Consider the following 115,343-nt stretch of genomic DNA (forward strand, 5'->3'; position numbering starts at 1 on the left):
CGGGTGTAACATCAATATTACATCCGTAAATTATTTAGTTGTTTGTTTGTTATTTGATTTTAAGGTTTGTAACTTTACAAAACGGGGTTTACTTAGCCTCGCATTAAAAATTAAACGTAACCTTTTCCTTCTAAAGCATAAATATTATGAAACTGTTATTAAAATCAATCATTTACGCCCTTGTAGTGGTGTGTTTAATTACAGCTTCCATATTGCTTTACAGGGTGCACCCCGAAGTGCAGTTAGCCTTTATAATTCCAGGAGTATTTATTTTTGTATACTCGCTCATAACCGATGATATGGGCATAAAACAGCATGTACGTTCTCGTAATTTTCGTTTTTCAAGAGGCAGATAATCACTCCTGCAACACCAGCGGGGCTTTTTTATAAAAACACTATTTAACCGGGAACACCGGTTTTTTTATGCCTGAATTTATAAAAAAACAATCTCTGTTACTAAAACTCCCTTTGCCTCTTCGTTTATCTTATCAATTATCTGGGTACGTATCATCATCAATTCGTTTTTTATAACCGACGATTCTATCCGCAGAAACAATTTCCTGTCTCTTATAAACAACTCCTTGGTACGGTTGGCTACCGATTTACCCACCAGCTCTGGCCATGCTGCCACAACGGCCGTTTCATCATACCGGCGCTTAATTTTATACACATTAAGCATCTGCTCAATGGCCTCTTTTAATGGTTTGTCGTTAGTTTTACGCATCGATAGCTCCTTTAGTTACATTAAACAATTTTACATCCACAGTTATTTTGGCAAATATCTGCTCCACACGGCTCACACTGGTATCGGTAATAAACACCTGCCCAAAATCATTGTTACTTACCATCTTCATCAACTTGGTAACACGCTCATCATCAAGCTTATCAAAAATATCATCAAGCAACAGCAATGGTTTAAAACCCTTTTGCTGATACAGGAAAGTATACTGCGCCAGCTTAAGCGCTATTAAAAAGGATTTTTGCTGCCCCTGCGATCCAAATTTTTTCATGGCCATACCGTGAATGCCGAACTGCAGGTCGTCTTTATGAATCCCCACCGTAGTACGCTCCAGCACCCTATCCCGCTCAACCGTCTTTTTTAACAGGGCGGCAAAGTCGTCCTGAATTAATTGCGACTCATACACCAGTTCAACCAGCTCGGCATCATCACTTATAAAGCTATAGTGCTTATTAAAAATAGCAGTAAAACCCTCCATAAAAGCTTTGCGTCGCTCATATATTCTATTGCCCGATAGTACCAACTGCTCATCAAGCACCTCCAGCAAATGAGGATCATAACGGCCGGTATCGGCTATCAATTTCAATAAGGCATTGCGGTTAGCCAACACCTTATTATAGGTAATCAATTCATCCAGGTAATGGTTATCCGTTTGCGATATCACATTATCAATAAACTTACGGCGCTCCTCACTCCCCTCGGTAATAATACTGGTATCATACGGCGATATCATCACCAGCGGCAATAAACCAATATGATCTGCCAGGCGCTGATAGTCTTTTTTATTACGCTTAAACTGCTTTTTCTGATTCCGTTTTACAGAACAGGCAACGGCTTCGTTCTGTTGGTTTTTGTTAAAAAGCCCGGTAATTATAAAAAAATCAGTCCCCTGTTTTATTTGCTGACTATCTATCGGGTTAAAATAACTCTTACATAAAGATAAGTAATGTATAGCATCGAGCAGGTTAGTTTTGCCCGCGCCATTATTACCCGTAAACGCATTAACACCCTCACTAAAAACAAGTTCGGCCTCTTCGTAATTTTTAAAATTAATAACTGATAGTTGCTGCAAATACATGGGGTTACAAAGGTAAGGTTTTTGGCTTGGTTTGAATTGATTTGCAAATGGAATATTAAGTTGATTAGGTTGATTAGGTTGATTAGGTTGATTAGGTTGATTAGGTTGATTAGGTTGATTAGGTTGATTAGGTTGATTAGGTTGATTAGGTTGATTAGGTTGATTAGGTTGATTAGGTTGATTAGGTTGATTAGGTTGATTAGGTTGATTAGGTTGATTAGGTTGATTAGGTTGATTAGGTTGATTAGGTTGGGAACTCCCACCGGCTACCTATGTTTTAAATAATTTAACCTTTTTGCTAACAAAAGTTCAACCCACTTAACTACTCACCAATCACCATTCACCATTCACCCATAATGGCGTAACCCGCCGATAGGAGCGGGTCGGGCTTTTTGTTCATACGCCTGCAGGCCTTACGCGCTTTGGCCGGTATCCACGTCAATCCCTTACGCGGGGTTGGGAGTGAAAGTAGTAGTAGTGCTTAAGGAAATCAATATTATTCTTTTAAATAAATCAGTGGCGTAGCCACGGCTTATATTGTAACAACGGATTTTAATCCGTTGAAAAAGAAGCAGCATACAGAAAGAACCATAGGTTCGGCCCATATACCTGGCCGGTTAACTGTTATTTAGCATCCACGAAGTGAAAAATATCGGCATCATCTTAAATGATATGCCCCGTGCCTACGGCACTCATTTTCATTTTGACCTATGATCAACGGATTAAAATCCGTTGTTACAATATCTTCGAGCCGATGGCTCTGAGGAAAAAAGATGATTAAACGACCATTAAAATAGAATTACTTTTGCTTAGTTTATTCATTGAATAAATTGAATAATTGGCGGCTACTGCTTGCTATTAATAGTTAGGCTTTTTTATAACACATAAGATAAGGATATAACCCATGCGCCGTATATTATTGCAAAACTTCCTCTATTTTTTTTGTCATTACACCTTCATCACCTGAAGCAAGAATCACTTTGCCTTCTTTATCCAGTAATACAAAAAAAGGCAAAAAGCTTACTCCATATAATTCACCCACCCTACCTGCTGAGCTCTTTGAATGATATTCATCAACAACTTGTAACCATGGCATTTTCTCTTTATCAAGCGCACGTATCCAATTATCCCAATTCCTGTCGTCAGACACGCTTATGATATTAAACCCTTTTTGATGATATTTTGCATATACTTTTTTCCAGTTAGGAATACCTTTTCTACAGGGCACACACCAGCTTGCCCAAAAGTCTATCATTGTAAAGTCTCCACGAGTGGCAGAAAGCGTAAATCTTGTTTTATCTTTTTTTAACAGCGTAAAATCAGGTGCAAGGTTATTTACCTGCTTATTTTCTAAGTTTGCCAATTTTTTGTTTAACGCCTCATAATAAGTGGAACTTTTTGCTAAACCTGAAAATTGATTAAGAACGGACTGCAAATAAGTTGGCGAGATATCAGATAATGTACTGCACAATTCATTAAACATGTAAATCCCGGCGGTAGATGCAGGGTATTGCTGAATATAACTTTCAAGCCATTTTTTTGCCTTAACTATCAGAAGCTCGTGGATAGAATCTATTTTGTTCTTGATATTAACAATGGAGTCAGGGTGAGCTGTTTTAAGTTTTTTAACAAGGGAAAGATAGTATGTCTGTCCTGTTTCATTTTGATATTTGGTGTAAATATCAGATAGTTTAGATCCCGTTTCTTTGATTTGCCATATCATCGGGTAATCTTTCTTTCCGGAATATTGGTGCATAGCGTCCGAGGTATCAATGCAAATGATATTACTGTATCCTCTACAAAACCCCGGAATGCCCAATTTCCCGGCGCGATCAAAAATGACCTTCTATCGGGCAACCCTATTTTTCCTCGCATAACAAATTTACCTTTCACAATGATTGCGCTATCTATTACATCCAAATTGTTTGAAACCATGCGCACAACACCGGTGTCTATACCTATTATAGTACCATTAATCAGATAGCCTTTCTCCCTGGTAATTTGCGCATTTGCCTGGGACATTAAAAACAAACAAAAAAAGAAGGTAAGTGTACTTGATATTTTTTGCATCACAAAGTTTTAATTAACATCATTAGATCGAGTGCGGTCTTACACACATTTTGAGGGGCTTATTTGAAACGCCCATTGATTTCAAATAGCTAAAAAATCGACTTGTTGGGGTACTATACCTACGGGAAGAATTGTACCTGATAAAAAACAGGCAACAAAGGAAATATTATTATGAAACATTGATAGCGATTTAGATATAAGGGCAATATAATACTTTTATATAAGAAAAACATGACGATAATATAGAAGGAGGGCTAGGCCAAATTCTATTAAAAGAGATGCGCCGTGCCTACGGCACTCATTTTCCTTTTGGACTATGGTCAACGGATTAAAATCCGTTGTTACAATATTTTCGAGCCGATGGCTCTATGAAAAAAAGATAATTAACCCGGCTTGAAAATCGAATTTCTCTTTAGTCCCCTCAGGCTCTCTTTGAAACAAGCATCCTGAAGACGCATACCAAGGGGCATGGTTACATTTTAAAAGGCCCAACATTATTCCTCTAAATAACCCAGGGGCGTGGCCCCGGCTCATATTGTAACAACGGATTTTAATCCGTTGGAAGCCGCATGCTCAGTAATAAACTATTTTAATATAATATGTATCAATTATATATCCTTTCACTTAAAACCTGCTCACCTAAATACTAATCCCACCAATCAAGCGTTTTGCCTCCATCACAATTTGCAACATGAACAAACAAGTGGCGCTTGCCCAAATACGTTTTAATACCGAGAGTAATGACCAGGATCTGTGCTGGCGCCTGGTTTTGGATGGTGAAGAAATACTGGTCGATTCTGTAAACATCCACGCGCCGGTCTTTACTTCCCGCGATTGGATTGAACCTATCAATAAATTTAAACATCATATTTCTGTCGCCGATTGCCATGTGCACATTGACGAAACCGGAATGGCGCTGATTACAGCTGGATAAGGTGTGAACTGCTGTTTGTACACCCTTAAAAGATTTGTCATCCTGAACGGAGTGAAGGATCTATTCGCACACTCTACAGGGCGAAGAAGCATGGCGAATAATAGATCCTTCACTCCGTTCAGGATGACAAAAAGTTTTTAATGAAACATGTTATCAACTCACCTGTTAAGCAACAGGAGGTAATAAAATTATGGCATGGCAGGAAATTGACAACAAGCTTTATAAAGCTTTTGTATTTAAGGATTTTTCGGAAGCATTTTCTTTTATGACCCGTATTGCGCTGTTGGCAGAGACGAACAATCACCACCCTACCTGGAAAAATGAATGGAACAAAGTCGAAATTTGGCTTTCTACTCATGATAAGGGCAATATCGTTACTGATAAGGACAGGGCATTGGCCAGCAGCATTGATAAATTATTGGGTATTGTTTCGGTGTAAATTTTTAATAGTCGGGGTATTTTTAATAATTGAAAATAGGTATTTTTAAATCAATTATTTAAACTGCTTAGTAATGACTGTAACCGAAATTATGGCCGACCTGCAAGCGCATGGCAGCGAAAGCATCAAAAACATTCTGTTAAAGCATGGCGTTAAAGAACCTTTTTTTGGTGTAAAGATTGAGCATTTAAAAACCATCCAAAAAAAGGTAAAGAAAGATTACCCTTTGGCTAAGGAGCTTTACGCCACCGGCAATGCCGATGCCATGTCCCTGGCCGGCCTTGTTACCGATGATACCAAAATGACGAAGGCCGATTTGCAAACCTGGGCAGAGCAGGCCCTCTCCAATAACATTAACGAATATACAGTACCATGGGTGGCTGCGGGCAGCAATTACGGTTTTGAACTGGCTATGGAATGGATAGATAGTGAACATGACCATATCGCGGCGGCAGGATGGTCAACCCTAGGCAACCTCAGTGCCTTAAAGGCAGATAGCGACCTGGATTTGGATGCATACCGCGCTTTGCTGGCCAGGGTGATAAAAAACATCCATACTGCGGCCAACAGGGTAAGATCACGCATGAATATTTTTGTAATAAATGTAGGCTGCTACATCAGCAGCCTCAGCAACGAAGCCATGGCCGCCGCCGCCCAAATTGGCCCTGTTTATGTTGATACCAACGGCACCAGCTGCAAAGTACCCGATGCCATTGACTATATAAACAAGGTAAAAGACCGCGGATCACTCGGCAAAAAGAAAAAAACGGTGAAGTGCTGAGCTTTGCGCTCCTTTATAAGCAAGAGGCTTCGGCATTCGAATTTCCTTTGTCATCCTGAACGATAGTGAACGATCTGTTATTCGCCATGCTTCTCCGCCCTTTACAGTCTGCGAATAGATCCTTCGTTCTTAACTATAACATATTGGCTAAAAAAACTTTTTGTCATCCTGAACGCAGTGAAGGATCTTCTTCACTATAAAAGTCGGCGAAGAGCAGGGCGAAGAAGATCCTTCGTTCCTACCATGACGTATTGGATTTTGAGGCGTGTGGGCCTGTCAGTCTGAGCCTGTCGAAGACTCGCGCGGAGAGGCCTTTGCCCACTATCCTTCGACAGGCTCAGGATGACAGCCATTTTTGTTACATCATTTTCTCCTTCAGAGGCCAAAACGAATTTTAAAACTCAGCATGACAAACTTTTCAAACGTCATTTTCCTTTCAGAGTTTCCAGCGATTTTAATACCCAGGACGACAAACCTTTAAAACGTCATTTCACCTTCAAAATTTCGCCAATTTTATGCAGCGAGACAAAAGAGAAAAAGAGCCCGGCCAGGATAATCAAGGAGCGGATCCAGTTCATCGAACTCCATTCTGATACTGTTTTTCTAAGCAAATCAACATCGCTGAGTTGCGCAGTTTTAAACATAATGTCATTACGAGGATAGAAATAAGCAAAGGTGAATACATCCGCTAAAATGTATAAAACAAAAGCAGCCCCTAAACACAGCCGGATAGACGGAGCCGATTTCCAAAAAAGGATCAGAACCAACAGGCCCAATACCTGGTTAACGGGCGAAATTAGTCTGAAAAAGTTACCCGGACTTACCGTTTTAAAATACTCCCTTGCTGTAGCTATAGAGTTAGGAATGTCGCCACCCCACGACCTCGCATCAACCAAAGAAGTATAAAGGTTTACAAACAGCAGCCCGCTGGCAATACTGATGGACGCAAATAAGAATATTGTTTTCATGTTTTTTTTCTGCAAAGATGCTTCGCCAATAAGCCGCAGAATTGTATTTAACGGACATCTTCATAGATATGCCCCTTGATATTGCTCATGTTCCGTTTGTATTCGCCGGGTGTTATTGCTGCATAAGCCTTAAAAGTTCTGATAAAATGCGATTGGTCGGCAAAGTTGCTTTGTAAAGCAATTTCCGTCAGTGATAAATTACCCAGATGAATTAAATCCACCGCATGGAGGTATTTTTTATAAAGCAAAATTTCTTCGGTATTCATTCCCGTTGCTTCAAAAAGTTTTCTTGATAAATGCCGGGGCGAGTAACATAATGAATTGGCCAGCGCTGTTACGGATGAATCATATTGATTGGGCGCATATATAAAACTATTCATTAATTGTTCCCGGGGTTGCCAATCAACCAAATTCCGCCTCAGCCAGGCAAGAAAAACAGATAGCCGGGCATCAAAATCATTTTGTTCGGCAAGCTGGTGCCAAAGCGATTGAAAAGTTGAATCAAGCAGGGTTAAGTCGACCGTAATATTTAACAATTCGCAGGCAGGTACTTTAAAAATCTCTTTTACCGCCGAAGGTTGAAACAGGACACCAAAAAAAACCTGTTGCTTTGGAAGATGGAGCTGTATGGGCGCTGTGTTAAATCCACTAATAAAGCAATTTGATAAATACTGTAATTTACTGCCCAATTGAGCCGGGATAGAAGCGCTGTCACTAAAGTTAAAAATAACTTCTACTACTCCTTTGGGTATAATGTATTCCTTTTGAAAGAGATGGAAAACATCAACCTGCCAAACAGAATGTATCACATTCTTAAAACAGGGCTCCTTTGGTATGTAATAGTTGTAGTTCAATTTCCAGGCAATTGATTATTAGTACCATAAAAATTTTCGGTAATGCCAGAAAGCTTGACGAAGGCGTAAAATTGCAATTCTTCAGCCATGCCGATCAGCATAATAAAGGAACGGATTTTTATTTCAAGATGCAAGTAATTAATTTTGAGAGCTTTGCGCTTGTCGTAGTTTAACATAAACTAAACGCGGCCTAAAACAACATGGCGTAAAATAAGGGTGAAACAGGCATAAAACGCCTGCGAGCCAGGCACCCAACCACTCACCCAATCAACCATTCTCCACTCACCGCCCCCGGCGCAAAACCACTAAAAAAACATACCCTAAAGAATTAACACAAAAGCTATTGCCAGAAATTTTGAAAACCGTAACTTTGCAAACTTAATTTTGTTATAACAATGTCAAAAAACCAGGCGAATACCAAAGTTGCAGCAACAGAAACCAATTTGGGACAGAGCAGCAATTTCGTACGCGAGAACCAAAAGAGCTTATTATTTATCGGTGGAGCCGTTATTGCTCTCATCGCAATTTATTTTTTATACCTGAAATTGTATTTAGGTCCACGTGAAGTTACTGCTACCAATCAAATGTACGTAGCTCAGGATTTCTGGGCCAAAAAAGACTGGGATAAAGCCATTAATGGTGATGCCAGCTACCCTGGCTTTAAAAAGATCATCAGCGATTACAGCAATACTAAAGCTGCAAACCTTGCTTATTTTTATTTAGGTACCGCTTATTTAAACAAAGGTGAATATCGCAAAGCCATTGAAAACTTAGACAGCTACCGTGGCGATGATAGTATGGTTGCTGCCGAAGCTCTTGGCAACACCGGTGATGCTTATGTAGAGTTAAAAGAATACGATAAAGCAGCAACTTCTTTTAGCAAGGCTGTTGATAAAGCAAAAAACAAGTTTTTATCGCCTCTTTATTTAAAGAAGCTGGGTCTTGTTTACGAAGAAACTAAAGACAATAAATCTGCTGTTGAGGCTTACAAAAGGATAAAAACAGAATATCCTGAAAGCGCAGAAGCACAAAATATAGACGAGTATATAGCTCGTGCCGAAGCGAAATTATAATTGATTTCGGATTTTTTGATTTCGAATGTTCGATTTCGGATTTGTGAATTGGTAATATTACCTTTGCACGAATCAGGAATCGAACATTTCTTTTTTATATCAAACAGCTAATAAAAAATCCGAACGCTCAATTCCGAAATAAAAAAAATAAATTCCAAATCGAACGTCCGAAATCCGAAATAAAAAAATGGCTACACAATTAAAAAACCTTTCAGATTTTTCAAACACCGAAATCCCGTCTGCCGCGGCCTACCGCTTTGGCATTGCTGTAGCTGAGTGGAATGCAGAGATCACCAACGCACTTTACCAGGGCGCTTATAATAGCCTGATTGCCCACGGCGCACTGCCAGAAAATATTTTTGTGCATCCCGTACCAGGCAGCTTTGAGCTCACATCAGGCGCCGATCTTTTACTAAAAAGCGGTAAGTTGGATGCAGTGATCTGCTTAGGCTGTGTGATACAAGGCGAAACCAGGCATTTTGATTTTATTTGCAACGCGGTTGCAAACGGAGTAAGTAATGTTGCCATAAAATATTCAAAACCTGTTATATTTGGTGTATTAACAACTGATAACCAACAACAAGCCATTGACCGCGCAGGCGGCAAACATGGCAATAAAGGTGATGAAGCTGCAATTACTGCTATAAAAATGGCAGCGCTTGCCGCAACTTTAAACAGTTAATTTGCGTTAAACAACTATTGCGTTAAAACGATGAAAAAAATAATTTACATAGCTATTATAGCCCTGGTAATTGGCAGCATATCATCATGCTCAAACAAATTATGCCCCGCTTACGGATCATATCCTAAAGCCGGCCGGTAACAGGCAAATGTCATTTTTTGCAGCTCCTTAAAAACTATCATCAGTTTTGGTGTTATAATAACGTTATGATTGGAGCCGGGACTTAAAAGTAAGAATTGAGATAATTGGAGTATTTAAGCAGATGCATAAGGCATTGTGCAGATTACCATTACAATTGTCTTGATTCTTAACTCTTGATTCCTGACTCTTTCACTATATATATTTTTTTTATGAATTGGATACCGCTTGAATCGGCAGATCAACTTAACGAGATAAAACAACACCAGGGCCATAGCCTGATATTTAAACATAGTACACGTTGCTCCATCAGTATGATGGCCAAAAGACGTTTTGAGCTTGATTGGGAAGACCTCCCCGAAGATATGCCCCTTTATTTTTTGGATCTCATCAAACACCGCGAACTATCGGGTTTGGTAGCACAACTTTTCCAGGTGCATCATGAGTCGCCGCAATTGTTGCTTATTAAGGATGGCGAGTGTGTGCTTGATCAATCCCACGGCGCAATTTCGGTGGAAGAAGCGCTATCGGTTTTAAGCTGATAACAGGCCAAAATATAATTTCAATACTTATAATTGATAAAAAATAGTTCCGGCAAATCATTCCGGGGCTATTTTTTGTTTGTACAGATTGTGAAGTAAAACAGGTGTTCGGATTTTTATAAATCAAGTGTTCGGGGTGTTCGGATTTTTTTCAGGAAAATATATAACTTGCTGATATTCAAAAACAATAAAATACCTCCAAAAACACCCGCACATTTCACGAACACTTAAGTACCTGGTTATAAGCGGGTTGTTTTTAATAAAATCAAAATCGGGTGTGTACATCCATAAAAGCGAACACCTCCGGCTGGATGTCAGTCACATCAGTGTTCTGTAATAATTCGTACAACCAGGCCGTAACCCTATAATTGGTTATACGGTTTTTAACTACATTTGTAACATGATTGAATTGCCGGTAGTTCCCGCAGTAAGCCAGGTACAACGTAAGCCAGATTGGCTGAGGGTAAAGCTTCCAATTGGAAAAGAATACGCACACGTGCGCGGTTTGGTTGATGAACATAAACTGCACACTATTTGCGAGAGTGGTAATTGCCCCAATATGGGCGAGTGCTGGGGAGCCGGTACAGCTACTTTTATGATATTGGGTAATATTTGTACCCGCTCATGCTCGTTTTGCGCCGTAGCAACCGGCAGGCCCTTAGCTGTTGATGTTGATGAGCCTAACCGTGTAGCCACTTCTGTAAAACTAATGCAGGTGAAACATTGCGTTATCACCTCTGTTGATCGTGACGACCTTAAAGATGGTGGTTCTATCATCTGGGCCGAAACTATAAATGCCATCCGCCGCGAAAGCCCTGATACTACTTTAGAAACCCTACTTCCTGATTTCAGGGGTAACTGGGATAACCTTGCCCGCGTCCTGGAAACCCGGCCCGAGGTAGTTTCACACAACCTGGAAACCGTAAGGCGACTTACCAAAGAAGTGCGCATCCAGGCCAAATATGATCGTAGTCTGGAGTGTTTAAAGCACGTATCTGAAGCCGGCCTTCGCACAAAATCGGGCATAATGCTTGGCCTGGGCGAAACTGAAGAAGATGTTTTAGAGGCTATGGATGATCTGTTAACAGCGGGTGTACATATTTTAACACTTGGCCAGTATTTACAGCCAACACGGAACCATCACCCGGTACTCGATTGGATTCATCCAGATCAATTTGCTCATTTAAAACAAATTGGCCTTGATAAGGGTTTCAAGTACGTGGAAAGCGGACCATTGGTTCGTTCATCCTATCATGCAGAAAAACACCTGTTTGATTTGTAGAAAATCCTTTATATATTCACCAAGTTGAGTAAAAAACATAAAATATCGCTTTCTGAAGAAGAACTGGTTCTTGCATTGAGAAATCATGAAAAGATCGCCGTTGAAGCGCTTTATGATATGTATTCATCATCATTGTATGGTGTTATTTCACGCATTGTTATTGATACCGCAATAGCGGAAGATGTTTTACAGGAAACTTTCGTAAAAATCTGGCATTCCTTTTCAAGCTACACTACCGAAAAAGGACGCTTATTTACCTGGATGGTTAATATTGCACGTAACCTCGCCATTGATAAAATCAGATCAAAAGACTTTAAGAATCAAAACAAAAACCAGGAGATTGAAAATAACGTAACTTCCATAGACTCGCAAAGGAGTACAGTTTACAAACCTGAGTTAATGGGCGTTAAAGAACTGGTACAGTCACTAAAACCCGATCAAAAATCGATTATCGATTTGGTTTACTTTAAAGGCTTCACGCATGTGGAAGCTGCCGAAGAGTTAGGCATCCCCTTGGGTACCATTAAAACCAGGTTAAGAATGGGCATACAGGAGCTCAGAAAATATTTTAATTGAAAGTGGAAGAGATAAAGGCATATATAGAATCAGGCATTCTGGAACTTTACGTTTTGGGGGATGTAACCCCCAACGAAAAGCGACAGGTGGAAGAGATGGCTTCAAAATATCCGGAAATAAAAACAGAACTGGATGGAATAGAGCGCTCAATGGAACTGTATGCAAAAGAAAATGAGGTTGAGCCTTCAAAAAATTTACGCAGCCGGGTTTTAGGCAGCCTGCTTACCAACTTAGGTGATGACAGAAATTTTACCGCCGCCCCCCGGCATACCGATACCGATACTGATGTTGAAGATGATACCGATATTGCAGATGAAGAAGACGAGATTATAATACCCTTACCTGCGCGAAAAGAAAATGATTTCTACAAATATGCCTTCGCAGCAAGTCTTGCCCTATTAATAGCCAGCACCATTGCTTTGGTAAGCGTTTACAGCAAATTACAGGATTCAAACAATCTGCTGGTTGCATTGCAGCTTGATAAGCAGCATTTTGCCAACAGGGTTAACCTGATGGATAAGGAATTATCTGTTTTTCGTGATACTTCATATAAGCTGATTCATTTAAAAGGCACAGCCAAAACCCCCTCATCGGTTGTAACCGTTGCGTTTAGCCCGGGGCGGAAAAAAGTAGTTATCGACATGGCAAATATGAAAATGCCTGAAAATGATAAGGAACATCAGTACCAGCTTTGGGCACTTGTAGGTGGCAAACCGGTTGATCTTGGCGTATTTGATGCCAAAAGAGATACCATTACCGATATTAAGGAGATGAAATCAATTGCCTCCGCCGATGCCTTTGCAGTAACCCTGGAGCCACGGGGCGGTAGTGTTAACCCAACGATGGACCAAATGATGGTTCTTGGCAAGTACTAAGGCACCAGCCAGCTACCCATCCAACTATTTTTTATAAGATTGAAGCTTGCCCTGCGATGCCCGGTTTGGCTTAGTTTCAAATATTCCATTAAGTTAACTGCAACCTTTATAACTGCAAAATTCTGATACCCCGCTATTAGTGCATCATTCCAGGTATCATTATTGATGTACTCCAATCCATCAGCCGGATCATTTATGTTTGATGACGGGGCAGGATACGCCATGTATGATCTTTTGCCCTGATTTGTTAAAGCGGCCCAATGCCCGGCAGTAACATCATCCTGATTATGAAGAGTAGCATTTCCCTTTAATATAAGTTGCAATTTATCGGCATCACTATAAAGTAACATGCTAATGCTATTATTATTCTGCAAATTAAACACCTTATTTGATCGCACATCGGTATAAAATATAAGCAAGCTATCATGGGCAGAAACTGCTCTTAAAATAACAGTAGCCATACCTATATTGCCATCCCCGTGTGTGGATATCACCATGTTCCTGAAAGGATGACCGGGCTGCAAACTCCCCTTTTCAAGGCTCTCCCAGCTATTTTTCACAATATTTGTTAAAGAAATATGCACTTTGTAAATTATTTAATGGTTATTTAACAATAACCCAAACCATTTATTCGTTTTTTTGTAACTATTAGGACGGTAGAGACGTCTTATAACCAGTTAGATTAAAAAGAACCTGTGAAGTAACGAAAATTAAAGTGATAGATCTAACTCATAAACATGAGTATTTTGTTCTTTATAAGATCAGTTAATAGTTAATCAAAGAGGGATGTACGATACTTGCATCCCTTTTTTATGCCATTAATTTTGCCATGGTAGCCGGAAGCTGAGCAGCCAGCTTACCCGGTAAAATAACATTGAGGCGGTTTGGCAGGGCGAGTTCATCACCAGCCTTACCGTGAACATATGTCCCAATCAAACAAGCCTCTAAAGGAGAATATTTTTGAGCCAGCATAGCGGCAATAACCCCGGTAAGCACATCACCCATACCCCCCGACGCCATTGCGGCATTACCCGTTGGGTTAAAATAGCATTTACCGTCGGGTGTTATTATTATAGTATAATCGTTTTTTAATACGATATAAATATTAAGGCTCTTCGCCTGTTCTATTCCGGTTTGCAATCTCTTCCACCAGCTTTTATGCTCGCCAAATAAGCGATCGAACTCCTTCATATGCGGCGTTAAAATACTTCCAGCGGGTATCGCTTTTAATAATTTGGTATCCGCAGCCAATAAATTAAGCGCGTCGGCATCAATTACTAATGGCTTTTTATAGTTTTTGATGATGGCTGATAATAATTCAACGGCATCCGCCCCCTTACCTAAGCCTGGGCCAACGGCAATGACGTTAAATTTATCCCACTCAATTTCCGGCTGTTCATCTTCGTTACGAACGATGGCCATAATTTCGGGCAAATAGCTATTTAAGGCCACTAAACCACTATCTGGAACGCAGGCTGTTGTCAATCCCGCACCGGCATGAGCACTGGCCGACGCGCAAAGTAATGCTGCGCCCATTGTTTTTGCCTGCCCGGCAATAATAAGGGCATGCCCGTAAGTGCCTTTATTGCTGAAACGGTGCCGCGGTTTCAAAATACGACGAATGTCCTTTTCCTCCACAAACTGGTAGGAAGAGTTTAAATCGCGTATAAATTTTTCACTGAGTCCAATGTTTACTACCTCCCAGCAGTTAATATGTAGCGCAGATTCCGGCAATAAAAAGTTGATCCTCGGTTGTTGAAAAGTAATTACAAGGTCGGCTTTTATAACCGTTGCGTTCGGGTCAACTTCCCCTTCCGAAAAAAATCCGGTGGGTACATCTACTGCAACTATCGTACTGTTTAAATTATTGATATGTTTTACCAGGCGTTCATAGTCACCTGCAAGGGGTTTATTTAAGCCGGTTCCTAATAAGGCATCAATAATTATAGCGCTGTTTTCATCTGGGATGCCGCCACCAGCGTCTATTTCTGTAATAGGAATATCTGTTTGTATTAGCCGCCCCAGGTTAATAGTAAAATCATTTGACTGCTTATCGCTAAAGCGGGCTATAACAACTTTTATACATTTATAATGGTGTTCATTCAGCAAGCGTGCAATAGCCAGCCCATCGCCGCCATTATTGCCCGTACCACAATAAAAGGATATGGATAAAGCCCTATCTGGAAAATGATTGATGAACCAGCCAACAAATGCCTTAGAGGCCCGCTCCATCAGGTTTACGGAAGTGATAGGCTCATTAGCAATAGTAAATGCATCGGCCTTTCGTATTTGTTCGGAAATGAGTAGGGGTAGCATATACCTCTAAAGTAAGGAACTATATCTTTTGTTTTGATAAATATTTTCAAACCGCGAAACTAAACTTCCCCATCAAGACTCTTGGATTTTTGCCAATATGCATAGGCTCGCCGCACAAAGCCTCATTACCAAGCAGGGCAAACAAAATAGCCTCCTTAGCGTCCGGGTCAATACCAAGACTGTTGGTGTTTTCAATGTTACCAAAAGCTTTTTTTAAACGGGCCATCACAAAAGGATTCCTGGCGCCGCCGCCACTTACAAATATTTTAAGATCAGCAGTTTTAATATTAGTTTTTATAAAATTGATGACAGATGTTGCAGTAAACTCACTTAAAGTAGCTACCAGATCTTCGTGACTGATTCCCTCAGTTGCCGAACTAATTTGTGCGTTTTCAACAAAACTCAAATTAAACAATTCGGGGCCGGTAGTTTTTGGAGCCGATTCATCAAAAAATGGATGACCAAGTAAAGCCCCCATTAATTCATCAATTACATTACCACTATTGGCAATATTGGAATCTTCATCATAAGGCTTGTTAAAATATTTGCGGCAGGCAGCATCAATGAGGGTATTCCCCGGGCCAATATCCGTACATAACACATGTGTAGTGTCGCCATCAGCAGGTAAATAGGTTAGGTTGGCAATGCCCCCGATATTAAGCAATACCCTGTTTTCGCCGGGTTTGCTACCTAATAACACATCGCCATATAATGCCAGCGGCGCCCCCTCGCCACCTGCAGCGATGTGCTTTTGCCTGAAATCGCTAATCGTCAATATCCCTGTTTTTACAGCGAGGTGATCGCCATCGCCAATTTGCAGGGTAGCGTTAGGATAATCCGCCTGCTTATGCAATCTTTTAGGTGCATGATAAATGGTTTGTCCATGGCTTGCTATAAAGTCAACCGTATCTGGCGCTATCTCCCATTTTGAAAGTGCCTCAAGCACCAGGTCGGCATGGTAATTACCAATATAAGCGTTTAAAACAGTCAACTTTTCCAGGTCGATAGTCTTGCGGGCGAATATCAGCTGTACTTCACTTTTAAAACTTTCCGGGTATGGAATAGTGATAAACTGCAATAACTTAAACCGGGTTTGCAAACCGTTACCTGTAAAACTGCACAAAGCTATGTCCAAGCCATCCAGCGAGGTTCCCGACATTAAACCAATCCCAATTTTAGTCGTTTTTTGGGCGATATGGAAAAGCTGCTGCAAATTTGGATTAAAAGGTAACATCCGGTTAAATTACTACTTGTTGGGCATTTACAAAAGTTAAAATAATAGGCGCACTAAGTAAATATCTGATATATTTGTTTTCAACCAAATTCAACCCCATCCCATGGCTCGATTAAATTTATTGGAAGAAACCCGGTACGAGAAGCTGCCGGTAACCGTTTATGGCACCCAGCAGGAAGCATCAATTGCGGTAGCATCAAGGATAGCAAAGCTCATCCGCGACAAGCAAAGCAAAGGCGAAAAAGCGGTGCTGGGTTTGGCTACCGGGGTTACCCCCGTGCGCGTGTATGCCGAACTGGTGCGCCTGCACCAGCAGGAAGGTTTATCATTCAAGGATGTCATCACCTTTAACCTGGATGAATACTATCCCATGAAGCCCAATGCCGCCCAAAGCTATGTTACTTTCATGTACGAGAATTTATTTAGCCATGTGGATATTGAACCCGCCAATGTGCATATTCCCGATGGTACCCTGAATAAAGATGCCGTAGCCGCTTTCTGCCTCGCTTATGAGCACCAGATTGAGGAATTAGGTGGCCTGGACCTCCAGATCCTGGGGATTGGCCGTACCGGTCACATCGGTTTTAACGAGCCGGGCTCTGCCCCCAACTCAGGTACCCGTTTGGTTACCCTGGATGACCTGACCCGCAATGATGCTTCCCGTGATTTTGGCGGCAAGGCCAATGTGCCTACCAAAGCCATCACCATGGGTATCGGTACTATTTTTAAAGCCCGCGAGATCATCCTGATGGCCTGGAGCGCCAAGAAAGCCCCCATCATCAAAAAAGCCGTGGAAGGCGAAATCTCGGGCGAGGTACCGGCTACCTACCTGCAGCTCTCTGATCATGTGGAGTTTGTATTGGACGAGGCGGCCGCTTCCGAGCTCACCCGTTTTGATACCCCGTGGCTGGTGAAAGATTGTTCCTGGGATGATAAAGTCCTGAGGAAAAAAGCGGTGATCTGGCTGGCCGATACCATCGGCAAACCGGTATTGAAACTCACCGAAGAGGATTACAATAACCATGGCATGGCACAGCTTGCCGTGGAGCAGGGGCCCGTTTACAACATCAACATTGATATTTTTAACCAGATCCAGCATACCATTACCGGCTGGCCGGGTGGTAAACCCGATGCGGATGATTCCCAGCGCCCGGAAAGGGCTTTGCCGGCCAAGAAACGCTCGGTGATCTTTTCCCCGCATCCCGATGATGATGTGATCTCTATGGGAGGTACGTTTATCCGCCTGGTAGACCAGGGACATGATGTGCATGTAGCTTACCAGACCTCGGGCAATACCGCCGTTTGGGATGATGATGTATTGCGTTACATGGAGTTCGCCATTGATTTTACCCATAGCATTGGCGAGGATAACGGTCATCTAACCTCCTTATACGAGGAGATGCGCGCCTTTTTCCCGCAGAAACAGCCTAACCAGATCGATACCCGCGAGATCCGGGATGTGAAAGGTTTTATCCGTAAAACCGAGGCCATCTCGGGCGCCCGTTACGCGGGTTTAAGCGATGACCATATTCATTTTATGGCCCTGCCTTTTTACGAAACAGGCAAAACCAAGAAGAACACCGTGGGCGAGGAAGACATCCAGTTAACCATCGACCTGCTTCAAAAGATAAAACCGCAGCAGATTTTTGCTGCCGGTGATTTTGCCGATCCGAATGGTACGCACCTGGTGTGTTTCAACATTATCCTGGCCGCCCTTAACCGTCTGAAAGCGACCGAGGACTGGGTAAAGGATTGCTGGCTGTGGATGTACCGCGGGGCATGGCATGAGTTTGAGACCCACGAGATTGAAATGTCGGTGCCTTTATCACCCGAGGAGGTGATCCGCAAACGGAACGCCATCTTCAAACACCAGTCGCAAAAAGACCGTCCGGTGTTCCCGGGTGATGATGCACGCGAGTTTTGGGTGAGGGCTGAAGACAGAACACGCGATACCGCAAAACGTTATGACCGTTTAGGGCTTGCTGAGTACGAAGCGATGGAAGCGTTTAAACGATATATATTTTAAAAACATTCTATTACCCCATCGGCTGTGTCATCACAGCCGATTTACTTTAACAATTCATAATGGAAACTCCCTGGGCAACGGGGAGCCAATGTAATATTAATAGCGCATAGCGATGGGTTTAAAAACTCATCGCTATATTTATAAAATAACAATCGCAGACTATGAGTGCAACCATTACTACCGAAAAGCCGGCAAGGCTTCTCTCTTTAGATGTTTTTAGAGGCCTCACCATAGCTGCCATGATCCTGGTTAACGACCCCGGCGATTGGGGCCATATCTATGCACCATTAGAGCATTCCAAATGGAATGGCTGCACACCTACCGACCTGGTGTTTCCGTTTTTCCTGTTCATGGTTGGGGTATCGGTGGTTTACGCTATGGAGAGCAAAAAGGCGGCTCTGCCCCATGGCAAGTTAATTTTAACGGCCTTACGCCGTACGGCAATATTGATTGCTATTCCCTGGATCACTCAATTGATATTTCATCCCGATGGGGGCTTCGCACATTTACGCATGCCGGGGGTACTCCCTCGTATAGCGCTGGTTTATTTTATCTGTACAGTACTCTATCTAAAAACATCCCAAAAAACGCGTGATTGGATCTTTGCCGGCGCATTAGTTGGATACTTTATCATCATGACCTTTATCCCTGTACCGGGCGTAGGTTACGCCAACCTGGAGCCAGAAACCAATATGGGGGCATGGATAGACAGATTGGTATTTACCACAAACCACCTCTGGCGCGAATCGCATACCTGGGATCCGGAGGGCTTGCTGGGTACTTTGCCGGCAATGGCTACCGGCCTGTTTGGTATAAGAGTTGGCACCTGGCTTAAACGTAAAGATCGTGATGACCAAGTTAAGGTAAGCTGGATGTTTACTTATGGTGTATTAGCCGTTATAGCAGGATTGGCCTGGGACTTGTTTTTCCCCATCAATAAGGCATTATGGACAAGCTCTTTTGTGCTTTACACCGGCGGGCTTGCAACAATAGCGCTTGCCTTAAGCTACTGGCTTATTGATGTACAGGGGTATAAAAAATTTACGTATTTCTTTGTGGTTTTTGGAGTAAATGCCATTACTGCTTATGTGCTATCAGGTTTTATTCCTCATTATATGGGTATGATAAAAATTGGCGGAGGATCAATTTATCATACTTTTTTTGCCCCTTATTTTTCGCCGGTAAATGCTTCCCTGGCCAGCGCCATATTTACAGTTATTATTTTATGGCTGGTGATGTGGATACTGTATATTAGGAAAATATTTATCAAAATATAATAAATGAAATTTAACCTTACCTTTTTTGCCCTTATTGGCATTATCTTTTTATCAACTACCAGCCTAAAGGCACAAACAACTACCGATTCATTTACGCCATCGCATTTAAAAGCAGCAGAGCAATATTTAATTGCAACCGGTATAAACACGCAGTTTGAAGGAATTATAGATAATATGATCAGCGCATCAAGTGCGCAAATTCCAGAAGCACAACGACCAACATTTTTAAAAGTAATGAGGGTGTTTATGAGCAAATATTACACCTGGGATACGCTGAAAGATCGCTTTGCCAAACTGTATGAATCTGAGCTTTCTGAAGTGGAGCTTAATCAACTGTCCACCTTTTATAATTCACCGATTGGTAAAAAAATAAGCTCAAAAACACCCCTCTTAATGCAAAAAAGCATGGCTATTGGGCAACAAACAATTGCTGTTCACAGGTCAGAACTTGAGCAAATGATGAAAGACGCTTTTCAAACGATAGAAGCCCCTGCTAAACAATAAATTAACCGGTAACAATTTGTAACTAATAATTTCGTTTAGCATCTTAGCATAAAATATTCCCTACACAATATATGAATTTAAACAAACAACTTTCTGTAGCAGCTATAGCTTTGCTTATAGCCTCGGGAGGTGCTTTTGCACAAGTAAAAAAAAGGCCGGCTCCATCGCCAAAAAGCAAACCCGTTGCAGCACAACTACTTGCAAAAGGCGATGTATTACCTGTTGATAAACAGGTGATCATTGGCAAATTACCAAACGGATTAACTTATTACATCAGGCAAAATGTTGAACCCAAAAACAAAGCCGAACTTTACCTGGTAAATAAGGTAGGATCGGTGTTGGAAACCGACGATCAGCAGGGGCTGGCGCATTTTACAGAGCATATGGCTTTTAATGGCACCCGCGATTTCCCCAAAAATCAAATGGTTGATTACCTGCAAAAATCAGGCGTAAAATTTGGCGCCGATTTAAATGCCTATACTTCATTTAACGAAACCGTTTACCAGTTACCTATACCAACAGATACCGCTGCAATTTTTAACAACGGTTTTAAAATACTGGCCAACTGGGCAGGCTATGTAAGCTTTGATCCTACGGAGATAGATAAAGAGCGTGGTGTTGTTTTAGAAGAAGAACGCTTACGCGGAAAAAATGCACAGGAACGCCTGCAACAACAGGTACTTCCCGTATTACTTAATAACTCGCGTTATGCTTTACGCCTGCCAATAGGTAAAGAAGATATCCTCAAAAACTTTAAACCGGAAACCATCAAGAGCTTTTACCATGATTGGTACCGCCCCGATTTGCAGGCGGTAATAGCCGTTGGTGATTTTGACCCCAAACAGGTTGAAGCGCTCATCAAACAAAACTTTTCGGGCTTACAAAATCCCGCCGGCGAAAAACCCCGTGTAAAATATACAGTACCTGCTACGCCAGGCACCGTTGTTAAAATAGCTACGGATAAAGAGTTCCCTTACACACTTGCTCAAATTGTTGTAAAGCATCCGGGTACAACGGTTAAAAACACTAACGACTATATGCAGAGTGTTAGGGTACAACTATTTAACCAGATGTTAAATTCCCGCCTGGGCGAATTGCTGCAAAAACCAAATCCGCCATTTTTATTTGGCCGTTCAAGCTATGGTGGCTTTTTAGGGGAGCAGGATGCATTTACATCTATAGCTGTAGCAAAACCAGGCGAACTGGAAGGTGCAATTAAAGCTGTAGTAGCCGAAACTGAAAGAGCACGTAAATTTGGTTTTACACTTACCGAATTGGAGCGCGCCAAGCAGGATGCTTTGGTACAAATGGGCAACGCCTATAAAGAACGTGATAAAACAAGATCTGCAAACTTTGTACGCGAGTATCAGCAACACTTTTTAGAGGGTGAAGCCATACCGGGTATTGATTTTGAATACAATTTTTACGTAAACAACATTGGTAAAATTACCCTGGCCGAAATGAACGCCCTTGCAGGCAAATTTATTGGCGATCAAAACAGGGCAGTGATTGTTGAAGCTCCCGAAAAAGATAAGGCTACCTTACCATCAGAAAGCACTTTATTGCAATGGATCAGCAGCGCAGGCCAAAATGTTACTGCTTATGTTGATAATGTATCGTCGGACCCATTATTAAGCAAATTACCGGAAGGCACTAAAGTGGTTAATACCGCGGCCGATTCGGCTATTGGTACAACAACCTTAACTTTGGGTAATGGCCTTAAGGTAGTAGTTAAACCAACCGACTATAAAAACGACCAGATCCTGATAAACGGCTACGCATTTGGCGGTTCGTCATTGGCCAGCGATGATGATTTTACATCAGCCAACCTTGCGTCGTCTATCATCAGTAACAGCGGTGTTGCCCAGTTTAACCAGGGTATGCTTGATAAAAAACTGGCCGGCAAAAATTTAAATATCAGTCCTTACATCAGCGAATTTGCACAAGGTATTACCGGCAGCTCATCACCTGCCGATTTTGAAACCGCGTTACAACTTATCTACCTGTATTTTACGCAACCACGTAAGGATAATGATATTTGGCAATCAACAATTTCCCAAACCAAATCTGTACTGGCCAATAGGGGTCTTGATCCGCCGAGCGTATTTCAGGATACCGTATCGGCCGTTTTAAGTAGCTATAATTTTAGGGGGATGGTAACTAAGCCCGAAAGACTAAACGCCGCTACGCTTGATAAGGCATATACTTTTTATAAAAACAGGTTTGCCGATGCCAGCAACTTTACCTTTACATTGGTGGGTAACTTTGATGTGGAAATGGTGAAACCATACCTGGAGCATTATTTAGGGGGGCTGCCATCAACCAACAGTAAAGAAACTTATAAGAACCTTAAAATTCAACCGCCTGCAGGCGAGATCACCAAAATAGTAAATAAAGGTGTGGCCGAAAAAAGCAGTGTTCAACTGGTTTTTAGTGGAGATTATGACTACAACGATGCTAACAACATCCAGATGGATGCGCTTGAAGAAGTGTTGAACATTAAACTGATTGAGCGTTTACGCGAACAGGAAAGCGGCGTTTATGCGCCTGGTGTAAGGGCGGGTTATCATAAAATTCCTGGCGGCCGATACTCAATCACCGTTTATTTTGGATGCGCGCCTGAAAATGTTGACAAAATGATAGCATCTACTTTAGATGAGATAGCCAAACTTAAACTAAACGGCGCACAGCCTGCAGATATCCAGAAATTTGTTGCCGAAGAAGCCCGCACAACCCGCGAGCAAATGAAGGAAAACATTTTTTGGGCCGGATACCTTGCTTCATCATCACAAAATGGCGAAAACCCGGATGAGATCCTGAAACATGTAGGCAATCTTGAACAGGTAACCGTTCAAAGCACCAAAGATGCCGCCAACAAATACCTTAGCGGTAAAAACCTGATTAAACTAATACTAATGCCCGAGAAAAAATAACCTTCGTGCTGACACTTAAAAACGCCCTGTCGGATAATCCTGGCAGGGCGTTTTTTGTTGGTCGGTATTTTACGTTAAGGCTGTTTTCTTACTGGCCATTTGTCTCATTAACTATTGCCTACCCTATCCTTCTCATCCGCGGCGCTGCCGTCTGATCGTTTAGCCACCTTGTATGATTTGCCAAAACGATAGGTAAAGGCAAGTGTAAACACCCTTGTATCTCTCCGTAATTTAAAATATTCGGTAGCGTTAGGGAACTGGGTTAGCCCTTCCATCGCATTGGTATAAAAAATATCCCGCGCGCTGAACTTTAAAGTGGCCTTCTTTTTTAACAAGGGCCTTGATATGCCCAGGGATAACTGCCCGGTGGGGGATAATAATTCCTGCACATCGTTGCGGGCCTTTGTGGTATAAAAACCAGAGATCTCGGCGGTATAAATTTTGGCTATGGTAAACTGGTTATTAGCATTAAGATTAAGTTGATCTATTTTACTGGTATAAGTATTGCCGTTAAAGCCTTTCAATTGCTTGTGATTATACAGGGCCTCCATGGTTACATTCCACCAGTTAAACGGCGATACCGAGAGTGTGGATGACAGGCCCAAATTATAAGTACTGCCAACATTGCCTTGCGTATACAAAAGTATTCCCTTGGCGGCATCGTTAAGAAACAGCTGCGAAAAGTAATTTTTGATATTGCTGTAAGATATACTTGTAGCAAGCAGGTTTTTATATTGGTGGCTTAGCTCAAAATTCCAGCTGTACTGCGGCAAAAGGTATGGGTTACCTGTTTGGTAAGTATACTTGTTAATGATAATATAAAACGGATTCAGGTTTTGAAATACCGGTCTGTCAATCCGCCGGCCAGCCGTTAATGTGACGCTGTTGGAAGAATCAGCCTGGTAACTGATGTAGCCGCTGGGGAAAAAGCCGCCGTAATTGCGGGAGAAGGCCGAATCCTTTTGAATAGCATTCCCCAGCTGATGGGCTTTGTAACTGGTATACTCATACCTGATACCAGCCTGAACAGTTAACTTTGAATACTTCTTTTCAAAGGTGCTGTAAACGGCATTGATATTCTCTTTGTATAAAAAATGATTGCTTTTACTGTAGTCTTCCGTCCACTGCAAATCGTCAAGATTTTCATACAACGCGGTATTATCTGTATTGCTATACGATGATTTGTAGCCCGATTGAAATGTGCCACTTTTATCGGTACGCAAGGTATAATCAACCTTTCCCGAAACAATATTTATAATTGTTGGCACGTTGCCGCGGTATATATCCTGGTACCCGCCTGGAGCAAGCAGCGTATTGTTAAAGCTTTGTTGAGTAAGGAAATTATAATGCAGCCAATCAATATCAGCCCCAAGATCCTGTGAGGGAGATATACTGTGCCGGGCATTTAAATTTATAGAACCGTTTTTAAAATGGGTATGGCTTTTGTTGGTGGTTGCTATGGCAGAGTCCACCGCGTTATCAGTATTTAACCAGTTGGCTATCGCCCTGTTATTGCCATGCCTGCCAACAAGAGTACCACTCAATACAATACCTAAAGTTGTTTTAGGGCTAACATAATAATCAAGCCCGGTTTTAATAGTATTGTTTAAAGACGTACCTGATAAGTAAGACGACTGATCAAGCTTTGCTGTTAATATATTGCTGGCATCGTAATACTTTCTTAACGCATACAGATCTAACAGGTACTCCACAAAATTCATGTTGTAATTAAAAAAGGTATTGATCTTACCTGTGCGATAATTTAAAACCAGGCTATTGCTGTTTTTTGGATAAACACCCTGACCAACCGAAGTTGTAAAAGAGCCGTTGAAGCCTTTTTGTTTATTCTTTTTTGTTTTAATGTTGATAATCCCCGCATTGCCGCTTGCATCATACCTGGCGGTAGGATTGGTGATAAGTTCTATCTGCGCTACCTGTGCCGAGCTCATACTGCTCAGCAAGTTGTTCAGGTCGGCGCCGGATAGATAGGTAGGTTTATCATCTATCATAACCAAAACGCCGGCTTTACCTTGCAAGGCTATGCCTCCGTTACGATCAACAGTTACTCCCGGCGATTTCTCCAAAACCTCTAATACGGTTGAGCCTATACTGGTAACAGAAGCATCCACATTCAACACCGTTTTACCCTCTTTTTGCTGAACAAATGGTGTATTGGCAACAATGCTCACTTCCTGCAATGCTGTACTTGATGGCTGCAATATTACGGTATCGGCAGATACGTTAACAGGGAAGTGGTAAACACGGGTACTTTGGGGTTTATAGCCCGTATAGGTAATTAAAAATGTATATGCACCAGCCGCAATGTCGCTAAATGAAGCCTCTCCCATTATATTGCTCATGATAGCCTTTACAGGCTTATCACCTTGTACCAATTTCACCGTAGCCCCCGCTGCCGGCTGCGACTTTTCATTTAAAACTGTAATTACAAATTCAGGCTTATCCGTATATGCCGGCTGACTATAAACACATGAACAAAGAAATAACAACAAAATAAAGCAGTACTTTTTTAACATCATATCAACTAATGTAATCAGAAATTCATAACTAAGACGCTTACTGTCTTTAAGTGTTACATCGGTTATATGCCGCCCTGCCTAACTGCAATATCTTACGGTACTCCTTTGATCAAATGGCCAATGCGCATTAAAATTGGAAAGTGGAAGGGCTGTAGGGAAGGTAACGCCGGCATTTTAAGTCAACACATCAGGGGGTAATCACCTGTTTGCCCCTTAAATTTCCTTTTATATATTTGAGTTAAATGCATCTTCTCTCCATCAGCCAACAAATTCTGCAGGGAATTAAGCAAACCAGCTACCTGGAGTGGATAGGGGCTATTACAGGCATTGCCTGTGTTTACCTGGCTGCCCGGCAAAATATCTGGAACTGGTTAACCGGCATCATCAGCGTAACGGCTTACCTCATTGTTTTTTTTGAGAATGGACTGTTTGGCGATGCTTACCTGCAGATTTATTTCCTGGGTACAGGGATTTATGGCTGGTATTTTTGGTTGCGAAAAAAAGAGAGACATGAGAAACCGGTGAGCACCCTTAGTCCAAAAGAATATGGATGGGTGATCCTGGCTACATTGGCTTTATCATTATTATTGAGCTTATATCTTCAAAAATTCACCTCGAGTACCGTTCCTTATATCGATGGCTTTTGTACAGCAATAAGCTTTGTGGCGCAATTGCTCATGACGCGGAAGATACTCCAAAACTGGGCGCTTTGGGTATTTGTTGATATTTGCTATGTGCCGCTATACATTTATAAAAGCCTGTATGTAACTGCCATATTATATATTGTGTTGCTGATATTGGCTACTATAGGTTATATTGACTGGTATAAGGAATATAAAGCAATAAAACCTGCCGAAGAAGTATAACTTCTACTCAAAAACCATCTCGTCATCAACCCATCCATCCAGTTCATATGGATTATGGCTTACAATGAGGGTTGTTGTGCCCAGTTCCTGCAAAATTATTTTCAATTCGGCTATCAGTTCCGTTTTCATTTTAGGGTCGAGCGCGGAGAAGGGCTCATCCATTAAAAGCAGTTTGGGTTTGGTAGTCAGCGCTCGCAGGATAGCCAGGCGTTGTTGTTGCCCACCAGATAAATACTCCGGCTTATGCGTTTGTAATGTTTCCAGCTTGCCTAATAACAGCAATCGTTTTATCCATTGTGCATCAGTGGTGGCATATTCCAGGTGCTGCCTCACAGTCATATTGGGGAATAGGGCATATTGCTGAAATACGAAGCCCACATTCCTTTTTTGAGTAACCAAATTAACCTTTGCAGCTATATCAAACCAGGTAACACCATCGGCAATAATTGTTCCTTTTTCGGGGTTGATTAAACCTGCGATCACTTTTAGGAAAGTGGTTTTACCGGATCCCGAAGGCCCATATATTTTGGTAATACTGCCTGTAATGAATTGCTTATCAATCCGCAATACCTGCTGGCCATGGTAGGCTTTTAGTTTTTTTTCGATAGCTATACTGATCATCCTAAAGGGCTTTTAGCTCGGTACCTGTTAAACACAAAAACAGCTATTACCAGTACAAACGTAATAGAAAACAGAATGAGCGAATAATTATTGGCCGCCGCATAATCCATTTTCTCTACCGAATCATATACCGCTATGGAAGCTACCCTGGTAACGCCGGGTATGTTGCCACCTATCATCAGCACCACGCCAAACTCGCCCAGGGTGTGGGCAAACGTGAGTACAATAGCTGTTAATAACGATGGTTTAATATTAGGCAATAAAACGCTTTTAAATGTTTGCCACTGGGTTTTACCTAAAGTATACGAAGCCTCTGATAAAGCAGCGGGTAATTGCTGCAAAGCAGATTTTACCGGACCAACCATAAAGGGCATACTGTAAATTACCGAAGCCAGTATCAGGCCCTGAAACGAGAATACAAACTGTACACCAAAGCTATCATGCAGCCATTTACCCAGGCCGTGCTGCGGACTAAAAGCCAACAGCAAATAAAACCCCAATACCGATGGTGGCAGTACCAATGGCATAGTGATAATGGCTTCGATAATAATTTTAAAAAAAGATGTTCCCCGCGAAAGCCACCAGGCAAACGGCACACCAATAACCAGCAGCAAAGCTGTTGTAATACCGGCCAATTTTAAAGTAAGCCATATTGGGGAAAGGTCCATCAACAAAAATAGGGGTTATTGCATATGGTAACCATAGCTTGTAAAAATACTTTTAGCTGCCGGGCTTAAAATATACCTGTAAAATTTTTCGGCCCCAGCGTTGCCTGCTCCATGTTTTAATATTACCATGCCCTGCAATATAGGTGTATAATCCTTAGGGTTGATTACCTTATAATATAAAGCGGTTTTATGCTCTGTTTCCTTAATAAATGATTGTGTGGTAAACCCAATATCGGCAACCCCGGTTGTGATGTAGGTATTTACCTGCGATATACTTTCACCATAAACTGTTTTAGATTTTACATCATCTAAAATGCCCTTCTTTTTTAATACTTCTTCGGCTGCTTTGCCGTAGGGCGCTATCGCCGGGTTTGCTATTGCAATCTTTTTTACCCTGGCGGTTAATAAAAGTCGTTCCCAATTATTAAAGCCTATATTTTGCCAGCTACAGATGATGAGACTACCCTGGGCGTAAACAACCGGTTTATCTGTAGCAAAGCCATTTTTAAACAAGGTTTCGGGGAAACTCATATCGGCAGATAAAAACACATCAAAGGGAGCACCATTACTGATCTGCGCCACCAACTTGCCCGATGAACCAATGACAGGTTCAATTACAATTCCCGTTTTTTGCCTGAAATCTTTTTGCAATGCCTCAATAACCGATTGCAAGTTGGCTGCAGCCGCAACCCGCACATTTTGTGCATATCCGGGCAAATGTGCCATTATGCTCAAAGCAATAAAAAAAATTATGCTTTTTAATGGCTTGCTATTGTATTGTTCGTGCTTCATGGGTTTTTATTTTTATCTACTAAGCCGGCGTCGGTTTCTATTGGTATTAAAGCGTATCAGAAATTAAAAAACAACGGGCTCAACGGTATAACAGCACAAATATATACTTGTTATGCCGTTTATTGATTTATATATTAGTGGAGTTCCGCAGTTAAATAAACCAATTTTACATCAATTTAAAACAAAAAAGCTTTAATAAAGACCTGCCTTTCTATGAAAAAAAATTTCAGTAAAGCCCTCCTGGTACCCCTTATTACACTTGCCATTTTAGGTGCCGAAGCCTGTAGCAAAAAAACTACTGTTACTACGCCCTCGCCCGTTACACCGGTAACGCCAACACCCCCTTTAACCAGCGATGTTGCCATGTGGCTTACCACTGCAGATCAATCTCAGGCTTTTACTAAACAAAACGTAGCTATAAACTTTGGCACCGGCACAACAGCCGGTACCGTCATTAATATAGATGCCGCTACCACTTATCAAACCATTGAAGGCTTTGGCTATTGCCTTACCGGGGGCAGCGCACAGGTTATTAACCTGATGAACGACGCACAAAAAACCGAGTTGTTAACAGACCTGTTTGCAACAGATGGCACACACATCGGCGTAAGTTACCTCAGGATCAGCATTGGCGCATCAGATATGAGCGCCTTTGATTATACCTATGATGAAGTTACGCCCGGCCAAACCGATGTCGACCTTAAAAGCTTCTCTATAGTTCAGGAAAAAACAGATCTGATCCCTGTATTAAAAAAGATCCTCGCTATCAATCCAAACATAAAAATACTGGCCTCACCATGGACCGCCCCAACCTGGATGAAAAGCGCCGTAATTGGCGATGGCGGTTTTAAAGGCGGGCGTTTAAACACTGCTTATTATGATGCCTATGCCCGCTATTTTGCAAAATACATACAGGCCATGAAAGCCGAGGGTATAACCATTGATGCCATTACCCCACAAAATGAGCCACTAAATGCCTATAATAATCCGGCGATGACCATGCAAGCCAGCGAACAGGCCGATTTTATAAAAAACAACCTGGGGCCGCAATTTAAAACAGCAGGGCTAAGCACCAAAATTATAGCCTATGACCATAATGCCGACCATACCGATTACCCTACGTATATTTTAAGGATGCTGCTGCCAGCGCCTATATTGATGGTTCTGCATTCCATTTGTATGCGGGCAATATTAATTCGCTTTTGGCCCTGCATGATGCCTATCCCAACAAGAACCTTTATTTTACCGAGCAGTACACGCCATCAGAGGGAGGTTTTGCAGGCGACCTTTCCTGGCATTTTACCAACTTAATTATTGGGGCTACCCGCAACTGGTGCCGCAATGTATTGGAATGGAACCTAGCCACCGACCCAAGTTACGGCCCTCATACCGGCGGTGGCTGCAGTACCTGCCGCGGCGCTATCACCGTTAACGCATCATCTGGTGTTACCCGCAATGTATCCTATTATATAATAGCCCATGCATCAAAATTTGTAAGGCCCGGCGCAGTGCGTATAGCCTCAGATTACCTATCGGCATTACCTAATGTGGCATTCAAAAACACCGATGGATCAAAGGTGCTTATTGTTTTAAACCCCGGCAGTACACCACAAACTTTTAGCTTTAAAATTGATGGAAAATCGGCGTCTACAACGCTTGCAGCAGGTGCGGTGGCTACTTATGTGTGGTAATTTTCAATACTTTATAAAAGTTTCATTAAAGTTAATTTACTTCAAAAAAATCTTTAAATAACTGTATTATATACTTTTAATAGGATTATAAAAAGAAATATACTATTATTGTATCCGGCCTGACGCTAACCAAACTAACCAGCTTTCGTACCTGCAAAACCAAGCTGCGGGTACGAAAGAAAATTACCCCGTTACCTGCGTATGTATAAACTTTTATCGAGATATTTTACCCCGGCTTTACTGTTATTTTTTTGTCTCGTTAATAGCGTATCTGCACAAATTGCTGTACCGCTGAATGATAAAGTTAAGCAACACATATTTGAATATAAGCAGGTGTATTATTTTGAAGATACTACAGCCCAGTTAAAATTCAGCCAGGCCGATATCTCCGCTTTTGACAAACATTTCCGGGTAAATCCAGAACCTACCCCGGTAACCAGGAACGTTAAGTCCGCCTATTGGTATCGTATAAAAATAGGCCACACTGCTGGTACTAAAAACAACTGGCTGCTGGAGTTTTTCGATCAGACGATAGATAGCATTACCGTTTATTCGCCCATCGCTCCCAATAAATATACCCCAACACTTTTGGGCAGCAGCCGTCCCTTTTCGGATAGGTTTTATCACCATAAAAATTTCAGTCTGAATTTAAATACCCCTAAAGACGCGGATGCGATCTATTACATCCGCATCAGATCGCACCATTCTGTAAACGTGATTATGGTTTTGCGTACGGTGAGCTGGTTTATCAGCTACGCGCTTGATGAGTATTTCTTTTTTGGGGTGTTTTATGGAATGATATTGGTTTTCGGCCTGTATAACCTCATGATGTTTATAGCTATGCGCAAGGTGCAATACCTGTACTACATCGCCTATAACATTAGCATTGGCCTTTACGAAATGTGTGCCGATGGCATAGCCTATCAATACATCTGGCCCAACAACCCGGGCTGGAATCAGTATGCTTATGGCATAGCCTTGTTTGCCGCCAGTATTTTTGCAGTGCTGTTTACCCAAAGCCTGCTCAATTTAAAGGTAAACGCGCCCCGTTTACATCAAGCTACCAGTTTGGTAATAGTATTACGCTGCTTGTATTTTCTGGCTTGCATCACCATAAACAACAGTTGGTTTAACTATAAGATCATTGAATTTATACCCCTGCTGCTGGCCTTTTATGCGGGCTGCTATACCTGGGCTACCGGGTATAAACCAGCCCGTTTTTTTGTTATCGGTTATTGTTTTTTGCTGATAGGCTTTGTTATTAAAAGCTGCATTGCCTTAAATATGTGGTTTTTGCCGGTTACTGAGTTTGATTATTATAGCCTGAGCGTTTGCTTTATCACCGAAATGCTTTTCATCTCCTTTGCTATTGGCGATAAAGTGAGAATCCTGAAGAAGGAAAAGGATGATGCCCAGCAGGATATTATTCAACAAATGAAGCAGAATGAGGAATTAAAAGACATTTTGAATAAGCGCCTGGAAGAGCAGGTACAGCAACGCACCAAAGAGCTGGTTGAAAAATCATCCATGATAGCCGAGCAGAACGAGGAGCTGCGATCAGTGAACGACCTGCTGCAGCACCAGGCCGAAGAAATTTCGCGCATGAATGTGCTGCTCGAAAAAGACAATGTTACCCTGCATAACAACATCGAGAAGGTAACTCACGACCGTGTAATGTCGGCCGAGGTAGATTTTGAGGAGTTTAGCAAGATTTATCCTGATAGAGAAACTTGCTTCAAATTTTTGTCAGATTTGAAATGGGAGAACGCTTACGCCTGCCGAAAATGCAGTGGTACACATTATGGCGGCGGGCACTTACCTTATAGTCGCAGGTGTTCAAAATGTGGTTACGAAGAATCGGTGATAGCGTATACCATTTTACAAAACACCCGCATCCCCATCAATAAAGCCTTTTACATGATTTTTTTAATGTACTCTACCAAAGGCAAGATCTCATCGCATAAACTGTCCGAGATCCTGTCTATCCGCCAGAGTACCTGCTGGGCTTACAGCACACGAATTAAAAAGGCGATGGAAGCCCAAAAAAAGGAGATCAAAAACGCGGGATCCAAGGGCTGGAGTAAATTGGTGATTGATAATTCGGTGGATTGAGCGAAGATTAGGGATGGTGCTGCGATAAGAGGATGACTACAGCCTAAATCGCGTACTGACAAGAATCTTAAATTGGTGAAAAATATATCTTCCATGATCTAAGGGGCTTGATTTTGTGATGTCCCCCAGTCGGGTAGCCTCTCCGAGGCAAATATCTTATAACCATCTTTTTCTACAAACAGGTTATCCCTACGGGATATTTTTTCGTCAATTTACAATTTCTCAGCAATTTCAGATGCCTCGGAGAGGCTACATATTTGTAGAAAAACATCAGAAATATTCTTTTGCTCCATAGGAGCTACCCTAATTTCGTTGTCATTGTACCTCTTCCTGAGGTTATCGCTTTAGTCTTTTTCCATTGTTTGCCCTCAAACAATGAAGATAAATCGATGCTAAGAAAAACAAGCGACCTGACATGGAGTCTTTGCGCGAAACCTCTTAGTTTAATGATATCTCAATTATCTCGCTTATAAACCCTGCAGTCCTCTCGGCCGTGATTATATTTTTTTTCTTTAAAATTAACTGCTATACAAGCGTATCACAAAAAAAACACATCTCTTAAAAATCCTTTAACAAATCATCCAAAGGCATATTTTTCAGTTTTATGCCTGCGTTTCAACCGTATTAAAATATCCATAATATACTATTAATCAGTTATTTACGAACATTTATATTGTTAATTACGTTTAAAATAACATAGATTTGTTTTACAATTATAAACCAGACATAAGCCTGTCTTCCTGAAAAACTATTTTGAGCTATGCTATTCTGCCTGCGTTCAAACTACTGTGTTTTAAGCATTGGTTAAATCGATAAAGCGATTTAGCAGATGCGTAGCCAGCTTTTTGCCATGGAATTTTGTGTGCAATCAATTAAACCAAATAATAATTTTATGAAGATCAATTACAAATTCAAGTGGCTGGCAGTCCTCACCCTGCTACCTGCTGTCCTGTTATTTTCCTGTAAAAAGGATGCCAACACCGGAACGGCAAACGCCCAGACAAAAACCGGAACAATAGCCCGTGCCGCCAATGAAGTGGTGAATGCATGGGTAACCACATCCGATCAATCGAAGCTTTTGCAGGCACAAACCAGTTTTAACTTTGCTGCAGACGCGGGCACAAATGCCACAACTGTAACAGTTGACGAGAATACCACTTACCAGGGTATTGATGGTTTCGGTTTTACTTTAACAGGCGGTAGCGCCGGTTTACTAAACGGTCTTGGCGGCAACCAGGCCGCTGTTTTAAATGAACTTTTCGGCACCGCGAACGGGCAGATCGGTATCAGCTATCTACGGATCAGCATTGGCGCGTCAGACTTGAGTTCCAGCGATTTTACTTACAACCAGGTGGCAGGCGATGTGAATATGACCAATTTCAGCATCAGCCAGGAAAACCAGGATATGCTGCCCATCCTGAAAAAGATTATCGCCATCAATCCATCCATTAAAATTATTGCCACCCCCTGGACAGCCCCAACCTGGATGAAAGTTAACACCACAGGCAACAATGGCTATACAGGCGGTAGTTTAAATACGGCCTATTATGATGCCTATGCCCGCTATTTTGTAAAATACTTGCAGGCCATGCAGGCACAGGGTATTACCATTGATGCCATTACCCCGCAAAACGAGCCGCTAAACCCCTACAACAACCCAAGTATGGTGATGCAGGCAACAGAGCAGGCTACTTTTATTAAAAACAATCTTGGTCCGCAAATACGGGCGGCAGGTTTTGCCACCAAGATCATCGCTTATGATCATAATGCCGATGTGCCCAGCTACGCCACCACTGTTTTAGGCGATGCCGGCGCTAATCCTTATGTTGATGGCTCGGCCTTTCACTTGTATGCAGGTGACATCAGTGCGTTAACAACTGTTCATAATGCCTACCCCAATAAAAACGTGTACTTTACCGAGCAGTGGGTTGGTGCGCCAAGCAATTTTGGCGGCGACCTTTCATGGCATGTTAATACCCTCATTATTGGCGGTACCCGTAACTGGAGCCGCAATGTACTGGAGTGGAACCTGGCTGCCGATCCTAACAATAATCCCCATACCGCAGGCGGTTGCAGCACTTGCCTGGGTGGTATAACCGTAAGCGGTACTTCTATTACACGCAATGTTGGTTATTATATTATTGGCCATGCTGCCCGTTTTGTACGGCCGGGCGCTGTGCGTATTTCTTCCAACCTTTCTGGCAGTATCCAAAACGTGGCCTTTAAAAACTCCGATGGCAGCAAGGTGCTAATCGCGCTTAATAATGGCTCATCTGCAGTTAGTTTTAAAGTTAAATGGGGTACAGAATCATTCACTTATTCTTTAGCAGCCGGTGCCGTGGCAACCTTTAAATGGAGTGGCACCCAATCAAGCGGATCATCATCCAGTGCTCCTATTGGTTCTGTTATTACATTAAAAGGCATCAATAACCAATATATAAGCAGCGAAAACGGTACTGTGGCCATGAACTGCAACCGCCCAACCGCTTCTGCATGGGAGCAATTTACTGTGGTTGATGCCGGCGCAGGCAAGATAGCCTTACAAGGCATGGGCAAATATGTATCATCAGAAAACGGCACACAAGCCATCACCTGTAACCGCGCTACATACGGCGATTGGGAAAAATTTGACTGGGTGGTTAATGCCGATGGTAAAATATCACTGAAAGGCAACAACGGCAAGTACATCTCGAGCGAGAACGGCACCCAGGCCATGACCTGTAACCGGGCCACTATATCTGGCTGGGAAGCTTTCGGGGTAAATCAATAGCTAAACTTATGTAATTAAAAAAATGTCATTTCGATAGAGCAAGGGCAGGATTAAGGGGGTGGGGCGAAAGAGAAACTGTTTCTTGAGCGATAGCGAAAAATCTTATGTAACTTTTCATACAAACTTTGCAGATTAGCTTTGCAGGGCGCAGAAGATTCCTCCTCGTACCTCGTTCGGAATGACATTTTTATTGGGAAGAGTAGAATTAATCATCAAAAATCGCAATCCACCAATTTTATAATACAAAATACCAACCTTATGAATCAATTCTTAAATTATGCAAAAGGAGCCTTTACAATAATGGCCCTTGCCACTTTGGCCATTGCTTGTAAAAAGGACGCGAACAAGCAAGCACCCGCAACTGCGAACACCCAAACCAACCAGGCCACCACCCCGAGGGCGGCAACGCTGGTATGGAGCGATGAGTTTAATGGAACCAGCGTAAACACCGCCAACTGGAACCTGGACAACGGCAACCCAAACGTGAATAACGAGAAGGAATATTATCAATCAGCCAATGCTACCGTATCGGGGGGATATTTAACCATTACCGCCCGCAAGCAAACAGTGGGCGGTCAGCCTTATACCTCGGCCAAACTAACCACTGCCGGTAAATTCCAGCCAACTTACGGGCGCATCGAGGCCAGCATTATGCTACCTGCAGTACAGGGAACCTGGCCCGCTTTCTGGATGCTGGGCGCCAATATAGGCACAGCAGGCTGGCCGCAATGTGGCGAAATTGACATTATGGAGCAGGTAAATACCTCGAACACCATTTTAGGCACCATGCATTGGTATGTTAATGGGCATAGTCAATACGGTGGCAGCACTACTACTACACCAACAGGCTTCCATACCTATGCAGTGGAGTGGGATACCAATTCTATCAAATGGTATGTTGATAATACACTTTATGTAACCGGTAATATTGCCAACAACATCAATAATACAGGGGCTTTTCATAATCCATTTTTCATCATCCTTAACCTGGCTATAGGTGGCGATCTGCCGGGCAATACCATTAACGATGGTGCTTTGCCTTGCAACATGGTGGTTGATTATGTACGCGTTTATGATCTTTCGGGCAGTACAACTTCTCCTCCTATCGGTTCAAACATCACCCTTAAAGGTTTCAATAACCAATATGTAAGCGGCGAAAATGGCACGCAAGCCATGAATTGTAACCGCCCTACAGCTTCGGCATGGGAAACATTTACGATTGTTGATGCCGGTGGCGGCAAAGTTGCCTTGCAAAGTATGGGTAAATATGTATCATCAGAAAACGGCGTACAGGCCATTACCTGCAACCGCGCCACTATTGGCGACTGGGAAAAGTTTGACTGGGTGCCTACTACCGATGGTAAAGTAACCCTGCGTGGTAATAATGGTAAGTTTATCTCCAGCGAAAATGGCACACAAGCCATGACCTGCACCCGTGCAACGGCTTCGGGCTGGGAGTCATTTGGGATAAATCAATAGTTATCAATTATATTTAGCCTGCCTTTAACCACAAGGCAGGCTAATTTTTACCTGATGAAGAAACTTACAGTTTTTGTTTCAATACTGATGTGCTGCATTAAGCCCCTGCATGCCCAGATGATACAAAAAAAACTACAGGTGGATGTATCAACAGGTTACCAGCAGGAAAACTTTCACTGGTCCATATCCGGCAACATCAGCGGGCAAAGTCCAAATGTTCTTTCTGAGCTTAAATGGACAAAAGTTGCAGGGCAAAATTTTGCGGCATCCGCAATCTGGAATTTTTACAAACGATTGGTTATCTATGTCGATTACTCCCGGCAATTTATATCATCGGGCACGGTAAACGATGCTGATTATAGTGCAGATAACCGAAGCAATTCCACCTATAATGAAACCTTTAATGCCAATAGGGGCAACTCCAGTTTATGGAACTTAGGGGCTGGCTATATTATTTTTAACTCGGGCGGCTTTGGCCTTACCTCCATTTTAGGTTATACTGAAAATAAAGAATCCCTGCGCCTGCTTGATCGCGGCAACATGTTCCCCAATCTTAATAGTTCCTACGCACCGCGTTGGAAAGGTGGCTTCCTTAAATTAACACCATTTGTATCTATCATCAAAAGGCTTGAATTTAAAGCTGACATCACCTATCAACAGGTAGGCTACAATAGCAACGGCAACTGGAATTTGATCACCAGCTTTCAGCACCCCATCAGCTACCAACACCACGCGAATGGTTACGGCATACAAGCGGGCGGCAAATTAAGTTACCATATTACCAACAATACCGTTATAAACCTTGGCGGCGGCTATTTTACCTGGCAAACCGGTAACGGCACCGATGTACTTTACCTCAGCACTGGCGAGGTTGACAAAACCCAACTGAACAGCGTGTCCCGAAATGGTTTCCAGGTATACGGTGGGCTTAGTTTGATGTGGTAGAGCCAAAAAAGCCTGCCTATTTCTCATCACAATTTGTAGGGAATGCATTATCCTATAACTGAATTTTTGTTTAGTTTCGGATAGAATAAACCACGCTTTTTTAAACCATAACACCTTTCCTGATGAAGATTAAGTTTTTACTCTCGCTTTGCCTGTGTTTTCCTGCTTCGCTATTATTAGCACAATCTGCCAAAAACTATCATGTAAAATCACCCGACGGAAAAATTGATCTGGGCATTACCACCGGCACTACAATCAGCTGGTGGGTAAAGCACGAGGATACGGAAGTAATCACACCATCAACCATATCAATGACTTTGGCTGGTGACGATGTATTGGGTAAAAACACGGTAGTAAAATCGGCAAAAACTTCATCTGTAAATGAGTATTTTAATACGCCCATCTACAAAAAAGACAAAGTACACGATCAATATAACCAGGTTACCCTCAGTTTTAAAGGCGATTACAGCGTGGTGTTCCGGGCTTATAACGATGGCGTAGCTTACCGCTTTATCACCCAAAAAAAGGGAGATCTCACCATAGTTAATGAGGAAGCCAACTTCAATTTCAAGGACGATGACAAAGCCTACCTGCCCTTTGTAAACGATTTCAGGAACAAAGATAAGTGGACCACCTCCTTTGAGGCCCTGTATGATAACATCAATATATCTGCAGTAAAGAAAGATACACTTGCCTTTTTACCCATTTTGGTTGACGTTGGCAGCCCCCGCAAAGCTGCAATTTTGGAGGCCGACCTGGAAAACTACCCCGGCATGTATTTAACCAGTGACGGTGTAAATAGTAAAAGCCTGAAGGGTGCATTTGCTAAATACCCTACAGTAGAGCAAACCGGCGGCTACGCCAATATGAATTATGTGGTTAATGGTCGTGCAGATTATATTGCCAAAACTACCGGCAGCCGCAGTTTTCCATGGCGTGTAGTAATTATTAGTACCGAAGACAGACAACTGGCCAATAGCGATATGGTGCAGAAACTGGCGTCCCCCTCACGCGTAGCCGATTTATCATGGATTAAGCCGGGCAAAGTAGCCTGGGACTGGTGGAACGATTGGAACATTACTCATGTGGACTTTAAGGCCGGCATCAATAACCCAACCTATAAATACTATATTGATTTTGCATCAGCCAATAAAATAGAATATGTGGTGCTGGACGAAGGATGGTCGAACATTGTGGATCTTAACCAGATTTCGCCGGAGATCAACCTGCAGGAACTGTTGGATTACGCTAAGCAAAAGAATGTTGGCCTTATTTTGTGGACCAGCTGGTATGCCCTTACCCGCCAAACGGATGCGGCTTTTGCTAAATTTTCGCAGATGGGAGTGAAGGGGTTCAAGATAGATTTTATTGACCGCGACGATCAGAAAATGGTTTCATCACTATATGAAATAGCACAAAAAGCCGCCGACCACCATCTGATGGTTGATTATCATGGCATGTACAAACCCAGCGGCATCCAGCGCACATTTCCAAACATCATCAATTTTGAGGGGGTAAAAGGCCTGGAGAATGTAAAATGGGGCGTAACCAACCATCCCGGCTATGATGTAAGTATACCCTTTATCCGCATGCTATCAGGGCCTATGGATTATACGCCCGGTGCTATGAGAAACTCAAGCAAAGCTAATTTTCGCCCGGTTAATGGCAATCCCATGAGCCAGGGTACACGCTGCCACCAATTGGCTATGTACACCATATTTGAAGCGCCACTGCAAATGCTGGCCGATAACCCTACCATATACACCAAAGAGCAGGAAAGTACCGATTTTATAACCTCAGTACCTACCACATTTAATGAAACAGTAGCCCTTGATGGTAAAGTTGGCGAATTTGTAGCTATTTCCCGCCGCAAAGGCACTACCTGGTATACAGGCGCCATGAGCAACTGGGATGCGAGGGAACTCAGTATTGATCTCGCGTTTTTAGGTGATGGCGACTATAAGGCAACCATATTTGAAGATGGCGTTAATGCCGATAAGGATGCTACCGATTATAAACGAACAGTGGTGAACGTTACATCGAAAGATAAATTACCGGTTAAGCTGGCACCCGGCGGTGGCTGGGCAGCAAGGTTTGAGAAAGTAAATTAAAATACATAAGTGACTAATATTCAATATGATTAAAACTTAGATTAAGCACTTAACGACTACCGTAGTTTAAAAGATGTTTTATAGTTTATAATTAAAGTGCTTATTTTGCGCCAATCTATAAATTATGATTAGGAGAATACATCGGCATGTGAGGACTGCCCGTTTCATTGTTTATAAAGAAACGCTTGTTGATTATAAAGAACATCTGTGGACTTTTATAGGTTCGTTTTTAGGAATAGGGATCATAGGTTTTTTTAGCAGCTTTTATTTTAGTGCTGCAGATAATTTATTCCTCATTGGTTCATTTGGAGCATCGTCGGTATTAATTTATGGCATTATTAATAGTCCGCTGGCGCAACCGCGTAATTTAATTGGCGGGCACGTAATATGCGCACTTGTTGGTGTTACCATGCATAAGCTCATTCCTCATGAAATATGGCTGTCATCGGCCCTGGCGGTGTCCGTTTCAATTGTATTAATGCAGATCACCAAAACATTGCATCCTCCCGGCGGGGCTACGGCCTTGATTGCCAATATTGGTTCGGCTAAAATCCAGGCTTTAGGCTACCTGTATGTATTAAGTCCGGTATTATCGGGTGCGGTTGTGCTTTTACTTGTTGCCCTGCTTGTTAACAACATGACAAGCCATCGCAAATATCCAAATAATAAAAAATGGTATAAGGTATGGCGCAGGTACCAGCGATAGTTGAACCTAAATGCTTGTTTCCTCGGTAAGCTTAATCAACATATTTTCGTTTTTTATGAGGATGCTTTTTCCGGCAACTTCTATGATCTTTTCCTCGATCAGATCGTTAATAGTGCGGAATAGTGATTCATACGCGGCGCCGGTAAAAGCAGCCAGGTCCTGCCTGCTGAGATCGATATTTAAAAAACCTTCCCCGTTTAAACCAAATTTATTTTTCAGTGATATCAGTGCCTGTGCAACACGGCCTTTAACGGGCATGTGGGCTAAATTCCGCATTCTCTTTTCTGACTCCTGCAACTCATTGGCAAAAAATCGCATGAGTTTTATCACAAAGTTATTGTTAACGTTCAGGGTAGATTCCAGGAAATCCATACCAATATAGCAGATCATCCCGGCTTCGATAGCCGTTGCCGATACCGGGTAAAAACCAGTATCGCCCAGCCCAAGATGACCCACGATATCGCCTTTTTGTGCAAAACGTAATATCAACTCCTTTTCGGCATCCCACTTTTTATGAACCTTTATTTTACCCTCATAAACAAAGTAGATTCCGGTAACAGGATCGCCTTCCTTAAAGATCACCTCTCCTTTTTTTACCACATGGTTTTCCCTGCGGGCCGCAATAACGGGGATCCAATCACTTAAACAATGCATGCATAAAAAGCAGCTTTTTAAATCACAGATATTTTTACTTTTCGCCATTTATGAATGCCTGTTATCGGGGTTATTTTAAGTATGCTAAATTATTAAAAGTAACGGCCTTTTGGTTGCTCCCATGTAGCCATGTTAAAAATAGCTCCCAATATCACAATTACCGATCCTGCAAATACCGGCCATGGGAATGATTTTATGCCATTGATATAAATTGTCCACCTGTGTGAATCAACGGCATTAACCGTATTTAAATTGGTAAAGGTTAAAAAACCTATAATAATGATAATAACTCCTACAGCCATTAATACAAAACTGAATTTTCTCATGATGCTACCCTCGTCATATTTTTAATGAATAAAAGCCCAAATCTTGCAATAAAATATTGCACATGCAATATAAATTTGAAAAAATAAATTTAAAAAAACATTTTTTTATTACCTTTGCAATAAAATAGCAATTAATTACAAAAGCTACTATCATTCCAGGTGTTGGTCATGAAACAAAAAGAAACAGGTATCCCAATCTCTCCCTCCTTAAATTACATAAGTAAAGTAAACATAAGTCACGCCGCCAAAAAAAGGCTTTTTTATATATCCATCTTATCGGTTATTGTGGCTATGGCCATAAGTATCATAGCCAAAGGATTAGTTTTCCTCATCAACATAGTAACCAATATTTCATTTTACGGATTACTGGATATTCATTTTCATAGCCCGGCTGCAAATCATTTAGGGTTATGGGTTATTTTAGTACCCGCCATAGGGGGCATTGCCGTAGGTATAATGGCACTATACGGTTCAAAAGCCATCAGGGGGCATGGTATACCTGAGGCTATGGAGCAAATACTGGTAAATCAAAGTAAAATAAAGCCTTCTATCACTTTTTTAAAGCCTATATCGTCGGCAATAGCCATTGGTACAGGTGGCCCTTTTGGCGCAGAAGGGCCTATAATTGCAACAGGTGGCGCGCTGGGTTCTACCCTGGGCCAGTTACTAAAAATCACAGCTAATGAACGCAAAGTTATACTGGCGGCAGGCGCAACAGCGGGTATGTCGGCAATATTTGGTACACCTATAGCAGCCGTGTTATTGGCCATTGAGCTGTTGCTTTTTGAGTTTTCGCCAAAAGCGATTTTACCTGTCGCATTGGCTTGTATAACAGGTGCTGCAGGGCATCATTTTTTATTTGAATCCGGCCCGGTTTTCCCTATGCCCAATTTGACTGCACCCACAAATGGCGCATTGGCTATTTACAGTGGCATTGGTTTGGTGATTGGTTTTTTATCCTTGGGAGTAACCAAAATTGTTTATTTAATTGAAGATTGGTTTGAGAAATTGCCTATACACTGGATGTGGTGGCCCGCTATAGGCGGCTTAGCCGTAGGCTTAATTGGCTATTTCGCGCCACATACATTGGGTGTAGGCTATGATAATATTATCAGCATTTTATCGGGCACGCTCTCACTGATGCTCATAATCCGGCTGTGCTTTTTTAAATTTCTTTCATGGGCCATTGCCCTGGGCAGTGGAACATCTGGCGGAACACTGGCTCCCTTGTTAACTATAGGCGGAGCAACGGGCGCTATATTAGCCGCCGTTATTTTAATGTTTTTCCCTAACGCAGGCATCACCATCCCTATGGCAGCGCTACTGGGCATGTCATCTATGTTTGCCGGGGCATCAAGAGCTTATTTAACCAGCATCACTTTTGCCCTGGAATCAACCATGCAATCAAACGCCTTACTTCCATTACTTGGCGCTTGCACAGCATCCTACCTGGTATCGTTCTTTTTAATGGAAAATACCATCATGACCGAAAAAATAGCCCGCAGAGGGGTAGCCACCCCGGTTTCATTTGAGCCGGATGTGCTTAGTAAACTTTCGCTTGCGGAGGTAATGAACAAGGATGCCGTTATATTAAGCGTCGAAAACTTGATCAGGGAGGTAAAAGAACGGTTATTAGCCAACAACCCAGGCGTTAACGATTTTATTGTTGTAGATAACCAAGGAACTTTTATGGGGACCGTTAAACTGGCAGATATCTATAACAACGAACAAGGCAATAAATTAACCATCGGTAACATTATAAATTCGCCCGAATTGGTTATAAACAGCGAAACAACGCTACGACATGCGGTAGAATTAATGGCAAAACATAAAGTGGACCTCGTTCCTGTGATATCGGCAGATCATAAAATCACCGGCACCTTATCTTATAAGGAGATAATAGCTGCATATGGCTCGCATATTCACGACGGGGATAAAACCGGGTTATCTATCTCCCTAAAACGACAACGATTAAAGATCCTGATCAAAGGGCGAAAAATATTGAACATCGAAAATTAACGTGCCCTTTAATTAAATGTTTAAGCGTTATTCGTTCTTCTGTCCTAATAATATTATCTGTTATATTGCACAGGTTATTTCCGCAGTCCTGAGCATATATAAATGAAGAGAGTACTTCCTGTAATTGTAATATCGCAGTTTTTTTGCACATCGTTGTGGTTTGCAGGGAATGCCATCATGGGCGACATTGCTAAACAATTACAACTTGAGCCAGCTTATTTAGCCCATGTAACAAGCGCTGTACAATCAGGATTTATTGTTGGAACATTGTTATTCGCGGTTCTAAGCATATCTGATCGTTTTTCATCTTCTAAGGTTTTCTTTGCCTGCGCCATAATTGCTGCGGTTATCAATTTAGGTATATGCGCAACAGGCTTAACACCAGCCATGTTATTAACTTTTAGGTTTATGACTGGGTTTTTCCTGGCAGGCATTTATCCTGTTGGGATGAAAATCGCTTCAGATCATTATCAGCAGGGGCTCGGAAAATCCTTAGGCTTTTTAGTAGGCGCTTTAGTTATCGGCACAGCCTTTCCGCATTTGCTAAAAAGCATAACAGCAACTTTGCCCTATAAATATGTCATATTTTCCACCTCATTGCTATCCTCAATTGGGGGCCTGGCTATGCTTTTACTGGTACCCGATGGCCCATATCGCAGCCCCGGTCAAAAATTAAAACCTGGCGTTTTTTTGAAAGGATTTAGTGACAGAAAATTCAGGGCAGCTGCTTTTGGATATTTTGGACATATGTGGGAGCTGTATGCCTTTTGGATGTTTGTACCAATAATTTTAACTACCTATAAAAGCCATTATCCTTTAGCAGATTTTAATATTCCGTTTTTATCATTCCTGATCATTGCAGCCGGATCCGTATCCTGTGCTTTTAGCGGAATTTTATCGCAATACTTCGGGGTAAAGAAAACAGCAACCGTCGCGTTATTTTTATCGTGTACCTGTTGTTTGATTTCTCCACTGTTGTTGCTTACCAACTCGGTAATTACACTGATCGTTTTTTTGTTCATCTGGAGTATGGCTGTTATAGCCGATTCTCCTATGTTTTCAACATTAATTGCCCTCAATGCGCCGCAGGAATCAAAAGGTACTTCGCTAACTATTGTAAACTGCATAGGCTTTTCAGTTACCATTATAAGCATTCAATTAATTACGGCTTTATTGAATGAAACAAATGCCCGGTACATTTATATGCTATTGGCAATAGGGCCAATATTGGGGCTGCTTGCATTGATGCCGAGTAAAAGTGCAGGGCAGAGCAATCCGATATAAAACGATATCCAATTACAATAAAAAAAGGGAGCCCAGATCATTTGACCCAGGCTTCCATTTTTGTTATTTTAATTTGTTGGCTTAATTAAATCTCAAATTAATGTTTCCGCTCGATGCGTCTGCGCTTACCGGTATGCCACCGCCATTTACGCTTCCCTTTATGTGCTCTTTATCCCATTGACCACTAAAGCCACTTATTTTTGACGGATGCTGGTTGATCGCATCAGCCCGGATATCCAGATCAAGCCCCTGTTTCAGCGGCAACTCCAGATCGATATTGCCGGAGCTTACATCCAGTTTCAGGTATTTACCTACCTTATTAATTTGTGCATGCAGGCTACCGGCGCTGGTGGATGCACTCAGGCTACAGTTCATCTGTTTAAGATCAATACCTCCGCCAGATGTACTGGTGATTAATTCGCCTTCTATATTATTGCCTTCAACCCCGCCGCCACTGGTTTGCGCATTGATGGTTCCTTTTAAATTTTCCAGGCGTAATCCGCCACCGCTGGTTTCCAATTTTATTTTGCCGGTACAGTTTTTTGCAATAATGCCGCCACCGCTGGTCTGCAGGTTAATGTCATCGCCAGAGTTGGATACCATTATGCCACCACCCGATGTGTTACCGCGAATGGTGCCGTAAAGCTTATCAACTTGTAAACCGCCACCACTGGTAGTAAACTTTTCATTCCCCTTTAGGTTATCTAACATGATACCGCCTCCGCTGGTTTTCAGATCTGTAGCTGTTTGTGCCGGCACATATATTTTAAACGAAATACTGATCGACCGCTTCCAATTAAAATTTTCGTGTTTGTTTTTAGCGGTAGCCCGTACCTCATGGCCTGTAACGGCAATACTCAGATCGTAATCTTCATCCAAGCGTTTTTTAATTTCTTCCTTTGAAAGCTCACGCCCGTTATTCCCCCTGATGTAAACCTCCACCCGCGGTGTTTCACCGCTTTTGCCACTTACAGATATACCACCTGCAGATGTATTTACAACTACACTATTGATAGCATCATTTGCCAATGATTTGGTAAGATATGGTGTTTTGCCTTCACTATCCTGTGCTAAAGCAGCAACAGTTTGGCCGGCAAGGAAAAATAATAAAAGATACTTTTTCATATGCATTGAATTGGTTTGTATATAAGACATATATATAATCCAATTCGTTGCAGAGGCAGCCAATTTTATTTGCGAATATAGTCGGACAGAAAATTTCTTAGTTCAAATTCCTGTTAATCTTATATTCCTTATGCCTTTTTATTTGTGGCCCGTACTTTTGCTACTTCGGTCGCCTTTACAGCGCTCGCCTTATTACCAAAACTGCTCCTTACATAAGTAAGCACATCGGCAATCTGTTGATCTTTTAAATCATCATGAGGCGTCATCGCATTTGAATAGGTATTCCCGTTTATTTCCACATCTTCATTAAACCCGTTCAATACAATTTTTATCAAGGTTGTTTTATCCCCAAGTACGTATGATGTTTTAACCAAGGGCGGATTTAAGTTTTGCACCCCGCCACCGTCGGCCATGTGGCAGGGCAGGCAAACACTTGTATAAACAATTTTACCGCGCAAAACAGATGTTCCCGAAACCGGGCGATGCTGTGCTTTTTTTACCTGTGCCAGCGAACAGTTTATGGATAGGGGTATTAATGCCAATAATATGCCAACTACTTTGATCTTCATTAATTATTTTTTATAGGTGATTTTATAAATTGTTCCTTTTGAATCATCGCTTACATACAATGATCCGTCGGCGCCTTGTGCCAGGCCGCATGGGCGGTGTTCTGCTCTGCCGGCTGCTGCCTGTTCAGGTGTACCTGCAAAACCATTAGCAAAAACCTCCCATTTACCATCGGGCTTACCATTTTTAAATGGCTGAAAAACAACAAAATATCCAGCCTGAGGTTCTGGCGCCCTGTTCCATGATCCGTGGAATGCAATGAAAGCGCCATTTTTATATTTTTCTGGAAACTGGTTGCCTGTATAAAACAATAACCCATCAGGCGCAAGGTGGCCAGGGTAAGCTGCTACGGGATCTAAGTATTTAGCATCCGCCTCTTTTTCGCCATCGCCGCCGTACTCAGGGCCCATCATTTTTTTATGCTTTACATCGTCATAATAAAGGTATGGCCATCCGGCATTATCCCCTTCCTTTAGTGCATACATACATTCGGCAGGCAAAAGAGCCGATTGTTGAACGGTATAATATTTAGGGAAAAGATCATGCAAGGCATCTCGGCCGTGTTGCATTACAAAAAGCTGATTGTCTTCCTGGTTCCAGTCCAGCCCTACAACATTGCGTAAGCCGGTCGCGAAACGCACGCCGTCACTTTGTTTTTGGTTTAATTTGTCGGTCTTGAACCGCCAGATTCCTCCGGCCGAATCTAAAATGGGGCAGCCCTTTTTCTCCGGGTCAAACTCACTGCAAATGTTTGAATATGCGCCTATGTTCACATATAAATTTCCATTATCATCCAATGCAATCGCCTTGGGCCTGTGCCCTCTTTTGGTAACCAGGTTACCAACTACTTTTTCGGGATGTTCGGGATCTATAACCTCGTTGTTACTGTTTAGTTTAAAACGGTAAACATCCCTATCAGACGATGCATATAAATACCCGTTCTTAATGCGGATGCCGGTTCCGCCAAACGCGCCGAAGCTTGTTTTTATAGCAGCCTTATCGCCATTATCGTGTAGCACAACTATACCCTTCCCATCTTTGGGTCTATCAAGATGTACATAAATATCCCCTTGTGGAGTTGCAACAAGATGCCTTGCGCTGCCTAAGTTATCGGCAATGATACTGGCGCTAAAGTTATCCGGAAGTGTTAAACCCGCATTTACTAAATCACCTTTATGTTTTATGGTGCCTTTTTTTTCAATTTTGAACGACTGCAGCCCCACCGCTACAATAACGCTAAGGCAAAAGGCGATAGTTGTTTTTCTTTTCATGACAGGTTGAATTTTCAAGGGTAAAAATAACTTTTAGCTTCATCAGTAAAAAGCATGCATTAACTAATAAATTAATTAGTGTAATACAACGCAATTTAAAGCCACAATGAAACACTCAAATTTGTGAGCAATTTAAAGGACTTAAAAATGTAGATGTAATATGTGATACCAGCTTTGCATCTGCATAATCAGGTATCGAACTGATTTTTTTCCATTCAGCATCGCCGCCAAAAGCTTTCCAGTTACGGTCATGGGCTGCCATATCATCAAACGTAACCATATAAATAAGGTTGGGCCTGTGATCACCAATGATAGTTTCGCCAAAAAATACCGGGTTAAAACCCAGGCGTTTAAAAATATCTATCTCCCCGGCATCATTAAACATTTCCAGCTTTTTTTTACCGGCGCTTTCTGTAGCGTGTTCATAACGGCGCAGTTCAAACAGGCGTTCTTTTTTTGCAGGCACATTCATTTTTGGCATGTGGGCAAATGCCGTTAACAGCGAGCTTTCTATCCTGTCATAAGCAGGTTCGGTAGCCGGCGCATTTAAATAAGCAGCGCCTGCATCTTTGTACGCTTTATCAGTTTCAAGCTTTTGATTTATTGTGATAAAGGCGTCTATCGAACTGTACGGAATAAGTGCATATATTTTGGTTTGCCCTGCGGGTTTAAGCTCCTTAAAAACACCAACATTGGTTACACCAATCCTGTTCAATGCCGGAATTGCGGCTTTTTCAAAATAGTCTTCTACCAGTTTCTGCTGTCGTTCGCTGCTCAAATTATAAGTTTTTAGTTCATAAAACTCCGAACTGTTTTTCTTTAAGCTGTCGGCCGACATGGCAATTGATGGGAGCATGGCACCAGAAGTTGTAATTATTGTTGTGGCTAAAAATGAGCGTCTTTTCATAAATTTAATTGTTTATCAGGTTGAAATCGACACAAGCTAAACAATTAAAATTTATCATCATTAACTTCTATCCAATAATTATCAGGATCCTGCAGGTAAATTTGCTTTATACCGTCGGGCCTTATTTGCGGAGATTGTGAATCGCCTTTCCAATTCCCATACTTGATTTTCATTTGATCGAGGTGCTTTGCAAAATTTGGAATATTGGTTACAGCGTATGCAAAATGACTATTTATATCATGATCGGTAACGGCAGCGGCTCCTTGTATAATGTGCAACTGGCTATGCTCGCCTGTTCTGAACCATACATGTTTACCATCATGAAATGGTTCGGGTATTACTTTAAGTTGCATAACATCCCTGTAAAACACCTCACTTTTACTTAAATCCTTTACATAAAGAGCAACGTGATTTGCCCGCGGCCCGGTTTGGCCAAATACATTTACACCTGCTATTAATAATAGCGTTAAAAAAGTTATTCTCTTTATCATGATTATTGACTTGTTATAGATATGGAACTGAATTGTGGACCATTTTTAAAAGGGTGTTAAACATTATGGCTCCGCCTGTTTAACATTCTATTTAACATTTAGTACATAAAGTAAACTTAGGCAAATTCTTTATCAGAAAAAAAACGCGGTTAACTAATAAATAAATTAGCTGCCTAAAAAGCATTTCAAAATGGTACGGGTAAATCTGTAAAAAAGGGACGCTGGATTTTACACCAGCATCCCTGCATTCATAGGTAATTAAGTTGTTAAGTTATATCATTAAGATACCAGCTCCAGTTGGTTAAGATATCCGGAAATTATGGCCAGTTCGTCCTCTGTCAGTTCGATATCAAGTGCGCGGGCATTTTCAATAGCCTGCTCACTATTTCTGGCCCCTACCAGGGCAATGGTAATTCCGGGTTGTTGTAAGGTCCATAAAATAACCAGTTGGCTAAGTTTAATTTGCCTGTCCGCAGCAATTGGCTTTATCATGCTCAGGAAATCATCAGTCCTTTTTATATTTTCATCCTTAAAAAAAGACACATCTTTACGGTGATCGCCGCTGGCAAACTGATATCCGGGTTTTATTTTGCCGGTAAGCAAGCCGCGCTCCAATGGGCTATACGCTAAAATAGATTTTTGATTGCGAAGGCAGTAGGGTACCAGCTCATCTTCAATACCACGTTTTACCATGCTATACGGAACCTGGTTAGATGCCAGGGTAACGTATTTTTCAGCTTCGGCCATTTGGGCGGCATTATAATTGCAAACCCCGGCATAACGCACTTTTCCCTGCTCAATTAACCGCTCAACAGCTTCCATACTTTCAGCAATAGGCGTGGTTGTATCTGGCCAGTGTATCTGGTACAGATCTATGTAATCTGTACCTAATCTTTTTAAGCTGTCTTCACATTCTTTAATGATGCTTTCTTTTCCGGCATATTTATAAATGTCAATATCATCTCCATTATTCATTTTACTGCTAAAAGCAAAATCGCCCCTTTTAAGGTCCCAGCGCATACCATATTTTGTTAATAGCTGAAACTTATCGCGCGGTAAACCTTTTATCGCCTCGCCAACGATATCTTCGCTTACACCCTGGCCATAAATAGGCGCAGTATCAATAGATGTAACACCAAGCGCATAAGAAGCCCTGATGGCATCAATGGCTTCTTGACGTTCGGTACCTCCCCACATCCATCCCCCGGCCGCCCATGCACCAAAAGTTACTTCAGAAAGCCATAGGTCTGTGTTTTCTAATTTGCGGTATTTCATGGTTGTTCTTTAATTAAATTCCTTTTTTGTTTATTGCGTGCAATAAACCATTTACATTCCCGTACATAATGTATTATGTTACAAGAGCCTCAAAGGAACAATAAATGATTTTTTATTTCAATATCTTATCAAGTAATTAGTACCTCATTAATAAGTTAGCATGACCGGAAGAAAACTTAGTTCAACGAATTTTCATAATCAATCGTTTCTGGAAGAGAAATGTGCCTTAAATGAACTTATCTATTTATTAAGCAAAAGATGGATGACCGAGGTACTTTTCAGTGTAGAGGAGGGCAACTCGCGTTTTACCACTTTAAAGGAAGATTTAGAGCACATCAGCGATCATATTCTTGCCGATAGGTTAAAGTTTTTGGAACAACATGAGCTTATACACAAAAGCTACATCCCGGCAAATCCTCCAAGAACCGAGTATACGCTTACGCCTAAAGGAGCTGAGCTAAGTTCATTGCTGGAAGGCTTATGCCAGTTTTCGGAAGCTAAAATGCACTTTTAACAATCCCCTCCCGCAAAACAGCTAATTGATTTGTTAGCTGCGCTGCTTTTTGTTCCTTTATTCAATAAACTTACTTTTACCGGCATACATCTCTTACTACAGAGGTAGTGTTTAATAATTATTAACCGTTTAATTGCCTAAAAAATTTGATTATGAAATCTCAATCGTTCCGATTTGCTTTGTGTTCCTGTTTATTTGTACTCTCGCTTTTTGCATCTGTTGCGGCATTTGCAAAGTCTCCCGCCAGGAATTATTACCAAATAAAAATATATCATTATAAAACACAGGTACAGGAAGAAAAAATTGAGCATTATTTGCAAAATGCCCTTATGCCTGCATTGCACCGGGCAGGTGTAAAAGCGGTTGGCGTATTTAAACCCGTTGCGCAACAGGATACGAGCAGAGTAATCTATGTTTTTACTCCTTTTACCTCCCTGGAAAAACTTTCAGCTAACGAGCGTGAATTACAAGCGGATGCTAAATTTTTAGCGGATGGCTCAGATTATATCAACGCGGATTATAAGGATATCCCCTACACCCGGATAGAAACCATAGTTTTGGAAGCTTTCCCGGGAATGCCCGGCACTGCAGTACCCCAACTTACAGCCAGTAAAAACGAGCGGGTTTATGAACTGCGCAGTTATGAAAGCCCTACCGAGAAATACAATGTTAATAAGGTAAAGATGTTTAATACTGGCGACGAGATCAGCATTTTTAAAAACCTGGGATTTAACGCTGTTTTTTATGCCGAGGTTATTGCTGGCAGCCACATGCCCAACCTGATGTATATGACCACCTTTAACAGTAAAGAAGATAGGGATAAGCACTGGGATGCATTTAATAATGACCCATTATGGAAAGCACTGGTGAAAAAAGCAGAATACCAGCACAATGTTTCGCATGCTGATATTATTTTTCTTCGTCCGGCAACTTATTCAGATTTTTAAGTCATTATCAACAATTGATTTTGCACGATCATTATCGATAGTTTTAAAACTTACATTAGTTTAAAAATTGCAAGCGCTTGTTTAATTTCACAAGCCATATATTAAAACATGACCGATTACAAAGTAGAGGCTGCAAAAGCAGCGATGGAATTTATACAAGCCGGACAAACGATCGGCCTGGGAGCCGGCACTACTGTTTCGCACTTAGTAGCTTTGATATGCCAGGATAAAGACCTGGCCGACTCCCTCATTTTTACGTCATCCTCCTTTAAAACAACAAACTTATTGTTGGAAAATAAATTAAGGGTACAATCGCCAGCATTGTTAAAGCATGTAGATATTTATTTTGATGGATGTGACCAGTTTGATACCGAACTTAATGCTTTAAAAAGCGGCGGGGGGATCCATACCACCGAAAAAGTACTGGCTTCAATGGCCGATGAATTTATTTTAATGGGCGATGAGGGAAAGTTTGCCGATAAACTTGATAATACTTACCCCGTTGTAATTGAAATATTACCCCAGGCTTTACAGGTTGTACTTCATCAATTAAAATTATCATACCCCGGCGTTGAAGTAAAACTGCGTATGAGTACTCAAAAGGATGGGGCAGTTATCTCAGAAAATGGCAATTTACTTGCAGATGTGCATTTTGCCACCATTATGGAGCCAAAAAAAGTAAATGTACAACTAAAGCTAATCCCCGGAATTGTTGATCATTCCCTGTTTTATAGAATGGCGACCAAATCTATAATTGCAGGAAAACTTGGCGTAAGCATCATAACGCCGGTTTATTTATGATGCATTTAAAGCCTCCACTTTTTGATGGAGGCTTTAAATAAATAGTAAGCCCTACCTGCATTGATTATGTTAATGAGCGGAGGCTTTGGGCACTACATTAATCACTGCCACTACTCAGATATTTGTTAGCCTCTTCTCATATCATCGTTCTTTCTTATAACCTTTCGGAATAATCAAGTAAGGTATCGGCTGCCAAAATAGATGAAGCGGGATTTTGCCCTGTTATGAGTAAACCTTCGCGGGTTACAAAAGGCATCCAGTCTTCTCCTTTTTGAAAATTGGCGCCTCTCTCTTTGAGCATGTCTTCCAAAAGAAAAGGCACCACCTTTGTCAGTTGGACGGCCTCTTCTTCGGTATTGGTAAATGCGGATACTCTTTTCCCCTTGATGAGCCATTCGCCATCAGGAGTCTTTACATTTTTTAAAGCTACCGGTGCATGGCAAACCAGCGTAACGGGTTTGCCGCTATTATAAAAAGATTCAATGAGTTTTATCGAGGCCTTATCATCAGGAAGATCCCACATCGGACCATGTCCTCCCGGATAGAAAATTGCATCAAAGTCACTTGCAGAAACAGTACTCAACAATACGGTATTGCTTAGCTTGTCTTGTGTCTCCTTATCACTATAATATCTTCTTGTGGCTGCCGTCTTATTTTCAGGAAGATCGCTTTTGGGATCAATCGGGGCCTGCCCCCCTTTAGGCGATGCGATAATAATTTCTTTTCCAAGATCATGAAACTTGTAATAAGGTGCTGCAAATTCCTCAATCCACAGACCTGTTTTTTTGCCGGTGTTGCCCAACTCATCATGAGAAGTGACGACGAATAGAATTTTGTCGATTTTCATAATTGTTACATTGATAGTTTAATATGTTATTTATTAAATTTTAGTAGCCCGCATACCTGTTGTAAAGATTGCACTCCCATACTTGGCCGATTTAGCCGAATGTGAAATCATAGACTTCCACCTCCGGATCTAAAAATTCAATTTGAAATTCCCGGTCAATAATAGGTCCCTGCTGACGAATCAACTGGTACATACGCTGCTCAGTTACGGTCCCATTCCCACTGCTGTCAACATCCAATCCATGCGCGGAACCGGGAGGATTCCCATCAATAAGCACACGAAATTTTATAGCAGTTCCTGGCATTGCCGGCCCCATAATTAAGTGAAGGTCGCGGGCATGAAAACTATAAATGATCTTCCCGCGTGCTTTGTGTAAGAAAATACTCTCTTTTTTCATGCTCCACTCTCCCGAAAGTCCCCATTGATTAATTTTCAGCTGTTTTGGTGCAAAATAAAGTACCTGCTTATCTGTATCCAACTCCACAGGGGATGCAAAACCATGCGTACGATTATAGCCAACATAATTTTCGGCCGATTCAAGATTACGCCAGTCGGCGGCGGCTTCAAACCCCTGAGGCTGAAGTGCCACTATTTTGTTAGAAACAGTTTTACCAGAAACTTCTTTTAATAGGTGCTGAATCTGCAATTCAGATTCATGATAATCACCCTCGCCAAATTTTTGATACCGGATCCGCCCCTTCGCATCAATCAGATACAGCGCCGGCCAATACTCATTTTGGAAAGAATTCCAAATTTCAAAATTGCTATCTACCGCTACAGGATAGCCTATATTCATTTCCTTAATGGACCTGCTTATATTCTCCAATCTTTTTTCAAATGGAAACTCCGGCGTATGAACCCCAATAACAACCAGCCCCTGATCTTTGTACTTTGATGCCCATTCGCGGATATAGGGAAGTGTGCGTCGCCAATTAATGCAGGTGTACGTCCAGAAATCAATAAGAACGACTTTGCCGCGGAGATTTGCCAGCGTTAAAGGCTGCGTGTTGAGCCAGCCCGTTGCGCCACCGAGCGATGGCTCCATTTTTTTTGCGGACCCTTTATGTACTTGCGCCGTAGCCACGAAAATCGCCGCAAACAATATCGTGGAGGCAGTCAAAAACATAGTTCGCATATAAGTGAATTGTTTAGACATTTTTTTAGGGATTTGTGAATAGTTAGTTTCAAAGGAGTTGAATGCTCCCTGTATGTTTTTTGATTCATGAACCCAATAACTGTGCCCCGGCAATGATAAAATTACCTCACCAGGCGATCATTTGACCAGGGTAACGAGTGGTTTTCCTTTTTCCACTACGTAGGTGCCAAGTTCCCTCGCCTTACCGGTGCCAACGTTCTTTGCCGCATGGATCACTCCGGCCGGGATAAATAAAACTCCGCCAGCCTTGAGCGTTACTGGCGGCTTGCCCTCCACCTGATACTGCAACGAGCCTTCAAGTACATAGATGATCTCTTCGCCCGGATGTGTGTGTTTACCAAACGCAGCTCCGGGGTCGAAGTCAATGCGTACCTGGACCGCCTCGTGTCCGGGGGTGCTAAGATCGTGGCGCTGGAGCTCGGTGCGCTTAATTCCCGACTGTTGTGCAAGGGCCGAACCTGGGATGATAAACACTGCCAGTCCAACAATTGCAATAGCACTGGCGAAGAAGTTTTTTTTGTTTTTCATTTTTCTAATGTTTTTATGCGTTTATGTTGAACAGTAAAATATATTCTCGCTAACTGGCCTCTGCGTAGCATTACGGAACGCCTTAACGTGCGATGTTTAAGATTGGTAGTAATCCAGCCCGAGCTCAAACCATTTTGAGTTTTCATCTCTTTGCATTTTTAAATTACAATACCCGGTACGGCGGCGTTATTTAAGGGGATACGTCGTCTCCATTACATTTAATCAGACGCATGACTCAATAAGATCAATTGAATCATTTTTATTTTTGGCGGACCATTTCTAAATGGCTATATAATTGGTCCTTATATTTTTAGGAAATGTTCAAAATATTAGAGGTCATAAAATTAGGAAAATCGACCATCATTATTTCGATAAAAAAACAATTAAACGGCGTAATTTGATAATCATGAGCAACGATTATCAAGTTTGGGTTTAGCAGACAAAAAAAGCACGACCTAAGCACCACAATCAGATAACAAAACACCTAAAATCTCAATAAAAGGGTCCCTGATAAAGCGCTATGTATTTCCATCGTCTGATGGTTCACATGACGAATGATTTCTTTATTTGATTAACCCATGTTAAGACAAATAAGATTATCAATTAACTACATTCATTACCGGGCCTTTGTGCCAATAGATCATATAGCGGGCATCGTGTAATTTATAAAACGGAATAAGTTCAAGGTTTTTAAACTTTGCCGGGCTGATCAATTCTGCAGCCGTAAATGTTTGATCCTTTCCTTTTACCGGTTTTAGGTACTTTGTCAAATCAGATGTGTTGCTGGTTAACACCGGTGCCGAATCAAGGGGGTACATTTTACCCCGGGCACGGTAACCGCCAAACTGGTCCGCATCGGCAATTAAATTGTCCAGGTTGGTAGTATCGGTCTTTGAGGCTAATACAATCGGGCCATGCAAAAAGGCAACATAGTTGGAGCTATCTGGCAATTTTTCTGTACTTAAACCCATTGGCAGGCGTACGTCAATTACATCGCCTTTTTTCCACACTCGGGTTAGGTTTATATATGATCCAGGCAGGGCGTCAACATTTACGCGAGTTCCGTTTATTTTTATCTGTAGCTTACCCGCGGCTACCCAGTTAGGGTAACGAACTTTAATACTAAAAGAGCCGGGTTTTACGGCCTCAATCAAGAGGCGAGTAGTTTCATTATCCGGGAATTTAGTTTGTTGAGAAAGAACCAATCCCTGTGCTGCCCAGTTAAGCCGCGATGCAATAAATAGGTTCACATAAACATTTTTTTGCTGATAGCTATAAATTAACTCGCCATATTTACCATGATTTTCCATGCCCGAGCCTACACAACACCACATGGTTTCCTGCGGCTGCGAGTAAACACGGTAATGCTGGGGTCGCATTGATGTATAATAAACAAAGCCTCCGTGTGTAGGGTGCTGACTTGATACAATATGATTATATAATACCCGCTCATAATAATCCATATATTTTACCTCTCCCGCATTTTCAAACAGGTGCCGGGTCAATTTCAGCATATTATAAGAATTACAGGTTTCAGGGCCTGCAACATCGGTGATCATTTTGGTGAAATTACCAGTTGGATTAAAATGCTCATTCACACTGTTGCCTCCAATAACTACAGTACGGTTATTGACCACCGTTTCCCAAAAAAACTGCGCTGCTTTCCCATAATCCTTATCACCGCCAACTTCCGCTATTCTTTGAAAGCCCACAGCTTTCGGTATCTGCATGTTAGCATGTAAGTTATTCAATCGATCCTCGCCCAATACCAAGGGGTTTAAAATCTCCTTATGAGAAAACCTCCGGGCCAGTATTAAATACTTATCCTGGCCGGTAATAACGGATACATCGGCAAACACCTCGTTTAATCCCCCATGTTCTGAAATCAGCATGGTTTGTATCTGTTCATCAGTTAAGCCACGGGAAACGCCGTCAATGTAATCTGTCAGTCGCACCAGTATTTCCTTTGCCATGGGCTTTCCAGCAATTAAATAGGCATCCCGTAAGCCTGCAAAAAGCTTATGAATATTATAAAGCGGAACCCATTTTTTATTTAGCGCAAAGGTATCAGCCTCAATTTTACCGGCGGCAATATCCTTCCACATCGCTGTCCCTCCGGGCGTACCTCCCAGGTAGCCACTTCCTATTTTATCCTGGCAGCGTTTTAATTCCACCAGCATATAATCCAATCGCCTGTTTATCTCCGCATCATTGGTAGCAGCATACATATTGGACAGCGCCGATAAATAATGACCGCCAATGTGGCCATCTAACCCCGTGTTTTCCCAGTTACCATAGTTTTTCTTTTTGGGTGTTAAACCAGCTTCTGTAAGGTATGGAGCCAATAAACGGTCGGGGTCTAACGCCAGCATATAAGTTTTATCCGTTTGTTGCGCATCCTTAAAAACTCCGGGCAATAAAGCAACCTGCTGCAGTTTGAATGCATGGAGCGAAGATTGTGCAGATGCCAATATTGGTTGAACAAAACACACAACTATTAAAAGAAAGCGGGTCATTTTCCTGGATATCATACTAAAGTATTTAAGTAATGGGAATTACGGATTGGTTAGCCAGTACCAAAGTTAGCAAAGTTTAATAATTATTGTTATTATCACACTTATAATTCTGAATCGCCTGGCAGAATGGTAAATGTTTTAAACCCAATAAAATCTGCCATTAAAAGGGTTAATTCCTCCAGGGTCAGCACTACGCTTTTGTCCTGCAGGAGAAACAATTCCGATCTCTTTTATAGGTGATTTGGATTAATAGTTTAATGTACTATAGCAGTAATTTGTTTAAATTCGACCTCTGTGCATAAAAAAAGCAAACGTGTCGATAGAGAAACTAAGCCAACATTTTGATAATTATTTTCCGCTCAACGCTCAGGAACGAGATGAGCTGAATGCGCTTTTTATTGAAAGAAGTATTAAACGGCGGCAATTTGTATTGCAGCACGGGGATGTTTGCCGTCACTTTACATTTGTTGTGTCCGGTTGCCTGAAAATGTATGCTGTTGATATCAATGGCAAAGAACATAACATACAATTTATTGCTGAAAATGACTGGGCCACCGATCTGAGCAGTTTTTATTCGGAAAAGCCAAGTCAACTTTATATAGAAGCTGTAGAACCAACCGCAGTGTTGCAAATCAGGCATGATGATGTATTACATCTATATACGACCTACCATAAATTCGACCATAATTTCAGGGTGATCATAGAGCAAAAATACATCGAATTACAAAACAGGGTGCTCCAAAATATCAGCTTTTCGGCCGAAGATCGTTATGAATACTTTCTAAAGCAATACCCTAACCTGGCTGCCCGGCTCCCTAATACGCAAATTGCTTCTTATCTCGGCATTACCCCCGAATTTCTTAGTACCATCCGTAAAAACATCGCATACAAAGGATAAGCCTTAAAGTATCTTAAGGGTATTTCTTAAGATACCTTATAGGCAATCTATTAAGCTGTTGCGGACCTTTGCTTTCATAAATTAAATCATTAATGAAAGCAGCGATTTTGAAACATGCGGGAGGCCCCGAAAATTTTTTAATAGAAGAAAGAGCTATACCAACACCAACAGATGGCTGGGTTTTGGTTAAGGTAAAAGCTTTTGGGCTTAATCGTTCAGAACTAATGACCCGTAAAGGACTGTCGCCCGGCGTTAGCCTTCCGCGTATATTGGGTATAGAGTGTGTGGGCGAAGTAGAGAACGATCCCTCAGGAGAGTTTAAGCCCGGACAACAGGTAGCCGCTTTTATGGGTGGCATGGGCAGAGATTTTGACGGCAGCTACGCTGAATACACTTTGATACCCAAATCATTGCTCAGCTCCTTTGAAAGCACACTTTCCTGGGAACAGTTAGGCGCTATGCCGGAAATGTTTCAGACTGTATATGGCTCGCTCCATTTGGCATTAAAGATCAAGCAGGGCGAAACCATTTTAATCAGGGGCGGCACTTCCTCTATCGGTATGCTGGCCACCCAACTGGCCAAAAACAGTGGGATGACCGTAATTGCAACAACAAGGAACCCGGATAAAAGGGAGATGCTCATCAAAAACGGCGCAGATCATGTCGTGATCGATAACGGCTATATCGCAGATAAAATAAATGCCCTCAGTTTCACCGGTGTAAATAAAATATTGGAACTGATTGGTACATCCACCCTGAAAGATTCACTGGCCTGTGCCGCACCTGGTGGAATTGTTTGTATGACAGGCATGCTATCCGAGCAATGGTCCTTCCACGAATTTGCTCCAATGGAGTATATCCCGGCAACAGTTTGCCTAACCGTTTATGACAGCGGGCAGATCAGGGTTGATCAACATAGTTTTCAAAAATTCATTAATGACGTGGAAGATGGTAAAGTTAATCTAAGCATCGGCCGCACTTTTCGGTTAGAGGAAATCGCTGCGGCACACAGTTTAATGGACAGCAACACTGCCGGTGGCAAAATTGTTGTATTAACCTGACCCTGTTATAAACAACCGCATATAACTTATAAGGCTGCAATTTGGTTTCCCGGCCTCATCGATCTAAAAATAAGGAGGGCTTTGTCAATCTTTTATCATAATCGACTCAAATAAATACCTTTGAGCCAATTACGACGTAAGTATTCATGATGAAGAAAATATTTCTGTTAACCACGCTATTATTTATCTCCGGATTAACCGCCTTTGGAAACCATTTGTCAAAGCCTCCAAAGAAGGGATTAGATACGGCCACCTTTGCTACCGGCTGCTTTTGGTGTACCGAAGCAAAGTTTAAACAATTAAAAGGTGTAAAAACGGTCATATCCGGCTTTTCCGGCGGAACAGTGGCTAACCCGACTTACAAACAAGTTTGCACCGGTAAAACAGGACATGCTGAAGCCTGCAACATCATTTTTGATCCTTCAGTAATTTCATTTGATGAGCTACTTGAAGCCTTTTTTGTAGCCCATGACCCTACCCAACTGAACATGCAGGGCAATGATGTAGGTACCCAGTACCGGTCCGTGATTTTTTATCATAACCCGATCCAAAAACAAAAAGCTGATTATTACATCGGCGAGTTAAATGCAGAGAAAGCTTATAAAAATAAAATTGTTACTGAGGTTACTCCCTATAAGGTTTTTTACAAGGCAGAGGATTATCATCAAAACTATTTTGCGCAAAATGGGGCCCAGCCTTATTGTAAATATGTAATTCAGCCCGAACTGGATAAGTTTAAAAAAGTATTTAAAGACAAACTGAAGAAATGAGATCACTGATCATTGCATTTGCATTGGTAGCAGGTTTGTTTGTTACGGCAAATGCACAAAATATCAAAACAACAAAAGGCCACGAAAACAACCCCTATTATTCCAACACCGATACCAAACACCTGGATGTATCCGATGCGGAATGGAGGAAAATTTTACCAAAGGCCCTGTATGCTACAGCCAGGGAACAAGCTACGGAACAACCTTTTACCGGGCAGTATTGGAACAAGAACGCCAAAGGGACTTACTATTGCGCGGTATGTGGTAACCAGTTATTCCGTTCGGATGCTAAGTTTGCCAGTAATTGCGGCTGGCCCAGTTTTTATGAACCGGTGAGAAAAAACAGCGTGATCTATAAAGAAGATGAATCATATGGAATGCAACGCACCGAAGTGATCTGCGCCAGGTGCGATTCGCATCTGGGCCATATATTTAACGACGGCCCGGCACCTACGCATAAAAGATTCTGCATGAATTCTGTTTCGCTGGATTTTCAACCGGATGGTTTAGGAAAATAACATTTTTGGCATTACACTAAACTGTTCCTTAATTCAGCATCCGGTACTCATTGGGTGTAGAGCCGGTGTGTTGCTTAAAAGACCGTGTGAAATGCTGAGGATATTTAAAGCCTAACTCGTAGGCGATTTCACTTACGGACTTAGAGGTATCAAATATCTTCTCCTTTGCTACATCCATTGTTTTCAATTGTATGTATTCCTGGGCTGATTTGCCTGTTTCTTTTTTTATCAGATCGCCAAAATAATTGGCAGATAGATTTAACTGATCGGCGCAGTAATTAACAGATGGAAGGCCAAGTTCTTTTGGCTTATCTGACGTGAAATAGTCATTCAATAACTCCTCGAACCGTTGCAGAATACCTTTGTTTACATTTTCGCGGGTGATGAACTGCCTGTCGTAGAAACGTACGCAATAATTCAGCAAAAGCTCAACATTACTTACAATCAATGTTTTGCTGTGCTTATCTATCCCCCGTTTCAATTCGTACATGATCTTTTCATAGCAGTCGTAAATGATCTTCCGCTCACTTTCAGATAAGTGCAGCGCCTCATGCACCTCATAGGAAAAGAAATTATATTCGGCAATATGACGGCCAAGCGACGTGCCTCTGAGCAAATCAGCATGAAAAACCAAAGCCTTGCCTTTTGGCTGGTAAAGTTCGCCATTGTTTTCTATGCCGATAACTTGTCCCGGTCCAACAAATACTAAAGTGCCTTCCTCGTAATCATAATAGTTACAACCATAATGCAGGTCGCCACATTTGATCTCTTTCAGAAACACAGTATAAAAACCATAATTTATCCTGCGGTTCAATCTTTTGTCGGCCTTAGAGAGATCAACAATATTGACCAGTGGGTGCAGGGTTTCATTATTATTAAGTGCATTATACTGCCCTACCGTATCTATGCGGGTTACATTTTCCATTTATTCATCCTTTAACATACTCAAAGATAATTCATTGGTAACCTGTTTGCATGGTGTGATATCCCAATCAGTAATAATGGTAGGTAATCCAGTAATTGGTATAACTAACGCGTCACAATTACGCCCGACATTTGTATTTATTAATCACTTACCAATAATAAATTTTAATCAATGAAATATAGAAAATTAGGTAAAAGCAACTTGGAAGTGTCTACACTTGGCTTAGGTTGCATGGGTTTAAGCTTTGGCTATGGGCCCGCCGCAGATAAAACAGATGCCATTAAACTACTGCGTGCTGCAGTTGAGATGGGCGTCACTTTTTTTGATACCGCAGAAGCTTATGGCCCTTTTGCCAATGAAGAATTATTGGGCGAGGCGCTGGAACCATTTCGCGACCGATTAGTAATTGCCACTAAGTTTGGATTTGCCGGCGGCGACTCTAAAGCAGGCTTAGACAGCAGTCCAAAACGTATCAGGGAAGTTGCTGAAGCATCGCTTAAGCGCTTAAGAACCGACCGTATCGACTTATTTTACCAGCATCGCGTAGATCCAAACGTGCCTATGGAAGATGTTGCCGGCACCGTTAAGGATTTAATACAAGAAGGCAAAGTTAAACACTTCGGCATGTCTGAAGCTGGCGTACAAAGCATTCGCAAAGCACACGCAGTACAGCCGGTGGCGGCCTTACAAAGTGAGTATTCGCTTTGGTGGAGAGAGCCTGAAAAAGAAATCATACCTGTTCTTGAAGAATTAGGGATAGGCTTTGTGCCATTCAGCCCGCTTGGAAAAGGTTTTCTTACTGGGGCAATTAATGAAAATACAAAATTCGACAGTACCGATTTCCGCAATATTGTACCCCGCTTTTCAACCGAAGCCAGAAAGGCAAATCAGGCGATGGTCGATCTTTTAGCAAGCATCGCCCAGGAAAAAGAAGCAACACCGGCACAAATTGCTTTAGCATGGTTACTATCACAAAAACCATGGATAGTCCCTATCCCCGGCACAACCAAATTACATCGTTTGGAAGAGAACTTAGGCGCGGTTGATATTGAGTTAACGGCGAATGATCTTGCCCAAATTGAAGAGGCTGCCTCTAAAATTGAAATTGAAGGCGCCAGGTATCCCGAACATCTGCAAAAGAGGGTTGGGAACTAAACGGCCCTGTAACGCAAGCCTATGAAAAACATTATCGCAATTAAGTTTTTGATTCTTACACTGACGGTTCTATCAGCAAATTGCGCTAAGGGATAGTAGGTAAACACTCAAAAACAAGGTTAACCTAATAGAAATGTACAGGTTGTTTATTTGGAGCAAGACTGGATGAAGGCCTGCTTTCTATGTCTGAAAATTAACAGCACTCGTTTATACGAAGAGGGGCAACAATGAAAAAAATACTTATTATGGGAGCCAGCGGAAGTCTTGCGCAATATGTAGTCGAGGCAGCGAAACAGTTGGAAAACGTCGCGCTCACCTTATTTGTAAGGGATAAGAACAGGCTTTCGAAAAGCAACATCAACAATTGCACTATCATCCAGGGCGATGCAATGGATTATCATGATGTAAAAAATGCTGTTTCTGGCCAGGACCTAATATATGTAAACCTTGCCGGTGATCTTGAGGTAATGACAAAGAATATTGTAAAGGCCATGCAGGAAAATGGTGTCAAAAGAATAATTGCAATCAGTTCCATCGGTATTTATAATACCCCATTAAAACCGGTATTAGGCCCGTACCTGAAATTGGCAGATGCTATCGAAAAATCCGGCCTGGTTTATACCATTTTACGACCAGACTGGTTTACAAATGCCAATGAAGTGGACTATTCACTTACACACAAAGGCGAGCCGGAAACCGGCGCAGCCATTTCCAGAAAGAGTATTGCTGCATTTATTACTACTATTTTTAAGGATCCTGAGTTGCACAAGAACGAAAATCTGGGCATCAGTAAACCAACTAAATAACACCTCAAACAATAATTAAAGACGATATCATCATGAAGATAGGAGAAGGAATACTGATAGCTATATGTTTATTATGTTCAGTTCCGGAAATGATGGCCCAAATCAAAAACAACAATAAAAAAAAGCAAAATGACTTCTATAACAGCAAAAGGTGAACCTGCACCTAAAGAATATTTCACAGGCAACGTTTGGGTAAACATGGTAGTAAAACCCGATGATCACCTAAACAGTACAATAGCCAAAGTGACTTTTGACCCGAAAGCACGTACAAACTGGCATAGCCACCCTTACGGTCAAATTTTAATAGTTACTGACGGTATTGGTTACTACCAGGAAAAGGGGAAGCCCATTCAGATTATTAACACAGGTGACGTGGTTAAGATTCCTGTGAACGTGGAGCACTGGCACGGCGCTTCGCATGAAAGTGCAATGACGCATATCGCTATTGTTCCCTCAGATCAAACTGGTACCATATGGCTGACGCCCGTTACAGATACTGATTATAACAAAGAATAAATCAGAAGATTTTATTAAGAAATATCGAACTCTATCAGATTGTGTTGAAACACGGTCCTTAACGGCACAGCCCGCAATGACCAGTTGCGGGCTGTGTTTTATGGTAAGATGGAATTTTGGGTTATCTCTTAATGAACCTGTCCTTCAAGAGTCGCTTCATCACTTCCTCCTGAAAGTTTAGGCCAACTGTGATCTTGATTCCGCCCAGGCGCAGCATATTGCCCTCAATGGTTTGTACTTTATTCAGGTTGACGATATGGCTCTTGTGCACCTGCATAAATTTATCGGCCGGGAGCTTTTCCAGGATTCCTTTAATGGTCAGGTATACAACAAATTTACCGCCGTCAGTATATAATGTGAGGTAATTTGCCATAGCTTCAATATAGTTAAGTTCGGCATATATGATCTTTTCTATTTTACCTTCACTTTTTACAAAAAAATGATCGGGTTCCCCGTTGTCGTAAACAGCCTTTTTTTGCCTGAGCAATTTTAACTCCAACGCTTTTTGTGTGGCTTTTAAAAAACGTTCGAGGCTAAAGGGCTTTACCAGGTAGTCCACCACAGCCATTTCAAATCCATCCAGCGCATATTGGCCGTAAGCCGTCGTCATGATCACCAGCGGTAAATTTACAGATGAACGTAAAAAATCAAGTCCATTCATTTTGGGCATATTGATATCCAGGAATATCAGGTCGACCTCCAGCTGGCTGATCAGCCCAGCAGCCTTCAACGGGTTTTCGGCCGTACCCACCAAATCCAAAAAATCCGTTTCTTCGATATATTCCTGCAATAGTTTGCGGGCAATAGGTTCGTCATCGATGATCAGGCAGTTAAGTTTCATATCTCGTAAAGGGTTAGGATGACCTCATAAGTGTCTTCTCCATCCGCTATGACCAGTTCATGTTTGCCGGGATAAAGCAGTTCCAGGCGCCTTTGGGCGTTGGCTATACCTAAGCCGGAGGCCGTTGCCGAATGATTGATAAAAGCATCCTTGGTATTCAATATCGAAAATGTCAACCGGCGGCTCCGGTAATTCAAATTGATGTCAATCCGGTTTTCTTTACACTCATTAAAACCCACATATTTGAACGCATTTTCAATAAAGGTGATCAGCAGCAAAGGAGCAACCTGAATGTTCCCGTTGATCTCGCCGGCGTTGAAGGAAACGGTGATCCGCTCATCGATCCTGCTTTTTTGCATAGCGATGTAATTGCGGATATAATTCAGTTCCCGGTTCAGTTCTATTTGTTCCACGTTACATTCATATAACTGGTACCGAAGCATGTCGGAAAAGACCAGGAGCATACCGCGGGCGTCTTTGTTCGACTTATCGATATGCCCGTAAATAGAATTGATGGAGTTGAATAAAAAATGCGGATTAAACTGGGCCCTCAAAAAATTCAGTTCGTTGGTCGCTTTCTCTTTCTCTATCTGTTCGATATAGATCTGCGATCGCGTTTTTTCGATCACCATTTTTGCGGCGAGTATGCAAAGCACCCAAAACAGGATATTGATGAATGAATCGGCAAAAATAGTCAGCAGATCAAAGTGGGGGTTTGGTACCCTAAAAATATAGGTCACCACAAACATGGATACCGGGACCCTGATTAGGGCGGTAAGTATGATTCCACCAATAAACAGGATGCCAAATCTGAAATACCTTTTTTTGTTTAGTAATTTGGGTATGGTGTACAGCGCGTTAAAATAGTAGTTTACCGATATGAACGCCAGGTAGCAGAACTGTATCGTAATGGTCCGCGTAAGCACCAGCGCCCCGTTCCTGAAAATGAATATCCAGAAAAAATAGGCCAGTAGCCAAAATGTGAGGTGATATATTATTTTGTTGAATTTCAATATCCTATCAAATTATCAGAAAGATAACAAAAGCTATTTAAATTTTCTATTTCGGTTCAGCCCCGTCTGGAAAAGCCTGCCCCTTGTGGCAGGTAGTACACTGTACCACGAGAGCAGAATCGCCGATTTTGGGATGTTTATTTTGCAACCAACGTTTATTCAGGTCAAGCGTCATGCTCATCATTGTGCGTGTTATTGCCTTTTCAGGCTTGGCATCGCTGGCAAAATCGAGGCCATGCCCATCCTTGGCATTGGCATGGCAAAAGCCGCAACTTACACCCAGGCCATCCTCAAAATCATCAGCCATGATGCTTTGTAGTTGCCTCGAACTAATGTTTTTGGGGAGCACTTTCAAATTGGTGTATTTAACCGTGTCCGAAGACTGTATTGTGGACGCAGCGGCTAAAAACACAGTTATGGCAAGTGCCGTTATCAATACAAATTTCTTCATTTTTTCGCTATCACGTTAATGTTCACCTCCAGCTCATCCGATACGGTGCTCGTTCCGCCGATGCCATAGTCTTTCCTTTTCATTTTAAATGAGCCTTTAAATGCATAGCCATCCGCGAACGGACTCGCCGTAAAAGGAAATGAGATGGATTTCGATTTTCCTTTGATCGTTAGCAAACCGTTAAATTGATATGTGCCTTTCCCCATAGCTGTGATCTTGTTTGATTCCATCTTTATACGCGGGCTGTTTTTTACATCAAAATAACTATCCCCTTTTAAGTGCTCATCGCGAAGGTTGTTATCCGTGTTTATGGTAGCGGCATTAATAGTTACATCAAATTTACTACCGGAAAGGCTTTGAGGGTCGAAATCGATCATACCTTCAAAGCCACCAAAAGCGCCCTCAACACCAAAGCCTAAATTTTTGATGGTAAAATTTAACGACGATCCCGTTTCAACAGGTTTGTATTGTGCTAAGCCGGCTTTTGATATACCGGCCATCAGCATCAGCAAGATTAGTTTCTTTATCATTTTAAATTATTTCTGTTCAGTCATTTTATCTGCCATTATCAATGGCATATCGGTTATGGCCAGGGTATGATCATGCTCCAAATAATTTACGCTGGTAAGGCCAAGGTAACTGCGTAGTTTTTCGGCAGGCACTTTCATTGGCCCCGGTGATGGCGCTGCACCCGGCGCAGGTTGCGGGAACGCGGTGGAGTTTGCCGTATGAAAAGTGATATTGCCTTCGACCTTTTGTATGGTTTGATGGATATGCCCGTTCAATACAGAAACTGAACCGAATCGTTTTAGTAAAGCCAATGCTTGTCCGCTATCATCTGTTCCCCAGCCCCATTGCGGATAAATAGCCCAAAGAGGTATATGTGCGAATACAACAATTGGCGTGCTGTTCGATAACGGTTTTAGATCTGCTTCCAGCCATTTTAACTGGGCCGCACCAATATAACCCAGCCCGCCATCAACGTGATTAGTTACGTTGTTAAGGCCAATGAAGTGTACACCATGCGAATCAAAGCTGTACCAGCCATCTCCCAGTGTGCCTTTACCATAGCGTTCAAGGTACAGTTTACCATTATCAGTAACATCATGTTCGCCGGGCACATAAAATATCTTTTCGGTTTTTGCGCTTTTTAACGATTGTTCGAGGATATCAAACTCATCAGCCTGAGCCAAATGCGTCAAGTCGCCTGTATGCAACACAAACGAGGGTGTCACCGGCATATTATTTATCTTAGCTATGGTTGCATTTAACGTTCCAACCACATCGGTATTGGCAGGCTTGGTAAAACCGATATGGCTGTCGCTGATCTGCACGAAACTAAAATCCGATTTCGGCATAACAAGCCCTTTTTTCAGGCCTCCTGTCGTTTTATCGATCATGTGGCTCATGCCATACGATTTTAATATGCCTCCCGACATCATCCAAAGTACACCGGTGCCGGCCCAGGCCATGCATTCCAGGAAACCTCTGCGGTCGATGCCATCGTTATTTGCTTGCGGGCTATGCTCATCCCCGCTGTGAAAATGGTTTTTCATGATCTGATTTTTATTTATTTTGTCCGAAGAACCATCAATAAAAACCAGGCCCATAAATTTTTACACGAACCGGGAAATATTCTTGATGAATACCGGTTTTTTTATCTTCCCTGACACTTATCCCAAAAGAAATTACCGCCGCGGGGCGATCAATGAGCTATCCCCAGAGTCTACCCCATTTGAGACATCTACTTATAAAAATCGTTCTTTATCGTTTACTCACAACGTAAATTTTATATCACGAAATCGATCAAAGTTATCGTCGCCTATTACAAATAGGGAACAACCAAAGTCAAAGAGAAAACCTAAAAAAAAAACAGTTTAGTATGTGATACTTCATCATAACAGCTTGTAGTCAAATAATAGGGGTGGAATAGTACACAGGTGTTTGATGATCGACTGTTCTATGCGAAAGTTAAATTTATTTTGAACCTCTTAGCGCCCCAATAACTCCATTTAACTGATCAACGCTGTTTGGGCTATATGACGCTAATATAAATGCAACACGCCCATCTTTGACAACAATATTGGTAGGGAAAAACGAAATACCATATTGTTTAATCAGTGCGGCCTGATCCGCTATTACATTAAAGTCGAATTTTGTTTTAGCCAGAAAATCCTTTACCCTTGCAGCAGGGTCCCGGGTTATAGCTATGAAAACTACATTTTCATCTTTCTTATATTTTTCAACAAGCTTGTTTAACTCCGGAATTTCTATCCTGCAAGGCGCACAGCTTGTAAACCAAAAGTTTAACACTACTACTTTGTCTTTAAGTTCGCTTAACGTGTATTCCTTGCCATTTAGATCAGTTGCAGAAAAAGCAGGTGCGGTACCTCCTGGCTTTACAACCTTCTCTGACTTTTTCAGCTGCATGCTTTTTAATATACCATTGACTACGTTTGGCTGGAATGAAAATTGACCAGTCTGTAGTTTAGTGGTGAATTGTGCAGCGTCGATCTTCCGATTGTCTTCATCGAAGTAAGCAGTGTTCGCATTCGGCTGTAACATTACATGGCTTGTATCTGCAGCCGTACCGGAAGATTGGGATGCATTTTGCGCATGGGTTGCTAAGCATAAAAATAACATCGCCGCTACAATTAAATATATTCTTTTCATGTTTTTATAATTTTTCTCAAAATTACAGATGTCCTTTTTACAGTTTTGTTAACGCAGTACTAATTAGTGTTAAACACTGTTAATCGAAACATGTATAAAAAACATTTCACGTACCTTGGTTGCTGAAGTGTGTGCCCAATGAACAAGCGATTAGGTTTTATTTTTATAATAGCAATATGCACGGGGGCCGGAATCATAATTTTTCAGGTCTATTGGATGTTGCATACATTCAAAATAACCGAAGATAATTTTTATACAATTGCTTCAAATGCCTTGCAAAAAAGTATCAACAGCTACCAGATTAAACAAAACAATCGGTATCTGAATTTTAAACCAGGAGACTCCACCGTTTCAGTTTCTATGGATGCAAAGCAGTTCCCAGATAGCCGATCTCCCATAAAAAAGACAGCCCCAATTAACAACGCGGTTAAAAATCACCCACCCTTTCAGCCCTCTCAAGGTAAAGTGCACTTAACAGGTGCTAACATGGAAATGGTCAAAACAATGATGGCCCGGATGATGGCGCAGTTAATGGCCAACCCGGTAGACTTGAATGATTTAAAACCCATTTTTGCAAACGAGCTAAAAAAAAACAAGATCGATCTGCCGTTTTTTCTCTCGCTTAAATCCATTAATAATACCAGTAAATTATATGCACACGTAGTAGTGGGTTACCCTGACTTCTCAAAGAATAGTTCTCTTGTTTATGCTGATTTCAAATTAAGCAGGTATTATTTCATCAAGCATGATCTTGTTTCCCTTTCCGTTTCCTTGTTCCTTATTATTTTGACGGCAGGTTGCCTTTGGTATATGTGGTATGTAATAAGGCAGCAGGTAAGATTAGATGATATTAAGAATAACTTTATCAATAACATGACTCATGAGCTGCGCACGCCCGTTTCTATTTTAAAATCTACCCATGAAGCATTGGATAAATTTGGTGAGGTTGAGGATAAGGAAAAAACATTACGTTATTTGAAGATCAATCAGTCAGTTTTAATTAAACTGGAAAATAACATCGACCGCATTCTGGATATTACCCGGTATGAGAGGAATAAAAAGCTTGCCAATTTAGAGCCAATCCAGCTCGAATCATATATAAAAGAGATCATAGACAGGTTCTATTTGAACATTTCTTTTACTTATGAGTTGGACGCTGCAATAATAAGTGACAGGTATATTATTGATACCATTGTTTCAAATTTGATTGATAATGCCTTGAAATATAAGGCTACAACCGACCCTGAAATTAAATTAGTCATAAGCCGGATCACTAACGGATGGGAATTAAAGATACAGGATAATGGTTTAGGAATAGATGCTCAATATCTTCCTTTTATATTTGATAAATTTTACCGGGTTCCAACCGGTAATTTACATGATGTTAAAGGTTTTGGACTTGGGTTAAGCTATGTGAAAGAACTCACCGGCTTGCTAAACGGGAAGATTTTTGTTCAAAGTAAACCGGGGGTTGGTACAACCTTTACAATTCAATTCCCATCGATATGGAAAAAATAAAAATACTATTGGTCGAGGATGAGGAAATATTGGCAATGGTTGTTAAAGAAACGCTGGAAAAGCGCGGTTTTGAAATTGCTATTGCAACAAATGGAGTAGACGGCTGGAGTAAATTTAATTATGACAAGCCTGATATTTGTTTAATTGACATTATGATGCCTCGAAAAGACGGTTTATCGTTAGTTGCGGATATTAGAAAGGTAGATGAACTGGTGCCGGTTATTTTTCTTACTGCCAGGACGCAAACCGCTGATGTGCTTAAAGGCCTGGAAATTGGTGCTGATGATTATATAAAAAAGCCGTTTAGCATGGAGGAGTTGATCCTTAGAATAAAAGGCCTTATTCGCAGAACAGCTAAGGCAACCAAAGAGGTTATTATAATATCAGAACAGGAATCCAATGCCACTATAGGCGATTATCATTTTAATTATACCCGTCTTAAACTTATTTATAAAGCTGATGTAGTTACAAACCTTTCACAACGGGAGGCGGAACTGCTCAAACTACTGCTTGAAAATAAAAATGATTTGCTTGATAAAAGAACAGCCCTGTTAAAGATCTGGGGTGAAGACACTATTTTTACTTCAAGAAGTATGGATGTGTATGTTACGCGATTACGCAAATATTTATTGAATGACGCCAGGGTAGAAATTGTTAACGTTAGGGGAAGAGGATATAAACTGGTGGATTAAAAAAACAGTTAAGTAATGAATTGCCCCCTGATTTACGGTATGTCTAACTTGTGCCGCATTTTTACAACCATAAATTCAACAGCCTGAAATACCCACTCTTTGAGGATAGAAACAACGTGTTCTGTTGTACCAACCGCACCTGCTCCGGCCAGAAAACTGAAAGGCGGTTTTCCTCACTTGCAATCGTAAGCAGTGCCTGAGCAAGTTTTGCGGAATCATCTGATTGCTGTCCGTTTGCGATTTTCAAAAATTCCATTTGTTGTTTTCTTCCCTCTTCGTAATCTCACCCCACTTGGCGCAACACATCAATAATTAAAAAATCGCGGGGCATGCCATTATACCTGTTAACGGCTGTATAAACACCCGCTGCATCCAGATTCCGTGCATAGGCTTCGCCTTCATCCTGTAATACATCATTCTCTTCGGTGATTACGAATTTTATTTGCCTAAAAACATGGAATAGTACGCGGATAAACTGACCTGATTCCCTACAGTTTGGCATACTTAGACCCGGCCGGGTTTTCATCTAATTATAAAATGAATGAAGTTTTATTTTATAAGGCCAGTACGATTTTAACCCATGTTAATATTTGCCCGCTCTCTTGCAGATAGCTTTGTCCTGTCAAAACAAATAAACATTTCAAGAAATAAAAACATGAAGAACTTATTATTAACAATTGCAATGAGTGTACTGGGTTTCACCTCATTTGCCGCAACACCAACTCAATCAAACAAAAAAATGGAAACAATTATTTTAGTCCATGGCGCATGGGCAGATGTATCTTCATGGGATGCAGTAGTACCGCTATTGAAAGCACAGGGTCATGAGGTTATCGCTGTTAACCTTGCAGGCCACGGAAAAGACGAAACGTCATTCGCAGGTATCACCTTTAAAACTTATGTTGACCAGGTAAAAGAGGCAATCGGCGCCCGCACGAATGTGATTTTAGTGGGACACAGTTTTGCCGGATTAGTGATCAGCCAGGTTGCAGAAGAAATCCCCGCACAAATACACAAACTAATTTTTCTTGCGGCGGCCCTTCCACACGATGGTGACAGCCTTTTAGGACTTGCTAAACTGGATGCCGGATCTCACATAAGCAAATACCTCACTATAGATAAAGAGCATGGCGCCGCCATAATTGCTAAAGAAGGTGCAGCAGATATTTTTGCCGCAGATGCGCCTCAGCAGGTTCAGGACTACATCGCAGCTAATGTTAAAGCAGAACCATTGGTACCTCTTGCTACACCAGTACACCTGACTGAAAAGAATTTTGGCAGCATCAAAAAGGTGTATATCCATACCACTAATGACCATGCCATCAGCTATCCTGCACAACAGTATATGGTAAAAAACAGCAAAATAGATAAAGTATACACACTGGAAAGTAGCCATACCCCTTTCATTTCTATGCCGGATAAACTTGCCGACATCATCATTACGGAGAGTAAATAATCAATATTTTTCATTTAGTTTAATACCGAAGCCCTGCCGGATAATACTCCCGGCGGGCTTTCTTTTAACCAGAGTTTGGCTCAAGCGTATTTGGTTTTTTCTATGCCCAGTTTTTTCATCCTTGATCTGAGGGTTGATACATTCATGTCCATCATTTCAGCCGCCCCGCCGGCCCCCTGGAGCTTCCCGTTACATTTAATCAGAATACTAACGATATACGCCCGTTCATTTTCCTCAATTGTCTGGGTTTCTGTCGCAGGCAAAATGCCGGAACTATTTTTCTGAAAGGACGGAAAGTGGAGATCCGTAATTATGCCGTTGGTTGTTAACAGAACACTTCTGGCCATTAAATTTTCAAGTTCACGTATATTTCCGGGCCACGGGTAATTCAGCATGGTCTGTATTACCTGGTCAGTGAGTTTAACAACGGGTTTCTTCTCTTTTTGCGAATAAAATGCTAAAAAATGATTGGCCAGTAATACCAGGTCTTCTTTGCGTTCCCTCAACGGAGGCAGCATAATAGGAAATACAAAAAGCCGGTAATAAAGGTCCAAACGGAACCGGCCTGCAGCAACTTCGTCTTCCAGATTGCTATTAGTGGCAGCGATAATACGCACATCTATTTTTCTTTTTTTTCCTCCGATGACATCTATTTCCTGTTCCTGCAATACGCGAAGCAGCTTAACCTGCATGTCCTGGGGCAATTCTCCTATTTCATCTAAAAAAACAGTACCCTCATTTGCTTGTTCAAATTTCCCTGTTCTTTTTTCATTGGCTCCTGTGAATGCGCCTTTTTCGTGGCCGAATAGTTCTGACTCAACAAGATTTGCAGGCAGCGTGGCACAGTTTACTACGATGAACGGTTTTGATCTGCGTGCTGAAATACGGTGAATAGCTTGTGCTACCAGTTCCTTGCCGGTGCCGCTTTCTCCCATTATCAGAACTGATATGGAGGAATTGCTTACTATTTTGATATTGTTCAGCACCGCGTTCATTTTGGGACTTATGCCGATAATTTCCTTTAAGTCTGCATCATCGGATTTTGAAAGAATCGCTTCCTGGTTTTGCTGATGGAGATACAAGGCCACTTCAATAGCTACCAGCACATCTTTATCCCTGAAGGGCTTAACCAGGAACCCATAGGGCCGGGTCGCCTTCGCCGCATTTAGAATTTCTTTGCTTGAATTGGCAGAAAGAAATATAAAGGCGATATTTTCTGATCTCAGTATTTTGGCCAGGTCTATGCCATTTAATTTACCTTGTAAACGGATATCCAGTAAAACCAGGTTAGGATGCTCTTTGGTTTTAATTTTCAGGGCCTCGTCTACTGAAGCAGCTATCGGGCAAACCGCATAGCCTGCTTTACTGAGACAAATCCTCAGGCTGTTAGCTTCTATAAACTGGTCTTCGACAATAAGTATCTTGTTCATAATCAATAGATAAGGTAGCGATTAAGCTGATGTTTCACCATTAGTTTGTAAAAGGCTGGCGTACTCAAGCGGATATTTTTTAAACCATATGGTGATCTTAACACCAGGACTGCTTTCAATGCTGATATCCCCGTGGATTTCTTTGGTCAGTCCGTTAATTAGTTGCAATCCCAGGGAACCTGTGTTTGCCTCGATGGCCTCCTTGTCCATTCCGATGCCGTTATCAGCCAGAACCAGCTTTAAGGTTTCACCCTGTTCGTGTAAGGAAATAGCAATCTCCCCAGGTTGGTCGTCTGGAAATGCGTATTTGATGGCATTAGTTAAAGTCTCCTTGATGATCAGCGCAATGGGTATGGCAATTGATGCATCGAGGTTGAGCGAATCAATTTCCAGATGAAAATCGATCCGATCAGAATTGTCAAAGCTATCCTTCAGGTATAGGATGAGTTCTGGTATATACCCGGCCATATTGATGGTTTGAATATGTTCTACCTGATACAGTTTTTGATGTATCAGAGACATGGCGTAGATACGGTTCTGACTTGTTTCTATCGCCCTCAAGGCATCGTTTTCAAGGTAAGCAGCCTGCGATTCCAGCAGGTTGATAATGGTTTGCAGGTTGTTTTTTACCCGGTGATGTACTTCTTTGATAAGCCATTCTTTTTCGTGCAGTAAACGTTCTAAATACCTGTTTTTTTGACTGATAACCTCGTTTTTATGCAATATCTCTGCACTTTTTTTAGTAATGACCCGGTTGGTGTGCTGTTTGTTTCTGTACTGCTTATACAGAAGGCCGGTAAATATTAACAACACAAGTATGGCCCCAATGGTGATATTCTTTTCCAGTTTGGACTGCTTAACTTTAATTTCCTGAAGCTTGTAATTTTGATTCAGTAAAGCAATATGCTGGTCTTTAATTTTTAGTGCATTTTCCTTTTCCTTTACGTCATATTGCACCTCCAACCGCTTCACTTCTTTGTTTTGGGCCTGTCTCAAATTAAACTCCTCCAGGCCGCGATAATCTGCCAGATGATTCATCGCCGCGCGGTAATCTCCGGCAGCACTATCAGCCAGGTAAAGCATATAATTCAGGTGGCTCTTAGCTGCAGAAGTCATCTGGTTGCCGATGGTTTTCCACACCATGTCTAAATATGGTTTTGCTTTTGCATATTGCCCGGATTCCACATAAAGCTGCCCAATATCGTTATAGGCGGTCATATCTTCCATCCCACTTTGCTTTTTGCTCAATTGTAAAGTCCTCAAAAAATAGGTGGCCGCTTTTTCATATCCCGGTAGATATTCCCTATAATTGAATCATAGGTGATTTCATCAGTTGTGGTTATTGGCGGATAATCTTTCATCGCCGCTCTAACATAACGCAAAGCCTCCGCGTATCTTTTCAATTTACGCAAGGCCCTGGGAACCAGTCCAAACACCCGGCGGTCGGCTAAACTGGATCTCCCGGCATGAATTTTATAGCTATCTACAGCAATATTGTAGAAATAAGCACCTTTTTGATAATCCTCCTCATTAATACTGATGTTCCCCCTCATTACATAAAAGTCACCCGCAGCACTATTGTCCCCTGTTGCTTTCATGGTGTTTATGGTTTGGGTGATGTAATTCAGGGCTTTTTCCGGGTTTCCCCTTACCCAATTTAATTCTGCCAACTGGTAATAAGTATAATGCAAATACGGATAGCCTATGGCCTTATATCGCTCAACCACTTTCAGTAATTCAGGCTCGGCCGAAGACTTTCCCTGGTCGGCATGAACCATCGCTATATCTTTCAGCGCCAAAATTTCTTTTGCGGGTAAATGATACCGGGTACTTAATTGCCTTGCTTGTTCGGCAAGAAGCAAAGCTTTTTTCCAATCGTCTTCCTTTTTGGGTTTTTCTCTCAACCAATATTTAAAGCTCAAATTTAGTAACAAATCAATTTTTGAAGTATCATTAAGCAAGTGCAGGATATTTTCGGCAGATTTCATATCATTCCGGAGGGTAAATACTTCTGCCAGGTAAAGCTGGGCATTATTGTAACCGGATGTATCACGCAATTTAGCGCTTAATTCACGTGCGGCTTCTGCAAAATTCATCGCGCGGTCAAGACCTATTGTTTCTCTTGAAGGTTTGTTAATTTTGATATTGGCGAGGCTCAGCAACAAGTACGTCCTACTGATGTCAGCTTTGCTTTTTTTCAGCCGCGCTAATAGATCGTTTTCTTTTTCAGGGTTTACAGGTTTTGGCGCCGGATAATATTGGGCAGGGGCAGCAAAATGCAATAATAGCATCAGGGTGGTGATAATTAAGCGCTTTGCGATGGTGCCGTTTTTTGGGGCCATTAGGTGTTTATTGTCAAATTCAGTGTAAAAATAGTCTAATTCCTTATGTTCAGCTATCCTATTGCACTAGCTGACGCAAAGATACTCAGTGATTTAATTGAATGTAATTCCAAGATTTTTTGCCATGACAAACATTCCCGGCTCCCGCTGCTGATCATCATTTTTAATAAGCTCGAAGTTCAGTCTCCTCAGCAAATCGGCCGGGCCGTTGTCATGGCTAAGCACGGCGAATATTTTATTGCCGCCCGCTGCGATCGTATTTTTTATAATTTCATTAATCAGCAACTCATCAATGCCTTTTCCTTGTGTTTGCGGTAAACAATACAGCGAGATAAGTTCGCAGGTGCTCTCCTCCACAGGATCAAATTTATAAGAAGCAAAAGCAACGGCCAACTCCCCATCTATTGCCAGCAAAAAAGCAGAAATATGATGGTTGATTTCATGGTTCAATTTCCCCTGCGGGTAGAATTCCCGGATCATCCGGTAAATCTTTTTCCGGGCCGCAGCATCCGTGAAAGCAATCTCCCAGCTTTGTTCCACTATAGACCTGATCTGCTCGGAATCCGCCGGGGTTGCTATTCTAACATATACCATATCGCTATTTAATTAATAATGACCGTATTCGCCATCGGGCAATGTAAATGTCGTGCCAGTTATTTAAATACCTGTGAATAAGCTATTAGCGATTTACCCAACGATGATTTGTTATTGATATATCAATAGATGCGCCTTCTGTCTTGATATTTCAAGCTGAATAAAAAGTATCATTTTCAACCGGAAATCAAATGCTTCAGGAGAACATCCCGGTGCCAGGGCTCATTATTTGCCCTGTACTGAACCGGCGGGAGTTGTTTTCGTCACATAAGCGGCTCATGTTGAAATATCAGGATCAAACCTCTTAGCCTTGAGATATCAACTGTTTTATTGGAGTTCAATTGTTTCAATTAATTGATTTATAGATAGTTGCAACATTGGCATGAAGTTTATATAAAAGCCAGCATAATGGTTAAGGGGAATATGTGCATTGATTAATTCATAAATTAAATTAAGGGCTTATGAAAAGAACATTGAACCATTTGGCCAAAATGGTCATCGGACTACATGAAGAGGGCTACTACTACGATTTCGAATTATATGGCGAAATCCAACTCTGGGGCGTTCAGGAAAACAGACCGTATGTTTTCGAAGAAATAAATATTAACAAAGTGTGTCCGATCATGGGTCCATGTAGGAATGGCGCAAAATTCATCCTGGCCATTGAAACGACCGATGGATGCAAGGGCTTGCTGGTTGGTATTGATTTGGGAGAAGCCTTTTTTGATTTGTCACGCCGGAACGGTAATAAGGAAGCAAAACAACTATTCCATAACGCCGCCTCTGGTATTTGAGATTTAAAGTATGTAATGCTTGCAACAACAACGGTTAAGAAAGCCACAAAATGGTGTCTTAAATAGATTAATAATGGAATTATATATTTTCCTGATCACAAGTTTTATACGTTTTGCAGCAGTCATGGTGGTTGTCATTAATTGCTTTTCGGAGGATTTATCCACCCTTTCTTATAAGCCTGGCAAAGTGAATAGCTGTAGCAGAACAAATCAAACATAAGAAAACCAAAACAATGAGACACACCTATCCCATCAATGCCATGCCCCTGCTGAATTATTTAGGAAAGTTGGTCAACCTGGACGAGGCAGCGGTTCAGATCATTCTAAATAGCTGCAAAGATGTGCTTATTCCTAAAGGGAATACGATATTTAACGAGAGAAAGCGCACGCAATACGTTTATTTTATCGTATCCGGTAAGGCGCGGTCCTATTATACCGACTTAGCAGGGAAAACCATTACCTGGTCGTTTCATTTTAATGAAGCGCAAAGTGATTTCAAAAATCTCTTCATTGTAGATTACAAAAGCTTTCTTACCCAAACACCGGCAACGATGTATATAGAGGCGCTGACAGATATCCGGGCGATAAGGATCAGGCACCGCGAAATTGATGCTAAATTTGAACCTAACCCTATTTTTGAGCAGTGTTTACGAAAGCTCCATGAATACGCTTTCATTGCAGCTTATGACAGGGTTTTCAACCTGCTGACCCTCTCGGCGAGCGACCGGTACAATAAGTTATTGAGGAATGAACCGCATCTATTACAAATGTTTCCTGACAAGTACCTGGCATCTTATATTGGGATTGAGCCACCCTCGCTCAGCAGGATAAGAAAAAATCTTAAATCAATACCCGTTTACCGTATAGAAATGCCAATTGCAGGATAATCCCCGTTCTGACCGATGGTCGTGATATATCACGACCATCGGTCAGAACGGGGATATGTCACGGCTTATTCCGACAGCAAATTACTTAATTCATTGATAACAAATAGTTTAATTACCTGGCATGAAATTTACATACACCATCACGAATAAGTGTTGGAATTATGTTTTTCACTCCTGTTTTTAAGTTATGACGACACCACTGACATTAGGGGATTTTGACAATCAGCAGCAGCTTATCCTGGAGTTAAGCCGGGAAATCGCATCGATAAGAAACAGAGATCAGTTAAACAGCCTGATCAGTAGCTCATTAAAGGAAGCCATTGGATATCAATACGCCACTATTTTTGTACTTGGTAATGATGGAAGGGAGATAACCAATTTTTTAAAAGGCTTTGGCGATACAGAAAACAGCCATCACTTCTCAGAGAAAATTTTCACCGGCAAGATACCTTTCGATCATAGGATTAATAACCTCCAGGTAGAGGCTCGTCAACAAATCATTGATTTCGATGAACTTGTTCTAAGCGGGAACATTGAACCTTACCTCACAGGCGCAGGGATTGCTGAAAACTTTGACGCCTGCACCTTTCATTTATATGAAGGAACTGCGGCTATTGGTGTTTGGATCATCCTATTGAAAAAAGAAGGGGATGGACATTTTTTAATGCCTCCGCTTTGCGATCAGGTCGCCGCCCAATTAACATTCGCCGTTCTTTCTGTAAAAGCCTATGAGGAGATTGATGCCCGTAACCGCGAAAGAGAAATTGTACAGTCCCTTAATATCGATTTTGCCACGATCAGGGAGAAAAAAGACCTGCTTAGAATTATACATTACAAACTCAAAAGCCTTTTCAACTTTCGCCACCATTGGGTGGCTACTGTGAATGAAGATGAACTTACGATGAGCACGTTCATGCAGGATACGGAGTCTAAAACAAAGTTTCACCCCAAATACAAGAATGTTACTTATGCTAAATACACTATTTCCGACCAGATTTTTAATAAAGTAATACTGGCCAGAGAACCTCAAATTTTTGACCTGGAACAACTTATTGCACGCGGGACCATCCCGGAATACTTGCAAATAAACTACGAAAGCGGTATCCGAAAGGTTGTTATGCAAAGCTTGGAAATAGCTGGCCGGTTTATAGGCGTTTGGGCATTATGCCTGGGTGAGCATGATGAAGTAGACCATAGCTATATAAATATTGTCAAGGATATCGCTAATCAGTTTTCAATAGCTGTAGGTAACATTATAGCCAATGAAACGATTCAGGCCAGGCAAAATGAACAGGAGTTACTATTGAAATTGAGCTATGATATAACTTCCATAAAGGATAAAAAGGGCCTTCTCCAGGTTATACAAATCAATCTTAAAAAACTATTTAAATTTCAGAATATCGTCATCATGGTATTGAACAATGATGATCAAACTCACGATATATTCCTATCAACAGATTTAGCTTTTACCAGAGAAAATTTAGCACAATATAGCAATGGGCCTGTTCGATTCGAATATAGCGACGGATATTTCAACAAAGTTATGGAGGCGGATGGGATTGTGCACTTTAATTTGAATAAAGTTGCCGACCTCACAAACGAGCCTGCCTGTCTGCAGTACCTCTATAATTCGGGAATTAGAAAGCGAATAGGCATTGCATTAAGAGACGATAATCGCAACATTGGCGTACTCTATATAAATCTGGAAACTAATACCGACTATCCAGACCGTGATTTAGATATTGTTAAAGGTGTTTCCTATCAATTATCAACAGCCGTATCAAATATTCTGGCAAACGAAGAAATCCTAAAAAAGGAAAAAGAAAGGGATTTGCTCTTGTCGTTAAGTGTTGATATTGCTTCAGTGCGCAGCAATAGCGAATTACTTAAAGTGATAAGCCAACGCTTAAAATACCTGTTAAATTTTTCTCATACGGCAGTAGTAACCATTAACGAAGATTCTACGGTAAGCGGGTTTCTCCGGGACCCGGAAGCAAAATCTACGTCTCACCCCCAATATATTAAGGCTGGCCAATTGAGGTATCCGATCCAGGATAATATTTTAGATAAATGCATACAAACCCCGGAACCACTGCTTTTCAACCTTAAGGAGCTGATGAACTATGCCAATGGCGATTTGCCTTTGTACCTGAAAATTAACTATGAATCTGGTTTAAAGAATGCAGTTGTTATTCGATTTTCAAAAGGTGATCGGGCTTTCGGATTCTGGATCCTTCTTTACGATCATGATATTGTATTGGATGCAGGCAAGCAAAATTTGATCAAGGGTTTATCACATCAAATATCAGTTGCCATTTCCAACATTATCGCTAATAGTGAGATTTCAAGGCGGGAAGACGAAAAATCAAGATTATTAGCTTTCAGTAATGCTATTGCCTCGGTGAAAACCACACGGGAAGTTTCTACAATTATTAATGCTCAGTTCACAGAATGGGGTATTATCAAGGGTTATAGTATGCACATTATTAACGATGATAAAGTAACCCATACGCCATACTTATATGATTCCAGCGCCGAGTGGACCAATTTCCCTAATTTCAATGCACTGGTTAGTGGAAAATATGCTATCAACGATAATGTGATGGATGTAATGATCAGAGCCAACAAGCCGATGATGCACAATATTTTGAAACTCAGCGAAATGAAAAATGCGCCGAAGTATGTTCATTTTTGGAAAGAAATTGGTTTGACAGAAATTATGAGCTTACCGGTAAGATTGGGAAACGAATTGATTGGCATACTGTTTATTGATCTTTCAGATACGTTTACTAAACTTCCAGATCAGCTCAACCTCCTTACAAGTATTTGTTCTCAGATAGCCATAACTGTATCGAATCTTTCAGCAAATGAAAAAATAAATAAACAGCTTGGTGAAATCAAACAGTATAAACAACAACTGGAGGAGGAAAAAATATACCTCAAAGAGGAAATTGAAACAACTCAAAATTATGGAGACATCATCGGAGAAAGTCCGTTAATAAAAAAAATATTCAAATTAGTTTCCCAGGTTGCCCCATCAGACAGCACAGTATTGATACTGGGTGAAACCGGCACCGGTAAAGAGCTCATTGCCAGAGCTATTCACAACGACTCCCCCAGAAAAAACAAACTGATGGTTAAAGTGAATTGCGCGGCCCTCCCGCCTAACCTGATAGAAAGTGAGCTATTTGGGCACGAACGCGGTAGTTTTACTGGAGCTACAGAACAGCGCCTGGGGAAATTTGAGCTTGCCAATAACAGCACGCTTTTTTTAGATGAAATTGGCGAGATGCCGCTTGATTTGCAAGTAAAGCTGCTTCGGGCTTTGCAGGAAAAAGAAATTGAGCGCGTTGGGGGAAGAAAAACGATAAAGGTTGATGTAAGGATCGTAGCAGCCACAAACCGGGACCTTGAAAAAGAAGTTGCTGAGGGAAGATTTAGAAGCGACCTTTATTACCGATTAAATATATTTCCAATTTCCTTGCCTGCATTACGTGACCGTAGGGAGGATATTCCTCTTTTGGCAGGCTATTTTATTCGCCGGTTTGCGAAAAAAGCGGGGAGGCAAATCACGACCCTCAGTAACCGCGCTTTACAGGATATGGTTTCCTACAATTGGCCGGGTAATATCCGTGAGTTGGAACACCTGATTGAACGAAGTGTACTGCTTTCGTCCGGAGATACCATTAAACAGGTCCATCTTCCTTCAAGCAGGCAGATAGCGCAAACTACCGGTGCAGATGAAGTTTCTTTAAAGACAATAGATGAAAACGAACGGGATCATATCTTAAAAATATTGAAATATTGTGGTGGTAAATTATCTGGTGAGGGTGGAGCCGCCCAAATACTCGGCGTACCGGCCGGTACCCTTTATTCGAAAATGAAAAGACTTGATATCAAACGGGAACATGCTTGAATAAATTAAAGCAAATTCTATATCCTTCAACGCTATTACAAGCTATTTTCCTTATGATTTTCCGATTTTAACCTCGGTTAATATTATCCGGGATGGCAAACCCGATGTTTGTGGCGTCCTAAACAATTAGGCATCTCAAATCATGAAAAAACTCTTATTAATCTTACTTTCTGTAGCTACGGCTACGCTTATGTTTTCATCTTGTTCAAAAAAGAATGATGTAAAACCAATTGCCAAAAACTATGTCCTTGTTCACGGTGCGTGGCAGGCACCATATGTTTGGGATGCGGTAAAGACCGCCCTGATCAATGAAGGTAACCATGTGACCGTTGTAGAACTACCGGGCCACGGTAGTGATCAAACTGCTCTATCAGCAATTACATTAAATCTTTACACCACTACCGTACTTAATGCTATCTCCCAAATTAACGGCAAAGTTATCCTGGTTGGTCACAGTCTGGCTGGTATGGTTATTTCGTCTGTTGCTGAACAAATACCAACAAAAATCGAGAAGTTAGTTTATCTATCTGCTTATTTGCCAACCTCTGGCCAATCGTTATTTGCCCTTGCCGGTACTGATGCCGGGTCAGCGCTTGGAGGTAAAATTAATGGAACACCAATACTTAATATAGATACTGTTAACGGAACTCTTGATGTGCTACACAACCAAATTGTAAACGTTTTTATCCAGGATGGTTCAACTCAGGCTCAAAATCTTGTATTACAAAATTATCGCATTGAGCCTCTAATCCCATTCAATACTCCGGTAACGCTCACAGCCGCAAATTTCGGCTCTGTTGAGAAGGTTTATATCAAAACTTTACAGGATCACGTGGTTTCTCCGGCTCTTCAGAACAGAATGATTGCAGCATCCAACGTAAAAACGGTATATCAATTGAATACCGGCCACTCATCATTCCTGGTAAAACCAGATTCAGTGGCGATATTGTTAACTAAAATAGGCCAATAGCCAAGAACAAGAACAACAATAGAGATTCAGGAAATAATTCTTGCAACATTTAATATTTGTTGCAAGAATTATTTTGGCGTTTCAATAACCTGCTGTTGTATAAGCGTTGCCGAAAAAAGTATCAGCAAATTGTAAATTGTCTTTTTATGCTTTCAATTAAACCTATCACGGACCTATTAAAACTAACTTATACTTACAAACTTGGACTACGTTTTTTTTTCGGGCCTGATGAAAAATATCCAGGGAAACATTAGTTGCGACTTTTAATATATTCCGATTTAGATAAAATTGATGTATGTTAACTTTATATTTAGCAGATGAGAAAACTGACCAATATGCTTGGAATTAAAGCTGTATGCTTTCTTTTGTTCTATTTGTTTGTCACGCCATGCATGGGCCAGATCAAATGGCCGCATGGTCAACTGCTTCCATCTTTCCCAGCGCCTTCACATGTTCAGGATTTAATTACGCTCCGTCAAAACTCTCCTTACTCTTCAGCAGAAATGTACCTGTTTGCTTCATTAAAGGGTGTCGTAAACAGAACTAAACCACGTATATTCTCATATGAGGGTGATGCTTTCGCTGAAGGGCCGCATACCTGGCTGCAGTCCCTGGGTTTGAGTTGGTCTGAACCTGCAGACAAATGGGACTTGATTACTAAATACCGGAGTGAAATTTCAGGTTTGATCGTTTATGATCCCGCCCAGGAGCATACAATTAACCTGGCCACAGTACTTGCAAAAAGCAAAGGTGCACTAATTGCCTCACCTTTATTGTTGTCCAAACTAACTGCTCCTCCTTATAATTTGCCCGTCTTACTTGATTTGCAGGGGAAATTTAGCAGTAAGCTGGAAGTTTATCAATCGCTATATGATATATATTGGCCCCATCTTGATCACCGTTTGTTAATCGGATTAAATCCTAATGCGCATAAAGCGGCCCTTCGTGAATATGCAGTAGCATTGGGCTCTGCAGTAATATGGCTCGATCCTGAAGTAGCGGGTGAAAGTGAATTGCTAAACAAATTTCTATCTTCAATGTCTCCCGGGTCAATTTTTATGGGCTGGTGGCCACAGGAAGGGCCAGGGGTGGAGAGGGCTTCAAGGTATGGTATTGCAACCGTAGCAAGTGATTGGTGTTCTAACCTAACGGTGCATAGCGGCACTTCCAGAATTGTAAAAATAAAACCAATCCCCCCAAAACCAGCACTCAAAAACAAAATCTATGTTGAATTTATATTGAGCGACGGAGACAATTTACAATTTACGGAGCATTTGATGCGTAAACTTTGGAATAATCCAGACCGGGGTGCTGTTCCAATGGGATGGACTGTGTCACCTGCTATGCTGGATGCAATGCCTGGTGCACTTAACTATTATTGGCAAACGTCCACCAGCAATGATAATCTGATTTCGGGACCTTCTGGCTATGGTTATACTTATCCTAATACCTGGTCTGATGAAAATTTGCTAAAACAGTTCGTTTCTAAAACTGAAGAATATAATCACCGTGCTGGTTTACGGGTAATCACCATCTGGAACACTATCGTTGGCGGTATTAACTTAAATGTTGGGAAGATCTATGCCAGTCAGGCAAAATCGTTGCTTGGTGTAACAGCCCAGAACACAGGAGGCGGGCTTACTATTTATAATGATAACTTACCGGGAATGGCACTTTCCTGTAACTATTGTACTACTGAACAGGCGATGAAAGATCATATCGCCAGAGCTGCCGCTGGTTGGAATAAAACCTCACCACGTTTCATAATCATACAGGCCCAGCCCTGGACGAATATATCGCCAACAAGTTTTAAAAACGTGGCTGGTTCGCTTACTGAAGATTATGTAATAGTTCGTCCTGATCACCTTTTTCAGCTTATTCGTGAGGAAAAGGGCATTTCATTTAATCCGAAATAGAAATATATTAGAAAAGATGGACAGCTCTTTAATAAGCAAAGTTGGGGCTGAAATGCCTTTTTTTAATTGTTCGCTTGTTCGGTCTCAAAATCTTCGTTTCCTTTTTTAATGCCTTGTCTTAACGTTAGGTAAATTAGAAATGATCATTTTTTAACTGGCCAATCACTTCAAATCACCCAATAACCGGCTCGTATTCCTTTTTAACAGATTTAAGATTGTTGGCCGCGTGTTGATGAATATAAAATATTAATTTATAGTGATTTATAAATACTCTTCCAATCGCAGAGGCTTGTTTTTATTTAACATAATATGTATCGTGCTGGTCATAACTTTAATAAAAGGCTTGCTTTAGGCAAATAAAAAAGTCGGCATACATAACTTGTTATTCTGTCTTCAAACTTTTTATCGGGTTTGCCAATGCGGCTTTTATGGACTGGAAGCTTACCGTTATTAATGTGATTAGTATAGCGCCAATAGCTGTAACGATAAATATCCACCATGCTACATCGGTGTGATACTGATAGTTATGCAGCCAGTTGTGCATAAAATAATAAGCCACAGGCGAGGCTATAATTATTGAAATAAACACCAGTATGGCAAAATCTTTCGATAACAATTGCCACAGGGCGAACACTGAAGCACCAAGCACCTTGCGTACACCTATTTCTTTAACGCGCTGTTCGGCCATGAATGATGCCATGCCAAACAGCCCGAGACAACTGATAAATATAGCCAGACCGGCGAAGACAGTAGCCAGCTTACCTATACGTTCTTCATTACCGAATTCTTTTTCATATTCCTGATCAACGAAGTGGTATTCAAATGGCTGTTGGGGATTCTCGATTTTTAACACCGAAGCGATGTTGCTAATAGCTTTACCTGCACTCATTTTCGGGTTTATCTTTAGCAGTAAACAGCCTCCCGCCCATTTCGCCAAAAAATAAACCATAGGTTGCACCTGTTCATAAGGCGACCGGTTAATGATGTCTTTAGTCACCCCTATGATCTTAAACTGTTGACCATAAAAGGTTATGTAATTTTCAGTCGGTTTTTTCATGGACATAAAATCAGCTGCCGCCTGGTTGATGATCACCGCTGCTGAATCGGAAAGGAATGACCGTGAGAAATCACGGCCTCTGCTAAATTCCCAACCAATGGTTTTGCCATAATCGTATGAAATATCCTCCTGGCCGAAATTGATATCCAGATTAGGGTTTTCTCCAGGCCATCCCACGCCGCTTGTAGTACCAGCAACGTTGTTAGGCGGGGCATCTGCTTCGGCCATTTCAGTTATTGTGCCGTTACCTTCAAGGGCCTGTTTTATCGCATCAAAATGTTGGTGAAGTTCAATAGTTCGGACGGGTATCGTAATCAATCTGTCCTGGCTGTAGCCAACAGGGCGATCTTTAGCAAAAAGTATCTGCCGGATAACTACAATGGTACCGATGATGAGCACAATAGAAACTGTAAACTGAAGTACCACCAGTACTTTACGCGGGGCTGAAGCCAGCCGCCCAACCCGGAACGCCCCCTTCAATACCTTTACTGGCTTAAATGACGACAGGTAGAGCGCCGGGTAACTGCCGGTGATAATAGCGGTGACCAAACTAAGGCCAATGCCGGCGAGCCAAAACGCCGGGCTGCTCCATGGAATAACTATCTGTTTACCCGCCAGTTGATTGAACGCGGGGAGACTTAATCGTGCCAGTAGTAAGGCGGCTAATAATGCCAATAATACACAAAGTAACGATTCACCGTAAAACTGTTGTATCAACTGGCTGCGGGATGAACCTATTGCCTTGCGGATACCTACCTCGCGCGCGCGTTTCTCAGATCTGGCAGTACTTAAGTTCATAAAATTAATACAGGCCAGCAGCAGTACAAACACACCTACAATGCCAAAAAGCCACACATATTGTATTTCGCCGCCGATGTTTTTTCCGTCCTTAAACTCACTATACAAATGCCATTTACTCATTGGCTGCAGGAACAGCGCCGGTTTTGTTTTAGCCGAAAGCGGTTTTAAATGCCTCAGCTTTTCATCTCTTATTTTTAACGACACTTTCCCGGGGTCGGCATTGTCAGCCAATTGAACATATAAATTAACAATGCCTGGGTCCCATGGCTCCTTCATCCCGCTCAATCTATAATCTGTTGCATAGCGGTCCCAGCAACCAATAAAAGCCAGACCGGCAAGCGTGGTATTTTCAGGCAGATCTGCATAAACGCCGGCTACTTTCAGGTTGCCCTGATTGTTGAGCTTCAGCACTCCAGACATTGGATCCTTATTTCCGAAAAATGCCTTTGCTGTCGACGCGGATATTAGTACAGATGATGGGTCCTTTATAGCATCGCGCCTGCCCTTGAGCATATTTAATGTAAACAGGCCCGGTCCGCCAGCTTCCATAAAGGTACCTTGCTTGTTCAGTTTTTTATCGTTTAAAGCCAGTATATAATCTCTCGGCAAGGTCGACATTGCTACAGATTTAAAATCGCCGCCATAATTTTTGCGTAGCTCGGCTGCCAAAGGGTACGGTTCATGAAATGAGGTTTTCACTTCGCCATTAATGGTTACATTTTGCATTACCTGGGCTATACGGTGGTAATTATTGTGATACCTATCAAATGATACTTCATCCAAAATCCACAAACTAATCAGCGTTACTACTGCCATGCCCACTGCAAGGCCACCTATATTAATGAGCGATAATACCTTATTATTAATAAGGTTGCGCCAGGCAATTTTTAAATAATTTCTAATCATATAATTGCGGTTTAGTTTTACAGGAGCCCAACCTGGCAGGCTTCCTGAACGCAATATTACCGCCGGGATTCGTAACCGGGGTGCCAACTTATCAATTGGTACCTCTTCTTTTAAGCTATTCTTATATTCCACCGGGGTTTTGCCGGTCATCTCTTTAAAAACCCGGTTGAATGTTGTTTTGGAATTAAACCCCGACTCATAGGCGATACCCAGCAGTGTGAGCCGGTCGTGGGCCGGGTCCTGCATCTTCCGGACAGTTTCACGAACCCTGAACTCATTAATAAAGTCGCTGAAGTTCTTTTCCATCCCCACATTAATAATTCGCGATAAATCGTGCGGATGGATATTCAGCTTTACTGCCAGGGAGGTCAATGTCAGTTCGGCATCCTCGTAAAAACGATTTGCGGCTACGGCTTCCTTTAGCCTACGGCTTTTTTCTTTTGCATCATATCTATCTGTTATCGGCGTGGCCATTTGTGTGCTGCCATCCAATTTCAGCATCACTTCGGCGGCCACTCCAATAAGCACAAAAGCAATGGCAAAACTCAAGACATCATTAAACAGCCATAACATGCAAAGCAAGGCGAGCAGGCGCAAGGTCTTATCCAACCGGCGGAAAGCAAAGCGCGGCCTATCCATTAGCACCGGCTGCAAGAGGTTATAAAAATGCTGTATCAACCGGTGCGACAGGTATAAATAAATGACAACCGAAATTAGCACCAGCCAGCCCGGCATCCAATACGCAAGCAGCAAAGGGCAAAAATGCAGAATATCCTTTCGGCCAAATTGTAGGTTTGGTGACGTCATCCGCCGCACATAAAAATACAATAGCGGCCCCAGCGCCGGTAAAAAAATCGGCGAAAGCCCGCCAGTCTTCAATACAATTACAGTTAAAGCGGCACTTAAAAACAGGTTGGCTGTTTGGCTTTCCCTTTTTGCAAATGCTAAAAGCAGCGCGAGTGTAAACCCCGAAAACAGGGTTGCCATGGCGGCCACATGATACAGGTTAATATGGAATATATCAGGATTCAAGTAATTCAAATAGCCCAAAGGCTGTTCCAAATTTACAATATATTGACATATACAAAATTATGCGATGATATATATGTTTTGCTGTAACTGAAGCGAACATAGGTTTGTTGTATTGTCGCGAATAAGTATACCAACAAAAAAGCCGCTCTACTTTCGTAAAGCGGCTTTTGTAGCCCGTAGGGAAGCTTTTCGAACCCCTTTTATGGATGATTTGAGGTTCCTTGCTTTCTGAAATACTAAGGGACATAATTATTTAAAGGATTGAAAACCTAGTTTTAACAGAAAGTAAGGAAGAAGATTCTTTGGCGGCTACCTGGATCTCAATACAACTAAATCTGTTTATATTAAAGTTGAGGAGTTAAAAGTAAGTTTTCAATGGTGTGATCGTTGAGCCTTGGCTTAAGCTAATAAAAATTGAGAAAACGAAATAAATCATTCTTCTTTTCCCTTTATAAAGACTTATTTTTATACAGACTATTGCTAATTTAAAGTGACAAAATCAGACCAGGTAATACACAGCTTTGCTATTTATGAGATAAAAAGGGCTACTTTTAAACCATACGATTTTAAATGGACAAAGTTTCATGAAAACAATTCTGAGTTTGTACACCTTCACCCCGAGATACAATTAGACGTAGAAGAAAATGAATTGATTATTTGTTCAACCGTTATTGATGCAAATAACTATAGCATATTGACCACCCGCCGAATTGTTACCAAAGAAAACGGCATTGAGGATATGGGTTATATGGCAGGCGCAACAACACATGATTATCCCTTTTATGTTGGGCATGAAAAGTTTAATCATATTTTGGGCACCGTAGTACTTCCAAATGGGAATGCATTCAGGCATTTTATCGAAACCGGAAAGGCTTGTGCGATGATGATATACGGCATCAAAACTTTGATTTGGTCTCAGCAACTTACAGATTCGCAGATGGTAAATCTGATGAGACTGTGGGATAAGCGAAGTAAAACCTAAATGGTAAGTTTTGAAATTCCGCAGTACTGCTTTTCGAAACGAAATGTGCCGGCGCATATGCCACTTAGGTTCCAGCCCAAATTTTCTTAGTACTACTAAAACAAAAAAGCCGCTCTACTTTCGTAAAGCGGCTTCGTAGCCCGTAGGGGAATCGAACCCCTGTTTCTAGAATGAAAATCTAACGTCCTAACCCCTAGACGAACGGGCCATTTTTTCTTTTTTGTTTCCCTTATTTTGGGATTGCAAAGATATAGCTTTAATGATAAAAATAAAATAAATTTTTCTTTTTTTTTATTTCTGCCTGATAATGAACGGCTTTTTTTTATTTACCAAACAAAATAGCACAATTTCAATTGTAAATCTGCCCCCGTTAAGGCTATCTTTATCCTAAAATCAATTTACTTATGAAAGCAATCTGGAATGATAAGATTATAGCACAAAGCAATGATACAATTATTGTTGAAAATAATCACTATTTCCCAAAAGATAGCGTGAACGCCGAATACCTTGAAACCACCGACACGCACACAACCTGCCCATGGAAAGGACTCGCATCCTATTATACCCTGAACGTTGATGGGAAAATAAATCAAGATGCTGCCTGGTATTATCCACAGCCTAAGGAAGCGGCCGCAAACATTACCAACTATGTAGCATTTTGGAAAGGTGTTAAAATAACCGAATAAAAATGAAAAAATACGATGCCATCGTCATAGGCGCCGGCCAGGCCGGCGGTCCGCTTGCCAAAAAACTGGCTATGGCCGGGATGAAAACTGCCTTAATCGAAAAACGTTTTTATGGTGGCACCTGTGTAAATGATGGTTGCACGCCCACCAAAACTTGGGTGGCATCGGCAAAAGCGGCTTATATGGCTGTTAAAAGTTCTGATTTGGGAGTATCGGTAAAGCGGTTCTCCATCAATATGCCCAAGATAAAAAAGCGTAAAGACGATATAGTGATGCGTTCGCGCGTGGGAGGCCAGCATGCAGCTGAGAAAATAAAAGGACTGGATGTTATTTTTGGGGACGCCACCTTTACCGGCAAAAAAACAATTGCAGTAGCTCTTAACAGTGGGGGCAATCAAACCCTGCAGGCCGATCTTATATTTTTAAATACCGGTGCAAAACCCTCTATTCCCGAAATAGAGGGACTGAATGAAATTAAATATCTTAATTCAACTACCATTTTGGACCTCGATTATGTGCCCAAACACCTTCTGGTTTTAGGGGGTAATTACATAGGTTTAGAGTTCGGACAGATGTTTCGCCGGTTTGGGAGCAAGGTCACCATATTAGAAAAATCAGCCAGGATAGTTGCTCATGAGGACGAAGACGTATCGGCAGAGATGCAAAAAATACTGGAGGCAGAGCAGATAACTATTCATACAAACGCACAGGCCACCAAATTCAAGCAAAAAGGCGATGGTAAAATAACTGCAACAGTGTTGGCTAACGGAGAGGAAAAAAAAATCAAATGCTCCCATGTGCTGATAGCGGTTGGCCGTACCCCTAATACCGAAACACTGGGCTTAGCTAATGCGGGGGTAAAAACAGATGAAAAAGGGCATATCAAAGTAAACACGAAGCTGGAAACTAACGTGAAGGGCATTTATGCTTTAGGTGATGTAAAAGGCGGCCCCGCGTTTACACATATCTCTTATAACGATTACACGATAGTTTACCGCAACCTCATTGAAAAACAAAATTTCAATACAACAGATAGGCCCGTTCCTTATTGCATGTTCACCGATCCGCAATTGGGCCGGGTTGGAATTGATGAAACGGAGGCAAAAAAGCAAGGTTTAGATTATAAAGTAGCCCGGTTACCTATGGCATATGTGGCCCGGGCCATTGAAACCGGGGATACACGGGGCTTTATGAAAGCGGTTGTTGATCCTAAAACAAAAAAAATCCTGGGTGTTACCGTATTAGGACCCGAAGGCGGCGAGATTATGACCGTATTACAAATGGCGATGGAAGGCGGCATTACTTATGACAGGATCCGCTATTGCGTTTTTGCTCATCCCCTGTATTCAGAATCATTGAATAACCTTTTTTTGGCTTTAGAAGATTAGTTTTACTACATGATAAAGGTAGATGGTATAAGCAAGCATTTTGGCAGGATTAAGGCCGTTGATACCATATCTTTTGAGGTGCAGAACCATGATAATCTTATTTTGCTGGGCACCAGTGGTTGCGGCAAAACCACCACATTAAAAATGATTAACCGACTGATAGAGCCCGACAGTGGCAATATCTATATCAACAACAAAAACATATTTGAGCAACAACCCGAAGTTTTAAGGCGAAGCATTGGCTATGTATTACAAAACAACGGATTATTCCCCCACTATACCGTGGCCGAAAATATTGCCATTGTTCCGCAATTGCTTAAGTGGGATAAAAAAAAAATAGAAACCCGCACGGCAGAGTTGATGGAAAAGCTGCATTTGGATGCAAATTACCTCCATGCTTACCCAAACGAACTTAGCGGCGGCCAGCAACAGCGGATAGGGCTTGCCCGGGCCCTGGTGTCCGATCCGCCGGTTTTGCTGATGGATGAGCCCTTTGGTGCACTGGATAATGTAACCCGATCAAACATCCACAAGGAGTTTAAAGCGCTTAATGAGCTAAAAAGAAAAACCATTGTTATGGTTACCCATGATGTACAGGAGGCATTTGAATTAGGCGACAGAATATGCCTGATGGATAAAGGTAAAATTGTACAATCGGGCACACCTGCCGAACTATTATTTAACCCGGCCAATGAATTTGTGGAGGGTTTCCTGAAAGACCAGCGCCTGCAACTGGAGTTTAAAGCAGTTCGGCTACGCGATCTGTGGGATCTACTGCCAGAATTATACCAGGACCAGCTTAATTCATCTTCGCTATCATCTGATATTGACCTTTGGGCGGCCCTGGAAAGTTTCAAATTCAGCAATGAGGAAACCATCAGGATCAATAAAGATCACCACACGCAAAAGTTAGTAAGCTTTGAGCAATTGATGTCTGCTTTTTATCAATATAAACAAGCAATGGCATGATGGAGCATCAGCAAACATTATTTGAGTTTATGGGGCAACAGGCCGATAAACTCGCCATGCAAACGCTGCAGCATATCGGACTTACTTTTATTTCACTTTTTATAGCCGTGCTTGTTGGCTTACCCCTGGGTATTTTTATCACCCGCAAAGTCAAACTATCCGGGCCGGTTTTGGGTGTTGCTGGTATATTGCAAACCATCCCCAGTATTGCATTATTAGGTTTTATGATCCCCCTTTTAGGAATCGGTGCCAGGCCCGCAATTGTGGCATTGCTGCTTTATGCTTTATTACCTATCATTCGTAATACCTATACGGGCATTACAGGGGTTGATGCCGCCGTGAAGGAAGCTGCGGTAGCTATGGGGATGAATAAGTGGCAGGTATTGTTTAAAGTTGAGCTGCCCCTGGCTATGCCCGTGATTTTGGCCGGTATCCGCACCGCTACGGTAATAAATGTGGGCGTGGCAACATTGGCCTCCTATATTGCAGCGGGTGGCTTAGGCGAGTTTATTTTCGGCGGTATATCACTCAACAATACCAACATGATATTGGCCGGAGCAATCCCGGCTGCATTACTGGCTATTATTTTTGATTTCCTGCTCTCGAGGGTGCAAAAATTAAACTTCAAAAAGATCAAAACAGGCGCTTATGGCATACCGGTTTTATTGGCATTATTATCATCGTTTTACTTTATCCCCTCTGCATATGGCGGCAAACTTACCGCCGGCTTTACGCCCGAGTTTATGGGCAGGCAAGATGGCAACCTTGGGCTGGAAAGCAAGTATGGCCTAAAAATCCACACCATTGTCATCAGCGATGCTGTTATGTACAAGGCCGCGTTTGAAAAACAATTGGATGTTATAAGCGGCTACTCAACAGATGGCCGTTTAAAGGCTTATGACCTGGTTGTACTGGATGATGACAAAGTGATTTTTCCGCCTTATTATGCCGCGCCCATTGTTCGGGAAGAGGCAATCAGGAAATTTCCCGAGTTGGAAAAAACACTAAATTTACTGGCAGGCAAAATAAATGATTCCATTATGACGGAATTAAACTTCCGTACCGACTATCTTCACCAAACCCCGGAACGTGTAGCAAAAGATTTCCTGGAAACCAATAAACTATATAAACCATCCCGCGAGGGGAATGCAGGAATCATTCGCATCGGATCAAAAATTTTTGGCGAGCAATATATCCTGGCTAATATGTACAGCATGCTCATAAAAGGGTATACCAATTATGATGTATCAACAAAAACAGGGCTGGGCGGAACCAAAATTTGTTTCGATGCCCTGACAAATGACCAGATAGATTTTTACCCGGAGTATACCGGTACAGGCTTGCTGGCCATATTACAGGCATCGCCGGCAACCGTTACCAGGGTAACCAAAAATAAAGATAGTACATACAACTATGTGCAGCAGGAATTTATAAAACGATACCAGATAAAATGGCTAAAACCAATTGGCTTTAATAATGCCTACGCGTTAATGATGAGAAAGCAGCAGGCAAAAAATTTAAATATTAAAACAATTTCAAACCTTAAACGATACTTGAATAGTAGATAATTCAATGAATTTAGTCGATTATTATACAAAAGTGCGCCAGCGAACGGAGCAAATTTGCAGTTTCCTGCAAACCGAAGACTACGTGGTGCAGCCGGTAGTTGATGTTAGTCCGCCTAAATGGCATATAGGGCATGTTACCTGGTTTTTTGAAACTTTTATTCTGAAACCTTATTTTATGGGTTACCAGGAATTTAATGCCAATTACAATTACGTTTTTAACAGCTATTACGAAACCGTAGGCAACCGGGTTATCCGTACCGATAGGGGTAATTTAAGTCGCCCAACGGTTGCCGATATTTATCAGTACCGGGCCTATGTGGATGAGGCCATGACCAGGTTTTTACGCGATGAGCCATCTGCAGAAATAAAAGAATTGTTAGTACTCGGTTTTAATCACGAAGAACAACACCAGGAGCTTTTATTAACCGATATTAAATACATTTTAGGGCACAACCCCTTGTTTCCGGCCTATTCTGATAAATATGTATCGCCAAAGATCCAAAAGACCGACAGTGCCGATTTTATTAAGATGAACGAGGGTGTATATGAAATAGGTTTTACCGGCGATGGCTTTTGTTTTGACAATGAGCTAAACCGGCACAAAGTTTATTTAAACGAATATGAAATAAGCCCGAACCAGGTTACTAATGCCGAATACCTGGAGTTCATTAATAGTGGAGGCTATCATGATTTCAGACACTGGCACGCCGAAGGCTGGGATTGGGTAAACACCAATAAAGTGGAGTGCCCGCTGTACTGGCATTTAATTGATGGCGAATGGCAAAACTATACCTTCCACGGCCTGCTGCCGCTTAATTTAAAAGATCCGGTTTGCCATATCAGCTATTTTGAAGCTTATGCCTATGCCTCCTGGAAGGGCCTCCGTTTGCCCACCGAGTTTGAATGGGAAGCCGCCGCAACCCAGTTTAGCTGGGGCAAAAGCTGGGAATGGACAGAAAGTTCCTACCTGCCTTACCCTGGTTTTGCAAAAGCTCCCGGTGCAATTGGCGAATACAATGGCAAATTCATGGTAAACCAAAAAGTATTGCGCGGGGCATCAGAAGCAACCCCGCCCGGACATAGCAGAATTACTTACCGCAACTTTTTTCAAACAAATTTACGTTGGCAATTTACTGGCATAAGACTTGCGCGGTAAAAGCACAAAAACAGGAAGATATGGACTCAACCTTAACTCATACCCAATTGAACCCCGAATCAGGCATTAAAACTGATTCGTTTTATAACGATGTTATAAAGGGATTGCAATCATCGCCAAAGCGTTTGAATTCAAAGTATTTTTACGATGCCAACGGCGATAAGCTTTTCCAGGAGTTGATGGGCTGCGAAGAATACTATCCAACCAACTGCGAACTGGAAATATTTTCTGAAAGGACCGATGAGATCACCAATGCGCTAATTGCCTCTGGTGATGCTTTTGACCTGATAGAGCTTGGTGCAGGCGATGCCATGAAGTCGACCTACCTGTTGAAAGATTTGCTGGATAAAAAAGCAGATTTTACGTATTTACCTATCGATATTTCTGACAATGTAATATCATACCTCAATATCACCCTGCCCGTAACCTTGCCTGGATTAAAGATCACCGGCTTAAACGGCGAGTATTTTGATATGCTGCAGAAAGCGGCACCAATATCCTCCAGGCGTAAAGTGGTACTGTTCCTAGGATCAAATATTGGTAATATGGCGGTTCCCGAAGCGATTGAATTTTGCAGGGAGTTAAGGAACAACTTATCCGAAGGCGACATGGTACTTATCGGCATGGACCTTAAAAAAGACCCTAAAGTTGTATTAGCGGCCTATAACGACAAGGGAGGTATCACCAAAAGATTCAACCTTAACTTGCTGGAACGGATCAACCGCGAGTTGCAGGCCGATTTTGATTTGACCAAATTTGATCACTACCCAACCTATGACCCCGAAACCGGAGCTTGCAAAAGCTACCTTATCAGCCTGGAAGATCAGAAGGTGAATATCAGCGGGAAAGAAACCATTACATTTATGAAAGATGAATACATCTACATGGAGATCTCCCAGAAATTCACCATCATGCAAACCGATCAGATAGCCATCAATACGGGCTTTGTTCCGCTAACACAGTTTTTTGACGGTAAAAAATGGTTTGTAGACGCTGTTTGGATAGCAGGTACGATATAAACACGATTTACAACATTAGGCAGAATTTACAGGTTTTTTGATTTGAGGTTTAAGTTTAAACCCTGCAAAAAATCTGTAAATCTTGTCAAATCCTCAAAATCGTGTTAAAGTAATTTTGGGTTCAGTTCCGAGTCTATAAGCCCGCCAATTGGCTTACCCATCAACCATTTATGGTGATCATTTTTTTGCCAATCGTTTTTATATGGGGTGATGCGCGCGCCGTCAGCAATATAAATAACAGTCATTACCTCGCGCATTTTATCAGAGTTGTTGCCCGGCGCGTTATGAATTGTAAAACCGCGGTGCCATGTAGCGTCACCAGCCTGCATCGTTTTTGCTCGGCTTATAGGGAAGTTATTGTTTTTCACATAATCATCAAAAGCCGATTCCGACTCGTCCGAGATCTCGTGGTTAAAAACAGCTCCATTAGTATAGGAGTTTGATGCAAAGGTGAGCATCCCCATATCTACATCAATATCAACCAGCGGCATCCACATGGTTACCGTATTATTGGTATCAATTGGCCAGTAATATTGATCCTGGTGCCAGGGGGTAGGGCCACCGCCTGCTTCTTTAAACAAGGCCTGGTCGTGGTACAGCCTCACGTTTTCAACCCCCATAAGGTCGGCGGCAATTTTTGCCAAGCGCCTGGCAAAAACGAATCTTTTTACATCGGCATCAAGCTGCCACAGGTTCATGATCTGCAAAAATGCTTTGCCGTAAGTGTCCCTGTCTTCCAGCTTTCTTTTTTCGGTGTTATACCGGTCTGCAGCCCCTACAATTATCGGCCTGTAAACTTCCATTTCATCCTTTGAAAGTACGCCTTTAACCAAAGTATGTCCCTTTTCACGGAACTCATGAATGCTTTCTTCGGGTAATTTTATCAAATCATCCAACAGCAAAAGATCAGAAATCTTTGTATTCATATTTTTTTTAGTTTATATCCAAAGTAAGTTTAACTTTAGCTGATAAAAAATGATGTAAATGGTGTTATTATGGATTATTTTATCCGTAACTTAACAATAAAATAAATTTACGCTAAAATATGCAATGATAAAGGCCTCGTACGAAGTTCTTCAACCCGCAAACACGCAGTCATTCCTGGTCAGGAAATTTGATAAACTGGCATTTGATGCCCCTTACCATTTTCATGAGGAATATGAGCTGACATGCATCATAAAAGGCGCCGGCAAACGATATGTTGGCAGCCACATGGAAGACTTTGTGTCTGGCGATGTTGTGTTGCTTGGGCCCAACCTGCCTCATTGCTGGAAACTGGAGGGCGGTGATATTTTGCCCAGTGAAGCATGCGCTATTGTGATACAGTTTAACGATGCTTTTTTAGGCGACGAGTTTTTTAACAAGTTTGAGTTACTGCATATTAAGAAGCTTTTTCAAAAAAGCGGCTGTGGTATTTCGTTCCACTCAGATACGCAGGCAGAGGTTAAGCAACTTTTGATGAACCTGGTTGAGGAAAAAAGCAATTTCAGGATATTGATAGGCTTACTGGAGGTACTGCAGTGCCTGGCCTCGTCAGATGAATATATACTGCTTGATCAGCACCGTATTGTGGCAGAGCGCACATCTGCGGAGCGGGAACGCATCAACCCGGTATTTGCTTACCTGGTTGAAAACTTCAGAAAGCAGGTATCACTGGATAAAGCCGCCAGCATAGCCAACATGACCACAAATGCCTTTTGCAAATACTTTAAGAAAGTAACCCGCAAAACATTTATGGAAACCATAATTGAATACCGGCTTAATTATGCCATACAGCAATTAGTACAAACAGATAAACCTATATCTGAAATTTCATTTGAAAGCGGCTTTGGCGATGTATCACATTTTTATAAAATGTTTAAAGCCAAAATGCACCTTAGCCCGCTTAATTATCGCAAACGGTTTATGCGTAATTTAGCCAGCAGCGCCAAAAAACTATCGGCCTAAAAAATTATACTACGTTGATGATACCGCGTTTAATGGCATATATAACCAGGCCAACTAAATTTTTTGAACCGGTTTTTTCAAACAACCGGGCCCGGTAACCCTCAACGGTACGTACACTCAGAAAAATTTTATCGGCTATTTCCTGGTTGGAGTATTCCTGGCAAACAAGTTTCAAAACCTCTACTTCACGTTCATTAAGATCGGCTTTATTTTGAGCAATATTTTCGGCGTGATCATTGCCCACCAGTTGTTTAATGAGCGTAATGGATAAATGTTCATTAAAATAAAAACCCTTGCTATGAACGGTAGATACAGCTTCTATGATCTCCTCCGGCTCGGCATTTTTAAGCAGGTAGCCTGATGCCCCGGCTTTCATCATATCAACAATATATTTATCCTCGTTAAACATGGATAATGCCAGTATCTTGATATTTTTATAATTCTGATGAACAAAAGCTGTAGTTTGAATACCATCCATCTCCGGCATTTTTATATCCATCAATAGCACATCAGGGGTTTGGGTTGTTAATAACCCCATCAATTCTTTACCGTTTGAAGCCTCAAGTACCAGGTCAAAATCTTTGAAATCTTCAAGCGTAGCTTTTAAGCCATTTCTGAAAATTTTATGATCATCTACAATACCTAATTTAATTGTACCCATTGATTCACAAATAGTTGAATAAAGATAGTTTTAATGTAACAAAACTATGCTATTTTTAATTTAATAGTAGTGAGCGTACCGTTTAATGGCTTGCTGTAAATATTAATATCCCCGTTAATCAACTGCACCCGGCTTTCCAGGTTTTTAATTCCAAACCCCTGCTTTACTCCACCCAGGTTAAAGCCCACTCCGTTATCTTTAAACTCCATCACCATATAATTACCCTCCTTGTTAATAGACAGGTAAATAACTGTCGCATCGGAGTGTTTAATGGCGTTGCCAAAAAGTTCCTGAGCTATACGGTAAAGGGTAAGTTCTATTTCTTGCGCAAAGCGCTGGTCGGGCATATTTTTACTAAACTTTACTTTAATATGGGTGGTTTGCTCAACCTTATTACTTAAGGCTTCAACAGCAACCAACAGGCCATAATCGGTAAGTACGGGAGGCAACACATTATGAATAATATTACGAATCTCCTGGATGCATTCGTCGGTCAGTTTTCGCGTATCGGCAAGCAGCGGCTGCGTTGCTTCGCTCATGCAATTTTTATCAAGCCGGTGCAAATTAAGCTTTATGGCCGATAACACCTGCCCAACACTATCATGCAGATCCTCAGCCAGCCGCTTGCGTTCACTCTCCTGTGTTTCAAAAACAGCGGCCAGCAGATCGCTTTGGCGCGCGTCATGCAATGATCGTAATTCAACCTGATTTTTGATCATTTTACGCTGGTAAATGATCACAAAAAAGAACAAGCAGGTGATCAGTACCACTACTACCAGTGTACCAATTATTAATACCGGGATCAGGTTGTTTTGTGGGGTTTGCAAAGTAATCCTACTGAAAATAAAATATTAGCGATTATGTTAGTAATGCTGTTAATTATATAGTAATTGTGCCGGTCACTTATGGGTATTTGTGTTAATAGCATAAACAGAAAAATATTAACTGATGAATAAAACAGAACACCCGCATTTATCCAGAACAGCCCTTGTTTTTCAATGTCAATATATTTTAAGGGATTTAACAACTTGTAAAAGTATATTAAAGATAATATAATTAAAGATACGCTCAATGATGTATTTGAAACTGTGGGGTATTCATTCATATTGCTATTAAAATACAGCATAAGCACAAATGTGATGAAAGCAAGTGCGAGTGTGATCTTTTTAAGAATAGGTTTATTGAACAGAACGTAATAAATTAACGTGTAGAAGATCAGGGACACTAAAATATTTAAATGAATAACCGGCATGTTGTTTTTTGTTCCGCTTTCTGACATTAGCCACATGACAGGATCAAAAGTGCTGGATATAAGAAAATAAAGAGCTGCGATTTTCAAAACCCTATCAAGGTGCTTATAATTATATACTGTTGCCAATACAGGAAAAAAGCCAGATATCCCTGAGATTAGAGCAAATATATTATCTATAGACATGGCTATTAATAAATTGGTGCTTTAATTAGCTTCCTGAAAGTGCATTTTTGGGGCAGCCTGTAGATCCTGGACATGGATACGATTGATTACCTACTAAATTATCAGTAGTTGGAGCAGATACTTTAAATGTTTTTATTTCTGTAGATACAGCAGCAACTTCTTTTTTAACTTCTCCGGGTAATTGATCCTGGCCATCTGCCTGTACCCCGGTTATTACAAAGCGTTTTTCACCTTCGGCATTGGCAACTACTTTGATAAAGAAATTGCCTACGCTTACAAAAAACTTTTGCCAGCCGCTAAGCTGTTGTTTATTAGCATAATAAATGCGAATGCCTAAACAGCCATTTTGTTGCAATATAGTGTTCAATATCTTTTGTCCAAAAAATTGAGATACAACTCCATCAGGATGTCTGTGTCTGTGGTTACGTGTCCAGCTGGCGGCAAGTTCAAGATCAATGGGTGCACCTTCATCACCGGTAATTGGATTAGGGTCTCTTGGTTTTGTTTCCATAAGTAATTTTAATAGAGGGTTAGGGATAAGTTTGGCTAAAACTAACATTAATTAGTTATTATTTCAATGATCAAAAAACGTAGAGAGTAAAACTAAACGACACGACAATATCATAATTAACTCATTTATAATAGTTTATAAATTTTAATGCTCTTAAAATTTATATTTTTACGTATTTCTACGCATTCAAAACTGTATTAATACGTGCTCCATAACCCATTGAGAATGAACTGTTTTGTATGGTGTTTTAAATGACCCTTCTTAAACTTAATCTTGGCCGCCTTTGGCAGCGATTCGATATAATACGATATTGGTTTTATTATTAATTTGGCTAAATATTATTAATACCTTTAATAAGTAATTCATCACATCAAAAACCTAAGTCTAAACATCATGCAATCTGAAATACCGATCAGCAAAATTAACCCGGAGCAAGTAGGCAAATTTATTACCAAAAGCTATTATCAGGAACTCGCTCAAAATTTCGAAGATAAATTCCCATCAGAAGCCCGTTCTGTAACACTCTCAAAATCAACACTTGAAACAGCCTTAGGCGACAAAAATGTCTCAGGCATTAAATTCATGAACGGCCTTGAAGATGCAAACGTTCCCTCGTCAAGGCTTCTTGTGCTTATGCCTGTCAATTATACTATGAATAGCAGCCTTCCAAATGCCTTGATCAATAAGAGTGGCTTTATGACAAATACCGGTGCTATAATCTCTTTAGAAAAAACATGGCAGGTATTATTTAATCATGTACTTAATTTTAAAAAACTGGATTTAAGCGTTCATTACACAAAAATTAACCGGGGATCATTTCTTGGACGTAACGTGCTAATCGAACTTGTAAATAAAACTGATGGTGATAACCTTATTTATAATTTTGGTTATAATATGGAGATGAATTACCCGTACAAGGCACTCATACACCCCGAAAACAATTTGTTTTTAATAGTAGACCAATCATTTCCTTGCCCGGGTTCATCCGGTTGCCCTAAAACAGATAGTGATATGTGCGCACTTACCCATATTGCAACCAATTTTGCCGGTAACAACGCCGAAGGACAATTAAATGTACTTAGGGCTTTCAGAGATAAGATTTTGCAGGATAAATTTAATGGCACCGAAATAGAAAAATATTATACCATTTCAGCATCATTGCTGGAGGCTATTAATAAGAAGCAAAACCAGCAAATTATATTTAAAGGTATATATGATAAATATATAAAAACATCCATCGATTCGATAAAACACAATGATGAGGCAACCGCCTACGCCCTGTTCCAGGAAGCTATGCAGCACCTTACAGATACTTATTTATATCAATAATTCCCAGGAACATAAAAAAGCGCCATTTCTTAGTTGAGATGGCGCTTTTTTGTGTTTAAATCTCACCAGGCTTTGCATACCCGTACGCGTATTTCTACGCTGCAAAACTGTATTTGTACGCTAACAGATAGCGTACAACCCCAAGCTATAAAACAGTAGTAGCAACATTGATTAGGATCATTTTTAGCTAAACCTTTGACATATCAAATCAGCGACATGAAGTGCCTGCATGGTTAGATGTTATGGAGTATGCCGAAAATCCAATTAAAGAGTAAGCCGAAAAAAATCTAAATTAAAAACCTATGAGCTTTATTATTAAAGGAAACCTACGTGGTTTGCTGTGTTCTGATTGTGAGATCCCCGTATCTGGTACCTCTGTAAAAGTTTACAAACCTTTGGATAGGGGCAACGAAACCCGCCTGGCAGTAGCTGATGCCAAACAAACATTTCACCAGGTAAGCGATGAAGAACTGAAAGAAAAAGAAAAGCTATTTGTTGCCGAAGGCAGTTTACAGGATAATGGTGATTTTGTTATTCAGATTGGCGATAAATCGGGCTATGAGGGCGGAGCTTTGGATGTTGACTGGTATTGCGGCAACACACCTATAAAAATTGGTCCAGGACCAAAAAAAGACCTTTCCCTGCAATTTCATATCACCACGTTACAGCCAATGTATAAGCAAAGTGAAAGGGGCGAGCAGTTAGCATATTTTGAATATAAAATAGATTCTAAATGGTTTTGCCGAATCCTTACCCTGCTTGATATCTGGGTGGTTTGCGGCATCGTGGTTGACTGCGATACCAAAAAACCAATAGCAGGTGTAAAAGTATTTGCCTACGATGTCGATTTGTTTCAGGATGATACATTGGGCAATGCTTATACCGATTTTAATGGCAAGTTTGTTATTGTATACCCGGGCGCCAATTTCAGGCAAACGCTGCTTTCGCCATTTTTAAATGTAGAATGGCCTGCCGGTCCTGATTATTATTTCAGAATTGAATCATCATCCGGCGCTGTTTTGTTGCAGGAAGACCGTACCCGTGGTCGCCAAACAGACAGACACAACGCTCATAACTGCTTTTGTGTGAAACTATGCGTTAAAGGAGGCGATATCCAGGTGCCCTGGTTTACCGCGGTAGGCAACTTCAGTATCACATCAGATATTGATGCATCCGGCAAAACGTTGATTACTAAATTTGGCGCCGGTGGCACCGGGTATGGCTTTTTCAGTTCGGTTAAGCTGGAAGGCTATGCAACTAAAAAAGTACCCACTGCACCATCAAGCGCGCTTCATTATCGTTTTTTATACTCCCTGGATAATGTAAATTTTACCCCGGTAACCAGTGCCCAAATGGAAAGCACTCCGCTTAAAGTGGCCACACGCCAAATTACCTGGAACGGCACAACGGGTTTTCAGGATGTAGTTATCGATATTAATCAGCCGGCATCTGTACCCGATAGCATCCCGGCCGATAACTTTCCAAACCCAATCCCGGATCATGTTCTTAATCCGGATGTTAATGGCTGGATAAGGGTTGATCAGCCGGCGTTAGATAATGGATTTTACGGGGCGCTTCTTTATTTAAATACCAACACTATTATTGGCGGCGGCGATGCAAGCACCGGTTTAACAGCGGGTGATGCCGTAAACGCCTCGGATCAAAAAAATGGTAAAATGTTATATATCCAATTTCAAACCACAGATGACCCAACCAACCCTGCATCTACCAATTTAAATACCCAGGCGCTCATCGGTAAAATATATGTAAACAACTGGAACGAGGTAAACCTGCTTAAACTGGAAGAACTGTTTGCAGGAGGCGGCAGCGGCTGTACACCGGTACAATCACAAGCCCATGCCGATTATACGGTTGATCATGAACTGATAGCCAGCTGGAGCATGGGCGTATGGTCAAACGCTATAGGTAGCGTGGCGGGCTTACCATCGGGAACTTTCCCAAGAGGCGGGGCAGCTAAGTTTAACCTGGCATCGCCACCGATACCTTATGTATTAGTGCCTGCATTTAATACCTGGCCATCATGTGCGTATAGCTTAACATTAAACACTGTACGTAAATTAACTACCGGTGAATATAACGACCAGGGCAAAACCAACCAGGTTATCTTCTGCAAGTAACCTGCTCAAAAAGGTATCACTTTAATTTAGTGGTACCTTTTTTATTAAAACAATCTTAATATATACGAGCACTCATGCAACAGGAACAGCATATGACTGAAAAAATCCATAAGTATTAGTGTAGATACTAATAACTAAATGTAGATATTTGATAAGTAGGTTTTAAACAAAAACTAAATATATTGGTCCCCCCTTTCATCCATAACAATTAAATTAATAGTACCACATCTTGCAACACAGGATCAAAAACACGAGTTTGAAAATGAACACGAATTTTTTAATAGTTTAGAAGATATGTTTTACAACGAAGAAGAGCTAGTTATACAGATATTAGTAAAGCCTAAAGTGGGTGGAAGCCTATTGGAAATTATGGTGACCTACTTCGAAAAATAATCTATGAGTTTTAATTCAGATAGAACTATACGTCTCGTGCAAATGAAACTAATAATCACGACATTATTAATTTTTGTGTGCATAATCAATTTTACAAGCACCTATGCCCAGGACAGATTACCTCGTAATTTAGATGATGCTATTTCCTATTTTAAGCAACATTGGTCGAAGAAAAAACTAGAAGATTTCAGAGCAAAACCCGAAAACAAGGCAGTTGTAGAGTTGCATTCTTTTGGAACGGGATTATGGATTAGAAACACCTGGATTAGAGGAAACCGCGATACGATTTTGACAAATTTTTTTTCCTCATTAGGAATTCACAGCGCAGATGATATATCTTCAATAATTTTAACTTCTTTACATAGAAGTTTGAATAATAAGAAAATCAATCTCCACACACAAGTTGAAAATTGCAAGGCTTACTGGAATACAATAATGGACTGTGAAGACAAAGCAACAAAAAATGCAGTTTTGATTTACAACAAGTATAAAACCGGAAGAATTGTTACCATTTATATGCCTGTTGATAATAGCGACAACAGTAAAAACGCGGTTCAGTATGGATGTCCAACTAGCGAATGGACATTTAATCCAAAAAATGATCTACTAATAAAAGCGACAATAGTAGAAAAGTATTTCATAAATAGTAAGTCAAATGTCTTCTTTAAAGTCCGGATAACGAACATGAATCGTAAAGACACCAAAATCTTTTTAAAAGAGGTAAAAGTCGGTGACACGACAGACTTTTCACTTTCTGGATTAAAAATTCGATAGTATTATTTGCCCTATATTATAGGAGATCCTTGCTAAAGGAATTATATTTTAACCTATCTACTAAAATATCGCTTCCGCAATTCGCTTAGTTGGCCCGGCGTTGCTCATTGTATAAAAGTGCAGTACAGGTACACCAAAGGCTATCAGCTCGCGGCATTGGTTTATCATCCATTCTACGCCAATATCCTTCACATCTTTTTCTGATTTGCAACCATTTACCGCATCGCACAAATCCTCCGGCATATCAATATGGAATGTTTTGGCCAGGTTGATCAATTGCTTTGATGTGGTAACCGGTTTTAAGCCCGGTATAATAGGTACTGTAATACCATTGGCGCGGCAGTTGTTTACAAAGTCGAAATACTTTTGGTTGTCAAAAAACATTTGGGTTACAATGAAATTTGCGCCCATATCTACCTTTTGTTTCAGGTATTTAAAATCGGTTTTGAGGTTTGGGGCTTCAAAATGTTTTTCGGGGTAACCTGCAATCCCGATACAGAAATCGGTTTTAAGGCTGTCATTATTATGTTCATGCAGGTAAACACCATTGTTCATGTTCACTACCTGTTGCAGCAGGTCGGTAGCGTAGTTGTGTCCGTTTGGGGTAGGTACAAAAGAAGCGTCTCCACGTCTTGCATCTCCGCGAAGTACCAGCACATTTTCGATACCCAAAAATTGCAGATCAACCAAACCATTCTCGGTTTCATCCTTGGTAAAACCACCACACAACAAATGCGGAACGGTATCAACCTTATACTTATTCATAATGGCCGCACAAATAGCAATAGTGCCCGGGCGTTTGCGATAGCTCAGTTTCTCCAGCAAACCATTATCGTGCTCCTTATAAATAAAATCCTCGCGCAGCGAAGTAACATCAATAAACGGTGGTTTAAATTCCATCAACGGATCAATAGCATTGTAGATGCCCTCGATGCTCTGACCTTTCAACGGTGGAATCAGCTCGAAAGAGAATAGTGTTTTACCGTTTGCGTTTTTTATATGTTCCGTTATCTTCATTGTGGTTCGGGTTGCTGGGCTCTCCTCACCCGTCATTGCGAGGTACGAAGCAATCTCCTAACTTTACAGAGTGGCTCTGCTTATCGGGGATTGCTTCGTACCTCGCAATGACGGGTTTATATGCCTGTATGTCGTTTTATATTTGTGATCTTAATAATTTATATTCGGACCTAACCAGCGTTCAACCGTTTCGAGATCCATGTTTTTCCTGACCGCGTAATCCTCAATCTGGTCCTTGCTGATCTTGCCAAGTCCAAAATACCTGGCCTGCGGATGCGCGAAATAGAAACCGCTTACCGATGCAGCCGGGGTCATCGCCAGGCTTTCAGTCAGGTGCATTTTGGCGGCATCTTCTGCTTTTAACAATTCAAACAAGGTTGTTTTTTCCGTATGATCCGGACACGCGGGATAGCCCGGTGCCGGGCGGATACCTTGGTAATCTTCTTTAATCAGGTCTTCGGTGCTTAATTTTTCTCCTTTAGAGTAGCCCCAGTATTCCTTACGTACCAGTTCATGCATTTTCTCAGCAAAGGCTTCGGCAAGGCGGTCGGCAAGGGCTTTGGCCATAATGCTGTTATAATCGTCATGGTCGGCCTCAAATTCGGCTACCATCTCATCGCAGCCAATGCCTGTAGTTACCGCGAACCCACCAAAATAATCGGGAACCCCACTTTCTTTTGGCGCGATAAAATCTGATAACGCATAATAAGGATCGCCCTTTACCTTTTCGGCCTGCTGGCGAAGCGTATGAATACGGGTTAGCAATTGCGTTCTGCTTTCATCTGTATACAATTCAATATCATCACCATCGCTGTTAGCAGGCCAAAAACCTATTACGCCATTAGCCTGCAATAGTTTTTGATCTACAATTTTCTTCAACAGCTCCTGTGCATCATCAAAAAGTTTTTTGGCTTCATCGCCCACAAATTTATCCGCAAATATTTTAGGGTAGCTGCCGCGCAATTCCCAGGTATGGAAAAAAGGTGTCCAGTCGATATAAGGAACAAGCTCTTCCAGCGGGTACGACTCCAATACTTTGGTACCGGTAAACGTTGGCTTAGGCGCAATATCACCATCCAGACTGATCTGAAATTTTGACTGCCTGGCCTGATCAATGGTAACAAACCGCTTGTCAGATTTTTTATTCAAATGCGCTTCGCGCGATTTGGCATACTCGTCTTTAATATTTTTAATGTAAGCATCACGATTTTCGCGGTTCATCAAACTGCTGCAAACAGTAACACTACGCGATGCATCCAATACATGTATAGCAGCACCCGAATAATGAGGGTCAACCTTTACTGCAGCATGAATACGTGATGTAGTAGCCCCGCCAATAATCAACGGAATAGTAAAGCCCTCACGTTCCATCTCTTTGGCAAAATGCACCATCTCATCAAGTGATGGAGTGATCAATCCGCTAAGGCCGATAATATCTACGTTTTGTTTTTTTGCTTCCTCGATGATCCTTTGTGCCGGCACCATTACGCCCAGGTCAATTACCTCAAAGTTATTACAGGCCAAAACTACGCCTACTATATTTTTACCAATATCGTGCACATCGCCCTTTACGGTAGCCATGAGTACCTTACCCGCATTTGCACGCTGATCTGCATTGGCATTGTTTTTCTTTTCCTCTTCAATGAAAGGCAACAGGTAAGCCACCGCCTTTTTCATTACACGGGCCGATTTTACCACCTGCGGCAGAAACATTTTACCGGCACCGAACAGATCACCAACGATGTTCATACCGTCCATTAGCGGGCCTTCAATTACCTCCAGGGGTTTATCATAAGCCTGGCGTGCCTCTTCAACATCATCATCAAGGTATTCGATGATCCCTTTAACTAACGCGTGCGATAAACGTTTGGCAACTGGTTGTTTACGCCATTCTTCATCGCGTACAATCTCTTTACCTTTACTTTTGATGGTATCGGCATATTCTACAAGGCGCTCGGTAGAATCATCACGGCGGTTAAGCAATACATCCTCCACCAGTTCAAGCAGGGTTTTATCAATCTCTTCATAAACTTCCAGCATCCCGGCGTTTACGATACCCATATCCATACCCGCTTTAATAGCATGATACAAAAATGCCGAGTGCATAGCCTCGCGCACAACATTGTTTCCCCTAAAAGAGAATGAAATATTACTCACCCCGCCGCTTACTTTGGCGTGAGGCAGGTTTTGTTTTATCCAGCGGGTAGCTTCAATAAAATCAACGGCGTAGTTGTTGTGTTCTTCCAGGCCGGTAGCAACAGTTAATATATTAGGGTCGAAAATAATATCCTGTGGAGGGAAACCAACCACATCAACCAATATATCGTATGAGCGTTTACAAATTTCAATCCGACGCTGTAATGAATCTGCCTGACCTGTTTCGTCAAAAGCCATCACCACGGCAGCGGCGCCGTAGCTTAATATTTTGCGGGCATACTCAATAAACTTTTCTTCGCCCTCTTTAAGGGAGATAGAGTTTACGATACCCTTACCCTGGATACATTTTAAGCCAGCCTCAATAACCGTCCATTTAGATGAATCAATCATGATGGGCAATTTGGCAATATCGGGTTCGGAGGCAACCAGGTTCAGGAATTTAACCATCACCGCTTCCGAATCAATCATCCCCTCATCCATGTTGATATCAATCACCTGGGCACCGCCCTCAACCTGTTGTAGGGCCACAGCCAAAGCGGCTTCATAATCCTCGGCTAATATTAGTTTGGAGAATTTTGGCGATCCGGTGATATTGGTACGCTCACCTACGTTTACAAAAATGCTTTCGGGCTTTATGGTAACGGCCTCTAAACCACTCAGGCGAAGATCAGGCTCTACTTCCGGGATTCTCCGGGGTGGGTGCTTAGATGCCCGCTCGGCAATACATTTGATGTGCTCCGGCGTAGTACCACAACAACCACCTACGATATTAACCAGCCCGGCTTTGATAAAATCATCAACCTGGTGAGCAGTTTCATGAGCAGTTTCGTCATACTGACCAAACTCATTCGGCAAGCCGGCGTTTGGATAAGCTGATATATATACATCGGCTTTTTCAGAAAGTTCTGCAAGGTGCGGGCGCATTTCCCTTGCACCTAAAGCACAGTTTAAACCTACCGAAAGCAGGTTGGCATGGCGGATAGAATTCCAGAAAGCCTCAACAGTTTGCCCCGATAATGTACGCCCGGAAGCATCGGTAATAGTACCCGAGATCATGACAGGCAGATGCTTGCCAGATTCATTTGCATAACGGTTGATGGCAAACAAAGCGGCCTTGGCATTCAGGGTATCAAATATGGTTTCAACCAGTAACAAGTCCGATCCGCCATCAACCAGGCCGCGAACCTGGTCGTAATAAGCATCGGCCAGATCATCAAAAGTAACCGCCCGGTAACCCGGATCATTAACATCGGGCGAAAGGGAAGCGGTACGGTTGGTTGGCCCAACAGCCCCAGCCACAAAACGTGGTTTATCCGGCGTTTTTATATTGTACTCACCAGCAACTTCGCGGGCAAGGCGTGCACCTTCATAGCTCAGCTCGTAGGCCAGTTCTTCCAGCTTATAATCAGCAAGGGAAATTATTTGAGTGCTAAAAGTATTTGTCTCGATGATATCCGCGCCGGCATCCAAATATTCGGCATGGATGGCCTTAATGATATCCGGGCGTGTGATATTCAAAAGGTCATTATTCCCCTGCAGGTCACTATTGTGATCTTTAAATCTTTCCCCACGAAAATCCTTCTCGGTAAGCTGGTACCGCTGTATCATGGTGCCCATAGCACCGTCGATCACAAGGATGCGTTTTTCTAATTCTTTTCTAATATCCATTGATAGTATCAAGTAATTAGTATCAAGTATCAAGTACGGCAAATTCCGGTTCTTGATTTTAATTAGGTCATGATACAAGCAAAAAAATGTCTTGATACCTGATACTAACTACTTGATACTTAAAAAACTTATTTCGAAAAGTCGGGTGTTATTTTGACTTTCGCTTATCTTTCCCAGGGCCGTGCGGCTGGCTGAGTAGAATGTAGCACCTTGTGAAGCACAGGTTGCTAAGACATCGCAGGGTCTAATCCCTCCGTCTTTCTCCATAAGCATTGCAAAGGTGCATAATAATGCGGTAAAATGCAATAGTGTATATCTTCACGTATCTGTACGCTAAGTAAATTTACGCATACAAAAAAAGCCGCCTTTGCAGGCAGCTTTTAATAATAAATGTTTTACGGGTTTATTATCTTCTGCTGCCGAATAAACGCATCATCGATGTAAACAAGTTTATAAACGTAGTATAAAGCACAAATGCACCCATAATTACTAGTTTTTTTGACTCTGCGCTTCCATACTCAAGTCCGGCACCAATTCTTTTCAGCATTTGCATGTAGTAAGCGGTTAAACCAACCATCAATACAACAAATACAAAGCTAAGTACATAGCTAATTTGTGGGCTATGTAAAAGGAAATTAACCATACCTACTGCAAACGCACCGAAAAATATGATGGTTAAAATCGAGCCAAATTTAGTTAAATCCATAGTTGTAAAATATCCGGCAACGGCCATTATACCAAAAACTACCGCGGCACAAATAAATATGGTGAATATTGATGTTGCCGTATAAATAAGGCCAAAAATGCTGAGGCTTATGCCCACCGAAGAAGCATAGGCAATAAACAGGAATAAAACAACCGGATAAGATAACCTATTAAGACCGAAGCTTATAATAAATGAAAAAGCAACCGGTGCAAATATGGCAACATACCCTAAAGTTGAAAATCCACCTCTTTCCTGGTCAACAATCAGGTTCATCAGGCTGGGGTTAATGAAGAATTCGAAAGCGAAAAAAGCAGAAATGCCTAATGCTATAAACATCCATGCAAATACTTTGCCCAAATATTTACGGGATGCATCGTCTTCTGTTAATTGTATTACGTTTTTGTAAACGTATTCAGGATCTTTAGTTTCCATTTTTTTATAAATAATTCTTATACGAATTTACGAATAATAAGTGAATATCATGTGAAGATTGTTTGTGGAGAGTCAAGAGATCAGGACCTAAACCAGTTAACTCCACGCGACCGATTATTTCTTCAGTACATCCTTTTTCAAATGCCCCTGCAATTGCGGATTTTGTGGGGGAAGATTTTTCACTTCTCTTTCAACCTCGGTTTGTTGAACAGAAACCGCGTAATCTGCCGGTTCAATACGGCTGCCAATGGCCTCGGCATATACCTGGGTAAACTCGGCGCCGATGTATAATATAGCCGATGTATAATAGATCCAAACCAAAATAACAATGATGGAGCCTGCAGCTCCGTAAGCAGAACCCTGAGCCGTATATTGAATATACAGACTAATCATATACTGACCAAGCATAAAAAGCAACGACGTAAAAAAAGCGCCAGACCGTACATCTTTCCACTTGATTTTTACATCGGGCAAAAACTTAAAGATGATGCCAAACAAAGTAGTAATTACGATGACAGTGATAGCCAGGTTAATTCCTTTTAACAGTAATCCTGTTACAACGGGGATAAAATGTTGTATTTTATCCTTCAAGGCATCAAGTATAATATTTACTGCAAGTGTAGCTAAAAGCAAAAAACCAAGGCTTATAATTAGTGAAAAAGATACAAATCGATTTTTGAGCAGTTGAACCCAGCCGCGTTTTGGCTTGGCTTTTACCCGCCAAATGGTGTTCAATGAATCCTGTATCTCAACAAAAATGCTGCTTGCGCCTAATAACAGGGTAATTACACCAATTATTACCGCCAATCCCGATTTGCCCGAAAGCGCCAGGTGCTTTAATATATCCTGGATTTGTAAAGCTGCCCCTGAGCCCACATAATGGGCAATTTGTGGATACAATCGGTCGGTAGCTGCATCCTGCCCGAAAACCAAACCCGCTACCGATATAATGATGATAAGCAAGGGGGCTATGGAAAACACAGTATAGTAAGCCAACGATGCACTTAATTTTAAACCATTATCACTACTAAAGCCTGAAAAGGTTGCCACTAAAACCTTCCAAAGCTGTGTTAAATATTCCTTGCTTAAAAAACTCATTCCTTATTTTTTTAATTATACTGCTTAAACCCATATTGCAAAGCAATTTTAATGCCTTTAAGCAAATGGTGATTAAAATTCCAATTACAAAGCTGTAAAAGGGGTATCGGGCGGCTGGCAATCAGGCCATTCGCCAAAATCATCATTCCACCATTCACTTTTTAGTACGGTGAAACCATGCGTTTGCATATCCGGGGGCTGTCAATATACTTGTAGTATTGTGCCTGGGCGTTGTTGTTTACAATTAAAAGCAACAAGGCAGCAAGCCGACAAAGTTTACCGGTTTGATACAATAAGCAAATCAAGATCTTTACATGGGATGCCGAAACGTTCGCCGATGTGTTTGTTTGTAAGATGGCCCTGGTAAATATAAACAGCATTACGCACTCCCGATTTTTGCCATATCACATTCTTGATACCTCCGTGTTCGCCAATATCCAGCAGGATAGGAGCAAAAATATTGGTAAGCGCATAGGTGGCCGTACGGGCAACTCTTGAAGCTATATTGGGCACACAATAATGGATCACATCATATTTGCGAAACACCGGGTGAGTATGATTGGTAACTTCGGATGTTTCAAAGCAGCCTCCCTGGTCAATACTTACATCAATAATTACCGAATCGCGCTTCATGCGGCTAACGGTTGTTTCTGATATAATGCAGGGACTGCGGCCATCCTCCGCGCGCATGGCCCCAATAGCCACATCGCATGTAGTAATCGCCTTTTCCAATACTATTGGCTGCACTACAGAGGTAAAAACCCGGCTGCCAATATTGTTTTGCAAACGGCGCAGCTTGTATATTGATGGGTCAAAAACCTTTACCTCGGCACCTAATGATATAGCGGTGCGCGCGGCATATTCACCCACAGTACCGGCACCCAGTATCACGATCTCTGTTGGCGGCACGCCGGTAATGCCTCCCAGCATCAGGCCTTTACCTTCAAAAACGTTACTTAAATATTCGGCCGCAATTAATATGGATGTAGCGCCCACAATCTCGCTCATGGCCCTTACCACGCTAAGAGAGCCTCCTTCATCGCGCAAATGCTCAAAGCATAGCGCGGTTATTTTTTTATTGATGAGGGCATGCAGGCAATCTGCTTTAAGTGTTGCCATTTGCAGGGCCGAAATCAGTATCTGTCCGGGCTTCATCATTTCAATCTCCTGCTTCATAGGAGGAGCGATTTTTATGATGATATCCGCCTCATAAACAGCTTTGGTATCATATACAATATGAGCTCCCTGCTCGCTGTAATCCTTGTCGCTAAAATTAGCGGCCTGCCCGGCATTACTTTCCAGCATTACATGATGCCCGTTATTTACCAATAACGCTACCGAAAGTGGTGTAAGCGGAATCCTGTTTTCCTGGAAGGAAATTTCCTTGGGGATGCCGATAAATAGTTTGTTTTTTTTGCTTTTAACCTCCAGCATCGACTCCTGCGGTTGCATCATTGCCTGTTTGGCAACATCCGAAAACCCGCTGTATATCCCTGAACTCATTTGTGTGTGTTATTTTTCTGG

The 115,343-nt window shown here is 41.6% G+C and carries 101 protein-coding genes, 1 tRNA gene and 1 riboswitch; of the genes, 54 read left to right on the forward strand and 48 right to left on the reverse strand.

The genetic code is table 11. The features are described from left to right. Positions 1-146: 146 nt before the first annotated feature. Positions 147-356, forward strand: coding sequence for a hypothetical protein (locus AC1D0K_RS16120; RefSeq protein WP_295715485.1), 210 nt, complete (start codon positions 147-149; stop codon positions 354-356). Between the two features lie 77 nt (positions 357-433). Here the strand turns inward: AC1D0K_RS16120 and AC1D0K_RS16125 are convergent, their stop codons facing one another. The 4 genes from AC1D0K_RS16125 to AC1D0K_RS16140 all read right to left on the reverse strand — a co-directional run bounded on the left by AC1D0K_RS16125 (position 434) and on the right by AC1D0K_RS16140 (position 3,887). Next, positions 434-724, reverse strand: a complete 291-nt coding sequence (locus AC1D0K_RS16125; protein WP_477393887.1) for a DciA family protein — start codon at positions 722-724, stop codon at positions 434-436. Continuing rightward, on the reverse strand, positions 717-1,817 hold the full coding sequence (gene recF / locus AC1D0K_RS16130; RefSeq protein ID WP_477393891.1) for a DNA replication/repair protein RecF: 1,101 nt from the start codon (positions 1,815-1,817) through the stop codon (positions 717-719). Before recF ends, AC1D0K_RS16125 begins: the two co-directional genes overlap by 8 nt. Positions 1,818-2,733: 916 nt before the next feature. Continuing rightward, positions 2,734-3,540: a TlpA family protein disulfide reductase gene (locus tag AC1D0K_RS16135; protein WP_477399863.1), complete on the reverse strand. Its 807-nt coding sequence runs from the start codon at positions 3,538-3,540 to the stop codon at positions 2,734-2,736. Continuing rightward, positions 3,537-3,887 carry a DUF4369 domain-containing protein gene (locus AC1D0K_RS16140; RefSeq protein WP_477399861.1) on the reverse strand — a complete coding sequence of 117 codons (351 nt, stop codon included), beginning with the start codon at positions 3,885-3,887 and terminating at the stop codon, positions 3,537-3,539. The genes AC1D0K_RS16135 and AC1D0K_RS16140 overlap by 4 nt, the downstream gene beginning before the upstream one ends. Before the next feature lie 691 nt (positions 3,888-4,578). On the opposite strand from AC1D0K_RS16140, the gene AC1D0K_RS16145 reads away from it, so the two are divergent. From AC1D0K_RS16145 to AC1D0K_RS16155, 3 genes are all read left to right on the forward strand, one after another. Then, positions 4,579-4,821 carry a hypothetical protein gene (locus AC1D0K_RS16145; RefSeq protein WP_477443688.1) on the forward strand — a complete coding sequence of 81 codons (243 nt, stop codon included), beginning with the start codon at positions 4,579-4,581 and terminating at the stop codon, positions 4,819-4,821. A gap of 190 nt (positions 4,822-5,011) precedes the next feature. Continuing rightward, positions 5,012-5,260: a 4a-hydroxytetrahydrobiopterin dehydratase gene (locus tag AC1D0K_RS16150; protein ID WP_477391872.1), complete on the forward strand. Its 249-nt coding sequence runs from the start codon at positions 5,012-5,014 to the stop codon at positions 5,258-5,260. A gap of 73 nt (positions 5,261-5,333) precedes the next feature. Then, positions 5,334-6,041, forward strand: a complete 708-nt coding sequence (locus AC1D0K_RS16155; protein WP_477391873.1) for a DNA alkylation repair protein — start codon at positions 5,334-5,336, stop codon at positions 6,039-6,041. Between the two features lie 485 nt (positions 6,042-6,526). On the opposite strand, the gene AC1D0K_RS16160 is transcribed toward AC1D0K_RS16155, so the two are convergent. After that, positions 6,527-7,009 carry an anthrone oxygenase family protein gene (locus AC1D0K_RS16160; protein ID WP_477391874.1) on the reverse strand — a complete coding sequence of 161 codons (483 nt, stop codon included), beginning with the start codon at positions 7,007-7,009 and terminating at the stop codon, positions 6,527-6,529. Positions 7,010-7,056: 47 nt separating this feature from the next. Beyond that, on the reverse strand, positions 7,057-7,863 hold the full coding sequence (locus AC1D0K_RS16165) for a helix-turn-helix domain-containing protein (protein WP_477391875.1): 807 nt from the start codon (positions 7,861-7,863) through the stop codon (positions 7,057-7,059). A gap of 395 nt (positions 7,864-8,258) precedes the next feature. On the opposite strand from AC1D0K_RS16165, the gene AC1D0K_RS16170 reads away from it, so the two are divergent. The 6 genes from AC1D0K_RS16170 (at position 8,259) to AC1D0K_RS16195 (ending at position 13,031) form a co-directional block, all read left to right on the forward strand. Continuing rightward, positions 8,259-8,936, forward strand: coding sequence for a tetratricopeptide repeat protein (locus tag AC1D0K_RS16170; protein ID WP_477443468.1), 678 nt, complete (start codon positions 8,259-8,261; stop codon positions 8,934-8,936). 187 nt (positions 8,937-9,123) lie between these two features. After that, positions 9,124-9,618 (forward strand): 6,7-dimethyl-8-ribityllumazine synthase, encoded by a 495-nt coding sequence (gene ribH / locus AC1D0K_RS16175; protein ID WP_295712090.1) that lies wholly within the window; start codon positions 9,124-9,126, stop codon positions 9,616-9,618. 350 nt (positions 9,619-9,968) lie between these two features. Then, entirely contained in the window at positions 9,969-10,298 is a 330-nt protein-coding gene (gene ytxJ, locus AC1D0K_RS16180) for a bacillithiol system redox-active protein YtxJ (protein WP_295712087.1), read from the forward strand. 400 nt (positions 10,299-10,698) lie between these two features. After that, a complete protein-coding gene (lipA, locus tag AC1D0K_RS16185; protein ID WP_477391877.1) occupies positions 10,699-11,580 on the forward strand; it encodes a lipoyl synthase in 882 nt (293 codons plus the stop codon). Between the two features lie 24 nt (positions 11,581-11,604). Beyond that, positions 11,605-12,156, forward strand: a complete 552-nt coding sequence (locus tag AC1D0K_RS16190) for an RNA polymerase sigma factor (RefSeq protein WP_295712080.1) — start codon at positions 11,605-11,607, stop codon at positions 12,154-12,156. Between the two features lie 2 nt (positions 12,157-12,158). After that, positions 12,159-13,031 carry an anti-sigma factor gene (locus tag AC1D0K_RS16195; protein ID WP_477391878.1) on the forward strand — a complete coding sequence of 291 codons (873 nt, stop codon included), beginning with the start codon at positions 12,159-12,161 and terminating at the stop codon, positions 13,029-13,031. On the opposite strand, the gene AC1D0K_RS16200 is transcribed toward AC1D0K_RS16195, so the two are convergent. The 3 genes from AC1D0K_RS16200 to AC1D0K_RS16210 all read right to left on the reverse strand — a co-directional run bounded on the left by AC1D0K_RS16200 (position 13,028) and on the right by AC1D0K_RS16210 (position 16,581). Beyond that, positions 13,028-13,591, reverse strand: a complete 564-nt coding sequence (locus tag AC1D0K_RS16200) for a pyridoxamine 5'-phosphate oxidase family protein (protein WP_477391879.1) — start codon at positions 13,589-13,591, stop codon at positions 13,028-13,030. The two genes, AC1D0K_RS16195 and AC1D0K_RS16200, sit on opposite strands and share 4 nt — an antisense overlap. Before the next feature lie 250 nt (positions 13,592-13,841). Beyond that, complete coding sequence (locus tag AC1D0K_RS16205; protein ID WP_477443470.1) at positions 13,842-15,347, reverse strand: NAD(P)H-hydrate dehydratase; 1,506 nt, start codon at positions 15,345-15,347, stop codon at positions 13,842-13,844. A gap of 46 nt (positions 15,348-15,393) precedes the next feature. Beyond that, the gene (locus AC1D0K_RS16210; protein ID WP_477391881.1) at positions 15,394-16,581 is read right to left on the reverse strand and encodes an anhydro-N-acetylmuramic acid kinase; all 1,188 of its coding nucleotides are present in this window, start codon (positions 16,579-16,581) and stop codon (positions 15,394-15,396) included. Positions 16,582-16,684: 103 nt separating this feature from the next. Here AC1D0K_RS16210 and nagB point away from each other — a divergent pair, with 103 nt between their 5' ends. The 4 genes from nagB (at position 16,685) to AC1D0K_RS16230 (ending at position 23,321) form a co-directional block, all read left to right on the forward strand. Then, a complete protein-coding gene (gene nagB / locus AC1D0K_RS16215) occupies positions 16,685-18,607 on the forward strand; it encodes a glucosamine-6-phosphate deaminase (RefSeq protein WP_477391882.1) in 1,923 nt (640 codons plus the stop codon). 161 nt (positions 18,608-18,768) lie between these two features. Then, positions 18,769-19,884 (forward strand): acyltransferase family protein, encoded by a 1,116-nt coding sequence (locus AC1D0K_RS16220; RefSeq protein WP_477391883.1) that lies wholly within the window; start codon positions 18,769-18,771, stop codon positions 19,882-19,884. A 3-nt stretch (positions 19,885-19,887) separates the two neighbouring features. Then, positions 19,888-20,388, forward strand: a complete 501-nt coding sequence (locus tag AC1D0K_RS16225; RefSeq protein ID WP_477391884.1) for a DUF2059 domain-containing protein — start codon at positions 19,888-19,890, stop codon at positions 20,386-20,388. Positions 20,389-20,459: 71 nt separating this feature from the next. Beyond that, complete coding sequence (locus AC1D0K_RS16230) at positions 20,460-23,321, forward strand: M16 family metallopeptidase (protein WP_477391885.1); 2,862 nt, start codon at positions 20,460-20,462, stop codon at positions 23,319-23,321. A gap of 107 nt (positions 23,322-23,428) precedes the next feature. Here AC1D0K_RS16230 and AC1D0K_RS16235 read toward each other — a convergent pair whose 3' ends face one another. Further along, on the reverse strand, positions 23,429-25,858 hold the full coding sequence (locus tag AC1D0K_RS16235; RefSeq protein ID WP_477391886.1) for an outer membrane beta-barrel protein: 2,430 nt from the start codon (positions 25,856-25,858) through the stop codon (positions 23,429-23,431). A gap of 242 nt (positions 25,859-26,100) precedes the next feature. Here AC1D0K_RS16235 and pnuC point away from each other — a divergent pair, with 242 nt between their 5' ends. After that, the gene (gene pnuC, locus AC1D0K_RS16240) at positions 26,101-26,724 is read left to right on the forward strand and encodes a nicotinamide riboside transporter PnuC (protein ID WP_477391887.1); all 624 of its coding nucleotides are present in this window, start codon (positions 26,101-26,103) and stop codon (positions 26,722-26,724) included. A 3-nt stretch (positions 26,725-26,727) separates the two neighbouring features. Here the strand turns inward: pnuC and AC1D0K_RS16245 are convergent, their stop codons facing one another. Genes AC1D0K_RS16245 through modA form a run of 3 tightly spaced genes read right to left on the reverse strand, consistent with a single transcriptional unit; the run spans position 26,728 to position 28,805 of the window. Continuing rightward, positions 26,728-27,345, reverse strand: a complete 618-nt coding sequence (locus AC1D0K_RS16245) for an ATP-binding cassette domain-containing protein (protein ID WP_477391888.1) — start codon at positions 27,343-27,345, stop codon at positions 26,728-26,730. Continuing rightward, positions 27,342-28,013, reverse strand: a complete 672-nt coding sequence (gene modB / locus AC1D0K_RS16250) for a molybdate ABC transporter permease subunit (protein WP_477391889.1) — start codon at positions 28,011-28,013, stop codon at positions 27,342-27,344. The genes AC1D0K_RS16245 and modB overlap by 4 nt, the downstream gene beginning before the upstream one ends. Before the next feature lie 15 nt (positions 28,014-28,028). Continuing rightward, the gene (modA, locus tag AC1D0K_RS16255) at positions 28,029-28,805 is read right to left on the reverse strand and encodes a molybdate ABC transporter substrate-binding protein (RefSeq protein WP_477391890.1); all 777 of its coding nucleotides are present in this window, start codon (positions 28,803-28,805) and stop codon (positions 28,029-28,031) included. 213 nt (positions 28,806-29,018) lie between these two features. On the opposite strand from modA, the gene AC1D0K_RS16260 reads away from it, so the two are divergent. The 8 genes from AC1D0K_RS16260 to AC1D0K_RS16295 all read left to right on the forward strand — a co-directional run bounded on the left by AC1D0K_RS16260 (position 29,019) and on the right by AC1D0K_RS16295 (position 40,619). After that, complete coding sequence (locus AC1D0K_RS16260; protein WP_477391891.1) at positions 29,019-30,116, forward strand: glycoside hydrolase family 30 protein; 1,098 nt, start codon at positions 29,019-29,021, stop codon at positions 30,114-30,116. A gap of 35 nt (positions 30,117-30,151) precedes the next feature. Beyond that, complete coding sequence (locus AC1D0K_RS16265; protein ID WP_477391892.1) at positions 30,152-30,496, forward strand: glycoside hydrolase family 30 beta sandwich domain-containing protein; 345 nt, start codon at positions 30,152-30,154, stop codon at positions 30,494-30,496. Between the two features lie 201 nt (positions 30,497-30,697). After that, complete coding sequence (locus tag AC1D0K_RS16270; RefSeq protein WP_477391893.1) at positions 30,698-32,608, forward strand: 7TM diverse intracellular signaling domain-containing protein; 1,911 nt, start codon at positions 30,698-30,700, stop codon at positions 32,606-32,608. Between the two features lie 892 nt (positions 32,609-33,500). Continuing rightward, positions 33,501-35,378, forward strand: coding sequence for a glycoside hydrolase family 30 beta sandwich domain-containing protein (locus AC1D0K_RS16275; RefSeq protein WP_477391894.1), 1,878 nt, complete (start codon positions 33,501-33,503; stop codon positions 35,376-35,378). Between the two features lie 258 nt (positions 35,379-35,636). After that, positions 35,637-36,857 (forward strand): family 16 glycosylhydrolase, encoded by a 1,221-nt coding sequence (locus AC1D0K_RS16280; protein ID WP_477391895.1) that lies wholly within the window; start codon positions 35,637-35,639, stop codon positions 36,855-36,857. A 54-nt stretch (positions 36,858-36,911) separates the two neighbouring features. Then, positions 36,912-37,802: a hypothetical protein gene (locus AC1D0K_RS16285; RefSeq protein ID WP_477391896.1), complete on the forward strand. Its 891-nt coding sequence runs from the start codon at positions 36,912-36,914 to the stop codon at positions 37,800-37,802. A gap of 122 nt (positions 37,803-37,924) precedes the next feature. Beyond that, the gene (locus AC1D0K_RS16290; protein WP_477391897.1) at positions 37,925-39,913 is read left to right on the forward strand and encodes a glycoside hydrolase family 97 protein; all 1,989 of its coding nucleotides are present in this window, start codon (positions 37,925-37,927) and stop codon (positions 39,911-39,913) included. 124 nt (positions 39,914-40,037) lie between these two features. Then, entirely contained in the window at positions 40,038-40,619 is a 582-nt protein-coding gene (locus AC1D0K_RS16295) for an HPP family protein (RefSeq protein WP_477391898.1), read from the forward strand. 6 nt (positions 40,620-40,625) lie between these two features. Here AC1D0K_RS16295 and AC1D0K_RS16300 read toward each other — a convergent pair whose 3' ends face one another. Further along, positions 40,626-41,273 carry a Crp/Fnr family transcriptional regulator gene (locus tag AC1D0K_RS16300; protein ID WP_477391899.1) on the reverse strand — a complete coding sequence of 216 codons (648 nt, stop codon included), beginning with the start codon at positions 41,271-41,273 and terminating at the stop codon, positions 40,626-40,628. A 92-nt stretch (positions 41,274-41,365) separates the two neighbouring features. Next, positions 41,366-41,599 carry a hypothetical protein gene (locus AC1D0K_RS16305; protein WP_295717935.1) on the reverse strand — a complete coding sequence of 78 codons (234 nt, stop codon included), beginning with the start codon at positions 41,597-41,599 and terminating at the stop codon, positions 41,366-41,368. A 168-nt stretch (positions 41,600-41,767) separates the two neighbouring features. Between AC1D0K_RS16305 and AC1D0K_RS16310 the strand changes: the two genes are divergently transcribed. Together AC1D0K_RS16310 and AC1D0K_RS16315 are read left to right on the forward strand one after the other, a co-directional pair. Further along, positions 41,768-43,618 carry a chloride channel protein gene (locus tag AC1D0K_RS16310; protein WP_477391900.1) on the forward strand — a complete coding sequence of 617 codons (1,851 nt, stop codon included), beginning with the start codon at positions 41,768-41,770 and terminating at the stop codon, positions 43,616-43,618. Between the two features lie 102 nt (positions 43,619-43,720). Further along, entirely contained in the window at positions 43,721-44,902 is a 1,182-nt protein-coding gene (locus AC1D0K_RS16315; RefSeq protein WP_477391901.1) for an MFS transporter, read from the forward strand. Between the two features lie 81 nt (positions 44,903-44,983). Here AC1D0K_RS16315 and AC1D0K_RS16320 read toward each other — a convergent pair whose 3' ends face one another. The 6 genes from AC1D0K_RS16320 to AC1D0K_RS16345 all read right to left on the reverse strand — a co-directional run bounded on the left by AC1D0K_RS16320 (position 44,984) and on the right by AC1D0K_RS16345 (position 50,538). Then, on the reverse strand, positions 44,984-46,027 hold the full coding sequence (locus tag AC1D0K_RS16320) for a DUF4097 family beta strand repeat-containing protein (protein WP_477391902.1): 1,044 nt from the start codon (positions 46,025-46,027) through the stop codon (positions 44,984-44,986). Between the two features lie 128 nt (positions 46,028-46,155). Beyond that, the gene (locus AC1D0K_RS16325) at positions 46,156-46,596 is read right to left on the reverse strand and encodes a c-type cytochrome (RefSeq protein ID WP_295717944.1); all 441 of its coding nucleotides are present in this window, start codon (positions 46,594-46,596) and stop codon (positions 46,156-46,158) included. Between the two features lie 3 nt (positions 46,597-46,599). Further along, positions 46,600-47,865, reverse strand: a complete 1,266-nt coding sequence (locus AC1D0K_RS16330; RefSeq protein WP_477391903.1) for a PQQ-dependent sugar dehydrogenase — start codon at positions 47,863-47,865, stop codon at positions 46,600-46,602. 115 nt (positions 47,866-47,980) lie between these two features. Continuing rightward, positions 47,981-48,772 (reverse strand): NIPSNAP family protein, encoded by a 792-nt coding sequence (locus AC1D0K_RS16335; RefSeq protein ID WP_477391904.1) that lies wholly within the window; start codon positions 48,770-48,772, stop codon positions 47,981-47,983. A 44-nt stretch (positions 48,773-48,816) separates the two neighbouring features. Next, positions 48,817-49,263, reverse strand: a complete 447-nt coding sequence (locus AC1D0K_RS16340) for a VOC family protein (RefSeq protein ID WP_477391905.1) — start codon at positions 49,261-49,263, stop codon at positions 48,817-48,819. Between the two features lie 279 nt (positions 49,264-49,542). Further along, on the reverse strand, positions 49,543-50,538 hold the full coding sequence (locus tag AC1D0K_RS16345; protein ID WP_477391906.1) for an aldo/keto reductase: 996 nt from the start codon (positions 50,536-50,538) through the stop codon (positions 49,543-49,545). Between the two features lie 160 nt (positions 50,539-50,698). On the opposite strand from AC1D0K_RS16345, the gene AC1D0K_RS16350 reads away from it, so the two are divergent. From AC1D0K_RS16350 to rpiA, 3 genes are all read left to right on the forward strand, one after another. Continuing rightward, positions 50,699-51,052 carry a winged helix-turn-helix transcriptional regulator gene (locus AC1D0K_RS16350; RefSeq protein ID WP_477391907.1) on the forward strand — a complete coding sequence of 118 codons (354 nt, stop codon included), beginning with the start codon at positions 50,699-50,701 and terminating at the stop codon, positions 51,050-51,052. 152 nt (positions 51,053-51,204) lie between these two features. Further along, positions 51,205-51,999 carry an NIPSNAP family protein gene (locus AC1D0K_RS16355; protein WP_477391908.1) on the forward strand — a complete coding sequence of 265 codons (795 nt, stop codon included), beginning with the start codon at positions 51,205-51,207 and terminating at the stop codon, positions 51,997-51,999. Positions 52,000-52,107: 108 nt separating this feature from the next. Beyond that, positions 52,108-52,800, forward strand: a complete 693-nt coding sequence (gene rpiA / locus AC1D0K_RS16360; RefSeq protein WP_477442033.1) for a ribose 5-phosphate isomerase A — start codon at positions 52,108-52,110, stop codon at positions 52,798-52,800. A 154-nt stretch (positions 52,801-52,954) separates the two neighbouring features. Here the strand turns inward: rpiA and AC1D0K_RS16365 are convergent, their stop codons facing one another. From AC1D0K_RS16365 to AC1D0K_RS16380, 4 genes are all read right to left on the reverse strand, one after another. Then, complete coding sequence (locus AC1D0K_RS16365; RefSeq protein ID WP_477391910.1) at positions 52,955-53,647, reverse strand: type 1 glutamine amidotransferase domain-containing protein; 693 nt, start codon at positions 53,645-53,647, stop codon at positions 52,955-52,957. A 91-nt stretch (positions 53,648-53,738) separates the two neighbouring features. After that, positions 53,739-54,803 (reverse strand): thioredoxin family protein, encoded by a 1,065-nt coding sequence (locus tag AC1D0K_RS16370; protein WP_477391911.1) that lies wholly within the window; start codon positions 54,801-54,803, stop codon positions 53,739-53,741. Positions 54,804-54,920: 117 nt separating this feature from the next. Continuing rightward, entirely contained in the window at positions 54,921-55,331 is a 411-nt protein-coding gene (locus tag AC1D0K_RS16375; RefSeq protein WP_477391912.1) for a cupin domain-containing protein, read from the reverse strand. A 599-nt stretch (positions 55,332-55,930) separates the two neighbouring features. Next, positions 55,931-57,862: a glycoside hydrolase family 127 protein gene (locus tag AC1D0K_RS16380; RefSeq protein ID WP_477391913.1), complete on the reverse strand. Its 1,932-nt coding sequence runs from the start codon at positions 57,860-57,862 to the stop codon at positions 55,931-55,933. A 298-nt stretch (positions 57,863-58,160) separates the two neighbouring features. Here AC1D0K_RS16380 and AC1D0K_RS16385 point away from each other — a divergent pair, with 298 nt between their 5' ends. The 4 genes from AC1D0K_RS16385 to msrB all read left to right on the forward strand — a co-directional run bounded on the left by AC1D0K_RS16385 (position 58,161) and on the right by msrB (position 61,094). Continuing rightward, entirely contained in the window at positions 58,161-58,745 is a 585-nt protein-coding gene (locus AC1D0K_RS16385; RefSeq protein ID WP_477391914.1) for a Crp/Fnr family transcriptional regulator, read from the forward strand. A gap of 92 nt (positions 58,746-58,837) precedes the next feature. Then, entirely contained in the window at positions 58,838-59,806 is a 969-nt protein-coding gene (locus tag AC1D0K_RS16390; protein WP_477391915.1) for a zinc-binding alcohol dehydrogenase family protein, read from the forward strand. A gap of 146 nt (positions 59,807-59,952) precedes the next feature. Continuing rightward, entirely contained in the window at positions 59,953-60,576 is a 624-nt protein-coding gene (gene msrA / locus AC1D0K_RS16395) for a peptide-methionine (S)-S-oxide reductase MsrA (protein WP_477391916.1), read from the forward strand. Continuing rightward, positions 60,573-61,094, forward strand: a complete 522-nt coding sequence (msrB, locus tag AC1D0K_RS16400; RefSeq protein WP_477391917.1) for a peptide-methionine (R)-S-oxide reductase MsrB — start codon at positions 60,573-60,575, stop codon at positions 61,092-61,094. Before msrA ends, msrB begins: the two co-directional genes overlap by 4 nt. Positions 61,095-61,122: 28 nt before the next feature. On the opposite strand, the gene AC1D0K_RS16405 is transcribed toward msrB, so the two are convergent. Beyond that, positions 61,123-62,019 carry a helix-turn-helix domain-containing protein gene (locus tag AC1D0K_RS16405; protein ID WP_477391918.1) on the reverse strand — a complete coding sequence of 299 codons (897 nt, stop codon included), beginning with the start codon at positions 62,017-62,019 and terminating at the stop codon, positions 61,123-61,125. Between the two features lie 171 nt (positions 62,020-62,190). Here AC1D0K_RS16405 and AC1D0K_RS16410 point away from each other — a divergent pair, with 171 nt between their 5' ends. From AC1D0K_RS16410 to AC1D0K_RS16420, 3 genes are all read left to right on the forward strand, one after another. Continuing rightward, positions 62,191-63,174 carry an aldo/keto reductase gene (locus AC1D0K_RS16410; protein ID WP_477391919.1) on the forward strand — a complete coding sequence of 328 codons (984 nt, stop codon included), beginning with the start codon at positions 62,191-62,193 and terminating at the stop codon, positions 63,172-63,174. A gap of 227 nt (positions 63,175-63,401) precedes the next feature. After that, positions 63,402-63,980, forward strand: a complete 579-nt coding sequence (locus AC1D0K_RS16415; RefSeq protein ID WP_477391920.1) for an NAD(P)H-binding protein — start codon at positions 63,402-63,404, stop codon at positions 63,978-63,980. A 129-nt stretch (positions 63,981-64,109) separates the two neighbouring features. Continuing rightward, positions 64,110-64,496 (forward strand): (R)-mandelonitrile lyase, encoded by a 387-nt coding sequence (locus tag AC1D0K_RS16420; RefSeq protein WP_477391921.1) that lies wholly within the window; start codon positions 64,110-64,112, stop codon positions 64,494-64,496. A 121-nt stretch (positions 64,497-64,617) separates the two neighbouring features. Here AC1D0K_RS16420 and AC1D0K_RS16425 read toward each other — a convergent pair whose 3' ends face one another. From AC1D0K_RS16425 to AC1D0K_RS16450, 6 genes are all read right to left on the reverse strand, one after another. Next, entirely contained in the window at positions 64,618-65,337 is a 720-nt protein-coding gene (locus AC1D0K_RS16425) for a LytR/AlgR family response regulator transcription factor (RefSeq protein WP_477391922.1), read from the reverse strand. After that, positions 65,334-66,350: a sensor histidine kinase gene (locus AC1D0K_RS16430; RefSeq protein WP_477391923.1), complete on the reverse strand. Its 1,017-nt coding sequence runs from the start codon at positions 66,348-66,350 to the stop codon at positions 65,334-65,336. Before AC1D0K_RS16430 ends, AC1D0K_RS16425 begins: the two co-directional genes overlap by 4 nt. A gap of 46 nt (positions 66,351-66,396) precedes the next feature. Beyond that, the gene (locus tag AC1D0K_RS16435; RefSeq protein WP_477391924.1) at positions 66,397-66,801 is read right to left on the reverse strand and encodes a c-type cytochrome; all 405 of its coding nucleotides are present in this window, start codon (positions 66,799-66,801) and stop codon (positions 66,397-66,399) included. Beyond that, complete coding sequence (locus tag AC1D0K_RS16440; protein ID WP_477391925.1) at positions 66,798-67,331, reverse strand: YceI family protein; 534 nt, start codon at positions 67,329-67,331, stop codon at positions 66,798-66,800. The genes AC1D0K_RS16435 and AC1D0K_RS16440 overlap by 4 nt, the downstream gene beginning before the upstream one ends. A gap of 6 nt (positions 67,332-67,337) precedes the next feature. Further along, positions 67,338-68,357, reverse strand: coding sequence for a metallophosphoesterase family protein (locus AC1D0K_RS16445; protein WP_477391926.1), 1,020 nt, complete (start codon positions 68,355-68,357; stop codon positions 67,338-67,340). 421 nt (positions 68,358-68,778) lie between these two features. Beyond that, entirely contained in the window at positions 68,779-69,474 is a 696-nt protein-coding gene (locus tag AC1D0K_RS16450) for a peroxiredoxin family protein (RefSeq protein ID WP_477391927.1), read from the reverse strand. Between the two features lie 216 nt (positions 69,475-69,690). Between AC1D0K_RS16450 and AC1D0K_RS16455 the strand changes: the two genes are divergently transcribed. After that, positions 69,691-70,992 (forward strand): sensor histidine kinase, encoded by a 1,302-nt coding sequence (locus AC1D0K_RS16455; protein ID WP_477442036.1) that lies wholly within the window; start codon positions 69,691-69,693, stop codon positions 70,990-70,992. Further along, on the forward strand, positions 70,980-71,684 hold the full coding sequence (locus tag AC1D0K_RS16460) for a response regulator transcription factor (RefSeq protein ID WP_477391929.1): 705 nt from the start codon (positions 70,980-70,982) through the stop codon (positions 71,682-71,684). Before AC1D0K_RS16455 ends, AC1D0K_RS16460 begins: the two co-directional genes overlap by 13 nt. 283 nt (positions 71,685-71,967) lie before the next feature. Here the strand turns inward: AC1D0K_RS16460 and AC1D0K_RS16465 are convergent, their stop codons facing one another. Beyond that, entirely contained in the window at positions 71,968-72,186 is a 219-nt protein-coding gene (locus AC1D0K_RS16465) for an alpha/beta hydrolase fold domain-containing protein (RefSeq protein ID WP_477442038.1), read from the reverse strand. 153 nt (positions 72,187-72,339) lie between these two features. Between AC1D0K_RS16465 and AC1D0K_RS16470 the strand changes: the two genes are divergently transcribed. After that, entirely contained in the window at positions 72,340-73,140 is an 801-nt protein-coding gene (locus AC1D0K_RS16470; RefSeq protein WP_477391931.1) for an alpha/beta fold hydrolase, read from the forward strand. Positions 73,141-73,220: 80 nt separating this feature from the next. Here the strand turns inward: AC1D0K_RS16470 and AC1D0K_RS16475 are convergent, their stop codons facing one another. The 4 genes from AC1D0K_RS16475 to AC1D0K_RS16490 all read right to left on the reverse strand — a co-directional run bounded on the left by AC1D0K_RS16475 (position 73,221) and on the right by AC1D0K_RS16490 (position 77,506). Next, positions 73,221-74,570, reverse strand: coding sequence for a sigma-54-dependent transcriptional regulator (locus AC1D0K_RS16475; protein ID WP_477399590.1), 1,350 nt, complete (start codon positions 74,568-74,570; stop codon positions 73,221-73,223). Positions 74,571-74,591: 21 nt separating this feature from the next. Continuing rightward, complete coding sequence (locus AC1D0K_RS16480; protein ID WP_477399592.1) at positions 74,592-75,818, reverse strand: sensor histidine kinase; 1,227 nt, start codon at positions 75,816-75,818, stop codon at positions 74,592-74,594. Between the two features lie 11 nt (positions 75,819-75,829). Continuing rightward, entirely contained in the window at positions 75,830-76,912 is a 1,083-nt protein-coding gene (locus AC1D0K_RS16485; protein WP_477399594.1) for a tetratricopeptide repeat protein, read from the reverse strand. A gap of 93 nt (positions 76,913-77,005) precedes the next feature. Further along, positions 77,006-77,506 carry an N-acetyltransferase family protein gene (locus AC1D0K_RS16490; RefSeq protein WP_477399595.1) on the reverse strand — a complete coding sequence of 167 codons (501 nt, stop codon included), beginning with the start codon at positions 77,504-77,506 and terminating at the stop codon, positions 77,006-77,008. A gap of 461 nt (positions 77,507-77,967) precedes the next feature. Between AC1D0K_RS16490 and AC1D0K_RS16495 the strand changes: the two genes are divergently transcribed. The 5 genes from AC1D0K_RS16495 to AC1D0K_RS16515 all read left to right on the forward strand — a co-directional run bounded on the left by AC1D0K_RS16495 (position 77,968) and on the right by AC1D0K_RS16515 (position 85,989). Further along, positions 77,968-78,300: a hypothetical protein gene (locus tag AC1D0K_RS16495; protein WP_477399597.1), complete on the forward strand. Its 333-nt coding sequence runs from the start codon at positions 77,968-77,970 to the stop codon at positions 78,298-78,300. 233 nt (positions 78,301-78,533) lie between these two features. Next, complete coding sequence (locus AC1D0K_RS16500; protein ID WP_477463084.1) at positions 78,534-79,187, forward strand: Crp/Fnr family transcriptional regulator; 654 nt, start codon at positions 78,534-78,536, stop codon at positions 79,185-79,187. Between the two features lie 187 nt (positions 79,188-79,374). Continuing rightward, entirely contained in the window at positions 79,375-83,103 is a 3,729-nt protein-coding gene (locus AC1D0K_RS16505; RefSeq protein ID WP_477393448.1) for a sigma 54-interacting transcriptional regulator, read from the forward strand. A 142-nt stretch (positions 83,104-83,245) separates the two neighbouring features. Further along, on the forward strand, positions 83,246-84,073 hold the full coding sequence (locus AC1D0K_RS16510; RefSeq protein ID WP_477393446.1) for an alpha/beta fold hydrolase: 828 nt from the start codon (positions 83,246-83,248) through the stop codon (positions 84,071-84,073). 317 nt (positions 84,074-84,390) lie between these two features. After that, complete coding sequence (locus AC1D0K_RS16515) at positions 84,391-85,989, forward strand: hypothetical protein (protein ID WP_477393444.1); 1,599 nt, start codon at positions 84,391-84,393, stop codon at positions 85,987-85,989. 382 nt (positions 85,990-86,371) lie between these two features. On the opposite strand, the gene AC1D0K_RS16520 is transcribed toward AC1D0K_RS16515, so the two are convergent. Next, positions 86,372-89,785: an FtsX-like permease family protein gene (locus AC1D0K_RS16520; RefSeq protein ID WP_477393442.1), complete on the reverse strand. Its 3,414-nt coding sequence runs from the start codon at positions 89,783-89,785 to the stop codon at positions 86,372-86,374. A gap of 490 nt (positions 89,786-90,275) precedes the next feature. Between AC1D0K_RS16520 and AC1D0K_RS16525 the strand changes: the two genes are divergently transcribed. Then, a complete protein-coding gene (locus AC1D0K_RS16525; RefSeq protein ID WP_477393440.1) occupies positions 90,276-90,767 on the forward strand; it encodes a hypothetical protein in 492 nt (163 codons plus the stop codon). 136 nt (positions 90,768-90,903) lie between these two features. Here the strand turns inward: AC1D0K_RS16525 and AC1D0K_RS16530 are convergent. Beyond that, positions 90,904-90,975, reverse strand: a tRNA-Glu gene (locus AC1D0K_RS16530). A gap of 196 nt (positions 90,976-91,171) precedes the next feature. Here AC1D0K_RS16530 and AC1D0K_RS16535 point away from each other — a divergent pair. The 6 genes from AC1D0K_RS16535 to AC1D0K_RS16560 are packed head-to-tail and all read left to right on the forward strand — an operon-like array spanning position 91,172 to position 97,553. After that, positions 91,172-91,453: a DUF427 domain-containing protein gene (locus AC1D0K_RS16535; RefSeq protein ID WP_477393438.1), complete on the forward strand. Its 282-nt coding sequence runs from the start codon at positions 91,172-91,174 to the stop codon at positions 91,451-91,453. Between the two features lie 2 nt (positions 91,454-91,455). Then, positions 91,456-92,841, forward strand: a complete 1,386-nt coding sequence (locus tag AC1D0K_RS16540; RefSeq protein ID WP_477393436.1) for a mercuric reductase — start codon at positions 91,456-91,458, stop codon at positions 92,839-92,841. A gap of 9 nt (positions 92,842-92,850) precedes the next feature. Further along, positions 92,851-93,810 (forward strand): ABC transporter ATP-binding protein, encoded by a 960-nt coding sequence (locus AC1D0K_RS16545; RefSeq protein ID WP_477393434.1) that lies wholly within the window; start codon positions 92,851-92,853, stop codon positions 93,808-93,810. Then, entirely contained in the window at positions 93,807-95,378 is a 1,572-nt protein-coding gene (locus AC1D0K_RS16550) for an ABC transporter permease/substrate-binding protein (RefSeq protein WP_477393432.1), read from the forward strand. Before AC1D0K_RS16545 ends, AC1D0K_RS16550 begins: the two co-directional genes overlap by 4 nt. Positions 95,379-95,382: 4 nt before the next feature. Further along, the gene (gene egtB / locus AC1D0K_RS16555; protein ID WP_477393430.1) at positions 95,383-96,534 is read left to right on the forward strand and encodes an ergothioneine biosynthesis protein EgtB; all 1,152 of its coding nucleotides are present in this window, start codon (positions 95,383-95,385) and stop codon (positions 96,532-96,534) included. A gap of 20 nt (positions 96,535-96,554) precedes the next feature. Beyond that, positions 96,555-97,553 (forward strand): L-histidine N(alpha)-methyltransferase, encoded by a 999-nt coding sequence (locus AC1D0K_RS16560; protein ID WP_477393428.1) that lies wholly within the window; start codon positions 96,555-96,557, stop codon positions 97,551-97,553. Between the two features lie 104 nt (positions 97,554-97,657). Here AC1D0K_RS16560 and AC1D0K_RS16565 read toward each other — a convergent pair whose 3' ends face one another. Beyond that, positions 97,658-98,479, reverse strand: a complete 822-nt coding sequence (locus tag AC1D0K_RS16565) for a phytanoyl-CoA dioxygenase family protein (protein WP_477393426.1) — start codon at positions 98,477-98,479, stop codon at positions 97,658-97,660. Positions 98,480-98,603: 124 nt separating this feature from the next. Here AC1D0K_RS16565 and AC1D0K_RS16570 point away from each other — a divergent pair, with 124 nt between their 5' ends. After that, complete coding sequence (locus AC1D0K_RS16570) at positions 98,604-99,500, forward strand: AraC family transcriptional regulator (RefSeq protein WP_295721740.1); 897 nt, start codon at positions 98,604-98,606, stop codon at positions 99,498-99,500. Between the two features lie 4 nt (positions 99,501-99,504). On the opposite strand, the gene AC1D0K_RS16575 is transcribed toward AC1D0K_RS16570, so the two are convergent. The 3 genes from AC1D0K_RS16575 to AC1D0K_RS16585 form a co-directional block, all read right to left on the reverse strand. Beyond that, a complete protein-coding gene (locus AC1D0K_RS16575) occupies positions 99,505-100,161 on the reverse strand; it encodes a response regulator transcription factor (RefSeq protein ID WP_295721742.1) in 657 nt (218 codons plus the stop codon). Between the two features lie 44 nt (positions 100,162-100,205). Then, positions 100,206-100,988: a sensor histidine kinase gene (locus tag AC1D0K_RS16580; protein WP_295721744.1), complete on the reverse strand. Its 783-nt coding sequence runs from the start codon at positions 100,986-100,988 to the stop codon at positions 100,206-100,208. 633 nt (positions 100,989-101,621) lie between these two features. After that, positions 101,622-102,107, reverse strand: a complete 486-nt coding sequence (locus AC1D0K_RS16585; protein ID WP_295721746.1) for a hypothetical protein — start codon at positions 102,105-102,107, stop codon at positions 101,622-101,624. Positions 102,108-102,500: 393 nt separating this feature from the next. On the opposite strand from AC1D0K_RS16585, the gene AC1D0K_RS16590 reads away from it, so the two are divergent. The 3 genes from AC1D0K_RS16590 (at position 102,501) to AC1D0K_RS16600 (ending at position 106,741) form a co-directional block, all read left to right on the forward strand. Beyond that, complete coding sequence (locus tag AC1D0K_RS16590) at positions 102,501-103,436, forward strand: hypothetical protein (protein WP_477393422.1); 936 nt, start codon at positions 102,501-102,503, stop codon at positions 103,434-103,436. A gap of 302 nt (positions 103,437-103,738) precedes the next feature. Then, positions 103,739-105,574, forward strand: a complete 1,836-nt coding sequence (locus AC1D0K_RS16595; RefSeq protein ID WP_477441985.1) for a transthyretin-like family protein — start codon at positions 103,739-103,741, stop codon at positions 105,572-105,574. Positions 105,575-106,009: 435 nt separating this feature from the next. Next, the gene (locus AC1D0K_RS16600; protein ID WP_477393418.1) at positions 106,010-106,741 is read left to right on the forward strand and encodes a DUF6794 domain-containing protein; all 732 of its coding nucleotides are present in this window, start codon (positions 106,010-106,012) and stop codon (positions 106,739-106,741) included. Between the two features lie 60 nt (positions 106,742-106,801). Here the strand turns inward: AC1D0K_RS16600 and metF are convergent, their stop codons facing one another. The 5 genes from metF to AC1D0K_RS16625 form a co-directional block, all read right to left on the reverse strand. Further along, complete coding sequence (gene metF, locus AC1D0K_RS16605; RefSeq protein ID WP_477393416.1) at positions 106,802-107,758, reverse strand: methylenetetrahydrofolate reductase [NAD(P)H]; 957 nt, start codon at positions 107,756-107,758, stop codon at positions 106,802-106,804. 150 nt (positions 107,759-107,908) lie between these two features. Further along, the gene (gene metH, locus AC1D0K_RS16610) at positions 107,909-111,583 is read right to left on the reverse strand and encodes a methionine synthase (RefSeq protein ID WP_477393414.1); all 3,675 of its coding nucleotides are present in this window, start codon (positions 111,581-111,583) and stop codon (positions 107,909-107,911) included. A gap of 161 nt (positions 111,584-111,744) precedes the next feature. Then, positions 111,745-111,855: riboswitch (SAM riboswitch) on the reverse strand. A gap of 134 nt (positions 111,856-111,989) precedes the next feature. Further along, entirely contained in the window at positions 111,990-112,721 is a 732-nt protein-coding gene (locus AC1D0K_RS16615) for a Bax inhibitor-1/YccA family protein (protein ID WP_477393412.1), read from the reverse strand. 114 nt (positions 112,722-112,835) lie between these two features. Continuing rightward, on the reverse strand, positions 112,836-113,819 hold the full coding sequence (locus AC1D0K_RS16620; protein WP_295721762.1) for a YihY/virulence factor BrkB family protein: 984 nt from the start codon (positions 113,817-113,819) through the stop codon (positions 112,836-112,838). Positions 113,820-114,095: 276 nt separating this feature from the next. Beyond that, on the reverse strand, positions 114,096-115,322 hold the full coding sequence (locus AC1D0K_RS16625; RefSeq protein ID WP_295721765.1) for an alanine dehydrogenase: 1,227 nt from the start codon (positions 115,320-115,322) through the stop codon (positions 114,096-114,098). Positions 115,323-115,343 lie beyond the last annotated feature (21 nt).

It is taken from the genome of Mucilaginibacter sp. P1_A3 (genome assembly GCF_056406855.1).

Coding starts and splice junctions, on each gene's coding strand:
- AC1D0K_RS16365 (WP_477391910.1), bottom strand. CDS start 53,647: ATGAAAATCGACAAAATTCTATTCGTCGTCACTTCTCATGATGAGTTG.
- AC1D0K_RS16310 (WP_477391900.1), top strand. CDS start 41,768: ATGAAACAAAAAGAAACAGGTATCCCAATCTCTCCCTCCTTAAATTAC.
- AC1D0K_RS16445 (WP_477391926.1), bottom strand. CDS start 68,357: ATGAAAAACCATTTTCACAGCGGGGATGAGCATAGCCCGCAAGCAAAT.
- AC1D0K_RS16295 (WP_477391898.1), top strand. CDS start 40,038: ATGATTAGGAGAATACATCGGCATGTGAGGACTGCCCGTTTCATTGTT.
- AC1D0K_RS16280 (WP_477391895.1), top strand. CDS start 35,637: ATGAATCAATTCTTAAATTATGCAAAAGGAGCCTTTACAATAATGGCC.
- AC1D0K_RS16370 (WP_477391911.1), bottom strand. CDS start 54,803: ATGTCTAAACAATTCACTTATATGCGAACTATGTTTTTGACTGCCTCC.
- AC1D0K_RS16270 (WP_477391893.1), top strand. CDS start 30,698: ATGTATAAACTTTTATCGAGATATTTTACCCCGGCTTTACTGTTATTT.
- AC1D0K_RS16125 (WP_477393887.1), bottom strand. CDS start 724: ATGCGTAAAACTAACGACAAACCATTAAAAGAGGCCATTGAGCAGATG.
- AC1D0K_RS16510 (WP_477393446.1), top strand. CDS start 83,246: ATGAAAAAACTCTTATTAATCTTACTTTCTGTAGCTACGGCTACGCTT.
- AC1D0K_RS16540 (WP_477393436.1), top strand. CDS start 91,456: ATGAAAAAATACGATGCCATCGTCATAGGCGCCGGCCAGGCCGGCGGT.
- AC1D0K_RS16210 (WP_477391881.1), bottom strand. CDS start 16,581: ATGTTACCTTTTAATCCAAATTTGCAGCAGCTTTTCCATATCGCCCAA.
- metH (WP_477393414.1), bottom strand. CDS start 111,583: ATGGATATTAGAAAAGAATTAGAAAAACGCATCCTTGTGATCGACGGT.
- AC1D0K_RS16545 (WP_477393434.1), top strand. CDS start 92,851: ATGATAAAGGTAGATGGTATAAGCAAGCATTTTGGCAGGATTAAGGCC.
- AC1D0K_RS16300 (WP_477391899.1), bottom strand. CDS start 41,273: ATGCATTGTTTAAGTGATTGGATCCCCGTTATTGCGGCCCGCAGGGAA.
- modA (WP_477391890.1), bottom strand. CDS start 28,805: ATGAAGCACGAACAATACAATAGCAAGCCATTAAAAAGCATAATTTTT.
- rpiA (WP_477442033.1), top strand. CDS start 52,108: ATGACCGATTACAAAGTAGAGGCTGCAAAAGCAGCGATGGAATTTATA.
- AC1D0K_RS16475 (WP_477399590.1), bottom strand. CDS start 74,570: ATGAACAAGATACTTATTGTCGAAGACCAGTTTATAGAAGCTAACAGC.
- AC1D0K_RS16285 (WP_477391896.1), top strand. CDS start 36,912: ATGAAGAAACTTACAGTTTTTGTTTCAATACTGATGTGCTGCATTAAG.
- AC1D0K_RS16515 (WP_477393444.1), top strand. CDS start 84,391: ATGAGAAAACTGACCAATATGCTTGGAATTAAAGCTGTATGCTTTCTT.
- AC1D0K_RS16155 (WP_477391873.1), top strand. CDS start 5,334: ATGACTGTAACCGAAATTATGGCCGACCTGCAAGCGCATGGCAGCGAA.
- AC1D0K_RS16490 (WP_477399595.1), bottom strand. CDS start 77,506: ATGGTATATGTTAGAATAGCAACCCCGGCGGATTCCGAGCAGATCAGG.
- AC1D0K_RS16325 (WP_295717944.1), bottom strand. CDS start 46,596: ATGAAGATCAAAGTAGTTGGCATATTATTGGCATTAATACCCCTATCC.
- AC1D0K_RS16170 (WP_477443468.1), top strand. CDS start 8,259: ATGTCAAAAAACCAGGCGAATACCAAAGTTGCAGCAACAGAAACCAAT.
- AC1D0K_RS16560 (WP_477393428.1), top strand. CDS start 96,555: ATGGACTCAACCTTAACTCATACCCAATTGAACCCCGAATCAGGCATT.
- AC1D0K_RS16620 (WP_295721762.1), bottom strand. CDS start 113,819: ATGAGTTTTTTAAGCAAGGAATATTTAACACAGCTTTGGAAGGTTTTA.
- AC1D0K_RS16585 (WP_295721746.1), bottom strand. CDS start 102,107: ATGGAAACAAAACCAAGAGACCCTAATCCAATTACCGGTGATGAAGGT.
- AC1D0K_RS16380 (WP_477391913.1), bottom strand. CDS start 57,862: ATGATATCCAGGAAAATGACCCGCTTTCTTTTAATAGTTGTGTGTTTT.
- AC1D0K_RS16415 (WP_477391920.1), top strand. CDS start 63,402: ATGAAAAAAATACTTATTATGGGAGCCAGCGGAAGTCTTGCGCAATAT.
- AC1D0K_RS16230 (WP_477391885.1), top strand. CDS start 20,460: ATGAATTTAAACAAACAACTTTCTGTAGCAGCTATAGCTTTGCTTATA.
- AC1D0K_RS16485 (WP_477399594.1), bottom strand. CDS start 76,912: ATGGCCCCAAAAAACGGCACCATCGCAAAGCGCTTAATTATCACCACC.
- AC1D0K_RS16505 (WP_477393448.1), top strand. CDS start 79,375: ATGACGACACCACTGACATTAGGGGATTTTGACAATCAGCAGCAGCTT.
- AC1D0K_RS16600 (WP_477393418.1), top strand. CDS start 106,010: ATGAAACTAATAATCACGACATTATTAATTTTTGTGTGCATAATCAAT.
- AC1D0K_RS16435 (WP_477391924.1), bottom strand. CDS start 66,801: ATGAAGAAATTTGTATTGATAACGGCACTTGCCATAACTGTGTTTTTA.
- recF (WP_477393891.1), bottom strand. CDS start 1,817: ATGTATTTGCAGCAACTATCAGTTATTAATTTTAAAAATTACGAAGAG.
- AC1D0K_RS16440 (WP_477391925.1), bottom strand. CDS start 67,331: ATGATAAAGAAACTAATCTTGCTGATGCTGATGGCCGGTATATCAAAA.
- AC1D0K_RS16450 (WP_477391927.1), bottom strand. CDS start 69,474: ATGAAAAGAATATATTTAATTGTAGCGGCGATGTTATTTTTATGCTTA.
- AC1D0K_RS16625 (WP_295721765.1), bottom strand. CDS start 115,322: ATGAGTTCAGGGATATACAGCGGGTTTTCGGATGTTGCCAAACAGGCA.
- msrB (WP_477391917.1), top strand. CDS start 60,573: ATGAGATCACTGATCATTGCATTTGCATTGGTAGCAGGTTTGTTTGTT.
- AC1D0K_RS16595 (WP_477441985.1), top strand. CDS start 103,739: ATGAGCTTTATTATTAAAGGAAACCTACGTGGTTTGCTGTGTTCTGAT.
- AC1D0K_RS16205 (WP_477443470.1), bottom strand. CDS start 15,347: ATGCTACCCCTACTCATTTCCGAACAAATACGAAAGGCCGATGCATTT.
- AC1D0K_RS16590 (WP_477393422.1), top strand. CDS start 102,501: ATGCAATCTGAAATACCGATCAGCAAAATTAACCCGGAGCAAGTAGGC.
- AC1D0K_RS16220 (WP_477391883.1), top strand. CDS start 18,769: ATGAGTGCAACCATTACTACCGAAAAGCCGGCAAGGCTTCTCTCTTTA.
- AC1D0K_RS16345 (WP_477391906.1), bottom strand. CDS start 50,538: ATGAAATACCGCAAATTAGAAAACACAGACCTATGGCTTTCTGAAGTA.
- AC1D0K_RS16245 (WP_477391888.1), bottom strand. CDS start 27,345: ATGATCAGTATAGCTATCGAAAAAAAACTAAAAGCCTACCATGGCCAG.
- ytxJ (WP_295712087.1), top strand. CDS start 9,969: ATGAATTGGATACCGCTTGAATCGGCAGATCAACTTAACGAGATAAAA.
- AC1D0K_RS16315 (WP_477391901.1), top strand. CDS start 43,721: ATGAAGAGAGTACTTCCTGTAATTGTAATATCGCAGTTTTTTTGCACA.
- AC1D0K_RS16500 (WP_477463084.1), top strand. CDS start 78,534: ATGAGACACACCTATCCCATCAATGCCATGCCCCTGCTGAATTATTTA.
- egtB (WP_477393430.1), top strand. CDS start 95,383: ATGAATTTAGTCGATTATTATACAAAAGTGCGCCAGCGAACGGAGCAA.
- AC1D0K_RS16565 (WP_477393426.1), bottom strand. CDS start 98,479: ATGAATACAAAGATTTCTGATCTTTTGCTGTTGGATGATTTGATAAAA.
- AC1D0K_RS16460 (WP_477391929.1), top strand. CDS start 70,980: ATGGAAAAAATAAAAATACTATTGGTCGAGGATGAGGAAATATTGGCA.
- AC1D0K_RS16410 (WP_477391919.1), top strand. CDS start 62,191: ATGAAATATAGAAAATTAGGTAAAAGCAACTTGGAAGTGTCTACACTT.
- AC1D0K_RS16570 (WP_295721740.1), top strand. CDS start 98,604: ATGATAAAGGCCTCGTACGAAGTTCTTCAACCCGCAAACACGCAGTCA.
- AC1D0K_RS16340 (WP_477391905.1), bottom strand. CDS start 49,263: ATGATAAAGAGAATAACTTTTTTAACGCTATTATTAATAGCAGGTGTA.
- AC1D0K_RS16455 (WP_477442036.1), top strand. CDS start 69,691: ATGTTGCATACATTCAAAATAACCGAAGATAATTTTTATACAATTGCT.
- msrA (WP_477391916.1), top strand. CDS start 59,953: ATGATGAAGAAAATATTTCTGTTAACCACGCTATTATTTATCTCCGGA.
- modB (WP_477391889.1), bottom strand. CDS start 28,013: ATGGACCTTTCCCCAATATGGCTTACTTTAAAATTGGCCGGTATTACA.
- AC1D0K_RS16420 (WP_477391921.1), top strand. CDS start 64,110: ATGACTTCTATAACAGCAAAAGGTGAACCTGCACCTAAAGAATATTTC.
- AC1D0K_RS16465 (WP_477442038.1), bottom strand. CDS start 72,186: ATGCCAAACTGTAGGGAATCAGGTCAGTTTATCCGCGTACTATTCCAT.
- AC1D0K_RS16425 (WP_477391922.1), bottom strand. CDS start 65,337: ATGAAACTTAACTGCCTGATCATCGATGACGAACCTATTGCCCGCAAA.
- lipA (WP_477391877.1), top strand. CDS start 10,699: ATGATTGAATTGCCGGTAGTTCCCGCAGTAAGCCAGGTACAACGTAAG.
- AC1D0K_RS16135 (WP_477399863.1), bottom strand. CDS start 3,540: ATGATATGGCAAATCAAAGAAACGGGATCTAAACTATCTGATATTTAC.
- AC1D0K_RS16615 (WP_477393412.1), bottom strand. CDS start 112,721: ATGGAAACTAAAGATCCTGAATACGTTTACAAAAACGTAATACAATTA.
- AC1D0K_RS16260 (WP_477391891.1), top strand. CDS start 29,019: ATGAAAAAAAATTTCAGTAAAGCCCTCCTGGTACCCCTTATTACACTT.
- AC1D0K_RS16235 (WP_477391886.1), bottom strand. CDS start 25,858: ATGATGTTAAAAAAGTACTGCTTTATTTTGTTGTTATTTCTTTGTTCA.
- AC1D0K_RS16335 (WP_477391904.1), bottom strand. CDS start 48,772: ATGAAAAGACGCTCATTTTTAGCCACAACAATAATTACAACTTCTGGT.
- AC1D0K_RS16330 (WP_477391903.1), bottom strand. CDS start 47,865: ATGAAAAGAAAAACAACTATCGCCTTTTGCCTTAGCGTTATTGTAGCG.
- AC1D0K_RS16120 (WP_295715485.1), top strand. CDS start 147: ATGAAACTGTTATTAAAATCAATCATTTACGCCCTTGTAGTGGTGTGT.
- AC1D0K_RS16405 (WP_477391918.1), bottom strand. CDS start 62,019: ATGGAAAATGTAACCCGCATAGATACGGTAGGGCAGTATAATGCACTT.
- AC1D0K_RS16375 (WP_477391912.1), bottom strand. CDS start 55,331: ATGAAAAACAAAAAAAACTTCTTCGCCAGTGCTATTGCAATTGTTGGA.
- AC1D0K_RS16535 (WP_477393438.1), top strand. CDS start 91,172: ATGAAAGCAATCTGGAATGATAAGATTATAGCACAAAGCAATGATACA.
- nagB (WP_477391882.1), top strand. CDS start 16,685: ATGGCTCGATTAAATTTATTGGAAGAAACCCGGTACGAGAAGCTGCCG.
- AC1D0K_RS16290 (WP_477391897.1), top strand. CDS start 37,925: ATGAAGATTAAGTTTTTACTCTCGCTTTGCCTGTGTTTTCCTGCTTCG.
- AC1D0K_RS16355 (WP_477391908.1), top strand. CDS start 51,205: ATGAAATCTCAATCGTTCCGATTTGCTTTGTGTTCCTGTTTATTTGTA.
- AC1D0K_RS16550 (WP_477393432.1), top strand. CDS start 93,807: ATGATGGAGCATCAGCAAACATTATTTGAGTTTATGGGGCAACAGGCC.
- ribH (WP_295712090.1), top strand. CDS start 9,124: ATGGCTACACAATTAAAAAACCTTTCAGATTTTTCAAACACCGAAATC.
- metF (WP_477393416.1), bottom strand. CDS start 107,758: ATGAAGATAACGGAACATATAAAAAACGCAAACGGTAAAACACTATTC.
- AC1D0K_RS16470 (WP_477391931.1), top strand. CDS start 72,340: ATGAAGAACTTATTATTAACAATTGCAATGAGTGTACTGGGTTTCACC.
- pnuC (WP_477391887.1), top strand. CDS start 26,101: ATGCATCTTCTCTCCATCAGCCAACAAATTCTGCAGGGAATTAAGCAA.
- AC1D0K_RS16390 (WP_477391915.1), top strand. CDS start 58,838: ATGAAAGCAGCGATTTTGAAACATGCGGGAGGCCCCGAAAATTTTTTA.
- AC1D0K_RS16150 (WP_477391872.1), top strand. CDS start 5,012: ATGGCATGGCAGGAAATTGACAACAAGCTTTATAAAGCTTTTGTATTT.
- AC1D0K_RS16145 (WP_477443688.1), top strand. CDS start 4,579: ATGAACAAACAAGTGGCGCTTGCCCAAATACGTTTTAATACCGAGAGT.
- AC1D0K_RS16140 (WP_477399861.1), bottom strand. CDS start 3,887: ATGCAAAAAATATCAAGTACACTTACCTTCTTTTTTTGTTTGTTTTTA.
- AC1D0K_RS16305 (WP_295717935.1), bottom strand. CDS start 41,599: ATGAGAAAATTCAGTTTTGTATTAATGGCTGTAGGAGTTATTATCATT.
- AC1D0K_RS16160 (WP_477391874.1), bottom strand. CDS start 7,009: ATGAAAACAATATTCTTATTTGCGTCCATCAGTATTGCCAGCGGGCTG.
- AC1D0K_RS16350 (WP_477391907.1), top strand. CDS start 50,699: ATGACCGGAAGAAAACTTAGTTCAACGAATTTTCATAATCAATCGTTT.
- AC1D0K_RS16575 (WP_295721742.1), bottom strand. CDS start 100,161: ATGGGTACAATTAAATTAGGTATTGTAGATGATCATAAAATTTTCAGA.
- AC1D0K_RS16275 (WP_477391894.1), top strand. CDS start 33,501: ATGAAGATCAATTACAAATTCAAGTGGCTGGCAGTCCTCACCCTGCTA.
- AC1D0K_RS16320 (WP_477391902.1), bottom strand. CDS start 46,027: ATGAAAAAGTATCTTTTATTATTTTTCCTTGCCGGCCAAACTGTTGCT.
- AC1D0K_RS16225 (WP_477391884.1), top strand. CDS start 19,888: ATGAAATTTAACCTTACCTTTTTTGCCCTTATTGGCATTATCTTTTTA.
- AC1D0K_RS16495 (WP_477399597.1), top strand. CDS start 77,968: ATGAAAAGAACATTGAACCATTTGGCCAAAATGGTCATCGGACTACAT.